Origin of the sequence: Mesorhizobium sp. B2-3-6, from assembly GCF_006442305.1 — a bacterium.
In the GTDB taxonomy this organism is placed as follows: domain Bacteria; phylum Pseudomonadota; class Alphaproteobacteria; order Rhizobiales; family Rhizobiaceae; genus Mesorhizobium.
Genome location: NZ_VFVW01000008.1, coordinates 278237 through 375258 on the forward strand (window position 1 = coordinate 278237; position 97022 = coordinate 375258).

Consider the following 97022-nt stretch of genomic DNA (forward strand, 5'->3'; position numbering starts at 1 on the left):
GTTTGGGCGCGGAAAGGCCCGATTTGCCGTCGGATTTCGATTTGGCAGGCGCTTTCCTGGCTGCGGTTGCCATGCATCACTCCCTGTTGGCGTCTCTTCGCGGACATTTCGAGCAAGATGAAATCTGCTCGAGCAAGATGAAATCTGCTCAGGGGAGATCAGCTCTCCCCACTGATTTTGGGGAGGCTAACACGTGAGAACGTGTTCCGCCATGTCGAAATTGCATAGCTGGCATGCGACTAAGCAATTAGAATCATTGAAAATATTGGTGATTAACCTGATATTGGTTACTTTGCCGAGACCGGCAACATGATGGTGATTTCGTCGGCCTGGGACAAATTCAGCGCCTTACGCGCCTGCTCGTCGAGCATGTCCTTCTCCAGCGTGCCGTCGTGCATCAGCTTGACGCGCCGTTCCAGCTCCATCCTGCGCGCCTTGATCGCATCGAGCTGGGCCTGCAGGGCAACAGTCTCGGCCTCCAGCTGGTATTTCGAATTGATGCCGAACTCGCCGTGATAGGCATGAAAGCCGAAATAGGCCAGGAACACCGCGCAGAGCGAGGGGATGATCAGCCGGCCGGTGTTTCTCTGTTTGTGCTGACGCGTCCACATCGTCCGTTCCCTCGCAGTCGCGAACTCGGGCGACCACGGTCTTTTTCGCTCCATTGTGCTTAACGGACGGTTACGGATGACGCGTCCACAGGCGCTCCAACGAAAAAGGGCGGGAATTCCCGCCCCTCACCGCCATCCCTGTGTCAGATGCTCCGGCTCAGCCCTTCAACATCGACTTGCCGGCGTAGCGCGCCTGCTTGCCGAGTTCTTCCTCGATGCGGATGAGCTGGTTGTATTTGGCCATGCGGTCGGAACGCGACAGCGATCCGGTCTTGATCTGCCCGCAATTGGTGGCGACGGCGAGGTCGGCGATGGTCGAATCCTCGGTCTCGCCCGAGCGATGCGACATGACGGCGGTGTAGCCGGCCTTGTGCGCGGTCTCGACGGCATCGAGCGTCTCGGTCAGCGATCCGATCTGGTTGACCTTGACCAGGATCGAATTGGCGACCCCCATGCGGATGCCGTCGCGCAGGCGCGCCGTATTGGTGACGAAGAGATCATCGCCGACGAGCTGCGTCTTCTTGCCGATCAGGTCGGTCAGATATTTCCAGCCTTCCCAGTCATCCTCGGCAAGGCCGTCCTCGATCGAAATGATCGGATAATCGGCGGCGAGCTTGGCCAGGTATTTCGCCTGCGCCTTCGGATCGCGTGTCTTCTTCTCGCCTTCATAGACGTAGTTGCCGTCCTTGAAGAATTCCGTCGCGGCGCAATCGAGGCCGAGCGCAATCTCCTCGCCCGGCTTGAAGCCGGCCTGCTCGATCGACTCCATGATGAAATCGAGCGCCACCGGCGCGCTCTTCAGGTTCGGGGCAAAGCCGCCTTCATCGCCGACATTGGTGTTGTGGCCGGCGTCCTTCAGCTTCTTCCTCAGCGTGTGGAACACCTCCGAACCCCAGCGCACGCCTTCGCGCAGCGTCGGCGCACCGACCGGCAGGATCATGAATTCCTGGAAATCGATCGGGTTGTCGGCATGGGCGCCGCCATTGATGATGTTCATCATGGGTACCGGCAGCAGATGCGCCTTGGTGCCGCCGACATAACGATAGAGCGGCAGGCCGGCGGCTTCGGCCGCGGCCTTGGCCACCGCCAGCGACACACCCAGAATAGCGTTGGCGCCGAGCCGGCTCTTGTTGGGCGTGCCGTCGAGTTCGATCATGGTCTGGTCGATGTGGATCTGGTTTTCGGCTTCCATGCCGCCGATTGCCTCGAACAGTTCGCCGTTGACCGCCTCGACGGCCCGCAGCACGCCCTTGCCGAGATAGCGGGCGCCGCCGTCGCGCAGTTCGACGGCTTCATGCGCGCCGGTGGAAGCTCCAGACGGCACGGCCGCGCGGCCCATCGAACCGTCTTCGAGCACGACATCGACCTCGACGGTCGGATTTCCACGGCTGTCCAGGATTTCACGCCCGACAATGTCGATGATGGCGGTCATTGCGATGTCCCCGATTGATCTGACGAAACGTCGCGCCCGTCTTAGCCAAAGCGGCGCAAAAGGCAATCGGGCCACCGCCAATTATTGCCGCCGGCGCGATTCACGAAGCGCAAATTCCTGTCATCATAAGTCATGCGCCATAGGATGGCCGCCGGTCTATGATGGCGGCTGCGCGGGGCGAAACAGGAGGAGTTTCGCCATGTCCGAGTTAAGCGGTATCGTGAGTTTGTTCCTGATCGCGGCGGCGTTCCTGACGTCCTGCGACAACCAGCAGCCTCCACAGGGCGCGGTGCAACTGTCGACCCTCCGCAGCGCGGAGTAAGCACGGCAGGCGATCATGTAAAAGGCCCCCGCTGCGTTTTGCGGGGGCCTTTTCACGTCAGGCTGGCCGGTCAATGCCAGTAAGGCTCGACCTTGTAGTAATTGTAGGAGGCGTCACGTGCGGCCTCGCCATCGGCGCCCGTCAGCTCGTTGATCGAATAGGCGGGAGCGGCTTTCAGCTGGTCCTTCGAGAATGGCACGACATAGCCGCCCCTATCCTCATCGTAATCCAAACTCGCCCACGGGATGGCGTGATATTTTTCACCCATGCCAAGAAAGCCGCCAAAACCGATCACAGCGAACATGATGCCGTTGGACAGCTTGTCGAGCATGACGTCCTCGATGCTGCCGATCTTCGTGCCTTCGGTGTTATAGACGGATGTGCCGATGACCCGCGAAGCAGCGATAGCCTCTGTGTGTCCTGCCTGGGTTGTCATGATGTGCTCCTCATTGTCGTTGCTCTGGACTTTCACAATGAGGGGCGAGATCGAAGGTTCCCGACTTTTCCGCCGGTCTGTTCGACTTTTTCCACCTGTATAAAGGTGACTTCTTACTGACGTGGCAGGCCGATGCATTGGCCTCCTTGGCGACAACCTTCAGTTGCGCCGGGGTCAGCGGGCCTTCGCCACCCGGTCGAACGCCATCAACCTCTCCAGAAGTGCCGGCATGTCCTTCAGCGGCACCATGTTCGGTCCGTCGGACGAGGTCGAATTATCCGGATCCTGGTGGGTCTCGATGAAGACGCCGGCAACGCCGACGGCGACAGCCGCGCGGGCCAAGGTCTCGACAAAGCGGCGTTCGCCGCCGGACGAACCGCCCTGCCCGCCCGGCTGCTGGACCGAATGGGTGGCGTCGAAAATCACAGGCGCGCCGATGTCGGCCATAATGGGCAGGGCCCGCATGTCGGAGACGAGCGTGTTGTAGCCGAACGAGGCGCCGCGCTCGGTGGTCAAGACATTGGCGTTGCCGGAGCCGGTGATCTTGGCCACCACGTTCTTCATGTCCCAGGGCGCGAGGAACTGTCCCTTCTTGACGTTGATCACCTTGCCCGTCCTTGCGGCGGCAACCAGCATGTCGGTCTGGCGCGACAGGAAGGCCGGGATCTGCAGCACGTCGACATGCGGCGCAACGATGGCGCACTGTTCCTCGGTGTGGACGTCGGTCAGTACCGGCAAGGAGAATTCCTTGCGCAACTCGCCGAAGACCGGGAGCGCCGCTTCCATGCCGGCACCGCGTGTAGCCGACAGGGAGGTGCGGTTGGCCTTGTCGTAGCTGGTCTTGTAGACGAGGCCGATGCCCAACCTGCCTGTCAATTCCTTCAGCGCGCCGGCCATGTCGAAGGCATGCTGGCGTGATTCGAACTGGCAGGGGCCGGCAATCAGCGACAGCGGTGCTGCGTTGTCGAAGACGACATTGCCGACGGTTACCGATGAATTGGGCGCCAAGGCGTTGCTCATTGTATCTCCCGAAAGATGAAGGCCGCGCCCTGCCCGGATGTCGGCTGCACGACGATATCACTGCCCGACATATCGTATCTGATGGAATTGGCTGCAAGCAGACCTGCCGCCACAGCGGCACGCCGAACCGAAAAGACGACTGCCGCGAAGCGGAGTTGCGTCGGCTTACCGGCGGGCACGCCAAAGCGTGCCGTGAAAGAGGCCGGGTCGAGTACAGCCAAGATAGCGTTAGGTAGACGAAAAATGGAGGCGCGCGCGTCAGCCGTCGGATCGTTTACTGCCACGGAAATCAGCCGGCGCTGCTCGGCGGGCTCGTCGCTGATCGCCACGATCTCGACAATTCCCGTGGCACCGTTGGCATGAGCCTGCAGCGCTGTGCGGTCCACTTCCGGCGCGTTGACGCGCTGGCAGGCGAACAGGAACGCATCGGTTGAACCCCCGGTCGACGCGAAGGCCAGTTTGAATGACGCCATGTCGCTTTTGCCGGCAGCGTCGGTGAACGCCCGCGAAAAGCCCAGCATGTCCCCGCCCGACAGGCTCGCATCGACAAAGCGTGCATGGTCCGCATCGGCGTCGTCCGTGGTCAGGACCACGGCGGAAAAACCTTCATTGCCATTGCGGTCACGATAGAGCCGGTCGCGCGCGACGAAGACATTGCCCTGGCCGGCGGCCTTCATCGCGGCCTGATCATCGCCTACAGCCAGCGGTTCCAGATAGGTGCCGTCCGCGAGGAAGACGCAGCAATTTTCCGTGCCGAATGGATGGATGCCTGTCGGCGCGACGATGAAGCCGAGGGCCGTTAGCCGCGCCCGCGCCACATCCAGGCTCGAGGTCGGCAGCACGAGGTGATCGAGCGGATGAGTGCCTGTGGGTGGTGTTTGGATCATGCCAGCGCGGTGTGCATCATTGCGCAAAAGGGTTCAAGGGCCCCCGAATCAGCTTCCGGCCACCACATCGGCGGAATAACGCAGTTCGCGCAATGGCTTGACCCTGCTGGTGGTCTGCGCATAGAGCGGATGCGCCTTGTAGGCGGCCAATGCGGCGGCATCCGTGAATTCGGCATAGACGACCACGTCGATCTCATCCGACAGCGGATCGACCTTGGTGTTCAGCGTCACCTCGAACAGGCTGGAATGGGGAATGCCGCCGAGCGCCAGCAGCCCAGAGCGCACTGCCTCCACATCCTCGCCACGCCGCGCGCTGAAGAAAACGATATGCCGGATCAACCCCGCCTCCTCGATCAAAAATCCGGGGTCTTTTGTGACGACGAAACCGTCAGGTCAACCGTTCAGGGTGCCGCGCGTCCTTGCGACGCGCCCGGGATGCACGAGACCTGAACGGGAACTAGGCCTTGCCGGTGACGTAACGCACCACGTGAGAGACATTCCTCACCGTCATATCGAGGTACCGGCCCTGGTTGTAGAGACCGTCCCAGATCAGGAAAAACGCAACGGCGGCGATGACGATGACATAACGCATGGCTAATCTATCGCATAAGCCCGGCTGTGCTCATAGACGTTTCCGCCAGGCAAAGACGGGATCCGTGTCGACCCTCGTCCGGTATATGAACTCTCGGCACCTGGAACTGCCAAATCAATGCCGGCGCGCCTTCGATCTCGTCGCCGGGCGACTGGCCGGGCATGATCCAGAAATGGCCCGCGGCCCAATTGCGAATGGCGGTCAGAGAAGGATGCGGTATTTCGCAAATCCTGCCTCGCCGGCGCCCGCCGGCTCGATCTTCAATGACTTCACTTCGGCGATGAGGTCCTTCGCCTTGGGCCCTGTCTCGAACACGACGCTGGTTCCGGGCAGCGGCGCGAACGACCAGTTGCCGTCCGCCGACGGGTTGATGGTGCCCTGCTTGACGATGTAGCGGACGATGACGTCGCGGTTGGTGTCTGGCGCTTCGTAGATAATTTTGGAAGCGTCGATGTCAGGAAAATTGCCGCCGCCGCCGGCCCGGTAGTTGTTCGTTGCAACGACAAATTTCTGATTGGGATCAATCGGTTTGCCGTCGAACATCAGGCCGACGATGCGATTGGCACTAGCATTGGCCAGCCCGCCCTTGGCATCGTATTTCGGCGGCTGCGACAGATCTATTCTGTAGGTGACGCCGTCGATAACGTCGAAATTGTAGGACGGAAAGTCGGTGTTGATGAGCGCCTGGTCGGCCTTGCCAGGTTCGATCCGGTTGAAGATGCCGGCCGACATTTCCAGCCATTCCTTGACCTGCGCTCCGGTAATCTCAACGGCCCGCACGGTGTTGGGATAAAGGTAGAGGTCGGCGACGTTCTTGATGGCGATGTCGCCTGCCGGCACATCGGTGTAGTAGTCGGCGCCGTTGCGCCCGCCGGCCTTGAAGGGGGCTGCCGCCGACAGCAGCGGCACGTCCTTCCATTGTGTGTTTTTCAGGATGTCCTGAAGGTACCAGGTCTGCGCCTGGCTGACGACCTGAACCGACGGATCGTCGGCGACCAGCGCGAAATAGGAATAGAGCGGCGCTGCGGTCTTGCCGACGGGACGACGCACATAGGCGAGCGTTGCCTGGTGGTCCTGCTCGAGCGCGGCGATGATGCGGTTGTCGTCCGCGACAGTCGGCTTGTTCTTGTTGTCGACACGTTCGAAGATCGGCCGCGCTTCCGAGGTGGCGGACACGATCTTCCATTTCGAGCCGTCGCGCTCCAGCATCAGGTCGATCAGGCCCATATGCGAGCCCCAGAAGCCGCCCATGACGGCCGGCTTGCCCTGCAGCGTACCCTTTTGCTCATCGACGCCTTCGAGCGCCTGAAAATCCTTCTTGCCAGGGAACACCAGATGCTGGTGACCCGTGAACACCGCGTCGATGCCTTCGACGCCGGCGACAAAGAACGATGCGTTCTCCATCATATCGCCCTGCTTGACGTCGATGCCAGAATGCGAGAGCGCGATGATAATGTCGGCGCCCTCTTCCTTCATCTGCGGCACCCAGGCCTTGGCGGCCTCGACAATGTCGCGCGTTCTGACATTACCTTCGAGGTTCTTGAGATCCCAGACCATGATCTGCGGCGGCACGAAGCCGATGATGCCAATCCTGATCGGTTGCTCGGTGCCTGAACCGTCGCTGATCTTCTTGTCGAGGATGACGTAGGGCTTGAGGTAGAGCTTGTCGTCGCGCGGGTTCGCGGCAAGCTCGGTGCCGCGGATCAGGTTGGCGCAGACGAAGGGGAAATTGGCGCCGGCCAGAACCTTGTCCATGAAGGACAGGCCGTAGTTGAATTCGTGGTTGCCCAACGTCGAGCACTCGTAGCCGAGCAGGTTCATGCCTTTCATGATCGGATGCAGGTCACCGTCCTTCATGCCCTTTTCATAGGCGATGTAGTCGCCCATCGGATTGCCCTGCAGCAGGTCGCCATTGTCGATCAGCATCGAATTAACGGCTTGCTTGCGCACCGCGTCGATCAGGGAGGCCGTGCGCGACAGTCCCATCGTGTCATTCGCTTTGTCGGCGTAATAGTCATAGGGCAGCACATTCACATGGATGTCGGTGGTCTCCATGATCCGGAGATGCGCCTGGTTGGCCTGGGCGCGGGCGGAGAAAGGGTGAAGCGCAATCAGCGCGCCCGTGGCGGCGGCGCCCGCGAGGAGACCGCGGCGGGAGACGGAATGGAGCGGCGACATGTTTTCTCCTTTTCGACGACACGAAAGACCCTGGCCGAAAGCGAACTTCGCGCTGAAACCTATTCGAGTCCATTCAAGAAGTTGCGCGCATCGGAGCTGTCAGTCGATCAGCAACAGATGACGCGCGGATGAACGGGCGCAAGCGCGGAAGATCAGCCCTTGTCGTCGTCGCCCTGCGTGATCAGGCGGGCGCTGCGTTGGCCCGTGACGTAGATCCATAGCCAGCTCAGCGACACCGCGAGCCGGTTGCGGAAGCCGATCAGGAAATAGATGTGCGCCAGTCCCCACAGCCACCAGGCCGGCCAGCCGGTCAGCCTGATCCAGCCGAAATCGATCGCCGCGGCGCGCTTGCCGATCGTGGCCAGGTCCCCGGCATGCTTGTAGTGGAACGGCCGTACGCTCGTATCGCCGGCAAGCCTGGCCTTGATGGTCGCGGCAACATGGCGGCCCTCCTGCTTGGCGGAAGGCGCCACGCCGGGAACGGGCCGTCCATCGGGCCGCAGCACGAGAGCGGCGTCGCCGATGACGAAAATCTCGGGGCTGCCCGGCACGGTGAGATCGGGTTCAACCAGCACCCTTCCCGCCCGGTCGGCGGCGGCGCCCAGCCATTCGGCTGCCGGCGAAGCGGCAACGCCCGCCGCCCACAATATGGTCCTCGCCGGCAGATGCGTGTCGCCGAAGACGACGCCCTCGGCGTCGCAGCGCGTGACCGCCCGGCCGAGTTCGATCGTCACGCCGAGCCGCTTCAACGCCTTTCCGGCATAATCGGACAGTTTCGGCGCAAAATTGGCCAGTATGCGGTCGCCAGCCTCGATCAGCACCACACGCGTCTCGCGCGTGTCGATGTTGCGGAATTCGCCGCGCAGTGTGTCGTGCGCCAGTTCGGCAATGGTGCCGGCAAGTTCGACACCGGTCGGACCACCGCCGACGATCGCAATCGTCAGCAGCGCCTGGCGCCTGGCAGGATCGGTTTCCCGCTCGGCCTGCTCGAAGGCGAGCAGAATGCGCCGTCGAATGGTGGTGGCGTCCTCCAGCGTCTTCAGCCCTGGCGCGAACGGCTCCCATTCGTCGTGGCCGAAATAGGCGTGTCGGGCGCCGGTGGCGAGCACCAGCGTGTCGTAGGCGACGGTGCTGCCGTCATCGAGCAGCACGCGTTTTCCGGCTCGGTCGATGCCGGTGACATTGGCGAGCAGCGTCGTCACGTCCTTGCGCTTGCGCAGCAGGTGGCGGATCGGCCAGGCGACCTCCGAGGTCGCCAGCGCTGTCGTTGCGACCTGGTAGAGCAGCGGCTGGAAAAGATGGTGATTGCGTTTGTCGATCATGGTGATGCGCACGGGCACACCGGCGAGAGCGCGGGTGAATTCGAGGCCGCCGAACCCCGCCCCTACGACGACGACATGGTGATTGGCTTGATCCATCGCATTCACCCTGACCAGCAATATCGCATGCCTTTGATGTAGGAGCTTTTGTGCAATGCAACAACACGAAGGCCGTGCCCGAGACTCGTCGTTCCATGTCGTGAATGCACATGTCGCATCCCCCCGCCGGGTATAGCGTTATGGAAAACAGCGATGAGGTGAAGCATGGCCAACGATCACGACGACCAGGGTCCGGCGCAATATTCCTCGCCGCCATGCTTCATGCACGAACTCGATCCCGCGTTTCACGCGCCGATATCCGATTGGACCGACGTCAGACGATGGCGCAAGGCCGAACGGGAACGCCTGATCGCGGCGCGTCTCGCGGTTTCCGCCGATGCGCGAACGGCGATGTCGCAGAGCATCGCCGGAGCCCTCGACGCGGCGATCGGCGATATCGCCGGCCGCATGGTCAGCCTCTATTGGCCGTTTCGCGGCGAGCCGGACCTGCGGCCATGGATGGCCGCCATCAATGAACGAGGCGGGCGCACCGCGCTGCCCGTCGTCATCGAAAAGGCACAGCCGCTGATCTTCCGGGCCTATGTTCCGGGCGACCGGCTGGAGAAGGGCGTGTGGAACATTCCGATTCCGGCCGAGGGCGAACCGGTCTTGCCCGACATCGTCATCTCACCGATCGTCGGCATCGATTCCGGCAATTATCGCCTGGGCTATGGCGGCGGGTTCTACGACCGAACGCTGGCGGCGATGCCGTTCAAGCCGCTGGTCATCGGCGTCGGCTACGAATTGCAGCGAATCGCCACCATCTACCCGCAGCCGCACGATATCCCGATGGACCGGATCGTGACGGATGCTGCCAAGGCGTAGACGGCTGAAGGCGTGGAAGGCTGAGAATGCTCAGGCCATTTCGGGCTTCAGGCCCATCGCCGTCCGGTCGATGATTTCGCGCAGGGCAAAAGACGAATTGATCTTCGTCACATGCGGCATCGCCGACAGCCACTCCTTGTGGATGCGTTCGTAGTCGGCAAGGTCCTTGGCCGCGATCCTGAGGATGTAGTCGTACTCGCCCGACATCAGGTGGCAGGACAGCACGTTCGGGCAGCGCTTGATCGCAGCCTCGAAATCCGACAGCGTCTTCTCGAACTGGCCCGACAGCGATATGTGCACGATCGCCGTCATCTGGTGACCAAGTGCTGCATTGGAAAGCCGGGCATGATAGCCGCGGATGGTTCCGGATTTCTCCAGATTGTCGAGCCGGCGCGAACAGGCCGACTGGGACAGGCCGACCCTTTCGGCAAGGGCGGCGTTCGGCATCCGGCCATCCTTCTGCAATGTCTCCAGAATGGCGATATCAATCCTGTCGAGCGGCATTCTTCGTGATTCCTGCGAATTTCTATGCATTTTACGCAACAACTATCGAATAGCGAGCCCTCCTGCAAGTGCATTCGCAAACACTTACGCAACGATTCGTGGTTGACTACGTCAATACAGGGAACGAGCCCCGAAGGGCCGTGTCAGGAGAAAAGAAAATGCGCGTCGGCTGCCCCCGGGAAATCAAGAACCATGAATATCGCGTCGGACTTACGCCCGGCTCGGTCCGCGAATATGTCGCCCACGGACATGAGGTGCTGGTCGAGACCGGCGCCGGGGCTGGCATTGGCGCCGACGACAACGCCTATCGCGCCGCCGGCGCCACCATCGCCAAGACGGCGGCCGATGTGTTCGCCAAGTCGGATATGATCGTCAAGGTGAAGGAGCCGCAGCCTAACGAATGGGCCCAATTGCGCGATGGCCAGATCCTCTACACCTATCTTCACCTCGCTCCGGATCCGGAACAGACCAAGGGCCTGCTCGCTTCGGGCGTTACCGCCATCGCCTATGAAACGGTGACCGATGACCGGGGCGGCCTGCCGTTGCTGGCGCCGATGTCGGAAGTCGCCGGCCGCCTGTCGATCCAGGCCGGCGCCACGGCGCTGCAGAAGGCCAATGGCGGCCGCGGCGTGCTGCTCGGCGGCGTGCCCGGCGTGCTGCCCGGCAAGGTCACCGTGCTCGGCGGCGGCGTCGTCGGCCTGCACGCAGCCAGGATGGCGGCTGGCCTGGGCGCCGACGTCACCATCATCGACCGCTCGATCCCGCGCCTGCGCCAGCTCGACGACCTCTTTGCCGGCCGCGTCCACACCCGCTATTCGACCGTGGAGGCTCTGGAAGAAGAGTGCTTTTCCGCCGACATCGTTGTCGGCGCCGTGCTGATCCCGGGTGCTGCGGCGCCGAAGCTGGTCTCGCGCGAAATGCTTTCGGGCATGAAGAAGGGGTCGGTGCTGGTCGACGTCGCCATCGACCAGGGCGGCTGCTTCGAGACCTCGCACGCGACCACGCATGCCGAGCCGACCTACGAGGTCGACGGCGTCATCCACTACTGCGTCGCCAACATGCCGGGCGCCGTGCCGGTCACCTCAGCACATGCACTCAACAACGCGACGCTGCACTATGGCCTTCAGCTCGCCGATAAGGGGCTAAAGGCGCTGGTCGACGACCATCATCTGCGCAATGGACTCAACGTCCACAGAGGCAAGATCACCAACCGTGCGGTCGCCGAAGCGCTCGGCTACGAACTGGTCGAACCGAAGGCGGTTCTCGCGGCCTGATTCTCCTGAGAGGATACCTGCCTCCCGTCAGCCCGCCGGTCATTCCCGGCGGGTTTTTTCTTTCCGGATTGGCGGCTGTCAGGCCTGCACCCGGCTCGGACTTAAAACATGTGCCGCAACCTGCGTCTCGGCGCCAATTGCAAGTTTAACTGAGCCCTCCAGGCAAATAGTCGAAGCCCATATGCTTCTTTGCGCAGAAAATTTCTGTGGAAGGTTCAGGCAAACAAAAAAGCGGAGCCAAGGCCCCGCTTCCTCGATGTCGAGATTTGCCGCCGGTTCATCCGCGGTCGACAAATCGATCGACGGCTACCCGTGTACCGCAATGGTATGACAGGAGTACGACAGCGCTCCGCTATCGCACCGCCACGTCAGACACGTTCGATCCGGCACTGGAAGCAATTGTTGCGCGCCGAGCGGACATGCACGTAGGCAATCTCGTCGCGTTCCAAGAGAGCCTCGGCGCGCGCGGCGATCGCATCGGTCGCAATGACGCCACCGCTGCCATAGACGATGCGGTCATCCCTGCCGTAGCCGCGCACGATATAGTCCGGGCTTTCGAGAATTTCGGGAAGTGCCTGAGATTCCGCGGCGCGCTCGCATTCCTGCGCGTGAAGGAAGATCGGTCCGGTCTCGGCATAGGGCTGAAGTTTGGGGAATGGCCGGTAGGCCAGGATGAGATAGTCGTCTCCGTCGGCGATGTTCTTCAGGCAATGCCGGCATGGCATGCCGTCGCCGTCGGAGACCTTACGCTCGGGCGTGTTTCCATAGGCATCGGGCCCGCCTCGCTGAAGCGCTCGTACATCTTGTGTCGGCAAGGCTTTGAACTGGATGGTCATGGCGAAAATCTCCGATGTCATTGATCGGAAATTATGCGCATCAGCCCCCGCCTCCCACCCGATTCTTGACAATCATTGGCCCTTTGGTCGGCTTGTTCCAGCCGACCAAGGCAAGGCGAACTTCACCGGATTGTCGGAACTCCCTCAGCGAATGAAGTCGTCAAAGCGACGGAGGGTGACCCGCCGGTTCCGCCAGTTTTCGTTCTGCGTCTGCACCAGCAGGAATTCCTCGCCATAACCGACCGTCTCCAAAGCATAGGCCGGCACGCCGAACTCGCGCACCAGCGTGCGCTTCAGCGAGGCGGCGCGCTGTTCCGACAGGATCCGGTTCGATTGGAAGGAGCCGACGGCGTCGGTATGGCCCTCGATGAGGACGCGCGCCCCGGGGTTGCGGCGCAGGATACGCTGCAACGCATCGGCGATAGTGTCGATCTTGTCGTATTGCGAGCTGGAGATCGCGGCCGAGCCGAAAGCGAAATTGATCGACTGGATATCGATCGACCGGGCCATGCGGCGCAGGTCCGGCCGGCGCTTGAACTCACGGATGGTGACGCGCTCGTTCGGGCGCAGCTTCACGCGGGGTGCCGCCTCGAGCTTTCGTTCGATGGTTGCGGCCGAAGGCGTTGTCGCCTGCGCGGCGGCGAGACCGGGCATTGCGATTGCCGCGATCAGCGCGGCGGCAAGGGTACGGCGGGTCAGCATGTCTTTTCTCCTTCGGCCCGTATTATGTGCGGGCAAGATGGCAGAGACAGGCTGAAGCGCGGATGAACGAGAGGTTCAGCTTTTGTGAGGGCGTCGCTATGGCCGCATGACGCTGGCCGAGCGCTCGGCGAAGGGCAGAGGGTGAACGGTCTCCTTCTTCTGCGCCACCGGCGCGAAGCCGAGCTTCTGGTAGAGCGGCAAGGCAGCAGGATGGTCGAGCGTGCAGGTCTGCACCGTCACCCGCTTCGGTCCATACGACCAAGCCGCGGCGATCGCCGATCCCAGGAACCAGCGGCCGATGCCTTGCCCGGTGGCGTGTTCCATCATGCCGAAATAGGCAAGCTCGACTTCTTCCGGCAGATGCGGCTTGAGGTCGAAAAAACCGGCGGGCGCGCCATCGAGATAGAGCACCCTGATGTCGCGGTCCTCGCGGTGGATGCCGGCCGAAAGCTCGTCGTCATCCAGCCTCAGCACATTGACCCAGTGCCATTTACGCCCCACCCGATCCATCAGGTACCGGTAGAAATGCAGCGGAATGTCCTTAGTTTTCAGGAGTGCGACCTGGCGGTTGTAGGGCATGGGCGGCGACACGGCCGGTGGCGCATGCATCTCGAGGAACGTCACCGTGACTTCGATGTCCTTCAGCTCGCCGTTTTCCATCGTCATTCCTTGCCTGTCACGACTGGTGTGTCGGAGAGACCGCCCCATTCGGTCCATGAGCCGTCGTAAAGCCTGTTGTCGGTATGGCCAAGCGTTTCCAACGCAAGCGTGATCACCGCCGCCGTAACGCCGGAGCCGCAGGAAGTGACGATAGGCTTCGACAGATCGAGGCCGGCGTCCTCGACCACCTTGCGCAACCGCTCCTTCGGCAGAAGCACGCCGTTTTCCGACAGCGCCGAATAAGGCAAGTTGCGCGCGCCCGGCATATGGCCGGAACGGACGCCCGCGCGCGGCTCCGGCTCCGCGCCGGTGAAGCGCCCTGCCCCGCGCGCATCGGCAATCTGGCTTTCCCGGGTTCCGACGATGCGGCGCATATCGGCAAGGCTGGCGACCCGGCCGGCGTCGAAATCGGCGTGGAACACGCTGGGCGCGATTTTGGTCGGTTCGGCCGTCACCGGCCGGCCGGCCGCTTTCCAGCCATCGAAACCACCGTCAAGGATATACGTCTGGAAGACGCCCATCACCCGGAACATCCACCATGCCCGAGGTGCCGAGAAAAAGCCCGGGCCGTCATAGACGATGATCGTGTCATCTGCCGAAACGCCCATCGCGCCGACATACTGCGCGAAATGCTGCGGCGACGGCAGCGTATGCGGCAGCGCGGCGTCCGGATCGGAGACCGCGTCCTGATCCAGGAAGCGGGCGCCCGGAATGTGCCCAGCGTCATACTCGGCGCGCGCGTCGCGGTTTTGCGCCGGAAGATACCAGGATGCATCGACAATCGTCAGGCCAGGCTGGCCCAAACGCTCCTGCAACCAGTCAGCGTCGACGGTGAAAGGACTGTCTTCAGCCATTGTGGTTCTCCTGCCGCCATTGACCAGACGTTGTCTTGCCTTGCCGCATGATCTTGTCCGAAAACATCGTAGCTTTCGAGATCATGTTTGGGGCATCGGTCCAAACCGGATGCGGAAGCGCCGGTTTTCACGCCCCTTCTTCTCGATCTTGCCGATATGGATTTCGCCGATCTCGCCGGTGCTTTTGACATGGGTGCCACCACAGGGCTGACTGTCCACCGAAGCATTCTCGCCGATGCAGACCAGCCGGATTTTGCCGGTACCTAGCGGTGGACGGACATTCTTGGACTTCACCAGACCCGGATTGGCGGCCAGTTCCTCGTCGCTGATCAGCCTGGTAAAGATCGGATGATCGGCCCGCACCAGGCCCATCAGGCCAGCCGTCACGTCTTCCTTGCTGAAGCTGGCGTCGGGAATGTCGAAATCGACACGGCTGTCGTCTTCCGAAACCGCCGCGCCGGTGATCGGAAACGGGCAGACGACGGTGAGCAAATGGCAAGCGGCATGCATGCGCATCAAGAGATGACGTCGCTCCCAGTCGATTGCGAGCTTCAGGCGCTCGCCGACCGCAGGCGCGGCTTGTTCCGGCGCCGGCACGTGGATGATCTCGTCCTTTGTTTCCCCGGTGATGGTAGCGGCCAGGACGATGCGGCTGCCATCGGCGCGCTGGAGATGGCCGCTATCGCCCGGCTGCCCGCCCGAGGTGGCATAGAAGATGGTGCGGTCCAGAACGATGCCGCCGCGCTCGTTGACGGCGACCACCACGGCATCGGCCGTCCTGAGATAGGCGTCGTCGCGAAACAGCGCTTCGGTCTTGTGCGCCATCACACGACCTTTTCAAACGGCACGGAAATATCTGATTTCTCTTCCATCCAGCCGGGCACCGGCAGCTTCTTTTCGCGCAGGAATTCGGGATTGAACAGTTTCGATTGGTAGCGTGTGCCGTAGTCGCAAAGAATGGTCACGATGGTATGGCCGGGGCCGAGTTCACGCGCCAGTCGGATCGCGCCCGCTATGTTGATGCCGGTCGAACCGCCGACGCAAAGGCCTTCCTCCTGGACCAGGTCGAAGACGATCGGCAACGCATCCTCATCACGAATTTGGAACGAGAAGTCGGGCGTGAACCCATCGAGGTTGGCGGTGATGCGTCCCTGCCCGATGCCTTCGGTGATCGAACTGCCCTCGGATTTCAGCTCACCGCTGGTATAGAAACTGTAGAGCGCAGCGCCCAGCGGATCGGCGAGAGCGATCTTTACGTCTTTGCTTTTCGCCTTCAGTCCGAAAGCGACGCCGGCCAGCGTTCCGCCCGAGCCGACCGCCGAGACGAAGCCGTCGACCTTGCCGCCGGTCTGGCTCCAGATCTCCTGCGCCGTGGTGCGGATGTGCCCGTCGCGGTTGGCGACATTGTCGAACTGGTTGGCCCAGATAGCGCCGTTCGGCTCCGAACGCGCCATTTGCTCAGCCAGCCGCCCCGACAATTTCACGTAATTGTTGGGGTTCTTGTACGGCACGGCCGGAACCTCGATCAGCTCGGCGCCGAGCAGCTTGATCGTGTCCTTCTTCTCCTGGCTCTGCGTTTCGGGAATGACGATGACGGTGCGGTAGCCGAGCGCCTTGGCGACCAGCGTCAGCCCGATGCCCGTATTGCCGGCCGTGCCCTCGACAATGACGCCGCCCGGCCTGAGCAGCCCACGCTCTTCGGCATCGCGGATGATGAACAGGCCGGCGCGGTCCTTGACCGACTGTCCTGGATTCATGAATTCGGCCTTGCCCAGGATCTCGCAGCCGGTTTCTTCCGAAGCCCTGTTGAGGCGGATCAATGGCGTGTTGCCGATAGCGTCGATCACGGAGCGGGGCATTCGGGAGTCCTTGTGTAGCTGCGCGAAACCCTAGAAACCCGAAGCTTCGGTTTCAAGGCAAGAATTTGCCTGGTCCAGTCGCATTTTCCGTACTGCATTTGCGCCGGCGTCACCTTGGTGCCGGGCCTATCCGCGTTGTTCATTTGCGGCCGGCGTCGAAAACCGCTCTTTTCATTCGATTTCTTCGCGGTTAGAGCAAAAGCCAAGAACAATTCGACGGGGGCGCAGCATGACACTCTATCGGGCCGACCCGAAGCATGGCGTCGCCTGGGTCACGGGAGGCAGCAGCGGCATCGGCCGTTCGCTGGCCAGGGACCTTGCGTCCCAGGGCTATGCGGTGGCCGTAACGGCACCCGATGGCGATCCCATCGACACGCTGATTGTCGAGACCGCGCAGATGCCAGGCAAGGTCAAGGCTTTTCCCTGCGACGTGACCGACGAGCCGCGCATGGCAAGAACCGTCGCTGCAATCGAGAACGAGCTTGGCCCCATCGTGCTCGCCGTCTTAAACGCGGGCAACTACATTTCCACGCCTGGCGAGGCTCTCGTCGTCAGCGATTTTCGCCGGTCTTTCGAGGTCAACTATTTCGGCATCATCAACGGGCTTGTGCCGGTCGTCGAACGCATGCGCGTGCGGGCGCGCGGTCATATTGTGCTGGTCGGCTCGGTCACCGCTTATTTCGGCTGGCCGACGACCGCCGCTTATGGCGGCACCAAAGCGGCGATCAACATCCTGGCCGAATCGCTGAAATACGATTTCGACAAGATGAACGTGCGCGTCCAGGTCATGAATCCGGGCTTCATAGACACACCGCTGACCGAGAAGAACATGCTGCCCATGCCGGGGCTGATGCCGGTCAGCCGAGCGACGCGGCGCATGGTGCGGGGTATCAAATCCGGCGGCTTCGAGGTCACATTCCCGCGCCGGACGAGCTGGCCCCTGAAGCTGCTCAGCCTGTTGCCGAGACCGGTGTACCGAGGCGTGATCAGCCTCATGACGAGCTGGAAGGCACGGCCGCTGAATTACGACCGCAAGCCGCCGAGCGAATAGAAGCCAGCGGATCGGCGGCTTCATCGCCGGCCGGTCGTTGCCTGTTCCCCGCCACCGCCGTAGGTTTGTTGTTGTTGCGTTTGGAGTCTGCGATGGGGCGACGAATCGTGCTTGCTGTGCTGGGGTTAGTCGCCATCCTCGCACTGGCCTTCGTGCTCGGCCCGCGGGTTCCCGTCGACACCACGATCCGCTTCGATCCATCCGCAATCGGCGACGATCCGCAGGCCTACGTGGCCAGGACGGAAGCGGCGATATCCGGCATCCGTGACGGGCTGGAGAAAGAGATCATCTGGGCCAATCCGATGGTGCATGCCAGGACACGGCTGTCGATCGTCTATATCCACGGCTTTTCGGCGTCGAAAGGCGAGCTCCGCCCGCTGCCCGACGAGGTTGCCGACCAGCTCGACGCCAATCTGTTCTTTACCCGCCTCACCGGCCACGGGCAGGATGGCGCGGCCATGACGCAAGGCAGCGTCGATGCCTGGATCAACGACTATGAGGAGGCGCTCGCGATCGGCCGGGCCATCGGCGACAAGGTGATCGTCATCTCCACCTCGACCGGCGGCTCGCTGGCGGCCTGGGCGGCAACACAACCGGGTGCTTCGGACGGCGTGGCGGCGATCGCGTTCATCTCGCCGAATTTCGGCGTCAAGGCGTCGGGCGCCGGGATCCTGACCATGCGATGGGGCAAACAAATAGCCGAACTCGTCGCCGGCAAGGAGCGCAGCTTCATGCCGCGCAACGCGCTGCACGAGAAATTCTGGACCACCAGATATCCCCTTGCCGCGACGCTGCCGATGCAGGCGCTGACGGAACTTGCCTATGGCGCGCCGGTGGAGAAAGCGGTGGTCCCTGCCCTCTTCATCTTTTCGGATTCGGACAGCGTGGTGCGGCCTGACCGCACGCGTGAAATCGCCGGGCGTTGGGGCGCGCCGCACGAGCTGGTTCCGGTCGACGATACCGGCGATCCCGACAACCACGTCATCGCCGGCGACGCCCTGTCGCCATCGACCACGACCTTCCTTGCACAAAGAATTGCCGTCTGGATCGAGGCGGTCGCGAAGTAGCCCGAGCTTCCATACGGAAAGGGCGACCGCAGCCTCACCGCGGTCGCCCTTTATCTCACTGGTGACCAGCCGGGCACGCAAATGCCCGGCCAATACGAAGCGGCCTGCCTACGCGGCCCGCGCCGCGGGCCGCTTGCCGCCGAAGCGGCGTTTATTGTTGCCCTTGAAGGGCTTGGCGCCTTCCGGTTTGCGGTCGCCAGCGAAGGCCGGCTTGTCACCGAAGCGCTTCTTGCCGGAGCCGTTGTTCTGGCCGCCCGGCCGCCTGCCGTCGCGACGGCCATTGCGGTCGTTTCGGTCATTGGCAGGCTCGAAGCGCTCGTTCTTCTCAGCCGGGTTGCGCTGCGGATCGGGGCTGCCGAGATGGTCGGCGACAACAGGCAGCTTGGCGCGGATGATGCGTTCGACCTGGCGCAGCTTGCTGTTCTCGGACGGATCGCAGAGCGTAATCGCAATGCCGTCCCGGCCGTTGCGGCCGGTGCGGCCGATGCGGTGGACATAGCTCTCCGCCTCATCAGGCAGGTCGAAATTCACGACATGACTGATGCCGGGCACGTCGATGCCGCGCGCGGCGATATCGGTGGCCACCAGAATGCGCACCGAACCCTCGCGGAAATCGTTCAGTGCCTTCTGCCGCGCATTCTGCGACTTGTTGCCGTGGATGACAGCGGCCTTGAAGCCGTCGCGCTCGAGGTCCTTGGTTACCCGGTCGGCGCCGTGCTTGGTGCGCGAAAAGATGATGACGGACTTCATCGTCTCGTCGGCGAGCATCGTCGACAGCACTTGGCGCTTCTGCTTGGTGCGGGCAAGGACGACGCTCTGCGCGATCTCGGCCGCCGCCGTGCTTTGCGGCGCGACTTCGACACGGATTGGGTTCTTCAGCAGGCCTTTCGCCAGTTCGGCGATTTCATTGGGCATAGTCGCGGAGAACAGCACCGTCTGACGGTCCGGCGCGGTCGCCTTGGCGATGCGCTTGACGTCATTGATGAAGCCCATGTCGAGCATGCGGTCGCCCTCGTCGAGCACCAGCCATTTGGTGTCGGCAAGCATGAGGTCGCCTTCGCGCACCAGATCGGTCAACCGGCCAGGCGTGGCGATCAGGATGTCGACACCAGGCGCAACCTTCTTCACCTGGCTGAAGCGCGAGACGCCGCCCAGCACGAGCGCGGTCGAGACATGCGCGCCCTTGGCGAGGATCTTGATGGTGTCCTCGATCTGCACGGCGAGCTCACGAGTCGGCGCCAGGATCAGCGCGCGTGCCGTCTTCGGCCGGCGCTTGGTGCCGAGCGCAATGATCTTCGACAGGATCGGCAGCGCGAAGGCCGCAGTTTTGCCGGAGCCGGTCTGGGCGATGCCGAAAATGTCACGGCCTTCCATCTGCGGCGGGATCGCCTGAGCCTGGATCGGCTTCGGATCGGTGAAGCCGGCGGCATGGGTGGCCTTGAGCAGCGCACCCGTAATTCCCAGTGCTGCGAAACCGGAGAGTTCTCCAGTGTCGTTGCCGGGCAAAGTGTTTTCGTTGGTCAAAATATTCTTCTTTCACGCGGCCTCTGGCCGCAAACATCAATGGCGGCAGGGCGCAACCTGCCGTCGAATCAATTGTCATGGAACGACAAGGCGGCGGACGTGTTCGTCCGCGCGGCTGCGCTGTCGTGCCCGCAGGCATCATGCCACGGGGCTTTTTCGCCACCTTGCTAACCAATCGGGGCCGATCAGCAGGAAAGAGGGAAAACAGACGCAACCAGTCTCATTCGAGGAGAAGGCCGGATCGGTCCGGCCCAAGCGCCTATGCCGTGCATATGGCTGAGTTCGCTCTGAAATGCAAGGGCATCATGTTGCAGCGCAACAAAACGCCTCGAAAAAGCGACGCTTGCGCTCACCTGCGGGCATCATTACCACAAAGCAGCCCGCGCAGGAGATCGAGAATGAAGGACGTGCTGAAGGAACTCGAGCGTCGTCGCGAGATCGCCCGCATGGGCGGCGGTCAGGCTCGCATCGACGCGCAGCACAAGAAGGGCAAGCTCACCGCCCGCGAACGCATCGAGGTGTTTCTCGACGAGGGTTCGTTCGAGGAGTTCGACATGTATGTCGAGCACCGTTCGACCGACTTCGGCATGGAAAAGACCAAGATCGCCGGCGATGGCGTTGTCACCGGCTGGGGCACCGTCAACGGCCGTCCCGTCTACCTTTTCGCCAAGGATTTTACCGTGTTCGGCGGCTCGCTGTCGGAAGCGCATGCCGAAAAGGTCATCAAGGTGCAGGAGATGGCGCTGCGCAACCGCGCGCCGATCATCGGCCTCTACGATGCCGGCGGTGCCCGCATCCAGGAAGGCGTGGCCGCACTCGGCGGCTATGCCGAGATCTTTCAGCGCAATGTGCTGGCGTCGGGCGTCATTCCGCAGATTTCCGTGATCATGGGGCCTTGCGCTGGCGGCGACGTCTATTCGCCGGCCATGACCGACTTCATCTTCATGGTGCGCGACACCTCCTACATGTTCGTCACTGGACCGGACGTGGTGAAGACCGTCACCAACGAGACGGTGACCGCCGAGAGCCTCGGCGGCGCTTCCGTTCACACGACGAAATCCTCGATCGCCGACGGCGCCTATGACAACGACGTCGAAGCACTGCTGCAGATGCGCCGGCTGGTCGATTTGCTGCCGGCCTCGAACACATCGGAGATTCCCGAGATTGAATGCTACCAGTCGGTCACCGATCACGATCTGTCGCTCGACCGGCTGATCCCCGACAACGCCAACAAGCCTTACGATATCAAGGAGCTGATCCTGAAAGTCGCCGACGAGGGTGATTTCTTCGAGATCCAGCAAAGTTTCGCCATGAACATCGTCACCGGCTTCGGACGTATTGAAGGCCGCACGGTCGGCTTCGTCGCCAACCAGCCCATGGTGCTGGCCGGCGTGCTCGATTCCGACGCCAGCCGCAAGGCGGCGCGCTTCGTGCGCTTCTGCGACTGTTTTTCGATTCCGATCGTCACCTTCGTCGACGTTCCGGGCTTCCTGCCGGGCACGGCGCAGGAATATGGCGGGCTGATCAAGCACGGCGCCAAACTGCTCTTCGCCTATGCCGAGGCGACCGTGCCGAAGATCACCGTCATCACCAGGAAGGCCTATGGCGGCGCCTATGACGTGATGGCTTCGAAACACCTGCGTGGCGATATGAACTATGCCTGGCCGACGGCGCAGATCGCCGTGATGGGCGCCAGGGGCGCGGTCGAGATCATCTATCGCAAGGACATCGGAGACGCCGAAAAGATCGCTGCCCATACAAAGACTTACGAAGACCGCTTCCTGTCACCCTTCGTCGCCGCCGAGCGCGGCTATGTCGACGAGGTGATCATGCCGCATTCGACCCGCCGCCGCATTGCCCGCGCGCTGCGGATGCTGCGCAACAAGGACATGCAGAACCCCTGGAAAAAGCACGACAACATTCCGCTGTGAGCTGAATGTCGAGCCGGTCAGCGCGCGCCGCGAGCCGCCACCAGTTCGTGCAACGCCGGCACCAGCGCCAGCGGCAAGTCCTCGGCGATCAGCCCCGGCCCGAACCGGCTGCCGGCCTCGGCATGGATCCATACCGCCGCGCACGCCGCCTCGAAGGCCGGCATGCCTTGCGCCAGGAAGCCGGCCACGAGCCCCGAGAGCACGTCGCCCGAACCGGCGGTTGCCAACCACGGCGCGCCATTGGAGTTTATCGCGGCCTTGCCATCGGGAGCAGCGATTACGGTGTCGGCGCCCTTATAGACGATCACGGCATTGGCACGGGTGGCGGCCATACGAGCCCTGCCCAACTTGGACGAAACGGCGCCACCCGCGATGTCAGCAAACAGCCTGGCGAACTCGCCTTCATGCGGCGTCATCACCAGCGACGGCGCGCTCGGCTGGCGCGAGGCTTCGAACAGGACATCCGGCTTCTCGCGAAACGAGGTGATCGCGTCGGCGTCGAACACCAGACCATCGACCGAGGCGGAAACGTTCCGCTGCTGGCCAGCGGCAAGCAGCGTGAGAGCAAAATTCCGCGTTCTTTCACCGACACCGAAGCCAGGGCCCAGTACAAAAGCGGAGGGCCGGCGTTCGCCGATGAAGGCGTCGATGTCGGCGCTGTCATTTGCTTTGCGCAGCATGATCGAGGTCAGATGCGCGGCATTGACCTGCATGGCTTTCGCCGGGGACAGGACGGTGACCGCCCCTGCCCCGCTTCGCGCCGCGGCAAGCGCCGCAAGCCGCGCCGCGCCAGTGGCGCTCGGGCCGCCGGAAAAGACGCCGACATGGCCGCGCTTGTACTTGTGCGTATCGACACCCGGAATCGGAAAAACGTCGAGCCAAAGCGCCGGCGTGTTCTCGAACGTCTGGGGTCGAATCCGCGCAATGACACCGTCGGTGATGCCGATATCGGCCAGCACGACCTCCCCGCACAGCTTGCGCCCGGGGAGCAGAAGATGGCCAGGCTTTTTGCGTGCGAAGGTGACGGTGACCCCAGCGCGAAAAGCCTGGCCGAGCACTTGGCCGCTGCCTCCGGAAACGCCTGATGGCAGATCGACCGCGACGACCGGCAAGGCCAGGCTTGCCACAATGCCAACCGTTCTCGCCGCTTCACCGGACAGCGGTTTGGACAGCCCTGCTCCGTAAAGAGCGTCGACGACGACAGCGCCGGCTTCGGCCGCGAAATTCGCCAGCGGCCGAGGTTTGACCGGGCATTCACCGGCGGCGAGCGCGGCATCGCTGCCCGGCTTCGGCGTGCCCGACGCCCAGACCACCGTGTCGACACCAGCGGTTGCCAGGCAGCGGGCTACGACATAGCCATCGCCGCCATTGTTGCCGGGACCGCAAAGCACATGGACCCGCTTCGCCGCCGGATAGCGCCTGAAAATTTCGGCCGCGACGGCTTCGCCTGCACGGCGCATCAGGCCGATGCCGTCGATTGCGCCGGCGGCAATCGTCAACCGATCCGCCTCGCTCATCTCCTCGGGAGAAAGAAGTTCGTTGCTCATGGATTGCCGATCCGCATTCGATCAAGCATTGTCCAGTTTTCGGCTCGACGCAAACGCAGAGGAGTTGGCGCGGTCCCAGCCAAGCTGAGCAATGCCTACCAAATAAACAATACGCCTAAATATCGGGCAGACATAAACACCGACGCCGCGTAGGTTTGCAGCCATCCGTCGCGCGCTGGATGCAGTGAACGATGCGAATTTGCATCTTCGTGCGGCATGGTTCTGGAATCGAATGACACCGCTTGAAATCCCGCCAATTGGCACAATTCGTGCTTGATGGAGGCGCAAGCGGGGGCTCACAACCCGTTTTTTTGGCAGTGGAGGCCACTTTTTACATGAAAAAGATCGAAGCGATCATCAAGCCATTCAAGCTGGACGAAGTGAAGGAAGCGCTTCAGGAGGCCGGACTGCAAGGCATCACCGTGACCGAGGCCAAGGGTTTTGGACGCCAGAAGGGCCACACCGAGCTTTATCGCGGCGCCGAATATGTCGTCGACTTCCTGCCCAAGGTGAAGATCGAGGTCGTGCTCGGCGACGATGCGGTCGAAGGCGCCATCGAAGCCATCCGCAAGGCGGCCCAGACTGGGCGCATCGGCGACGGCAAGATCTTCGTCTCGAACATCGAGGAAGTTGTGCGCATCCGCACCGGCGAAACCGGCATGGATGCCGTCTGACGCCTCGCCCATATTTTGAAACGTCATTATTAAAAAACGTCACACAGGGATACATGACATGACGACAGCCAAAGACATCATGAAGCAGATCAAGGACAACGATGTGAAATTCGTTGACCTGCGCTTCACCGACCCGAAGGGCAAGCTGCAGCACGTGACGATGGATGTCATCGAGGTCGAGGAAGACATGTTCGCCGATGGCGTGATGTTCGATGGTTCTTCGATCGCCGGCTGGAAGGCGATCAACGAGTCCGACATGGTGCTGATGCCCGATCCCGAGACGGTCCACATGGATCCGTTTTTCGCGCAGTCGACCATGGTCATCCTGTGCGACATCCTCGATCCGGTTTCGGGCGAATCCTACAACCGCGACCCGCGCGGCACTGCCAAGAAGGCGGAGGCCTACATGAAGTCGGAAGGCATCGGCGACACCATCTATGTCGGCCCGGAAGCCGAGTTCTTCGTCTTCGACGACGTCAAGTACAAAGCCGATCCCTACAACACCGGCTTCAGGCTCGATTCCACCGAACTGCCGTCCAATGACGACACCGACTACGAAACCGGCAATCTCGGCCACCGTCCGCGCATCAAAGGCGGTTATTTCCCGGTGCCGCCGATCGATTCGGCGCAAGACATGCGTTCCGAGATGCTGACCGTGCTCGCCGAGATGGGCGTGCGGGTCGAGAAGCATCACCACGAGGTGGCCGCGGCCCAGCACGAACTCGGCATCAAGTTCGACACGCTGGTCCGCAACGCCGACAAGATGCTGATCTACAAATATGTCGTGCATCAGGTCGCCAATGCCTATGGCAAGACCGCCACCTTCATGCCGAAGCCGATCTTCGGCGACAACGGCTCGGGCATGCATGTCCACCAGTCGATCTGGAAAGGCGGCAAGCCGACCTTCGCTGGCAACGAGTATGCCGGCCTATCGGAAAGCTGCCTGTTCTATATCGGCGGCATCATCAAGCACGCCAAGGCCATCAACGCCTTCACCAACCCGCTGACCAACTCCTACAAGCGCCTGGTGCCGGGCTACGAGGCGCCGGTGCTGCTCGCGTATTCGGCGCGCAACCGCTCGGCCTCCTGCCGTATCCCGTTCGGCTCGTCGCCAAAGTCGAAGCGCGTCGAGGTCCGCTTCCCCGATCCGGGCGCGAACCCCTATCTCGCGTTTGCCGCCATGCTGATGGCCGGCCTCGACGGTATCAAGAACAAGATCCATCCCGGTCAGCCGATGGACAAGGATCTCTACGATTTGCCGCCGAAGGAGTTGAAGAAGATCCCGACCGTCTGCGGCTCGCTGCGTGAAGCGCTCCAGAGCCTCGACAAGGACCGCGGCTTCCTGAAGGCCGGCGGCGTCTTCGACGACGACCAGATCGACAGCTACATCGAGTTGAAGATGGCCGAGGTGATGCGCTTCGAAATGACACCGCATCCCGTCGAATACGACATGTACTATTCGGTCTGATTTTTGATCTCCCTGGACCCGGCGCAACCCGGATCCAGCGGCTTCAATTCAGCCTGCAATGCGGGGCCGGAAGATGAACCTCTTCCGGCCCTTTTGTTTGCACATATCGCGGCTTCCATTCAGCCAAATCCGCGGATACTGACGCGTTCGATCGGATGCTGCCCGATCTAGCGACTGGAAAGGCGCACCGGCTGCTGAGGTTCTGTCGGCTGGTCACGTCACACGTGTCGATTGCGCTGCACTGGCCAGCTTGAGCCAGCCAAGCTGGCCTGACAGGCGAGCCGGCACGCGCTTTTTGCAAATGAAGAGATAAGCCAGGAGCGAGCGGCACACTGCCTCAGGCTGCAATGCCCGCTCGTCCGGCGCCCCCGCCAATGCTGTCGTTCAAGAAACCCCGCCCCGTTCGAACAGCACCGCTTGGCGTATCCCCCAATGCCTGCGAATACGCATGTTGCGCCGCAGCCTGTCAATGTCGCCTGCCGGGCGTCGAGAGGTTCGATTTTGGTGCATGAACAGGGGCTTATGAAAGGATCGGTCGACAGGCATTCTTGTCGGAATGGCCGGATTTCCGGGCTTTTTCGAGGATTTCGAAGCCTGCGGCCCGGCGCCAAGGTATGCTTTCGTCAGCCCAAAGCCGCCTTGTCGGGATTGGTTTGAGCCGCCCTTTTTAACCTGACTTTTTTTGGGGGAATTTGCTTTGCCAGGCCAGGAGCCAGGAAGACGAGGAGCGGAGAACGGAAACAGCGGCATGCGATAGTGCCCGCCATCGTCACACGAAAAAGCCCCGGCAACTCCCGCCGGGGCTCGCGTCATGGTTGTCGGGATCTTGAGGCCCGACGTGAAATATCAAGCAGCGGCCGAAACCGATGCGCCGGTCGAAACCTGCGAGATCGTCTTCAGGACCTGGGAAGCGATCTGGTAGGGGTCGCCCTGCGAGTTCGGGCGGCGGTCTTCCAGATAACCCTTGTAGTCATTCTTGACGAACGAATGCGGCACGCGGATCGAGGCGCCGCGGTCGGCGATACCATAGCTGAACTTGTTCCAGGGCGCCGTCTCGTGCTTGCCGGTCAGACGCTTGTCGTTGTCCGGGCCGTACACGGCGATATGGTCCATCAGGTTCTTTTCGAACTGCGCCATCAGGGCCTCGAAATAACCCTTGCCGCCGGCTTCGCGCATATATTTGGTCGAGAAGTTGCAATGCATGCCCGAGCCGTTCCAATCGGTGTCGCCGAGCGGCTTGCAGTGGAACTCGATATCTATGCCGTACTTTTCGGTGAGGCGCTGGAGCAGGTAGCGGGCCATCCACATCTGATCGGCGGCCTTCTTGGAGCCCTTGCCGAAAATCTGGAATTCCCACTGGCCTTTGGCCACTTCGGCGTTGATGCCTTCATGGTTGATACCCGCGGCAAGGCAGAGGTCGAGATGCTCTTCGACGATCTGGCGCGCGATGCTGCCGACGTTCGAATAGCCGACGCCGGTGTAGTACGGGCCCTGCGGGGCGGGATAACCGCTCTCGGGGAAACCGAGCGGACGGCCATCCTTGTAGAAGAAGTACTCCTGCTCGAAACCGAACCAGGCATCCTCGTCGTCGAGAATGGTCGCGCGGCTGTTGGACACGTGCGGCGTGACGCCATCGGGCATCATGACTTCGCACATGACGAGAACGCCGTTGGTGCGGGCCGGATCGGGATAAAGCGCGACCGGCTTCAACACGCAATCGGAGCTTCGGCCCTCGGCCTGCATGGTGGACGAGCCGTCGAAGCCCCACAGCGGCAGCTGGTCGAGCTTCGGGAACTCGGCATAATCCTTGATCTGGGTCTTGCCGCGAAGATTGGGGGCCGGGGTGTATCCGTCGAGCCAGATATACTCGAGCTTGTATTTGGTCATTCTAGAGCCTCTCGTTGTGCTTGACCACCGCACGCGGTGTCGACGCATGGCCGGAGCAAGCCGACCTGCCGACTGGTAAAAAGCAATTCATATGCCACTCTGGCATCGACCGGTGCGACAAAATGGTCGTAAGATTCCCGTGAATTCGCTGCACCGCCCCAGCAATGCGCCGGGATCGATCAGACGCAGAGATTGCGCAAATAATAGGCAATAACTGATCTTTTCATAAGCATATTGCCTAAATGAATCGCAGAACCTATTTTGAGGAAAAGCTGAATCAACTGACCCTCGGAGAAGAAAGGAGACCGCCAATGGAAGTCACCCTCGCCCGTCCGTCGGCAAAGATCCTGATGTTCCCGCTTGCAGGCCGCGTATCTGCCTCAAATTTAGGCGCGAAGGCCAAGTTCGCGGCAGAGCTTGCCTCGCTGCGTAACACGCATGCCGATTTCGATGGCTGGTATCACGAGGCCGCTGTCGAGGAAGAAAACCAGCAGCCGAAGAGCTGAACGCATCTTCAGCCTCGATATGAAAACCCGGCGCGATCGCTCGCGCCGGGTTTTCTCATGCATGTGGATCCGACCCGTTACTGCTTGGTCTCCAGGTTCGTGCCCAGCGTATCCTTGACGAAGATCATGCCGATGACGAGCGACATCGCCGCGATTATCACGGGATACCAGAGGCCATAATAGATGTCGCCCCTGTAGGCACTGAGCGCGAACACCGTCGCCGGCAGCAACCCGCCGAACCAGCCATTGCCGATATGGTAGGGCAGCGACATGCCGGTGTAGCGGATGCGGGTCGGGAACATCTCGACCAGGATGGCCGCGATCGGACCGTAGACCATGGTCACGAACAGGACGAGGACGAACAGGATGGCGATCGTCATAGGCCAGTTCACGGCCGCAGGGTCGGCGAACATGGCGAAGGCACCGCCGCCGGGTATGTTGTAGACGGTGACCTCAGGCGCACCGGCAGCCTCGTCGGCGGTCAAAAGCTTGTCCTTGATAGCCTGATCGGTAGGAACCGTCGCCTTCTCGCCGGCGCGGATGGCGGCGGCGTCGAGCTTCAGTTCGGGATTGGCAGCGACAAACGCGTCGAGCTTCTGGTCCGGTATCTTGATCGCAGCACGCTTCAGCGGATATCCGCCGTCCTGCAGCGACATGTTGACGGCCTTGACGAAGGCGGCCTCCTTGGCCTTGGCCTGGTCGCCCGCGGCGACAGCATCGTAGGATGCCACCGTTTCATTGCCGATCTTGACCGAAGCAGCCGTACCGGGTGCCGCCGTGGAAACGACGTCATAGGGCACCGAGTTCTTGGTCAGGAACGAGGTCGCGATGTCGCAAGACGTCGTGAACTTGGCGGTGCCCACCGGATTGAACTGGAACCTGCAGTCGCCGGGTGCCGCGGTCACCGTCGCGCGGGTGCTCTGCTGTGCCTCGGCAAGGGCCGGATTGGCGGCCCACGTCAATGCCTTGAACAGCGGGAAGGTGCAGACGATCGCCAGTGCGAGCCCGGCCATGATGATCGGTTTGCGGCCGATCTTGTCGGAGAGCCAGCCGAACACGACGAAGAAGATGGAGCCCAGCGCAAGCGCGATGGCGATCATGATGTTGACCGACTGTGCGTCCAGCTTCAACACGTTCTGGAGGAAGAACAGGGCGTAGAACTGGCCGTTATACCAGACCACGGCCTGGCCAGCCGTAAGGCCGAGCAGTGCCAGCAGCGCGATCTTGGCGTTCTTCCACTGGCCGAAGGCTTCCGAGAGCGGTGCCTTGGAACCCTTGCCCTCTTCCTTCATGCGCTGGAAGGTGGGGGATTCGGAAAGCGACAGCCGGATCCAGATGGAAATGCCGAGCAACAGGAACGATACGATGAAAGGAACGCGCCAGCCCCAGGCGGCATAGGTTTCCTTGCTCATCGAGCCCTGGACGATCAGGATGACGATCAGCGACAGGAACAGGCCGAGTGTGGCGGTCGTCTGGATCCACGACGTATAGTAGCCGCGCCGGTCGTCCGGCGCATGCTCGGCGACATAGGTGGCCGCGCCGCCATATTCGCCGCCCAGTGCCAAGCCCTGGAGCATGCGCAGGATGATCAGGATCACCGGAGCCGCGATGCCGAGGCTCGCATAACCAGGCAGCAAGCCCACCAGGAAGGTCGACAGGCCCATGATCGTCATGGTGACGAGGAAGGTATATTTACGGCCGACAAGGTCGCCGATGCGGCCGAACAGCAAAGCGCCGAACGGACGGACGAGGAAGCCGGCGGCGAAAGCCAGCAGCGCGAAAATATTGCGCGTCGCTTCCGGAATGGTCGGGCTGAAAAAGGTCGAACCAATAAAGGCCGCGAGCGATCCGTAGAGATAAAAATCGTACCATTCGAAAACGGTGCCGAGCGAAGAAGCGAAGATGACTTTCTTCTCTTCTCGCGTCATGCCGCGGCTCTTTCCGCTGGCGGTCGATGCGATAGCCATTGAGATGCTCCTCCCGTGAGACCCTTGTGCTCGATGCAGCGCCCCTGCGTTCGCATTTCTCTCCGAACGCAGACTCGCGGCAGCAATCACGGGAAAAATGACAGAAAGCGCCTGCCAACGGCAGATGACTTTGGGATTATGACTTTGGTATTAGGTGCGGTGCGGTGGCCGGTCAGCCTTCGAGCGCCTCGATAAGACCGACGGCAGCCATCATGTCGCGCTTACGGGCGGAGCGGCGCGCGACAGCCTCCGCATCCTGTCCCCAATGCTCGATCTGCCAATCCTCGTCGACATGGCCGGCAGTCCAGGCCGCCTCACCGCCGAGTTCGCCGAAATCCACGGCCAACGCCAGCAGCGCCGAACCGGTCAGCGAGGTCATGACGTGGATCGCTGCCAGGCGCAGCGGCTCGGCGCGCTGGGCAAGATGCGCACCCAGCACAGCAATGGTTTCGCGCGGTTGATCGACGTGAATGATGCCCTCGGCAAGGTTGAAGCGAGCGCCGAGTGCTGCCTGCGCCCAGTCGAGGACAGGATCCCACAGCTCGTTCTGCCGCTCGACCAAGCCTTGTGGTGCGTCGGCGCGATAACAGAGCAGATCCGACGAGGCAAAGCGCAGTATGTCCTCCAGCACCGCCTGCGGATCGCTGGCGACGCCGTCGAGCGCGGTGTTGACGAGACGCATCACCGGCATCGACACCGGATCGATGGTCTCGCCCTGGGCGGCGAATTCATCGGCGACCAGCGATGCCGCCTTCTCGGTCGGCAGCGTCAGCAGCGCCTTGCCCGGCGTGCGCACCGGTTTGCCGTCGAGATGGACGGCAAAGCCATCATCGGCCGGCGCGACCGAAACGATCTTGTAAAAACGCTTCGGCAGCGGCTTCTTCATCTGGATCTGGGCGCGGCGCACCGGATCGGGGTCGGAGAGCAGTTTCCCCGCCTCGAGATCGCTGAGGATATCGCGCATGTCAGCCTCCTTCGGCCGTCTGCTGGCGCGGCGGCCTGTTGACGATGACCAGACCGGCGGCAATGAGACCAAGTGCCAGAAAAATGCGTATGGTCAGCGGCTCGTTCAAGAACAGGGCGCCGCACAGCACGCCGAAGACCGGCGACAGGAACGTGAAACTCGACAGGCTGGAGGCGGGATAGCGCCGCAGCAGCCAGAACCACAACACATAGGTGAAGGCGACGACATAGAGCGCCTGGAAAAGCAGGGCCAAAGTCGGCAACAGCGTGGGATCGCGCACGGAGGGGCCGGCCAGAGGCAACACCAGGACGCCGACGATCGCAGCGCCGGAGAGTTGATAGAGCAGCAGCTTTTCGGCGCTCGTCTCGACCAGCTTCGAGCGCTTGATGAGAATATTGGTCAAGGCCCAGACGAATCCGGAGCCAAGGCTCAGCAGATCGCCGAACAGCATGTCCCCGCTGCCGCCGAGCTTGTCGGAAAAGACCGCGGCGAGGCCGGCAAAGGCAAGCAGAAGGCCAAGGGATTTGCGCAGGCTGATCGGCTCGCCGAGCAGGAAATGCCCTCCCAGCAGCATCCAGAACGGCATGGTGTTGACCAGCAGCGTGTTGCGGGCGACCGTGGTGTGCTCCAGCCCGACATAAAGGCAGAGGAACTCGATGCCGAAGAGCACGCCGACTGCAATGCCCGCGAGCAATGTCCCGTCCCTCTTGAAAAGCGAAATGCCGCGCCAGCGGCACCAGAGGAAGACGCAGAGCCCGCCGATAACCGAGCGCGCGATCGACAGGAAAACCGGATCATAGCCGGCATAGGAGATCTTGGCGGCGACATAATTCAGGCCCCAGGAGAACGTCAGGCCGACCATTATGGCGGCGGCCGCCATGTCGACCGCATCGCGACGGTCGAGCGCATCGGCAGCGCCGCTCATGGTCAATCCTCCGCACTGGCGTCGTCGAAGCCGATCAGGTTCCAGCTCTGGCGCATATGCGGCGGCATAGGCGCGGTGACGTCGATGAAACCCTGGTCCGGATGCGGGATGACGATGCGGCGCGCGTGCAGATGCAGGCGATTCTGCATCCCACCCGGAAAATCCCAGTTGGTGTCGGCCTCGAAATATTTGGGATCGCCGATGATGGGACAACCGATATGGGCGGCATGAACGCGCAATTGATGGGTGCGGCCGGTATAGGGCTCCATCTCCAGCCAGGTCAGCGCCTGCGCCGCCTGCTCGATGATGCGATAGTAGGATACGGCATGGTCGGCGCCCTTTTCGCCGTGCTTGGCAATGCGCACCCGATCGCCATCCGGCGTGGCTTCCTTGATCAGCCAGGTCGATATCTTATCCTCGCGCTTGGGCGGCACGCCCTTGACCAAAGCCCAGTAGGTCTTCTTGGTCTCGCGGGCGCGAAACGCCTCGGAGAGCTTCATCGCCGCCAGCCGGGTGCGGGCGACGACCAGCACGCCAGACGTGTCGCGATCGAGCCGGTGCACCAGCCGCGGCTTCTCGCCCTTCTGGTTGCGCCAGGCTTCCAACATGTCGTCGACGTTACGGGTGACGCCCGAGCCGCCCTGCACGGCAAGGCCAGCCGGCTTGTTGAAGACGAAAACCTTCGGATCCTCATGGATCAGCATCTTTGCCAGGACTTCGGCATCGCCCTGGTTGCGGATCGAATGGCCGGTCAGCGGGCTGTCGCCCTTCTTGTCCACTTCCAGCGGTGGAATGCGCACCGTCTGGCCAGGCTCGACACGGGTGTCGGCCTTGACGCGGCCGCCGTCGACGCGGATCTGCCCGGACCGAAGCAGCTTCTGCAGATGACCAAAGCCAAGGCCCGGGAAATGGGTCTTGAACCAGCGGTCGAGCCGCATGCCCGCCTCGCCGGCCTCCACCGTGATCTGTTCAACGCCTGCCATATTGTTTTCGCTTACCCGTTTCCTGGCAGGCCCAAGCCTGCTCTCGGCGCGGCAATAGCATTAAGGCAGGCTTCTTGCGAGCCAAAGACCCAAAAACAGGGCAATGATGGCGCCAATCACGCTGGCCAGCGCATATCCAAACGCCGGCAAGGTGGCTCCCCGCTCCCACAAGGTCGCGAAATCGAGCGAAAAGGCGGAAAACGTCGTGAAGCCGCCTAAGATGCCGGTGGCAACAAACAGCCTGAGTTCGTTAGACCCGCCGCGGCGCGCCAGGGCGGCGATGAACAGGCCCATCGCGAACGAACCGACGATGTTGATCGCCATCGTGCCCCAGGGATAGTTGGGACCGACAAGGCGCAGCGAGCCCATATTGGTCAGATGGCGAACGCCGGCGCCAATGCCGCCGCCGGCGGCCACGAGAAGCAGATTGAACATCGCCGTATACTGTCCCCGACTATTCATACCTATCCGGCGCGCCGGCTACGTTCGAAAACTTGCCAGCTCAGGTAGTTTCTGCTTTTTTCGGCTTGGTCGAGCCGATCATCTTCCAGTTCTTGTAGAACATCGAATTGATCCTCTCGACACTCACCGAGACGATGGCGAGAAGGCCGGCGATAAGCCTGGGGACCGGGGACGGCCTGATAATGTCCATGAATACGCAGTAGCGACGACCGTCATACTCGTTGACCGAGCGATGCAGCAGCGTGTCGTCGAAAATGAACAGCGGATTGTCGTACCAATAGTTCTTGACGTTGCCGCATTCGACGAAGATCTCTGACTTCACCGGAATGAGGTTGTAGAGGATGCGGAGGCTGAGCCGCAGCGGTCCGAAGTGCCAGGAGGTCGATTCGCGTTTGCTGAAGACCGAGACGGCAATCGTCTTGATGTATTTGAAATCCTTGTTGAACTCGGCGACGTTGTCTATCCTGTGCTTGCCATACCATTGGTAGACATACATGCCGCGCCGGCCGGCGCCGAAATTGGCGTCGATGTCGGCGATGATTTCGGCCTTGCGCGCCTTGAAGACATCCAAGACCTCGTTGACTTCGCGCTGATAATCCTGCGGGAACTGCTCCAGCTTCCACACGCCCGGATTTCTGTAGCACAGGAGGTCGACCAGCAGGTTGAATGGCGAAAGCAGCCAGGTGAAGAGGCCATTGCCCAGGAAATAGCCGCTGAACAGGGACAGATTCTTGCGGTCGTTGCGCAGCACGTCGATCAGGCCGCAAACCACGAAAATCGTCGTGAGGATCGGAATGAAATAGAAGCCAAGGGCAAGGAGCGGGATGGCAATGGCGAATTTGCGAAGGGTCTTGCGAAGGGTTTTTGTCATTTTTCCACGCGCCGAGCGCGATCCTGTTGCGAATGAATAGTGCCAAATTCACGACAACGACCACCGCCCGGCCGTGCGCCTTGATAAGGTCTTTTGGGTTGCCGCACAACGGCCACGGCATCGTGGCCCGGCTGACTGCCTTGCCGAGACCTCGAACTGTCGCGGGGTCAGGATGTCGACCGTTACCTGCTCTTCCTCCGGCCGGCTCGGAAGCTGCGGCATTGGCATCGATATAATCGTGGCCGCGAGCAGCGCGTGCAGAAGAACCGACGTGGAAATACCCCAGGTGAAGCCTCGTTTCGGACCGCAACCGCCACCGGCCGTCGCAAGCCTGCTATTCCCGCTCTTTGCGCAGCTTTGCCCAGTAGTCGAGCCGTTTCCTGATATCGCGCTCGAAACCGCGTTCGGGTGGGTCGTAGAAGGTCTGGCGGCCCATCTTTTCCGGAAAATAGTCCTGGCCGGAAAACGCGTCCGGTTCGTCATGATCATAGCGGTAGCCGGCACCGTAATCTTCGTCCTTCATCAACTTTGTCGGCGCGTTGAGGATGTGCTTGGGCGGCAGCAGCGAGCCGTGCTCCTTGGCGGCACGCGTGGCGGCTTTGAAGGCGGTGTAGACCGCGTTGGATTTGGGCGCCGTGGCGAGATAGACGGTGGCCTCGGCGAAGGCGAGTTCGCCTTCGGGCGAACCCAGATAATCGTAGGCGTCCTTGGCCGCGTTGGCGACAACCAATGCCTGGGGATCGGCCAGCCCGATGTCCTCCATCGCCATGCGCACCAGCCGCCGGCCGAGATAGAGCGGATCCTCGCCAGCGTCGAACATGCGCGCGAGGTAGTAGAGCGCGGCATCGGGATCGGAGCCGCGCACGGATTTGTGCAGCGCCGAGATCAAATTGTAATGACCGTCCTGGCCCTTGTCGTAGATCGGCGCCCGACGCTGGATGATGCGCTGCAAGCCTTCGGGACCGAACACTTCGCCTGGTTTGGCGGCGCGCCAAACTTCTTCCGCCAGCGTCAGCGAGGCCCGGCCATCGCCGTCGCTCATGCGGATGAGCATCGCTCGCGCCTCATCATCGAGCGGCAGCGCCCTGCCCTCCGTCTCTTCGGCCCTGGCCAGAAGCTTTGCGATGCTTTCCTCGCCAAGCGAATGGAAAACCAGCACGCGCGCACGCGACAGCAGAGCTGCATTGAGCTCGAAGGACGGATTTTCGGTGGTAGCGCCGACGAGCACGACGGTGCCGTCTTCCATGACTGGAAGGAAGCCGTCCTGCTGGGCGCGGTTGAAGCGGTGGATCTCGTCGACGAACAGCAGGGTCTGGCGGCCATTGGCGCGGCGCAGCTTGGCCGCCTCGAACACTTTCTTCAGCTCGGCTACGCCGGAGAAAACCGCCGAAATCTGCTCGAAGGCAAGGCTGGTTTCACCGGCAAGCAGGCGCGCCACCGTGGTCTTGCCGGTGCCGGGCGGCCCCCAGAAAATCATGGAGCCGAGCGAACCGGAATTAATCAGCCGGGTCAGTGCGCCATCGGGGCCGGTCAGATGCTCCTGGCCGACGACCTCGCCAAGGTTTTTCGGGCGCAGCCTGTCTGCCAGCGGCCGGCCTGGCGGCGCCTTTTCCGGTTCATCGACACTGAACAGATCGGCCATGCACTTCTTTTTGGGTTTGGAGCGCGATCTCTTCAGCGATCGAGCTCAGTAACGCAACACCTGGCGCAGTATCTGCCCGCCGCGCTCGACGGTAAAGCGCCACCAGCGCGTATCCTGCTGGGAAGCCTGCGCCAGCGTCGCCGCCGTATCGATTGTCGTGCCGTTGACCTCGCGCACGATGTCGCCCGGCTGGAAGCCGAAATCGGCGGCCGGCGAATCGCGATTGATGTCGACCACGGTGACGCCCTTGATGTCGGTGCGCAGGCCGAGCTTCTGAGCCAGCCGCGGCGATAATTCCGCAACCTTGGCGCCCGAGAAGGGGCTGCGGCCATGCAGCGTCACCTCCGAGGGTTTTGCACCCTCGGGCGCGCGTTCCAGGGCGATGTCCATCGCCGCCTGCTGGCCTTTGGTCAGCACCGCGAAATTGGCCTTTGTACCGATCGACAGCGTCGCCATGCGATAGTCCAGTGCCTCGATGCTCTCGACCGGCTTGCCGTTGATCTGCAGGACGACATCGCCAGGCTTCAATCCGGCCTTGCCGGCCGGTCCGGACGCGTCAACGGACGAGACCAGCGCGCCGGCAGGCTTTTCCATGCCGAGCGATTCAGCGATCTGCGGCGTCACCGCTTCGAACTCGGCCCCGATGTAAGGCCGCTCGAAGAAATCGAGACCGGCCTTGGCGGCATCGGCGAAAGCGCGCACCATATTGGCAGGAATGGCAAAGCCGATGCCGATCGAGCCGCCGCTGCGGCTGAAGATGGCGGTGTTGATGCCGACCAGCTGGCCGCCCATGTTGATCAGCGCGCCGCCGGAATTGCCGGGATTGATGGCAGCGTCCGTCTGGATGAAATAACCCGAATCCGAAACGCCTATATGGCTGCGGGCAAGTGCGGAAACGATGCCGCTCGTGGTGGTCTGCCCGACACCGAAAGGATTGCCGATGGCCAGCACCAGGTCACCGACTTCGAGCGCATCGGAATCGCCGATGGCGATGACCGGGAATGGCTTGTCGGATTCGATCTTGAGCACGGCAAGATCGAGCGTCTCGTCCTTGAGCATCACCTTGCTGGTGAATTCGCGCCCGTCGGCGGTCGCGACCTTCACCTCGTCGGCATTCTTGATGACGTGGAAATTGGTGACGATGACGCCGCTCGGATCGACAAGCACGCCCGAGCCCAGGGAGGACTGCGCGCGCGGCTGCGCGCGACCGAAGAATTCTTCGAAGAACGGATCGCCTTCGAAGGGCGAAACGACCTTGGCCGTTTGCGAGGCATAGACATTGACCACGGCCGGCGCCGTCTGCTTGACCAATGGCGCGAACGACAACTGCACCTCCTCACGGCCGAACGGCACGCGCTTGTCGGGGCCCGAGGTGGCGTTTTCGCCCTCGACGCCGTGCAGCAGGTCGGTGAGCACGTCGGAGAGGCCCGGATCGGCTTTGGGGGCATCCTCGGCCAATGCCTGCCGGACTGTCGGCGTGGTTGCGAACGCCATAAAGGCGCAGAGCAGAACCAGGGACAGTCTTTTAGCGCGCATTGCGAATCCTCCGTGCGAGTTGGGGCGCATTGTCCCGACGAATGTGCAAAATGAAAGGCTAAGGCGATTAAATCGAATTATTTTGACGCAGGAGCAGCCGAGGCGGCCAGAATATGAAAAAGGGGCCCGCAGGCCCCTTAAATCATTTGAAAAGCGAAGCCTTAAGCGGCTGCGGCTTCCGCATCGGTGCCTTCGGCTTCGAGGCGGGCGCGGTCGCCGGCGCCCTTGGCCTCCGTGTCGCGGTCTACGAATTCGATGACCGCCATCGCGGCATTGTCACCGTGGCGGAAGCCCGCCTTCATGATGCGCAGATAGCCGCCGTTGCGGGTCGCGTAGCGCGGCGCGATGGTGTCGAATAGGCGCTTGACGACGCCTTCATTGCCGATCTGCGCGATCACCTGGCGGCGGGCGTGCAGGTCGCCGCGCTTGCCGAGCGTCACCAGCTTCTCGACGATCGGACGCAGGTCCTTCGCCTTGGGCAAGGTGGTGACGATCTGCTCGTGTTCGAGCAGCGACACGGCAAGGTTGGCAAACATCGACTTGCGATGGCTTATGCTGCGGGCGAACCGGCGGCCTTTAAATCCATGGCGCATGGCTCTTCTCCTTCATTCCGGGTTCGAGAAGCTCCTCGGAGCCTCAATATTGATCTTCGTAACGCTTGGCGAGGTCTTCGATGTTTTCCGGCGGCCAGTCCGGCACTTCCATACCGAGGTGCAGGCCCATCGCCGCGAGGACTTCCTTGATCTCGTTCAGCGACTTGCGGCCGAAGTTCGGGGTACGCAGCATCTCGGCTTCGGTCTTCTGGATGAGATCGCCGATATAGACGATGTTGTCGTTCTTCAGGCAGTTGGCCGAACGCACCGAAAGCTCGAGTTCGTCGACCTTCTTGAGCAGCGCCGGGTTGAAGGCAAGCTCGGTGACGGCTTCGGTGGCGACTTCCTTCTGCGGCTCGTCGAAATTGACGAACAGGCCAAGCTGGTCCTGCAGGATGCGGGCGGCGAAAGCCACCGCGTCCTCGCCCGAGATCGAACCGTCGGTCTCGATGGTCATGGTCAGCTTGTCGTAGTCGAGAACCTGGCCCTCACGGGTGTTCTCGACCTTGTAGGAGACCTTCTTGACCGGCGAATAGAGGCTGTCGACCGGGATCAGGCCGATCGGTGCATCCTCGGCGCGGTTGCGGTCGGCCGGCACGTAACCCTTGCCGGTATCGACAGTGAATTCCATACGGATTTCAGCGCCCTCGTCCAGCGTGCAGATGACGTGATCCGGATTGAGGATCTCGACGTCGCCCACCGTCTGGATGTCGCCGGCGAGAACCGCACCCGGGCCCTGCTTGCGCACAACCATGCGCTTGGGGCCGTCGCCTTCCATGCGGATGGCGATTTCCTTGATGTTGAGGACGATGTCGGTCACGTCCTCGCGCACGCCGGCGATGGACGAGAATTCATGCAGGACGCCGTCGATCTGTACGGCGGTGACTGCCGCGCCGCGCAGCGAGGACAGAAGCACGCGACGCAACGCGTTGCCGAGCGTGAGGCCGAAGCCGCGTTCGAGCGGCTCGGCCACCAGCGTGGTCAGCGTCTTCTTCTTCGACGAGAACTCGATCTTGTTCGGCTTGATCAGTTCCTGCCAATTTTTCTGGATCATGATGCTTTCCTTCCGTTGACCCGCCACCATCCAATCGTGGCGGGCGACCTGGAAAACCGCGGAGGAACGCTTCTGGCGTTCACGCGGCGTTCGGTAATTCCTTAGACGCGACGCTTCTTGCGCGGACGGCAGCCATTGTGCGGGATCGGGGTCACATCACGGATCGAGGTGATGGTGAAGCCAGCCGCCTGCAGGGCGCGCAGCGCCGATTCACGGCCGGAGCCGGGTCCGCAGACCTCGACCTCGAGCATGCGCATGCCGTGTTCCTGGGCCTTCTTGGCAACATCCTCGGCAGCCATCTGGGCGGCGAAGGGGGTCGACTTGCGCGAACCCTTGAAGCCCTGGGCGCCGGCCGACGACCAGGCGATCGAATTGCCCTGTGCGTCAGTGATGGTGATCATGGTGTTGTTGAAGGTCGAATTGACGTGGGCAACGCCCGACGAGATGTTCTTGCGTTCGCGACGGCGAACACGAGCGGCTTCCTTGGCCATGGTATTCCTTTCAGTTGATCTCTACACCGCCGTAATGCCAGCGGCTCCACCTTGGTAAGGGAGTGGGGAATAGGGCAGTAAGGGAGTAGGGAAAGTGCGACCCGATTGCCGGGCATTCCCTACTGCCTTACTCCCCTACTCCCTTACTGCCCTAAATTACTTCTTCTTGCCGGCGATCGACTTGGCCGGGCCCTTGCGGGTGCGTGCATTGGTGTGCGTCCGCTGGCCGCGAACCGGCAGCGAGCGACGGTGACGCAGGCCGCGGTAGCAGCCGAGGTCCATGAGCCGCTTGATGTTCATCGACACTTCGCGGCGCAGGTCGCCCTCGACCTGATAGTCGCGGTCGATCGTCTCGCGGATCTGCAGCACTTCCGCGTCGGTCAGCTGGTTGACGCGGCGCTCGGCCGGGATGCCGACCTTGTCGACGATTTCCTGGGCGAACTTCTTGCCGATGCCGTGAATGTACTGAAGCGCGATGACAACGCGCTTGTTGGTCGGAATGTTGACGCCGGCTATACGAGCCATGTTCTTCTCATCTCCATATGGGCCGGACGAGCCGGCGCTGTCTGCGTTGCCCCGCGTCCGGTGGAGGCCGGCCCTTGCGGGAGTTTCCTGGTCAAAAACGGCTGCCCCGCCCTTGCGGGCAAGCAAACTCCATGCCTGACAGGAAGACGGGCCGCCATACCCCAGCGGACCGCTTCAGTCAAGCACAATCGCTATTTGGCCGAGGCGGCCTCTTTCACCGTCGCCGCGAGCACGGCTTCGATCTCCGACGTCACGGCATCGATACCAGCCATGCCGTCCACGCTCTTCAGCCGGCGCTTGGCATAATAATAGCCGATCAGCGGAGCGGTCTTCTTGTAATATTCCCGCAGGCGCTCCTCGAACACCGCCGGATTGTCGTCCTTGCGCACCGGCTGACCGGCTGCCTTGGCCTCATCGGCGCGCTTGACGATGCGGCCGACCAGCGCCTTGTCATCGACGACAAGCTCGATGACGGTGTCGAGCGCGATGCCACGTTCGTCAAGCATCGATTCAACCGCATCAGCCTGCACCAGCGTACGCGGGTAGCCGTCGAGGATGAAACCATTGGCGCAATCGGGCTGGTCAATGCGCTCGGCCACGATGGCGTTGACGATGGCATCCGAGACCAACTCGCCGGCATCCATGACCGCCTTGGCGCGCTTGCCGACTTCGGTACCGGCCTGGACCGCGGCGCGCAGCATGTCGCCCGTGGAAAGCTGGGGGATGCCGTGTCTCTCTACCAGTCTTTGTGCTTGTGTCCCCTTGCCCGCTCCTGGCGGCCCAAGCAAAATCAACCTCATCTGGCTTTCTTCCCCCCGCGCAGCTTCGACTTCTTGATCAGGCCTTCATATTGGTGCGCGATCAGGTGGCCCTGAATCTGCGCAACCGTGTCGAGCGTGACACTGACCACGATCAGAAGCGATGTGCCACCAAGGTAGAATGGTACGCCAGTCGCCGAGATCAGGAACTCCGGCAGCAGACAGACCAGCACCAGATAGATGGCACCGACGACAGTGATGCGGGTAAGAACGTAGTCGATATAGTCGGCGGTGCGCTCGCCCGGACGGTAGCCGGGGATGAAGCCGGAGTGCTTCTTGAGCTGGTCGGCGGTGTCCTTCGGGTTAAAGACGATCGCGGTGTAGAAGAAGGCGAAGAACACGATCATCGCCGCGTAGAACAACATATAGAGCGGCTGGCCATGGCCGAGCGAGGCCAGGATGGTGCTGGCCCAGGCCGGCATGTTCGTCGTCTGCGAGAAGCCGGCGACGGTGGCCGGCAACAACAGCAGCGACGAGGCGAAGATCGGCGGGATGACGCCCGACGTGTTGAGCTTGAGCGGCAGGTGAGAAGTGTCGCCCTGGAACATGCGGTTGCCGACCTGGCGCTTCGGATACTGGATCAGCAGACGCCGCTGGGCGCGCTCGAAGAAGACGATGAGCGCGATGACGACGATGGCCAGCACGATGATCGCCAGGATCAGGCCGGTCGACAGCGCTCCGGTGCGGCCGAGTTCCAGCGTGCCGGAAATGGCATGCGGCAGGCCGGCGACGATGCCGGAGAAGATGATCAGCGAAATGCCGTTGCCGATGCCGCGCGCGGTGATCTGCTCGCCGAGCCACATCAGGAACATGGTGCCGCCGACCAGCGTGACGACGGTCGAGATGCGGAAGAACATGCCGGGATCGCTGACGATGCCGTTGCCGCCTTCAAGCCCGACCGAAATACCATAGGCCTGCACCAGCGCCAGGAGCACCGTGCCGTAGCGCGTGTACTGGTTGATGACCTTGCGGCCCTGCTCGCCTTCCTTCTTCAGCGCTTCCAGCGACGGGATGACCGAGGTCATCAGCTGCATGATGATGGAAGCGGAAATGTAAGGCATGATGCCGAGCGCGAAGATCGCCATGCGTTGCACGGCGCCGCCGGCGAACATGTTGAACATGCCCAGCACGCCCTTGCTCTGCGAAGAGAAGGCCTGCGCGAAGGCATCGGGATTGATGCCGGGAAGCGGGATGTAGGTGCCGAGGCGGTAGACGAGCAGCGCGCCGACGGTGAACCAGATTCGTTTCTTCAGGTCCTCCGCTTTGGCGAAGGCTGAGAAATTCAGATTCGAGGCTAGTTGTTCAGCAGCCGAAGCCATGCCCGATTCTCCGCTTGGTCACGCTTGATGGCCCTAAGGTCAGGCGGCGCGTGTCACCGAAGCTCACGAGATAAGCTCCGGACTGTAAACATGCAAGCGGCCGCGTTGACGCGGCCGCCATATTGAACAGGTCGAAGCGCGATCGAAAGCAAAACCGGATCCGGCCTTGCCGAGCGCGCTTCAAATTGCTGTTACTCGGCGGCCGCCTCTTGCGGCAGCTTGACCGAACCGCCGGCCTTTTCGATCTTCTCGATCGCGGCCTTGGAGGCCCCGGCGACGTCAAAGGCGAGCTTCGCCTTGAGATCGCCGTCCGACAGCACGCGCACGCCGTCCTTCACGCGACGGATGACGCCGGCGGCTACCAGCGCCTCGGCCGTCACGGTCGCCTTCGCATCGAGCTTCTTGGCGTCTACAGCGGCCTGGATACGGGCCAGCGAGACGACGGTGAAGCTCTTGGCGAAGATGTTGTTGAAGCCACGCTTCGGCAGGCGCCGATAGAGCGGCATCTGGCCACCCTCGAAGCCGTTGACGGCGACGCCGGAGCGCGCCTTCTGGCCCTTGACGCCGCGACCGGCAGTCTTGCCGGAACCGGAGCCGATGCCGCGGCCGAGACGCTTCTTCGAATGCGTCGCGCCGTCCTTGTCACGCAGATCGTTGAGTTTCATCTTGCTTCTCCTGCGCCTGTGCTCAGCCCTCGTCCACGACGCGGACGAGATGCTGGACGGCAGCGATCATGCCGCGCACGGAAGGCGTATCTTCCAGCGTGCGCTGCTTGTGCATCTTGTTGAGGCCGAGGCCGACCAGCGTCGCGCGCTGTTCCTTCGGGCGACGGATCGGCGAGCCGATCTGCTCAACGGTGATGGTCTTGGTTGCTTTCTTGGCCATGGTCAAAATCCCTGGTCAGATCGACTATTCTTCAGCCGCGACGGCGGTGCCGCGGCGGGCCTGAAGGGTCGAATACTTGATGCCGCGCGCGGCAGCCACATCCTTGGGATGCATCTGGCTCTTCAGCGCGTCGAAAGTGGCGCGAACCATGTTGTAAGGGTTCGACGAACCCATCGACTTGGCGACCACGTCATGCATGCCGAGCGTCTCGAAGACGGCACGCATCGGGCCGCCGGCGATGATGCCGGTACCTTGCTTGGCGGCGCGCAGGAGAACACGGCCGGCGCCCCAGCGTCCCTCGACATCGTGGTGCAGCGTGCGGCCCGAGCGCAGCGGCACGAAGATCATGTCGCGCTTGGCCGATTCGGTTGCCTTGCGGATGGCTTCCGGCACTTCGCGCGCCTTGCCGTGACCGAAGCCGACGCGGCCCTTCTGGTCGCCGACGACGACGAGTGCTGCAAAACCGAAGCGGCGGCCGCCCTTGACGACCTTGGCGACACGGTTGATGTGGACGAGCTTGTCGACCATGCCGTCATCGCGTTCTTCACGATCGCGGCCGCGGCCGCCATCCCTACGTTCCTGTGCCATATCCTGTTCCTTGTTCTTTTCCGGAAGCACGGGTTGCTGAATGCCGACGCCTCATTGCGGGTCGCCGACGGTGAAAATCATCACTCCCTTGCATGATCCGTTTCGAAAAGTCTGCAACTTTCTGCCGACTTTCGGTCCGGATCAGGCTTAGAAGCTCAAGCCGCCTTCACGAGCCGCCTCGGCCAGCGCCTTGACGCGGCCGTGATAGATGTACGGGCCGCGGTCGAAGACGACTTCCTTGACTCCCGCCTTGGCGGCACGCTCGGCGATCAGCTTGCCAATCGCGGCAGCGGCAGCGGTATCTGCACCGGTCTTGAGCGAACCCTTGAGGTCCTTCTCGAGGGTCGAGGCGGCAGCGATGGTGTGGCCCTTGGCGTCGTCGATGACCTGGACGTAGATGTTCTTCGACGTGCGGTGAACCGACAGGCGCGGACGCTCGCCGGCGACCTTCTTGATCTGGCGGCGGACGCGCTGCGCGCGGCGCTGAGTGGCTTCCTTGGTACCCATGATGGTCTTCCTTGCCTTCAGAAAACGGGGGCCGCCCTGTGCGGTAGGCGAAAGCGCCTCCCGCGACCGCTCCCCGCGGCGTTACACTTCCTGGCTTGGCCCCTTCCGAAAAGTCTGCACCTTCCCGGGGCCAAACCCACTACTTCTTCTTGCCTTCCTTGCGGACGATCTTCTCGCCTGCGTAGCGGACGCCCTTGCCCTTGTAGGGCTCGGGACCACGGTATTCGCGGATTTCCGCAGCCACCTGGCCGACCTGCTGCTTGTCGATGCCGGCCACGGTGATTTCGGTCGGCTTCGGCACGGTGATGGTGATGCCTTGCGGCGTCTCGTAGACGACGTCGTGGCTGAAGCCGAGCGCCAGCTGCAGGTTCTTGCCCTGCAAGGCGGCGCGATAGCCGACGCCGGTGATCTCGAGCTTCTTCTCGAAGCCGTCCTTGACGCCCTGCAGGATGTTGACGATCTGCGTGCGCGACATGCCCCACTTGGAGCGGGCGGTCTTGGACTGGTCGCGCGGCTCGACAGCTATCTCGCTGCCTTCCATCTTGACCAGCACTTCGTCGTTGACCACGAACTTCAGCTCGCCCTTGGGGCCCTTCGCCGTCACGGTCTGGCCGTTGACGGTCGCGGTCACGCCCTGCGGCAGCGAAACGGGTTTCTTTCCAATACGAGACATTTTGTTGTCCTCGTCACTTCTCTTGTTTCAGGTCTCTGTCTTCGGAACGATCCGAAGACCGGATTCCATTTTTCGGGATCACGCTGCCGGATCAGAAGATCTGGCAGAGGATCTCGCCACCGACGTTCTGTTCGCGCGCTTCGTGGTCGGCCATCACGCCCTTCGGCGTCGAAAGGATGGCGATACCGAGGCCGTTGGCGACATGCGGGATCGACTTGGCCGAAACGTAAACGCGGCGGCCCGGCTTCGAGACGCGGGCGATTTCGCGCACGACCGGCGCTCCATCGAAATACTTCAGCTCGATCTCGATTTCGGACTTGCCGTTGTCGAAGTCGGTCTGGCTGTAGTCGCGGATATAGCCTTCAGCCTTCAGCACGTCGAGGACGCGGGTGCGCAGACGCGAGGCCGGCGTCGACACGCTCGACTTCTTGCGGCCATAGGCGTTGCGGATGCGGGTCAGCATATCGCCGAGAGGATCGCTCAATGACATGTTATGTCCTCCTTACCAGCTCGACTTGACCAGGCCCGGGATCTGGCCGTTATTGCCGAGATCACGAAGCGCGATGCGCGATACTTTGAGCTTGCGATAATAGGCACGCGGGCGGCCGGTGACTTCGCAGCGGTTGCGGATGCGGATCTTGGCCGAGTTGCGCGGCATGGCGGCAAGCTTGAGCTGAGCGCGGAAGCGCTCTTCCATCGGCTTGGACTGGTCCATGATGATCGCCTTCAGGGCAGCGCGCTTGGGACCGTACTGGTCGGCAAGCTTGCGGCGCCTGTTGTTCTTCTCGACTGAGCTGGTCTTTGCCATTTCAGATTTTTCCTTTTCTCGCTGCCGTTACTGGCGGAAGGGGAAGTTGAAGGCCTTGAGCAGTGCCCTGGCTTCGTCGTCCGTCTTCGCAGTCGTACAAACGATGACGTCCATGCCCCAGATCTGATCAACCTTGTCGTAGTTGATCTCCGGGAACACGATGTGTTCCTTGATGCCCATGGCGTAGTTGCCACGGCCATCGAAGCTCTTCGGATTCAGTCCGCGGAAGTCGCGGACGCGCGGCAGCGCGATGTTCACGAGGCGGTCAAGGAACTCGTACATGCGTTCCTTGCGCAGCGTGACCTTGGCGCCGATCGGCATCTTCTCGCGGACCTTGAAGCCCGCGATCGAATTGCGGGCGCGGGTGACGACGGCCTTCTGGCCGGCGATCATCGCCAGATCCTCGGCCGCGATCGAAGGCTTCTTCGAATCGCCGGTCGCTTCGCCAACGCCCATGTTCAGCACGATCTTGTCGATGCGCGGAACCTGCATCTCGTTGTCGTAACCGAACTGCTCCTGCAAGGCCTTGCGGATGGTATCGTTGTAGACCTGCTTGAGGCGCGGCGTGTTCTGGGCAGTCGCCTGCTTGGTTTGAGCCTTAGCCATTGATGACTTCTCCCGAGCGCTTGGCGACGCGCACCTTCTTGCCGTCCTTCTGGAAGATGAAGCCGACGCGGGTCGGCTTGCCATCCTTGGGGTCGGCCAGCGCGATGTTCGACAGCTGGATCGGCGCTTCCTTGGTGATGATCCCGCCCTCTTGGGACTGGGACTGCTTCTGGTGACGACGGATCATGTTGACGCCGCGCACCAGCGCGGTGTCGTCCTTCGGCTGAACCGACAGGACTTCGCCCGAACGGCCCTTGTCCTTGCCAGCCAGCACGACGACCTTGTCGCCTTTTCTAATCTTCTGCATTGGTCCGGCTCCTTACAGCACTTCAGGCGCGAGCGAGATGATCTTCATGTGGTTCTTGGCGCGGAGTTCGCGCGGAACCGGTCCGAAGATACGCGTGCCGATCGGCTCTTTCTTGTTGTCGACGAGAACGGCCGCGTTCTTGTCGAAACGGATCACGCTGCCGTCCGGGCGGCGGATGTCCTTGGCCGTGCGAACCACGACCGCCTTCATCACATCGCCCTTCTTCACGCGGCCGCGCGGGATGGCTTCCTTGATCGACACCACGATGATGTCGCCCACGGAAGCGTATTTCCGCTTCGAGCCGCCCAGCACCTTGATGCACATGACACGACGGGCGCCGGAATTATCCGCGACGTCGAGGTTTGTTTGCATCTGAATCATGACTGGCCGCCTTCTTCTTTTCTAACGGGACGGGTTCTTCACCCCTCCCCGGTCTGTCCAAAATTCGTTTGTTTACGCCCAGAGATCAGGCTTGGTCCGAAGACACGACAATCCAGCGCTTGTCCTTGGAAATCGGCTTCGATTCCTGGATGAACACCTGATCGCCAACCTTGTGGGCGTTGTTCTCGTCGTGCGCCTTGTACTTCTTGGTCATGCGCACGGTCTTCTTCATCACGGGATGGGTGAAGCGCCGTTCGACCTTGACGACAACCGTCTTCTCGTTCTTGTCGCTGACGACGGTGCCCTGCAGAATGCGCTTTGGCATGGTTTTCGTCCTTAAGCCTTCTTAGCCGCGGACTTTTCCGCAGCGATGGTCTTGATACGCGCAATGTCCTTGCGGACCTGCCTCACGCGCGCGGTCTTTTCGAGCTGGCCGGTCGCCTTCTGGAAGCGCAGGTTGAACTGCTCCTTCTTCAGGCTGGCCAGGTCGTCGGTCAGCTGGTCCTGGGTCTTGGTCCGGATGTCTTCGGCTTTCATGATCAGCCCGTCCTTATTCTGCGATGCGCTGTACGAAGCGCGTCCTGACCGAGAGCTTGGCCGCGCCGAGACGCAGTGCCTCACGGGCGGTTTCTTCATTGACGCCGTCGATCTCGAACATGATCCGGCCCGGCTTGACGCGCGCCGCCCAGTAGTCGACCGCGCCCTTGCCCTTGCCCATGCGGACTTCGGTCGGCTTCGAGGTGACCGGCAGATCCGGGAAAATACGGATCCAGACACGGCCGGCGCGCTTCATCTCGCGGGTGATCGCGCGGCGGGCCGCTTCGATCTCGCGCGCGGTGACGCGGTTCGGCTCAAGCGCCTTCAGCCCGAAACCACCGAAATCCAGGTTGGTGCCGCCCTTGGCGGTACCGTGGATGCGGCCCTTGAACTGCTTGCGGAACTTTGTGCGCTTTGGCTGCAGCATCGTTCTAACTCCAAATTCCTAAATGTCTCAGGCGTTTTCGCGACGACGACCGCGTTCGCGATCACCACCACCACCGCCATGCGCATGATCGCCCTCGGTCGCGCGGCGCTCCGAAGCCATCGGGTCGTGCTCGAGGATCTCGCCCTTGAACACCCACACCTTGACGCCGCAGATGCCGTACGCCGTATTCGCCTCGGCCGTGCCGTAGTCGACATCGGCGCGCAGCGTGTGCAGCGGCACGCGGCCTTCACGGTACCATTCCATGCGCGCGATTTCGGCGCCGCCGAGACGGCCCGAGCAGTTGATGCGGATGCCTTCGGCACCGAGGCGCATCGCCGACTGCACGGCACGCTTCATGGCACGGCGGAACGCGATGCGGCGCTCGAGCTGCTGGGCGATCGACTGCGCGACCAGGGTCGCGTCGATCTCCGGCTTGCGCACTTCGACGATGTTGAGGTGCGTCTCGGACTTGGTCATCTCCATCAGCTTCTTGCGAAGCTTCTCGATGTCGGCGCCCTTCTTGCCGATGATCAGACCCGGGCGCGCGGCATGGATGGTGACGCGGCACTTCTTGTGCGGACGCTCGATCACGACCTTCGAGATGGCAGCCTGCTTGAGCTCCTTCTCGAGGTACTTGCGGATCTTGATGTCCTCATGCAGCAGCTTGCCGTACTCGCCGGTGTTCGCGAACCAGCGCGAATCCCAGGTGCGGTTGATGCCGAGGCGAAGACCGATCGGATTGACTTTCTGGCCCATTATGCGGCCTCCCCTTTTTCTTCGACTTCACGAACGACGATCGTGAGGTGCGAGAACGGCTTCTCGATACGGCTGGCGCGACCACGGCCCCGGGCATGGAACCGCTTCATGACGATCGACTTGCCGACATAGGCTTCCGCCACGATCAGCGCATCGACGTCGAGGTCGTGGTTGTTTTCCGCGTTGGCGATCGCCGATTCCAGCGTCTTCTTGACCGTGCCGGAAATCCGCTTGGCCGAGAATTCCAGGTCGGAAAGCGCTGTCGCGACCTTCTTGCCGCGGATCAGCGCGGCAACCAGGTTCAGCTTCTGCGGGCTGATACGGATCGTGCGCAGTACGGCGCGCGCTTCGTTGTCAGCAAGCCTGCGCGGAGCTTTGGCCTTGCCCATGATTATTTCCTCTTCGCCTTCTTATCCGCGCCGTGACCGTAATAGGTCCGCGTCGGAGCGAATTCACCGAACTTGTGACCGACCATGTCCTCGTTCACCGAGACGGGAACATGCTTCTGGCCGTTGTAGACACCGAAGGTGAAGCCGACGAACTGCGGCAGGATGGTGGAGCGACGGCTCCACATCTTGATCACCTCATTGCGACCACCTTCACGAACCTTGTCCACCTTCTTGAGAAGGTAGCCGTCGATGAAGGGGCCTTTCCAAATAGAACGAGTCACTTGGCGTTACCTCTTCTTAGCTCTTGCGCTGATGGCGCGAGCGCAGGATGAACTTGTCGGTCGCCTTGTTGGACCGCGTCTTCTTGCCCTTGGTCGGCTTGCCCCACGGCGAGACCGGATGGCGGCCACCGGAGGTGCGGCCTTCACCACCGCCATGCGGGTGGTCGACCGGGTTCATGGTCACGCCGCGATTGTGCGGGCGCTTGCCACGCCAAACCGTGCGGCCGGCCTTGCCGTCGTTGATGTTGCCGTGGTCCGGGTTGGACACCGCACCGACGGTGGCCATGCAGGAGCCGTGAACGACACGCTGCTCGCCCGAGTTGAGGCGCAGGATCGCCATGCCCTGGTCGCGACCGACGAGCTGGGCGTAACCGCCAGCCGAACGGGCGACCTGGGCGCCCTTGCCCGGCTTCAGCTCGATGTTGTGGACGATCGTGCCGACCGGCATCGAGGCCAGCGGCATCGCATTGCCCGGCTTCACGTCGACCGCTTCGCCAGCCACGATCTTGTCGCCGGCGGCAAGGCGCTGCGGAGCGATGATGTAGGACAGCTCGCCATCGTCATACTTGATCAGCGCGATGAAGGCGGTGCGGTTCGGATCGTATTCAATGCGCTCGACCGTGCCGACGACGTCGAACTTGCGGCGCTTGAAATCGATGATGCGGTACGAACGCTTGTGACCGCCGCCGATGAAGCGTGCAGTGATGCGGCCGTAATTGTTACGGCCGCCCGACTTGGTCAGGCCCTCGGTCAGACCCTTGACGGGCTTGCCCTTGTAGAGGCCCGAGCGGTCGACGATGACCAGCTGACGGGTGCTCGGCGTTATCGGGTTGAATTTTTTAAGTGCCATTGTCCTGTCCTCGCGGCCTTGCTCAGAGACCCGTCGCGACGTCGATCGACTGGCCGTCGGCCAGCGTCACTACCGCCTTCTTGACATCGCTCTGGCGGCCGATCGTGCCGCGGAAGCGCTTGATCTTGCCCTTGCGGACAAGCGTGTTCACGGCCATCACCTTGACGCCGAACAGCGCTTCAACGGCGGCCTTGATTTCCGGCTTCGACGCCTTCTTGGCGACGTTGAAGACGACCTGGTTCTGCTCGGAAGCCATGGTCGACTTTTCGGTGATCGCCGGGCTGACGATTACGTCGTAGTGACGAAGGTCGGTCATTTAAAGCGCTCCTCGAGAGCCTCGACGGCGGCCTTCGAAAGGACCAGCGTGCCGCGGCGCAGAATGTCGTAGACGTTGATGCCCTGGATGGGCAGCACGTCGATGTTCGGGATGTTGGTCGCGGCCAGCTTGAAGTTCCGGTCGAGCTCGGCGCCACCAATCACCAGGGCGTTCGTCAGGCCCAGCGTCGCGAAATTCGCGATCAGCGCCTTGGTCTTTGCCTCGGTCAGCTTCAGCTCGTCGATGACGATGATCGACGCGCTCTTGGCCTTGGCCGAGAGAGCATGCTTGAGGCCGAGCGCGCGGACCTTCTTCGGCAGCTCGTGCTCGTGGCTGCGAACGACCGGGCCGTGAGCCTTGCCGCCGCCGCGGAACTGCGGAGCGCGTGCCGAATGGTGACGGGCGCGGCCCGTACCCTTCTGTTTGTACATCTTGGCGCCGGTGCGCGCGATCTCGGCGCGGCCCTTGGCCTTGTGCGTGCCCTGCTGCTTCTTGGCGAGCTGCCAGCGCACGACGCGCTGCAAAATGTCCTCGCGCGGATCAAGGCCGAAAATCTCCTCGGAGAGTTTCACCTTGCCGGCGTCCTTGCCGCCCAGCGTTGTGATCTTGAGATCCATTATTCCGCTCCCTCTGTGGCCGGAGCCTCATTCTTCGTGCCCATACCGGCAGCAACTGGGCGGATCGCGGCGGGCTTCGGCGCATTGGCCGGAAGCGCCACCTTGGCGGCGTCGCGAACCAGGATCCACGCACCCTTCGACCCGGGAACCGCGCCGCGGATCAGGATCAGGCCGCGGTCGGCATCGGTCGAGACGATCTCGACGTTCTGCGTGGTGACGCGCGTGTCGCCCATGTGGCCGGCCATCTTCTTGCCCTTGAACACCTTGCCGGGGTCCTGGCGCTGGCCGGTCGAGCCGTGCGTCCGGTGCGAGACCGAGTTACCGTGGGTCGCGCGGCCACCACCCATGTGGTGGCGCTTGATGACGCCCTGGAAACCCTTGCCGATCGTCGTGCCGGTGACGTCGACCTTCTGGCCGGCGACGAAATGCTCGACGGTGATCTCGGCGCCGACATCGATCATGTTGTCGGCGGAGACGCGGAACTCGGCAAGCTTGGCCTTCGGCTCGACGGAAGCGGTCGCGAAATGGCCGCGCATCGCCTTCGACGTGTTCTTCACCTTGGCAAGGCCAACGCCGAGCTGAACGGCGGTGTAGCCATTCTTCTCCTGCGTGCGCTGCGCCACGACCTGGCAGTTCTCCATCTGGAGAACGGTGACGGGAACATGTTCCCCGGCATCGTTGTAGATGCGGGTCATTCCCACCTTCTTTGCAATCACACCTGAACGCATCGGTTCAATTCCTTTAGAGTTCCGGGCCAGGGGCACCGCCCCTTACCGCGCTCTCATTCCCTTAGAGCTTGATCTCGACGTCGACACCGGCGGCCAGATCGAGCTTCATCAAAGCATCGACGGTCTGCGGGGTCGGATCGACGATATCGAGCAGACGCTTGTGCGTGCGCATCTCGAACTGCTCGCGGCTCTTCTTGTCGACGTGAGGCGACCGGTTGACCGTGAACTTTTCGATCCGCGTCGGCAGCGGAATGGGGCCGCGGACGTTGGCACCGGTGCGCTTGGCCGTCGACACGATTTCGCGCGTCGAGGCGTCGAGCACCCGGTGATCAAACGCCTTCAGGCGGATGCGGATATTCTGTCCGTTCATGCGTCACTTCCTTGTTCTGGCGCGGCGCGGGCACCCGCGCCCGCGACAGATCGGTTTAAGTCCAAATTACTCTTTAATGGTGACGACGATGCCGGCACCGACGGTGCGGCCGCCTTCACGGATGGCGAAGCGCAGCTTCTCTTCCATGGCGATCGGCACGATCAGCTCGACGTCGACCGTGATGTTGTCGCCAGGCATCACCATCTCGGTGCCGGCCGGCAGCGACACGATGCCGGTCACGTCGGTGGTGCGGAAGTAGAACTGCGGACGGTAGTTGGTGAAGAACGGCGTGTGACGGCCACCCTCGTCCTTGGTCAGGATGTAGGCTTCGGCCACGAACTTCTTGTGCGGCTTCACCGAACCGGGCTTGGCCAGAACCTGGCCGCGCTCGACACCTTCACGGTCGACACCGCGCAGCAGCGCGCCGATGTTGTCGCCCGCCTGGCCCTGGTCGAGCAGCTTGCGGAACATCTCGACGCCCGTGCAGGTCGTCTTGGTGGTCGGACGAATGCCGATGATCTCCAGCTCCTCGCCGACCTTGACCACGCCGCGCTCGACGCGACCGGTCACGACCGTGCCGCGGCCCGAGATCGAGAACACGTCCTCGATCGGCATCAGGAACGGCTTGTCGAGCGGACGAACCGGCGTCGGGATGTAGGCGTCGACCTGAGCCATCAGCTCGCGGATCGCGTCCTCGCCGATCTTCTTGTCCGAATCTTCCAGAGCCGCCAGCGCCGAACCCTTGACGATCGGAATGTCGTCGCCGGGGAACTCGTTCTTGGTCAGCAATTCGCGAACCTCGAGCTCGACCAGCTCAAGCAGCTCGGCATCGTCGACCTGGTCGACCTTGTTCAAAAACACCACGATCGACGGCACGCCGACCTGGCGGGCCAAAAGGATGTGCTCGCGGGTCTGCGGCATCGGGCCGTCGGCGGCCGACACAACCAGGATCGCGCCGTCCATCTGCGCGGCACCGGTGATCATGTTCTTCACATAGTCGGCGTGGCCGGGGCAGTCGACGTGGGCGTAGTGGCGGTTCTCCGTCTCGTACTCGACGTGAGCCGTCGAGATCGTGATGCCGCGCGCCTTCTCTTCCGGCGCCGCGTCAATCTGGTCATAGCGCTTGTATTCGCCAAAATACTTGGTGATCGCTGCCGTCAAAGACGTCTTGCCATGATCAACGTGGCCAATCGTGCCGATGTTCACATGCGGCTTGGTGCGCTCGAATTTACCTTTTGCCATGTGATGTCTCCATTCCTGCTCGCCCGTACGGGCTCTTAATTAAGTTGCCGCAGCACCCTGCCGGGTTACGCGTATTTCTTCTGGACTTCCTGGGCGACCGCGGTCGGGACCGGCTCGTAATGGTCGAACTGCATCGTGTATGCCGCACGGCCCTGGCTCATCGAGCGCAGATTGTCGACGTACTTGAACATGTTGGCGAGCGGCACCATCGCGTTGATGACGACTGCCACGCCGCGGGCTTCCTGGCCCTGGATCTGGCCACGACGGCCGTTGAGGTCGCCGATGACACCGCCGACATAATCTTCCGGCGTCACGACCTCGACCTTCATGATCGGCTCGAGCAGCTGCACGCCGAGCTTCGGCGAAGCTTCCATAAAGCAAGCGCGGGAAGCGATTTCGAATGCGAGCACCGAAGAGTCGACGTCGTGGAAAGCGCCGTCGATCAAGGTAGCCTTGACGCCGATCATCGGGAACCCGGCAAACGGGCCGGAACCCATCTTGCTCAGCAGGCCCTTCTCGACACCCGGGATGTATTCCTTCGGCACAGCGCCGCCGACGATCTTGGATTCGAACACGAAATCCTCGCCATCGGGGTTCGGCTCGAACACGATCTTCACGCGGGCGAACTGCCCGGTACCACCGGTCTGCTTCTTGTGCGTGTAGTCCTGCTCGTGCCTGCGGGTGATCGTCTCGCGATAAGCCACCTGCGGCGCACCAACATTGGCCTCGACCTTGAACTCGCGGCGCATGCGGTCGACGATGATGTCGAGGTGCAGCTCGCCCATGCCGGAAATGATGGTCTGGCCGCTTTCCTCGTCGGTCTTGACGCGGAAGGACGGATCCTCGGCAGCCAGGCGATGCAGCGCGAGGCCCATCTTTTCCTGGTCGTTCTTGGTCTTCGGCTCGATGGCGATCTGGATGACCGGATCGGGGAATTCCATACGCTCGAGGATGACCGGATGAAGCGGATCGCACAGCGTGTCGCCGGTGGTCGTGTCCTTGAGACCTGCGAGAGCGACGATGTCGCCGGCATAGGCCTCTTCAACGTCGGCACGGGAATTCGCATGCATCTGCAGCATGCGGCCGATGCGCTCTTTCTTGCCCTTCACGGTGTTGTCGACCGAGATGCCCTTGGTGAGCTTGCCCGAATAGATGCGGGCAAAGGTCAGCGAACCGACGAACGGGTCGTTCATAATCTTGAACGCCAGCATCGACAGCGGCTCGTCGTCGACGGCGTGACGCTCGATCTCGGCGTCGGTCTTGGCATCGACACCCTTGATCGCGGGCACATCGGCCGGCGACGGCAGGTATTCCACGACCGCGTCGAGCAGAGGCTGCACGCCCTTGTTCTTGAATGCCGAGCCGCAGAACATCGGGAAGAACTTGACCGCGATGGTGCCTTTGCGGATCAGCGCGCGGATCTCGTCATTCGACGGCATCTTGCCTTCGAGGTAGTTTTCAAGAGCCGTCTCGTCCATCTCGACGGCGGCCTCGATCATCTTCTCGCGGTATTCCTCGGCGCGGGCCTTGAGGTCGGCCGGGATCTCGACGACATCCCAGGCAGCGCCCAGCGTCTCGTCGCGCCAGACCAGCGCGTTCATCTCGACCAGGTCGACAACGCCCTTGAATTCGGTCTCGGCGCCGATCGGCAGCTGCATGACGACAGCCTGCGCACCAAGGCGCGAGCCGATCATCTCGACCGAGCGGTAGAAGTCGGCGCCGGTCTTGTCCATCTTGTTGCAGAAGATCATGCGCGGCACGCGGTACTTGTCGGCCTGGCGCCAGACGGTTTCCGTCTGCGGCTCCACACCGGCATTGGCGTCGAGCAGCGCGATGGCGCCGTCAAGCACGCGCAGCGAACGCTCGACCTCGATGGTGAAGTCGACGTGTCCGGGCGTGTCGATGATGTTGAAGCGGTGCATCTTGCCGTCACGACCCTTCCAGAAGGTCGTGGTCGCGGCCGACGTAATCGTGATGCCGCGCTCCTGCTCCTGCTCCATCCAGTCCATGGTCGCGGCGCCGTCGTGCACTTCGCCGATCTTGTGCGACTTGCCCGTGTAATAGAGGACGCGCTCGGTGGTCGTCGTCTTGCCGGCGTCGATATGCGCCATGATACCGAAATTGCGGTAGTCTTCGATTTTATATTCGCGGGCCATCGTAACTGCCTCTCAGTCTCTTTCGCGCTTTACCAGCGGTAGTGCGCGAAGGCGCGGTTGGCTTCAGCCATCTTGTGGGTGTCTTCACGCTTCTTCACGGCGGTGCCGCGGTTGTTGGCCGCGTCCATCAGCTCGCCGGAAAGGCGGTCGACCATGGTGGTCTCGTTGCGGTTGCGGGCCGCGGCGATCAGCCAACGAATGGCCAGCGCCTGACGGCGCTCGGGGCGCACGTCGACCGGAACCTGGTAGGTGGCGCCGCCGACGCGACGCGAACGCACTTCCACATGCGGCGCGACATTGTCGAGCGCCTGATGGAAGACGGTGACCGGCTCCTGCTTGGTCTTCGACTGGACCTGGTCGAGCGCGCCGTAGACGATGGTCTCGGCAACCGACTTCTTGCCGTCATACATGACGGCGTTCATGAACTTGGTGACGATCAGATCGCCGAACTTGGGGTCCGGATTGATCTCACGCTTTTCTGCACTGTGACGACGGGACATGGCTTTTGTCTCTCAATCTCTCATAGCCCGGCGCGCAGTCAAAAAAGCGCCGAAGCCGGAAAACCTTACTTCGGACGCTTGGCACCGTATTTCGAACGGCGCTGCTTGCGGTTCTTCACACCCTGCGTGTCGAGCACGCCGCGGATGATGTGGTAACGGACACCCGGAAGGTCCTTGACGCGGCCGCCGCGGATCATGACCACGGAGTGCTCCTGAAGGTTGTGACCTTCGCCGGGGATGTAACCGATCACCTCGAAACCATTGGTCAGGCGGATCTTGGCCACCTTGCGCAGCGCCGAGTTCGGCTTCTTCGGCGTCGTTGTGTAGACGCGCGTGCAGACGCCCCGCTTCTGCGGGTTCTGCTGCATGGCCGGGACCTTGTTGCGCTTCACCGGCGCAATGCGCGGCTTGCGGATCAGCTGGTTGACGGTAGGCATTAAACCCTCTTGTCTCTCAATTCCGTGTCTCATGCCGGTCAAGGCTCGCTCAAAGCGCCATTTCCATACGCAAATTCGGGCCACAAACCGCGCCTTGCGGTCTTGCCCGAACAAATCGCAGAGGAAGCGGATACCGCTTCGTGCACGCCGGAAATGTCTTTTCGCTCGTAAAACGAACCCTGTTTGAGGCAAACTCCAAAGCGTGTCGCTTCGGAAGGGAGAGCCTCACATCGGTTCTGACTGGGCGGCTTCTACTCGCAAGCCCGCGTACCGTCAACCCCGGAGCGGCAAATATTGCATTGAAGCCGGGGCTTGGCAGCCATGCGTAAACCGCATGTAATTTTCTTTCGTCATTTTGCAAGGGCGAGGAAGAAAGTGCCAAGCCTTTAGCAAAGTGAATGGCTTTTGGCTGTTGCGCGGCGCGGCTTCATGCGAAAAAGCCGCATGAACAGTCAAAGCCCCTCGCCGCGAAGGAATCGGCCCGTGAACGACAACGAGGAACGCCCGGTCACCATCATCACCGGCCGGGTGTGGAAGAGAAAAGGCGGCAAGCCGGAAGGCGTGCACGTCATGCTGGTTGCGCCTGATGACGATTCGGCGGTGCGCCGTGCGCTCGAATCGCTGGCGGCGGAGGGTTACGCCGAAGCCGAGCTCGACCAGATCGGCGACATGGAGGGCGAGCCCGACGAGGAGCCGCATCTTTCGGCCTTCCAGGGCGCGCTCGAAGGCGAAGTGTCGATCGTGACCTTCGATGTGCCGATCTGAAAGCGTGCCGGCCCTTGCCGTTCGAATCGCCGCTGAAGCCTTCCAACGAGTGAAAGGCCCACGCTGCAGCTCCGGCAAAGACGGAGTTGACCTTTCGGCTTCGGCTTGTCCGGGGCAAGTGTTCTGATAAGAAGCGCTCACCATCATCCACAGACGGAGCGGCCGTGTCCCAGCCCATCAAGATAGGTATTGTCGGTGTCGGCAAGATCGTCCGCGACCAACACCTTCCGGCGCTCGCCAAGGACCGGGACTACCGGCTGATCGCCGCTGCCAGCCGGCATGGCAAGGTTGAGGACATCCATAATTTTCCCGATATCGAGACGATGCTTGGCGCCGTTCCCGAACTCGACGCCGTCTCACTCTGCATGCCGCCGCAATTCCGCTACGCTGCGGCGCGCACCGCGCTCGAGGCGAAGAAGCACGTGTTCCTGGAAAAGCCGCCCGGCGCCACGGTCAGCGAGGTCGAGGACCTGAAGGCGCTGGCGACGAAACAGGGCGTGTCGCTGTTCGCCAGTTGGCATTCGCGCTATGCGCCGGCGGTTGAAGCGGCACGGACTTTTTTGGCCGCGACGCAAATCAAATCAGCGGCAATCGTCTGGAAGGAAGACGTGCGCCGCTGGCACCCGAACCAGGACTGGATCTGGCAGCCAGGCGGCTTCGGCGTCTTCGATCCAGGCATCAACGCGCTGTCGATCGCGACCTACATCCTGCCCGCCATGTACATCACCTCGGCCGCGCTCGACTTCCCGGAGAACCGCGACGCGCCGATCGCCGCCCAGGTCGCCTTCCGCGCGGCGAACGGGTCGGCGGTGACGATGGATCTGGATTGGCTCCAGACCGGGCCGCAGAGCTGGGACATTCTCGCCGATACCGATGCCGGCAAGATGGTGCTCTCGGGCGGTGGCTCGAAACTCTCCATCGACGGCCGCGTCGTCCATGAAGAACCGGAATCGGAATATCCTGAACTCTACAGGCGTTTCGCCGAAATCGTGCGCGCCGGCACTTCCGATGTCGATCTCGCGCCCCTCCAGCATGTCGCCGACGCCTTCATGCTCGGCAAGCGCAATGTGGTCGAGGCGTTCTTCGACTGAATAGCGACTGTCGCCCGGATCGCGGATCCGGTCCGCCTATCGCAACAACTCAATCGACAATCGCTATGGCGAACCCGTCATAGCCCTTGGCGCCGACAGTCTGGATCGCGGTGCCGTCCAGGCGCTTGTCGCCGCCGATGAAGGAGAACGCCGCGCGTGCACCTTCGACGTTGGCGTCGCGACCATCCTCGTCGAGCACCGTGCCGTCGCGAATGACGTTGTCGCAGACGATGACCGTTCCCGAGCGCGACAGCCGCATGGCCCAGGAGAGATAGTTGGGGTTGTTAGGCTTGTCGGCGTCGATGAAAACGAGGTCGAACGGCCCGGCGTCTTCGGCCCCCAGCGCAGCGAGCGACTGCAGCGCAGGCCCGACCCGCAGATCGACCTGTTCGGAAACCCCTGCCCGCTCGAAATTCGAACGCGCGACCTTGGCGTGGTGCGGATCGAGTTCGAGCGTCACGATTTTTCCGCCGGCCGGCAATCCCCGCGCCATCCAGATGGTGGAATAACCGCCCAGCGTACCAATCTCGAGCACCTTTTTCGCGCCGCGAATGCGCACCAGCAGCGAGAGCAGCTTTCCTTGCGTCGCCGAGACGTCGATCGCCGGCAAGCCACCGTCGCGGTTGGCCGCCAGGACCGCGTCGAGAACGGGATCCGCCTCGAAGAGCGAGGAAACGATGTAGTTATCGACAGCCGTCCAGGTTTTCGTGCTCATCTGCCTTCCTCGATTGTTCGTTGAAACGAAAAGGCCGCCGGGTTGCCCCGGCGGCCTTGTTGCCTGAGATTTCTTGCCGCCGCGCCTACTGCGCGGCGGTTGTCATGTCGGCCAGCATCGGCTCGGCGACTTCGACACCGGAGGCCTTGCGGCGCTCGTCGATGATCAGTTCGTCGCGCGAGGTGGCGATGCGGCGGATCTGGCTCATCGTGCCGCCGGTACCGGCCGGGATCAGCCGGCCGACGATGACGTTTTCCTTCAAGCCCTGCAGCATGTCGGTCTTGCCGGCAACCGCGGCTTCCGTCAGCACCCTGGTCGTCTCCTGGAAGGAGGCGGCCGAGATGAAGGACGGCGTCTGCAGCGAGGCCTTGGTGATGCCGAGCAGCACCGGCTGGCCTTCGGCCGGCTTCTTGCCGTCCTCGACCAGGCGCTCGTTGACCTCTTCCAGTTCGATCACGTCGACGTGGTCGCCCGGAATATAGGTCGAGTCGCCCTGCGTGGTGATCTCGACCTTCTGCAGCATCTGGCGAACGATCACCTCGATGTGCTTGTCGTTGATCGACACGCCCTGCAGACGGTAGACCTCCTGGATCTCGTTGACGAGGTAGGACGCAAGCGCCTCCACGCCCTTGATCGCCAGGATGTCGTGCGGCGCCGGATTGCCGTCGAGGATGTAGTCGCCCTTTTCGATGACGTCGCCGTCCTGGAGATGGAACGGCTTGCCCTTCGGGATCAGGTATTCGACAGGCTCAAGCGTCGAGTCATGCGGCTCGATGATGATGCGGCGCTTGTTCTTGTAGTCGCGGCCGAAGCGGATCGTACCATCGATCTCTGCGATGATGGCGTGATCCTTCGGACGACGGGCCTCGAACAGCTCGGCAACACGCGGCAGACCGCCGGTGATGTCCTTGGTCTTGGCGCTTTCCATCGGGATACGCGCCAGGACGTCGCCGGGACGAACCTGAGCACCCGGCTCGACCGAGAGAATGGCCTCGACCGAGAGCAGGAAGCGGGCATCGCCGCCCTTCGACAGCTTGCCGACCTTGCCCTTGGCGTCCTGAACGACGATCGCCGGCTTCAGGTCGTTGCCGCGCGGCGTCGAACGCCAGTCGATGACCTCGCGCTTGGTGATGCCGGTCGACTCGTCGGCCGTTTCCTGGACGGAAATGCCGTCGACCAGATCCTCGAACGCCACCTTGCCCTCGATTTCGGTGAGGATGGGGCGGGTGTAAGGATCCCATTCGGCGATGCGCTGGCCGCGCTTCACCTTGTCGCCATCGTCCACGAAGATGCGCGAACCATAGGTGACGCGGTGCGTGGCGCGCTCCTTGCCGGCCTCGTCGAGGATCAGCACCGCCATGTTGCGGCCCATGACCATCTGCTGGCCGTCCGAGTTGCGCACCACGTTGCGGTTGCGGATCTCGACCTTGCCCTCATAGGAGGCTTCAAGGAACGAGCTATCCACCACCTGCGCCGTACCGCCCATGTGGAAGGTACGCATGGTGAGCTGGGTGCCCGGCTCGCCGATCGACTGCGCCGCGATGACGCCGACGGCCTCGCCCTGGTTGACCGGGGTGCCCCGGGCCAGATCGCGTCCGTAGCAGACTGCGCAGACGCCGACCCTGACTTCGCAAGTCAGCGCCGAGCGGATGCGGACCGACTGCACGCCGGCCTTCTCGATCTGCTCCACGTCGCGCTCGTCCATCAGCGTTCCGGCCTTGACCAACAATTCGCCGGTCACCGGATGGTTGATGTCGTCGAGCGCGGTGCGACCCAGCACGCGCTGGCCGACCGAAGCGACGACCTGACCGGCATCGACGATCGGCTGCATGGTGAGGCCCTTGTCGGTGCCGCAGTCCACGGAGTTGACGATGCAGTCCTGCGCCACGTCGACCAGACGACGGGTGAGATAGCCCGAGTTCGCCGTCTTCAGGGCGGTGTCCGCCAGACCCTTGCGGGCGCCGTGGGTCGAGTTGAAGTACTCGAGCACGGTCAGGCCTTCCTTGAAGTTCGAGATGATCGGCGTCTCGATGATTTCACCCGACGGCTTGGCCATCAGGCCGCGCATGCCGGCGAGCTGGCGCATCTGGGTGGGCGAGCCGCGCGCACCGGAGTGCGACATCATGTAGATCGAGTTCATCGGCTTCTGACGACCATTGTCCTCGAACTCGACCGCCTTGATGCGGGCCATCATTTCGTCGGCGACCTTTTCCGAGCACTTGGCCCAGGCGTCGACGACCTTGTTGTACTTCTCGCCCTGCGTGATCAGGCCGTCATTGTACTGCTGCTCGTATTCCTTGGCCAAGGCCTCGGTGTCCGACACCAGCTTGATCTTGGTATCCGGGATCAGCATGTCGTCCTTGCCGAACGAAATGCCGGCGCGGCAGGCATGGGCGAAACCGAGCGCCATGATGCGATCGCAGAAAATGACCGTCTCCTTCTGACCGCAATGGCGGTAGACGGTGTCGATCATCTTGGAGATGTTCTTCTTGGTCATCTCCTGGTTGGCGGTCTCGTAAGGCACGTTGACGTTCTTCGGCAGAAGCTCGCCGATGATCATGCGGCCAGGCGTGGTGTCGTAGATCTTCGACACGACCTTGCCCTCGGCGTCGACCGAACGGAAGCGGCCCTTGATCTTGGCGTGCAGGGTCACCGCCCTGGTCTCGAGCGCGTGCTGGAGTTCGCCCATGTCGGCAAACACCATGCCCTCGCCCGGCTCGTTCTGGTTGACGATCGAGAGGTAGTAGAGACCCAGAACCATGTCCTGCGACGGCACGATGATCGGCGCGCCGGAAGCCGGGTGCAGGATGTTGTTGGTCGACATCATCAGCACGCGGGCTTCCAACTGCGCTTCCAGCGACAGCGGCACGTGGACCGCCATCTGGTCGCCGTCGAAGTCGGCGTTGAAGGCCGTGCAGACCAGCGGATGCAGCTGGATCGCCTTGCCTTCGATCAGGATCGGCTCGAACGCCTGGATGCCGAGGCGGTGCAGCGTCGGCGCGCGGTTCAAGAGCACCGGATGCTCGCGGATGACCTCGTCGAGGATATCCCAGACTTCCGGACGCTCCTTCTCGACCAGCTTCTTCGCCTGCTTGACGGTCGAGGAGTAACCCTTCGCGTCGAGGCGGGCGTAGATGAAGGGCTTGAACAGTTCGAGCGCCATCTTCTTGGGCAGGCCGCACTGGTGCAGCTTGAGCTCCGGACCGGTGACGATGACCGAACGGCCGGAATAGTCGACGCGCTTGCCGAGCAGGTTCTGGCGGAACCGGCCCTGCTTGCCCTTGAGCATATCCGACAGCGACTTCAGCGGACGCTTGTTGGCGCCGGTGATGACGCGGCCACGGCGGCCGTTGTCGAACAGCGCGTCGACGGCTTCCTGCAGCATGCGCTTTTCATTGCGCACGATGATGCCGGGGGCACGCAACTCGATCAGCCGCTTCAGACGGTTGTTGCGGTTGATGACGCGTCGATAGAGATCGTTGAGGTCCGACGTCGCGAAACGTCCGCCGTCCAGCGGGACGAGCGGGCGCAGGTCCGGCGGGATCACCGGAACCACCTTCATGATCATCCATTCCGGACGGTTGCCGGACTCCATGAAGTTCTCGACGACCTTGAGCCGCTTCAGATACTTCTTCTGCTTCAACTCGGACGTGGTCGAAGCCAGCTCCGAACGCAGGTCGCCGGCGATCTTCTCCAGGTCCATGCCGGCCAGAAGGTCATGAATGGCCTCGGCGCCGATCATGGCGGTGAAGCTATCCTCGCCATATTCGTCGACGGCGATCATGTACTCTTCCTCGCTGAGCAGCTGGTGCTCCTTCAGCGCGGTGAGGCCGGGTTCGGTGACGATGTAGTTCTCGAAGTAGAGGACGCGCTCGATGTCCTTCAGGGTCATGTCGAGCAGCGTGCCGATGCGCGAGGGCAGCGACTTCAGGAACCAGATATGGGCGACGGGTGCCGCCAGCTCGATATGGCCCATGCGCTCGCGGCGAACGCGCGACAGCGTGACTTCGACACCGCACTTTTCGCAGATGACGCCCTTGTACTTCATGCGCTTGTACTTGCCGCACAGGCACTCGTAGTCCTTGATCGGGCCAAAAATGCGCGCGCAGAACAGACCGTCACGCTCCGGCTTGAAGGTGCGGTAGTTGATGGTCTCCGGCTTCTTGATCTCGCCGAACGACCAGGACAGAATCTTCTCAGGGCTGGCGAGCGATATCCGGATGGAATCGAACACCTGCGCCGGCGCCTGGGGATTGAAGAGATTCATGACCTCTTGGTTCATGCCGTTCTCCTTTCGGGGTCCTCGAAAACCCCTTGCATCTGATGCGGGGCAAATGCCCGCTGAGTGGTCGGCCCACCGGCCGAAGAATTTGGTGCACCCGGTCGCGGGAGAGGCTCCCGCGACCGGGTGTCTTGTTTATTCCGCTGCGTCGGGCAGCCGAACCGGGGCTTCGTCGAGCTTGGTGTTCTCCAATTCGACGTTGAGGCCGAGCGACCGCATCTCCTTGACGAGAACGTTGAAGCTCTCGGGAATGCCGGCCTCGAAGGTGTCGTCACCGCGGACGATCGCCTCGTAGACCTTGGTGCGGCCAGCGACGTCGTCCGACTTCACCGTCAGCATTTCCTGCAGCGTATAAGCGGCGCCGTAGGCTTCCAGCGCCCAGACCTCCATTTCGCCGAAGCGCTGGCCGCCGAACTGCGCCTTGCCGCCCAGCGGCTGCTGGGTGACGAGCGAGTACGGACCTATCGAACGCGCGTGGATCTTGTCATCCACGAGGTGGTGAAGCTTGAGCATGTAGATGTAGCCCATCGTCACCTTGCGATCGAACGGCTCGCCGGTGCGTCCGTCATAGAGCTGCGACTGACCGCTGGTGTGCAGGCCCGCCTGCTCCAGCATGACGTTGATGTCGGCCTCGTGCGCGCCGTCGAACACCGGGGTCGCGATCGAGACGCCGCGGCGCATCTGCTCGCTCAGGCGAACGATGCTCTCGTCGTCATACTCGCGGACCGGCTCATTGCGGTCGTTGGCGGGCATGAAGCTCTCCAGCGTCTTGCGCAGCGGCTTGATGTCGCCGGCAGACTTGTAGGCGTCGATCATCTCGCCGATCTTCCTGCCCATTCCGGCGCAAGCCCAGCCCAAATGCGTTTCCAGGATCTGGCCGACATTCATGCGGCTCGGCACACCCAGCGGGTTGAGCACGATATCGGCATGCGTGCCGTCCTCGAGGAAAGGCATGTCCTCGACCGGAACGATGCGCGACACGACACCCTTGTTGCCGTGACGGCCGGCCATCTTGTCACCCGGCTGCATCTTGCGCTTCACCGCCACGAAGACCTTGACCATCTTCATGACGCCCGGAGGCATTTCGTCGCCGCGCTGCACCTTCTCGACCTTGTCCATGAAGCGCTGTTCGAGTGCCTTCTTGGAATCGTCGTACTGGCCGCGCAGGGCTTCCAGTTCGCTCTGGAGCTTTTCGTTCTCCACGGCGAACTGCCACCACTGCGAACGCGGATACTCGTCGAGCGTGTCCTTCGACAGCGTCGAGCCCTTCTTGAAGCCCTTCGGTCCGGCGATCGCTTCCTTGCCGACGAGCACGTCGGAAAGGCGCGCGTAGACGTTGCGATCCAGGATCGCCTGCTCGTCGTCACGGTCCTTGGCGAGGCGTTCGATCTCCTCGCGCTCGATCGCCATGGCGCGCTCGTCCTTCTCCACACCGTGGCGATTGAACACGCGCACCTCGACGACGGTGCCGAAGGTGCCCGGAGGCATGCGCATCGAGGTGTCGCGCACATCGGATGCCTTTTCGCCGAAGATGGCGCGCAGAAGCTTTTCTTCCGGCGTCATCGGGCTTTCGCCCTTCGGCGTGATCTTGCCGACCAGGATATCGCCCGGCTGAACTTCGGCACCGATATAGACGATGCCGGCTTCATCGAGGTTCTTCAGCGCTTCTTCCGAGACGTTCGGAATGTCGCGCGTGATTTCCTCCGGTCCGAGCTTGGTGTCGCGCGCCATGACCTCGAACTCCTCGATGTGGATCGAGGTGAAGACGTCGTCGGCGACGATGCGCTCGGACAGGAGGATCGAGTCCTCGTAGTTGTAGCCGTTCCACGGCATGAACGCGACCAGCACGTTGCGGCCGAGAGCCAGATCGCCGAGCTCGGTCGAAGGACCGTCCGCGATGATGTCGCCCTTGTTGACCCGGTCGCCCATGCGCACCAGCGGACGCTGGTTGATACAGGTGTTCTGGTTCGAACGCTGGAACTTCATCAGCCGGTAGATGTCGACGCCGGACTTGCCCGGATCGAGGTCTTCCGTGGCGCGGATGACGATACGCGTCGCGTCCACCTGGTCGACGATGCCGCCGCGGCGGGCGCCGATGGCGGCGCCCGAATCACGGGCGACGATCGGCTCCATGCCGGTGCCGACGAACGGCGCTTCGGCGCGCACCAGCGGCACGGCCTGGCGCTGCATGTTCGAGCCCATCAGCGCGCGGTTGGCGTCGTCGTTCTCAAGGAACGGGATCAGGGCCGCGGCCACCGACACCATCTGCTTGGGCGAAACGTCCATCAGGTCGACGTTTTCGCGCGGCGCCATCATCACTTCGCCGGCACTGCGGCAAATGACGAATTCGTCGACAAAGCGACCATCCTTGTCGAGCTCGGCATTGGCCTGCGCGACATGGTGCTTGGCCTCTTCCATCGCCGACAGATAGACGACGTCATTGGTCAGCTTGCCGTCGACGATCTTGCGGTACGGGCTCTCGATGAAGCCGTACTTGTTGACGCGCGCGAAGGTGGCGAGCGAGTTGATCAGGCCGATATTCGGGCCTTCCGGCGTCTCGATCGGGCAGATGCGGCCGTAATGCGTCGGGTGCACGTCGCGCACCTCGAAGCCGGCGCGCTCGCGGGTCAGACCACCCGGTCCAAGCGCGGAGAGACGGCGCTTGTGGGTGATCTCCGACAGCGGATTGGTCTGGTCCATGAACTGCGACAGCTGCGAGGAACCGAAGAACTCGCGCACGGCGGCAGCCGCCGGCTTGGCGTTGATCAGGTCCTGCGGCATGACCGTGTCGATCTCGATCGAGGACATACGCTCCTTGATCGCGCGCTCCATGCGCAGCAGGCCGACGCGGTACTGGTTTTCCATCAGCTCGCCGACCGAACGCACGCGGCGGTTGCCGAGATTGTCGATGTCGTCGATCTCGCCCTTGCCGTCACGCAGTTCGACCAGCGTCTTGACCACGGCCAGGATGTCGTCCTTGCGCAATACACGCACGGTGTCCTCGGCCTTGAGTTCGAGGCGCATGTTCATCTTGACGCGGCCAACGGCGGACAGGTCGTAGCGCTCGCTGTCGAAGAACAGCGAGTTGAACATGGCTTCAGCGGTTTCGAGCGTCGGCGGCTCGCCGGGGCGCATGACACGATAGATGTCGAACAGCGCGTCCTGGCGGCTCTCGTTCTTGTCGACGGCGAGCGTGTTGCGGATGTAGGCGCCGACATTGACGTGATCGATGTCGAGTATCTGGATCTCGTCCTCGCCGGTGCCAAGCAGCACCTTCAGCGTCTTGTCATCGATCTCGTCGCCGGCCTCGAGGAAGATCTCGCCGGTGGCGTAATTGACGATGTCCTCGGCGAGATAGTTGCCGAGCAGGTCCTCGTCGGTCGCCTTGATCGCCTTCAGGCCCTTTTCGCCGAGCTGGCGGGCCTGGCGGGCGGTGATCTTCTTGCCGGCCTCGACAACGACCTCACCCGTGTCGGCGTCGACCAGGTCGCCGACGGCCTTCAGGCCGCGGAAACGATCCACGTTGAACGGAATGCGCCAGTGATCGCCGGCGCGCTTGTAGGTGATCTTGTTGTAGAAGGTCGACAGGATCTCTTCGCCGTCCATGCCGAGCGCCATCAGCAGCGACGTCACCGGAATCTTGCGGCGACGGTCGATGCGGGCGTGCACGACGTCCTTGGAATCGAACTCGATGTCGAGCCACGAACCGCGATAGGGGATGACGCGCGCGGCAAACAGGAGCTTGCCCGACGAGTGCGACTTGCCCTTGTCGTGGTCGAAGAAGACGCCCGGCGAGCGGTGCATCTGCGAGACGATGACGCGCTCGGTGCCGTTGACGATGAAGGTGCCGTTCGAGGTCATGAGCGGCATGTCGCCCATGTAGACGTCCTGCTCCTTGATGTCCTTGATCGACTTCGCGCCGGTATCCTCGTCGATATCGAACACGATCAAGCGCAGCGTCACCTTCAGCGGTGCGGCATAGGTGAGGTCGCGCTGACGGCATTCGTCAACGTCGAATTTCGGTCCTTCGAACTCGTACTTCACGAACTCCAGCATCGAGGAGCCGGAAAAATCGGAGATCGGGAAGACCGACTTGAAAACAGCCTGCAGTCCCTCGTCCGGACGTCCGCCCTTAGGCTCGTCCACCATCAGGAACTGGTCATAGGACGCCTTCTGAACCTCGATGAGGTTCGGCATCTCCGCAACTTCCGGGATCTTTCCGAAGAACTTGCGTACGCGTCTGCGGCCATTGAAAGTCTGGGTCTGGGCCATCGTCGCTCCTTAGCTCTAAACTCGGGGCGAGCCTCGCCGCGGCTCGCCTTGCATCCGAACCGCCTGGGCAGCGGCTCTCTGTCTGTTCTCCGGCCCCATTACCAAACTACTTGGCGGGCGGCCGGCTAAAACGGGAGAAAACCCGTTTCCTGAGAGCCGGTTTTCGGCCCTCAGGAAAGAGGTTTTCGTGCATCTCGCGCTACGCAGCCTCCCCAGGTCGCCCGAGGGAGTGGCGGACGGCGCGAGGCCGTCCGCCGATTGTTACGCTTACTTCAGCTCGACCTTGGCGCCGGCTGCTTCCAGCTGGGCCTTGAACTTGTCGGCGTCGGCCTTGGAAACGGCTTCCTTGACCGGCTTCGGAGCCGCTTCGACCAGGTCCTTGGCTTCCTTGAGGCCAAGGCCGGTGATGGCGCGGACTTCCTTGATGACGTTGATCTTCTGGGCGCCGGCGTCGGTGAGGACGACGTCGAATTCCGTCTTTTCCTCGACCGGAGCAGCGGCAGCGGCAGCACCGCCGGCAGCGGCAACAGCCACCGGAGCAGCAGCCGAAACGCCCCACTTTTCTTCCAGAAGCTTCGACAGCTCAGCCGCCTCGAGGACGGTCAGCTTCGAAAGGTCGTCTACGATCTTTGCGAGATCAGCCATTGTTGTATTCCTTCATAAGGTTCGAACGTGTGTTTGTGATAGCGAGGAACGGCCTCATGCCGCCTCGTCCTTCCGGGCGTAAGCGCCGATGACACGCGCGACCGAAGCCGCGGGCGCATTGACGATCTGGGCGATCCGGGTTGCCGGCGTGGCGATCATGCCAACCAGCCTGGCGCGCAGCTCGTCGAGCGACGGGAGTGTGGCGAGTGCCTTCACACCGTCGGCGTTGAGCGAGGTGGTGCCCATTGCGCCGCCGAGAATGACCAGCTTGTCATTCCCCTTGGCGAAATCGGACGCGACCTTCGGCGCCGCAATCGGATCCTCCGAATAGGCGACCAGCGTCTGTCCCTTGAACAGATCGATGATCGATGCGGAGTCCGTGCCCTGAAGAGCGATTTTGGCGAGACGGTTCTTCGCGACTTTAACGGTGCCACCGGCAGCGCGCATTTTCGACCGGAGGTCGTTCATTTGCGCGACGGTGATACCGGCATAGTGGGCCACGACCACTGAACCCGCGTTCGAGAACGCATCGTTCAGGCCCGTGACGAGTTCGCGTTTTTCCGCTCTGTCCACTGCCTATCTCCAGTTGACCCCCACCCTGCTAACGGGAACATTCCCATTCACGAGGACAGGCGTCGGGTTGCCTTTTGCCGGCCGGGCCATCCAGTAACGGATCTCCCGAACAGCGCTCGAGGATCCTGCCCCCTTTCGCCACATCGCCGGCAAGCCGGACGATGCGCAGACAAAAGGCAAACACGGTTCGAACCTTTCATTGGAGCGCTTGCTCCGTTGTCAGGTCTTCACCCGTCTCATGCAGGCCCACATGAATTAAGGCCCCCCTTTTCAATCAAGGCCGGGCCGCCTGCAATCTCGGACAGGATGTCCGGAAACCTTTCGGCTCCCGGTACCGGGCCCAGAACGATCCAGGCCCGGAATTCACTTACGGATCGGCCCGTTCAGCGGCCGATCCAAACGGTTAATCAGGACGCCGCGAGCGTCGAGACGTCGAGCTTGAGGCCCGGGCCCATCGTCGAGGTGACGGACACCTTCTTGACGTAGTTGCCCTTGGCGCCAGCCGGCTTTGCCTTGGTCACCGCATCGGCGAAGGCGCGGACGTTTTCTTCCAGCGCCTTGACGTCGAACGAGACCTTGCCGACGCCGGCGTGAACGATGCCGGCTTTCTCGACGCGGAACTCGACAGCGCCGCCCTTCGATGCCTTGACGGCGGCCGCGACGTCGGTGGTGACGGTACCGACCTTCGGGTTCGGCATCATGCCGCGCGGGCCGAGCACTTTGCCCAGACGGCCGACGAGCGGCATCATGTCCGGCGTAGCGATGCAGCGATCGAAATCGATCGTGCCCTTCTGGACGATATCGACCAGGTCCTCCGCACCGACGATGTCGGCGCCGGCGGCCTTGGCTTCCTCGGCCTTGTCGCCACGGGCGAACACGGCGACGCGGACCGAGCGGCCGGTGCCGTTCGGCAGGTTGACCACGCCGCGGACCATCTGGTCGGCATGGCGAGGATCAACGCCGAGATTCATCGCGACTTCGATCGTCTCGTCGAACTTGACCGTCGAGCGATCCTTGAGCAGCTTCAGCGCGTCACCCAAGGTATAAGCCTTGTTGGGATCGATGCCTTCGCGGGTCTTCGATACACGCTTTGCAATCTTTGCCATGATCTCAGCCCACCACTTCCAGACCCATCGAGCGGGCGGAGCCCTCGACCATGCGCATGGCCGCCTCGACGTCGTTTGCGTTCAGATCCTTCATCTTCTGCTCGGCGATGGCGCGGACCTTGTCGCGGCCGATCGTGCCGGCCTTGACCTTGCCCGGCTCCTTGGAGCCCGACTTCAGGTTAGCGGCCTTCTTCAGGAAGTAGCTCACCGGCGGCGTCTTCATGACGAAGGTGAACGACTTGTCCTGGTAGTAGGTGATGACGACCGGAATCGGCGATCCCTTTTCCATTTCCTGGGTCTGCGCGTTGAACGCCTTGCAGAACTCCATGATGTTGATGCCACGCTGACCAAGCGCCGGGCCGATCGGGGGCGACGGCGTAGCCGAGCCCGCGGCAACCTGGAGCTTGAGCTGGCCTGCAATTTTCTTAGCCATCTCTATTCCTGCCTTTGTCTATGCCGGCCCCTCGATCTGGGAAAACACCGGCTGTTGCAGTCTGGTGGTGCGGTTCCTGCGGCCGGCTAAAGCCGCATTCGCCTCCCACCGTTCTCAGGCCGCGCGTTGCCGCGCCGCCTCCCCTGACCACCGGAACGGCGCCAGGGATTTCGGATCAGCCTTTTTCGACTTGCCCGAATTCCAGATCGACAGGCACGGCGCGCCCGAAGATCGAAACCTCCACCTTGAGCCGCGCCCGCTCCTCGTCCACTTCCTGGACGAAGCCGTTGAAGGACGCGAAGGGGCCATCCGAGACGCGGATCGCCTCGCCGATCTCGAAAGTAACCGAGGGCTTCGGGCGCTCGACGCCTTCCTGCACCTGGTTCAGGATGCGCTGCGCCTCGGCCTCGGTGATCGGCACCGGCTTGGAGTCGCCCAAAAACCCGGTGACCTTCGGCGTGTTCTTGACCAGCGAGAACACGGCGTCGGTCAAGTTGGCCTTCAGGAGCACATAGCCCGGAAAGAACTTGCGCTCGGCGTCGACCTTGCGGCCGCGACGAACCTCGACGACCTTCTCGGTCGGCACGACGATCTGCTCGATATCGGCGGACAGGCCCTTCTGCTTGGCCTTGTTCTCGATGTCCTCGGCGACCTTCTTCTCAAAGTTCGAATAGGCGTGGACGATGTACCAGCGCGTAGTCATTTCACGACTTCTCCGTAATCGCCGGACTTAGCGTCCAATGCCCAGAATCTGTTCGACCGCGAGGCCCATGAGCTGATCGGCGGTGAAGAAAAAGATCATCGCGATCACAGCGAAAGCCAGAACCATCACCGTCGAGATCATCGTTTCGCGTCGCGACGGCCAAGTCACCTTGGCGGTCTCCGCGCGAACCTGCTGGAGAAAGACGAAAGGATTTGTGGTTTTCGAAGCCATATGCCGCTCTGTCTTCAAGACCCGTTGGCCGGGTCTCCTGGATGATCCCGCTGGCCGGGACGTGCCGCCTGGGTCCACTTTCGCGCCGAATCAGCGCAATCATTTCGCCCATGCAAATCAGACGCGTAAAGCCGGCTTCCCAGCTCCACGCGCCGCGTGTCTGTTTCGTCTACATAAAACCGATTCTTGATCCACGCAAGTGGCAAGTGTCCGCTTTATGACCAAACACCGCCTCGGAACCATCCAGTCGTTCCGTCCCGGCTATGGCGCCCTTATGCCTCAATCAGCTTAATATGGCAAGCCGGTCGTCGATTTTCAAAGGGCGGCCCGCAGAAATATCGTTTCTGACGGCCATTTAGGAAATGGCTGAGTTTTTGTTTGACGTGCCATTTCTTGAAATGGCACGGGCAGCAGGGCTCGAACCTACGACCTGCGGTTTTGGAGACCGCCGCTCTACCAACTGAGCTATGCCCGTACACGTGCGCCTCGGCGCAGCAGGGGCTTCCTAAAAGCTTCCGCGCGCTCTGTAAAGAGCGGTTTGCAAGCAAACGCGCCTTCATCCCCTTTCCCGGAAATCGGGATGGTCGACGACCAGCCCGCCGCCATCGATCTCCGGTTTCATGCTCGAGTGCGCCGGCATGCTGTTCGCGGAGATCTTGCCTGCCGGCCCGTGTATCCGTTGGACGCTATTTGGTGTCCGGGACCCGGTAAGGCCCGCCGGGCACGCCCCAGCCCCAGGCCGGCATCGGCTCGGTCTCCGGGTCGCACGTTTCGCCGAGATTGGAATTCATCCTGGCGAGCCGCGATCCCCACTCGACATAGCCCATGAAGGCGGAACGGAACTCCGGATCGTCAGGCAGCCCGACGGCATCCGCGGCATCGGCCAGCAGGTTGATCCAGCGGCGGCGCTGCTCCTCCGTCAAATGCTTGCCCAGGTGATGCATCACCATCTCGCGGTGGCCGCCGAATTTTTCGCTGTAGGTTTTCGGCCCGCCGAAAACCTCGCCGATAAAGGCCGCGACATGGGCGGGATGGTCGGGCGACATATGCTTGAACACCGGCCCGACGACCGGATCCTGCGCCACCTTGTCATAGAAGGTCTGCGTCAGCCGGTTGAGCGCTTCGCTGCCGCCGGCCCATTCGTACAGTGTCGGAACATCCTGGCTCATACTTGACCTCCGCCCAGCGCCGCCTGCAGCGACGATAGCGGAAAAATCGAGCAAGCCTCAACCTGCCTCGATGGCCAGTTCGATGACGCGGCTACCGTTCGACCGCGTGTCGGCCCCGGCATGCCAACGGCTGACCTTCGGTCGCCGACAAAAAGGGCGGCCCGAGGACCGCCCTTCCTTCTCGATCCGGCTGATGCCGGTGTCGATTACTCTTTGATGGTGACGACGATGCCGGCACCGACGGTGCGGCCGCCTTCACGGATGGCGAAGCGCAGCTTCTCTTCCATGGCGATCGGCACGATCAGCTCGACGTCGACCGTGATGTTGTCGCCAGGCATCACCATCTCGGTGCCGGCCGGCAGCGACACGATGCCGGTCACGTCGGTGGTGCGGAAGTAGAACTGCGGACGGTAGTTGGTGAAGAACGGCGTGTGACGGCCACCCTCGTCCTTGGTCAGGATGTAGGCTTCGGCCACGAACTTCTTGTGCGGCTTCACCGAACCGGGCTTGGCCAGAACCTGGCCGCGCTCGACACCTTCACGGTCGACACCGCGCAGCAGCGCGCCGATGTTGTCGCCCGCCTGGCCCTGGTCGAGCAGCTTGCGGAACATCTCGACGCCCGTGCAGGTCGTCTTGGTGGTCGGACGAATGCCGATGATCTCCAGCTCCTCGCCGACCTTGACCACGCCGCGCTCGACGCGACCGGTCACGACCGTGCCGCGGCCCGAGATCGAGAACACGTCCTCGATCGGCATCAGGAACGGCTTGTCGAGCGGACGAACCGGCGTCGGGATGTAGGCGTCGACCTGAGCCATCAGCTCGCGGATCGCGTCCTCGCCGATCTTCTTGTCCGAATCTTCCAGAGCCGCCAGCGCCGAACCCTTGACGATCGGAATGTCGTCGCCGGGGAACTCGTTCTTGGTCAGCAATTCGCGAACCTCGAGCTCGACCAGCTCAAGCAGCTCGGCATCGTCGACCTGGTCGACCTTGTTCAAAAACACCACGATCGACGGCACGCCGACCTGGCGGGCCAAAAGGATGTGCTCGCGGGTCTGCGGCATCGGGCCGTCGGCGGCCGACACAACCAGGATCGCGCCGTCCATCTGCGCGGCACCGGTGATCATGTTCTTCACATAGTCGGCGTGGCCGGGGCAGTCGACGTGGGCGTAGTGGCGGTTCTCCGTCTCGTACTCGACGTGAGCCGTCGAGATCGTGATGCCGCGCGCCTTCTCTTCCGGCGCCGCGTCAATCTGGTCATAGCGCTTGTATTCGCCAAAATACTTGGTGATCGCTGCCGTCAAAGACGTCTTGCCATGATCAACGTGGCCAATCGTGCCGATGTTCACATGCGGCTTGGTGCGCTCGAATTTACCTTTTGCCATAGTCTCTTTCCTTGGACGGCCTGGACCTTCAGTTCAGTCGAATGCGGGGCGATTAGCGACAAAGGCCAAAAAACACAAGCGTCTTTTGCCCGGGCGCCTTCTCACTCGGTCCGAACCCGTGATCCGATTGCGGGGATATGGCGCTGATATAGGAACGTGTCGCGTGAAATGGAATGGCCTAAACCCCTGCGCAATCGCGCCGGCCTCCCGCGCCCCGCTCGTCGGTCGCTGTCGGATTTGTCGGCGCTTCATGGCCCATTGCGGCGGTGTTCCCGCTCTGATTTCCTGCACCGATGCATTTCATCCCGACAGCCGTTCGCGGCCCTCTGTTCATGATCGTCTCGACCGGGTCGTATCTCGTCAACGATACGATGATGAAGCTCGCCACGGCGGGCCTGCCGTCCTATGAAGTGCTGTTCCTGCGCGGCGCGGCGGCAGCGCTCTGGGGCTTTCCGCTGCTGTTTGCGCTTGGTTATGGCAAACAGATCCCGCTGATCTTCGACAAGCGCGTGCTGCACCGCAACCTGCTCGAACTGGCCGCCATCCTTTGTTACGTCGTGGCGCTCGCCAACATGCAGATCGCCGATTCCACCGCCCTCGGACAGGTCACGCCGCTCTTGATGCTGGTCGGCTCCTCCATCCTGTTCGGCGAGCGGATCGGCGGCCAGCGCATGGCGCTGATCGGTCTCGGCTTCATCGGCGCGCTGATGGTGGCGCAACCGACCATGCAGGGCATCTCGGTCTACGCCTTGCTGGCGCTTGGCAATGCGGCATTGTCGGCCGCGCGCGATCTCACCGGCAGGCGGGTTCCGGCCGAGGTGCCGGGAATGATCGTGGCGATCTCCGCCGTCGTCGTGGTGCTGATCGGCGCCGGTGCGGCACACCTGGTTTCAGAGCGCTGGATCATGCCCGGAGCACATCATTTGCTGCTCATGGCCGGAGCCGGGTTTTTCCTGATCTTCGGCCATTTCTTCATCTTCATGGCCTATCGCGTCGGGCCGACCAGCGCAGTGGCGCCGTTCTACTACTGCTTCACCGTCTGGGCGATGATTTCGGGCCTGCTGGTGTTCGGACAATTCCCAAACGCGCTGGCGATTTGCGGCATCCTTCTGGTTGTCGGTAGCGGATTGGCCATCGTCTCGCTCGACCAGCGCAAGCGCCGGCTGACTGTCGTGGCCTAAGTCGGCTCCAGTTGCGGCCGATTATCGCCGGGGGTCTCGCCGCAAAGCTCAACACGCTGCCCGCGAGATCCTCAAGAGGGTCAGATAGGACGCGCCAGACGGCGCTCCGCGGTGGCAAACACCGCCGATGATGGACAGACGAGGGCGCATGACCCGAAAGGCGGGATCCGGTTTCGGGAAAGGTCATGGACAAGCGAACGGATAAAATCCCATCCCGAACCTTCGGAATGGGACTGGTGCTAAATAGTCCGCTTGCCGGCGAACTGGTGGTAAGCCCATAACACGACCACGGCGCCCACCACCGCGACGATCAGGCTGTATATGTTGAGACCGGTCACGCCCGACGCGCCGAAAGCGCTGAAGATCAGGCCGCCGACAATGGCGCCGACAATGCCGAGCACGATATCCATGATCATGCCCTGGCCGCTCTTGTTGACGATCTTGCTGCCAAGAAAGCCGGCGATGACTCCCAGAATAATCCAGCTGATGATTGACATTTTTCCTCTCCAATCCCCTGCCGCGTCCATCATTTTCATATGATTGTCAAAAGCTCAAGCCAGCTTGAAATTCCGCCCGTTTGCGTCATTGTGAGGATGGGACGGGCTTGGTTGACAAGGAGATCCACGATGGGACTGTTTGACAATGCCGTTCCGGGCGGCAACATCACCAAACCCCTGATGATCGCGCTTGGCGCGCTGCTGGTCGGAAAGATGCTCAGCGGCAGGAGTGCCGAACAGCCGGAGCAACCCCAAGCTCCCGTACCGGCCGAGCCCGGTGAAACCACGGCCGGCGATGGCGGCCTGCTTGGCGGACTGGGCGGCCTGCTCGACAAATTGAAGAACTCCGGCCACGGCAACGTCGCCGATTCCTGGGTCGGCACCGGCCAGAACCAACCGATCAACGCCAACGACCTGGGCAACGCGATCGGACCGCAGGTCATCCACGAGATCGCGCAACGGACGGGGCTCGACGAGCAGGAACTGCTCAAGCAATTGTCCGCAGCCTTGCCTGGCATCGTCGACAAGCTGACGCCGAACGGCCAGGTGCCGCAGCAACACCAGGTCGCGTCGGCCTTCAACAGCTGAAGCGAGCGGACAGCCATCCTCTGGAGCGCTGCGCGACCTGGCCGCGCAGTGTTTCAGCTTGCCGATGGCGTGGGTTGGAGATCTGGAGCGGGTAGCGGGAATCGAACCCGCATATTCAGCTTGGAAGGCTGCTGCTCTACCACTGAGCTATACCCGCGCCGTGCACTGAAGTACCGGATTCCACGGAAAAGCGCCATGCGCTTTTCGCCTCCGACGCTTTCACGTTTCAGGGCTTCCGGGCCGGCAGTGGTGGAGAGGGTTGGATTCGAACCAACGTAGGCTAAGCCAACGGATTTACAGTCCGTCCCCTTTAACCACTCGGGCACCTCTCCAGTCTGCCGCCGGAGCCATGCAACGAGGCATTCTTGCCGATCCGGACCCGAGTATCACTTCTCCGAAATCAGCGAAGCGCCTTATGGCGGCAAGGCCAGTGGGTGTCAACCGCGTGGCAAGGGTTTTTCGATGTTGTTCGCCGGCTGCGGCGACGGGCCATATCCCTGGCCGCCGGAGACCGCTATAGAAGCCGGCCATGAGCAACAAGACCGGCACCCCGAAAGACACCCACTACGCCAAGCTGCGTCGTGCACACCGCGACGAAAAGAGCGGCGGCGCGCCGGCGTTCCGGCCGCGCCAGCCCATGCCGCCGGGGGAGAACGCAGCCGACGGGCTGGTGCGGCTCTATGGCCTGCATACGGTGCGCGCCGCACTCGACAATCCGCGCCGCAAGATCAAGAAAATGCTGGTGACGCGCAATGCCGCCGAGCGGCTGGGACTGGCCGACCTCGCGGCTCTGCCCTTCAAGGCGGAGCTGGTCGAACCCAGGGACATCGACAAGATCACGGGTTCGGATGCCGTGCATCAAGGCGTGCTGATCGAGGCCGAGCCGCTGAAGCCCAAGCGCCTCGACGCTCTTGGCGACACAAAGCTGGTGCTGGTGCTCGACCAGATCACCGATCCGCACAATGTCGGCGCCATCCTGCGCTCGGCGGTCGCCTTCGATGCCGGCGCGCTGATCACCACGGCGCGCCACAGCCCGCAGGAATCGGGCGTGCTGGCGAAATCAGCCTCCGGCGCGCTCGAACATATCGACCAGATCGAGGTGAAGAACCTGGCCGACGCGCTCGCGCAACTGCACGAGGCCGGCTTCCAGACAATCGGTCTCGATTCGGACGGCCCGGCCGAACTCGAAACGAGCTTTGCCGGCGACAAGCTTGCCCTGGTGCTGGGCGCGGAAGGCAAGGGCCTGCGCCAGAAGACGCGCGAGACGGTGACGACACTGGCTCGCCTCGACATGCCCGGCGCCATCCGCTCGCTCAACGTGTCGAACGCGGCGGCGGTAAGCCTTTATGCGGCACGGAAATTCTTGAGGCAGTAGGGCAGTACGGCAGTAGGGCTTCCAAATCGGCCGGAACGGGCGGCTCCTACTGCCCTACTGCCCTACCTCATGCCCGGCCATCCGCTCCAGCGCCCTGACCAGGGCCGAGTGATCCTCCCTGGCGCCGCCATTGGCGGTGCAGGAATTGAACAGTTGCTGGGTGGTCGACGTGTTGGGCAGGGAGACGCCGAGCGCCCTTGCCCCTTCCAGCGCAAGGTTGAGATCCTTCTGGTGCAGTTCGATGCGGAAACCCGGCGCGAAGGTGCGCCTAACCATGCGCTCACCATGGACTTCGAGGATGCGCGAGGCGGCCAACCCGCCCATCAGCGCCTGCCTGACCTTGGCGGGGTCGGCGCCGGCTTTCGAAGCAAAAACAAGCGCTTCGGCGACGGCTTCAATGGTCAGCGCGACGACGATCTGGTTGGCGACCTTGGTGGTCTGGCCGACGCCGTTCGGTCCGACCAGGGTGATGTTCTTGCCCATCTTCTCGAAAACGGGCCTGGCGCGCTCGAAGGCCTTCTCCTCGCCGCCGACCATGATGGTCAGCGATGCGGCCTTGGCTCCCACCTCGCCGCCCGAGACCGGCGCATCGAGATAGTCGCAGCCCAGTTCGTTGATTTTTTTGGCGAAGGCCTTGGTCTCGATCGGCGAGATCGAGCTCATGTCGATGATCAATTTGCCTTTGGAAAGACCTGATGCGACGCCGTTGTCGCCGAACAGCACCTCGGCCACCTGCGGTGTGTCGGGCACCATGGTGATGATGATATCGGCGGCCTTCGCCACGGCGGCATGGCCGGTGACCGACTTCAGGCCCCTGGCGACGAGATCGGCCCGCGGTTTGGAGCGATGGTCGCTGGCGATCACCGTGTAGCCGGCGTCCAGCAAATGTCCCGCCATCGGCGCGCCCATGATGCCAAGGCCGATGAAGCCGATGGTTTCCATTGTGGTTCTCCGTCTTGTTGAGGTTGCGTTCCTTCACGCCCCCCTCTGGCCTGCCGGCCATCTCCCCCACAGGTGGGGAGATTGGCAGTTTCGGCGCTGGCCCCAACTTTCCCGGTTCAAAATTTAGCGAAGCCGCCGGTGACATCCAACCTCCGCTCTTGGTAGGGGAGATGGCCGACAGGCCAGAGGGGGGCGTGAAGGAACGCGAGTTCGATTTCGACGGCTAAGCCGCGGCACTTCCCTGCCCGGCCAGCTCCCTTAACCAACCCAGCCCTTGCTCGGTCCCCGCCTTCGGCTTGTATTCCGCCCCGACCCAGCCGGAATAACCAATGCGGTCGATGTGCTCGTAGAGGAAGGGATAGTTGATCTCGCCCGTCCCCGGCTCGTGACGGCCGGGATTGTCCGCAAGCTGGATATGCGCGATGCGGCCGAGGTTTGCCTCCATGGTACGGGCGAGATCCCCCTCCATGATCTGCATGTGGTAGATGTCGTATTGCAGGAACAGGTTCTTCGAGCCGACGCGGTCGATCAGCGCCAGCGCCTGGTCGGAATAATTGAGGAAGAAGCCTGGAATGTCGCGCGTGTTGATCGGCTCGATCAGCAATTTGATACCGGCCTGCTCCAGTTTCTCCGCCGCGAAGGCGAGGTTCTCGGCAAAGACATCCTCGAGCACCTTGCGGTCGACACCGGCGGGCGCGATGCCGGCCAGGCAATTGACCTGTGAGCAGCCGAGCGCCTGCGCATAGGCGATCGCCTTGGCGATGCCCTGGCGGAATTCCGGCACACGGTCCGGCAGCACTGCGATACCGCGCTCGCCCTTGCCCCAGTCGCCGGCCGGCAGGTTGAACAGCACCTGTGTCAGGCCGTTCTTCTTCAGCCGCGCGGCCACCATCTCGGGGGCATGGTCATAGGGGCCTACATATTCGACGCCTTTGAAGCCGGCGCGGGCGGCGGCATCGAAGCGGTCGAGAAAATCGTGCTCGCCAAAGAGCATCGAAAGATTGGCGGAAAAACGCGGCATTCTTTTTCTCCTAGTCCAGCATCACGATCGCCGTCGGGGCGTCTTCTTGGTGTTCGGCAAGGTCCTCGAATTCGGTGACCTTGTCGATCTCGGTGCCCATCGAGATGTTGGTGACGCGTTCGAGGATGAATTCGAGCACTACGGGAACCTGATGCTCCTTCATCAGCCGCTGCGCCTGCTTGAAGGCACCGGCGAATTCTTCCGGTTTGCGCACCCTGACCGCCTTGCAGCCCATTGCCTCGGCAACAGCGACGTGGTCGACACCGTAGCCGGCCTCGGGATCGTCCGACCGGTTGATGTTCTCGAAAGCAAGGCTGACCTCGTAATCCATCGAGAAGCCGCGCTGCGCCTGGCGGATCAGGCCGAGATAGGCATTGTTCACGACGACGTGGATGTAGGGCAGCCTGTGCTGCGCGCCGACCGCCAGTTCTTCGATCATGAACTGGAAGTCATAGTCGCCCGACAGCGCCACGATCGTGCGGTCGGGATCGGCGGCGCGCACGCCAAGGGCTGCCGGCAGTGTCCAGCCGAGCGGGCCGGCCTGGCCGCAATTGATCCAGTTGCGGGGCTTGTAGACATGCAGGAACTGCGCGCCGGCGATCTGCGACAGGCCGATCGTGGTGACGTAGGTGACGTCGCGCCCGAACGCCTTGTTCATCTCCTCATAGACGCGCTGCGGCTTGAGCGGCACCTGGTCGAAATGCGTCTTGCGCTTCATGGTCTTCTTGCGGCCTTGGCATTCCTTCGCCCAGCCCGACCAGTCGCGCAGTCTTCCGGCCGTTTTCCATTCGGTAGCGACGTCGAGCAGTATCTTCAGTGCGGCACCCGCATCCGAGACGACGCCGAGATCTGGTGCGAACACGCGGCCGATCTGGGTCGGCTCGATGTCGACATGGATGAACTTTTTTCCCTTGGTGTAGACATCGACCGAACCGGTGTGGCGATTTGCCCAGCGGTTGCCGATGCCGAACACGAAGTCGGCCTCGAGCATCGTTGCGTTGCCGTAGCGGTGCGATGTCTGCAGCCCACACATGCCCGCCATCAGCCGATGGTCGTCGGGGATCGCGCCCCAGCCCATTAGCGTTGGGATGACCGGCACGCCCGTGATTTCGGCGAACTCGATCAACAGGTCCGACACATCGGCATTGATGATGCCGCCGCCGGCGACGATCAGCGGCTTTTCGGCGGCGTTGAGCATCGCCAGAGCCTTTTCGGCCTGGGCGCGCGTCATCGCCGGCTTGAACGGCGCCAGCGGCTCATAGGCGTCGATGTCGAACTCGATCTCGGCCAATTGGACGTCGACCGGCAGGTCGATCAGCACCGGTCCCGGGCGCGAAGACCTCATCAGGTGGAATGCCTTCTGCAGCGCCATCGGCACGAGATAAGGCTCCATGACGGTGACCGCCCATTTGGCGACGGGCGACGCGATGGCGGCGATGTCGACGGCCTGGAAATCCTCCTTGTTCAGCCGCGCCCGCGGCGCCTGGCCGGTGATGCAGAGGATCGGGATGGAATCGGCTGCGGCCGAGTAGAGCCCGGTGATCATGTCGGTGCCGGCCGGGCCAGACGTGCCGATGCAGAGCCCGATATTGCCTGCCTTGGCCCTGGTGAAGCCTTCGGCCATGTGCGAGGCGCCCTCGACATGACGGGCCAGCACATGGCGGATCGTGCCCCTCGCCTTCAGGGCCGAGTAGAGCGGATTGATCGCCGCTCCCGGCACGCCGAAGGCGCAGGCGATGCCTTCCTTTTCGAAAACGAGAACCGCAGCGTCGACAGCGCGCATCCTGGCCATTGTTCCGGCCCTCCACAGGGTTGTGATTGTTGGATGACCGAGAATGTCAGCAAGCGGCCTATTTTTCAATTTTTTCAGAATATTTTTTCATTTCTAGGAAGCTGCCGTTGCCAATTGATTTCCTTTCTCTTTTTGTTTTCCAAAAAATGGCAATGCAGAAGAGTGAAAAACTTTTTCATTGTCCATTCGGGAAAATCGGGCATGATGGCGTCATGGAAACCGCCGAAAAACGCCAGCGCGGCCGGCCGCGCGCCTTCAACGGCCCGTCGGAAGCGGCTTCGGTGCAGTCGTTGGACCGGGCCTTGCGCATCCTGGCCATCGTTGCCGAAGGCAGCGGCCTGTCGCTGAGCGAGATATCCGCGCAAAGCGGCCTGGCTGCCTCTACCGCCTACCGCATGCTGACGACGCTCGAAAACCACGGCATGGTCGAGTTCGACAGTTCGGACCAGCTTTGGTCGATCGGCGTCGAGACCTACCGGATGGGCGCGGCGTTCCTGCGCCGCCGCAAGCTGGTCGACCGCGCGCGCATCGTGATGCAGGAGCTGATGGAGAAAACCGGCGAGACCGCCAATCTCGGCGTCGCCGAGGACGATTGCGTGGTGTTCGTCAGCCAGGTCGAGACGCACCAGGCAATTCGCGCCTTCTTCCGACCGGGCACGCGCAGCCCTTTTCACGCATCCGGCATCGGCAAGGCGGTGCTGGCCCATCTCGAGCCGGAGCGCGTCGGAGCCATCCTGCGCAAGGCCGGCCTGCAGCGCTTTACCGACAGGACGCTGTCCGACATCCCTGCCCTCGCGCATGATCTCGCGACGATCAAGCTGCGCGGCTGGTCGGTCGACGACGAGGAACGGCACCCAGGCATGCGCTGCGTGGCATCAGCCATCTTCAACGAATTCGGCGAGCCGATCGGCGGTGTCTCGGTGTCGGGCCCGACCGTTCGGGTGACGCCTGAGAGGCTGGCCGAGATCGGCCCGCTGGTGCACAGCGCCGCGGCCGAGGTCACAAAGATGATCGGCGGCGTGCAAACCGGATGATCAACCTGCTCCGGGCAGCGCGCTTCTGCTCGCAAGATCGAAGAAATCGAGCAGGATCGCCATGCCGACACCGCAGGCGGTGAAGACGAGGCCGGTGATGAAGATGCGGTTGGCGCGTTCATAGGCGCTCAGCCGCAGGCACTTTGTGTCGAGCAGAAGCGACAGTGCCCGCATCTGTAAGGCGATGCCGGCCAGGATGGGCAGCACGGCGACGAGATGATAGGTCTGCCACGGGATCGGATTGGCGGCCCAATGCGTGATGAATCCCAGCGAAAACGCCAGCAGGATGCCGACGGCCGTGACCGTGCCGTTGCGGAAAATAATCTCGACCTGTTCCTCTTTCGGGTCCTGCTCGTCCAAGGATCACCCTCCCCCATATCGCCCGCAGATTATCGCCAAGCAGATTAGGCCTTCGGGAAATGCCTGTACATTGCCGATCGCATCGACAAAAGCCGATGACCGAGGGTTCAGGCGTCTCCGTGAAAGTCGGCTAATCCAACAGGTGTGCCGCCATCCAAGCGTAGAAAAGGGGCTCGCCTGAGCCCCTCTTCTGGTGCTGAACGGTGCTCCTCCTCTCAGAGACGGCAGTAATGGCGATAGCCGTCGTAACCGATGTAGGTGTCGGAGTCCGGATCGTAGCTCGAATAGCGATCGAAGCAGCGGCGGACGTGCCACGAGCCGCCGCCCTCGTCGACGTAGACAGCGCGGGGCTGGGCAAGCAGGCTGCCCAGGACAAAACCGCCGACGCCGGCGGCGATGCCGATGCCGAGGCCATGGTGGTGGTGATGCGAATGAGCCGCCGAAGGCTGAACGGTGCCGACCAAAGCGGTGGCGGCGACGGTGGTGGCGATGAGGCTGGAAACGAGTGCGCGCTTGAACATGATGATCTCCTTGCTTCGTTTGGAGAGGCGACCCATCCGCCTCTTGATCATCTGTCGTTCGGCACAAGAAAAAGGTTCGAATCTTTTTTGAACGTGAACCGAGGAGGTCGTGCTGACGGCGGCCTGCAAGGGCCTGGCTAGACATTGATGACCGGTCCCATTTCGCCCAACGAAAAAGGACGGCCGAAGCCGCCCTTTCGGGAGAATTGGGTCCCTCCATCAAAGAAAGATGATCACCTTGCCGTGCTTGTGGTAATGATGGTTATGGTGCTTCCACCAAAACTTCTTGAAGTGCTTCTTGTGATGGTTGTGGTGATGATGGTGGCCGTGCATGCCGTGGGCCGACGACGTGCCGACGGTGCCGGCGAGCGCGCCGGTGGCGACGAAAATGGCAACGAGGCCTGAAACGAGAGTGCGCTGGAACATGATGATCTCCTGGATCTTTTGATCGAGGCGACCCATTCGCCTCTGACCATCAGTCGGCGCGGCGCGGGAAAAGGTTCGAAAGGTGGAGGAGATTTTTTTCGGCAAGGCCGGAGACGGGATGAATCGTGAGTAGTGAGTAGTGAGTACTACTGACTACTGACTACTGACTACTGACTACTGACTACTGACTACTGACTACTGACTACTGACTACTGACTACTGACTAATGACTACTGACTACTATTCACCACCCCATGCCCGTGACATGGCGCAGCCAGAAGGCGAGCGCGATGAAGCCGATGATGGTGGTAACGCCGGTCCAGTCGATATTGGCGTTCTTGAGGTTCCTGATGAGCTTCACCAGCAGCATCCAGGCTATGACGACGATCGGCAGGATGATGACAAATCTGATCATGCGACGGCCTCGCCCGAGCGATTGCACCTGCCGTAGGATATAGGAAGCGAATTGGCCGTTTTCAGGATGCCGTGTCTGTTGCTTCGCAGCGGCAGGAGCACCTCAAAACGGACATTTGTCTTTACTGGCGCCGCAAATATGGCTAACCGGTGCCGCATGCCCTTGTAGCTCAGCTGGTAGAGCAGCGGTTTTGTAAACCGAAGGTCGCGGGTTCGATTCCTGCCGGGGGCACCACCCTTCGCTCTTCAAGCTTCGGGTGGCAGGCCACCCAGCCCGTTATAAGAACACCAGATCTCGCAAAACGAAGGAGTGTCCTCCGAAGCCTGTCGCAGGAGGACTGCTCATGCGAAGAGGCGAAACCCAGCGGACTTTCGCTAGGAGGCTGTCGCGACCTGGCCGGCTGCCACTTCGCCGCCGAACGTGTTCTTCACCCTGACGGACTTGTAGACGTAGGCGACCCAAGCCCCGGTGAGGATGAACGACAGGACGGGTGTCGCCAGCGCATCTCCAGCAAGGATCTGGCTCACCGGGACGCCCAGAGTTGATGAGATCAAGATCGTGTCCAGGACGAACACAACCGGTATCGCAATCCACTGAACCAGAAACAATTGTGGAAAGCGTCGGCTTCGCCGCAGCATCGAAATGAGCACAACCAGTTGAAGCGCCAGAAATGCCAGATTGAGGGCAACCTCGCTATACACCGCAACCAGTCCATTTGGCAGGGGCATGAGTTGCCGGTAACCCTCGGCCGAATTGGCCAAGTCGGCGAGCGTGCGCAGCGGCGACAAAACCTGACCGATCGCAAGCAGCATAAGCCAGCCACCGAATCCTACAAGAGCCGCCGGGCCCTGTGACGGCTTCACGGCTGAGCGAACCGCAAAGAAAACAGGCACGCCGATGATCAGCAGTACGATCGTCCAATGCCAGATTGAAAACGTCCCCATTAACCTCTCCCCTTCGCACTCCTATAAGTTGTATCAGATTTCAAATTCAACTCAAGAGGCGACTTCGCGTGCAATGTGGTCGGTGCCGAAGCGGCGACTTTCTCCTGCTGTCCTGAGTCTCGAGCCGCAACCCGGAACCAAACCCGGCCGGAGACGGTTAACGATCGAAGGGACCGCAAACTCTGTAGCGGAACAATGATCGAACTCTTGGACATGGAACTGGCCAGAGCCAGGCAGCGGATTGGCCGAGCGGTACTCGCCCTCAAACGAGCGGAAGAAATGCTGGACGGAGACTGTGGCGTCGGCATCAATCTCGCGCTTTGCAGCAGGATAAGGTCCGCGCAGCGGCGCGTCACCGAAGCGCGAGAGCGCCTGACGAAGATCGATCCGACCGATCACTGATTTTTACCTGCGACACTGCGGCCGCGTCTTTCCTTTCGGTCGATGCTTCGAAGGAATCGCTGATTAGGCCCAGCGGCTACGCTGCCCTGTGCGCGGGGCCCGGCGGTGTAGACGGGCGCCGCCGTTGGCACTCATCGTCAGTCACACTGGCAGCGGAAGCTGGTTCATGCCGCGGTCGCTTCCATCCTCACATCCCGATCGCCGCCACCAGGATCCGGTTCTGCCGTCGGATCGCCGCGCGCAGTTCCGCTATCCTTGCCTCGTCGCGCTTCACGAACTCGATGAACATCATGTTCATGTTGTTGAAGACCAGCTCACCCACCGCCTGCCCGTCGATGTCGCGCCGCACCAGGCCGATCTCCTGCAGCCTTGCGATCAGGGCACGGATCTGTTGCGTCAGAGCGCGGTCGAGCGCCGTGTAGGCTTGGCCGAACGGGCTGTCGGGCAGTTGCGTCGAGATCGCCATCGCCTGGCGCCACATCTCCTTGCTGAGATAGTGCAAGGAGTGCTCGATATAGATGCCGATCAGCGTGTCCAGCGCATCGCCGACATTGGCCGGTGGGCTGTCGACCACGCCTCGCCCGGCATTCAGCACCTCGTTGACCTCCATGGAGACGATGGCGCCGAGGATGTCGCCCTTATTCTGGTAGTAATTGTAAATCGTCCCGATCGACACTTCGGCCTGGGCGGCGATCGTCTCGATCTTGGCACCTTCATAACCGGCCTCGCGGAAAAGCTCGGCCGCCGCCTCGATGATGCGGCGGTGCCGGTCGGCCTTTTGCCTTGCCCTCAATCCACTCATGCCGGCTGGTCTGCCACAAAAACAGAATTGACTCAATTTTAGAATTGGTTCAACTTTTTGCAAGAAGCCACAAAGGCAAGGGAGAACACTCGATGTCCGCACGATCCGCAGCCAACAATCCGCTTTCAATCCTGAAGAGACATCTGGGCGCCGCTTGCGGCGCCACGGCGCTGGTGCTCTCAGCAGCCGGCGCCAGCCAGGCCGCCGATCTCAACGCCCTGATCTGGTGCGATCATGCCGACCCGGCGCTGCTGCAGCCCTTCGAAGAGGCCAACAACATCAAGGTCAACGTCAAGGAATTCGAGGGCACCGGCGCGGGGCTCGCCATCGTCGAACAGTCGCAACCCGGCGACTGGGACGTGATGGTGATCGACAGCATCGACGTGCCGCGCGGCGTGGAAAAAGGCCTGTTCGAGCCGCTGCCGGAGGACAAGCTGCCGTTGGGCGACCTCTTTCCGCAGGTGAAGATGGACAACTCTACCGTGGTCGGCGGCAAGCGCTACGGCATCACCGAAAAGTTCGGCTACAACACGATCGGCTTCAACAAGACCAAGGTCGACCCGGCCGACATGCAATCCTTGGCGTCGCTGACAAGGGACAAGTACAAGCGCAAGGTCGCCATCTACGATTATTACCTGCCGGTCATCGGCATGGCGGCACTCGCCATCGGCAAGAAAACGGCTGAACTCACCGAGGCCGATCTTCCCGCCCTCAAGGCCGAACTGCTCAAGATGAAGGCCAACGCCAAGCTGGTCGGCGAGGTGACCGCCAGCCAGACAGCGCTCGCCACCGGTGAAGTCGATATTCTGGTCGGCGGCGGCGAATGGGTGACGGCGGGCCTGGCCAAGGAGAACCCGGCGCTGGACTTCTCGATCCCCAAGGAGGGAGCGGTGCTGTGGTCGCAGTCGCTCGCCATGTTCAAGGACTCCAAGAACAAGGACGTGGCGCTGAAATTCATCCAGTACATCATGAGCCCGGAAGGCCAGGCGCGTCTTGCCACATCCTCCTGCTATTGGGGCATGCCGGCGAACAGCAAGGCGGCACTCACCGACGACCAGAAGAAGATCCTGCGCTTCGACGAGCAGCCCGAATTCCTTGCCCGCGCCCAGGCCTATCCGGCGCCGAACGCCGACCTCGACAAGAAGATGCAGGACATGTGGACCGAGATGCTGCAGGCGCAGTAGACGGGCGTCGTGAGCACCGCAAACAAGGCCCTGCCCTGGGCGCTGGTTACGCCGGCGCTCGGCTGGACCTTGCTGTTCTTCGTGTTGCCTTTCATTGCCATGGGGCTTTCCAGCCTGACGTCGCATGAGGGCGGCGGCTTCACATCAGCCAATTACAGCCAGTTCTTCACCAATCCTGCCTATTGGCAAGCGATGGTGAATTCGCTGGAGGTGACGGCGATCGTCACCGTGGTCTCGGTGCTGCTCGCCTATCCTTTCGCGTGGATCCTGGCCGAACAGGTGCCGGAACGCTGGCAGCGGCTGGCGCTGATGCTGGCCGTGCTGCCGTTCTGGACGTCCTATGTCGTGCGCTCCTATTCCTGGCTTCTGGTGCTGGCGCAGAACGGCGTCATCAACCGGACGCTGACCGGCATCGGCTTGACCAGCGAACCGCTGCAGCTCGCCAATACGCGCTTCGCCACCGTGACCGGCTTCGTGCATTTCTTCGTCATGCTTTTGACGCTGACGATCTTCGCCAATTTGAAGCAGCTCAGTCCGAGCTACCGCAAGGCCGCCGCTGATCTCGGCGCCGGGCCGGTGCGCACCTTCCTGCATGTCATCCTGCCGCTGACCTTGCCCGGCATCATGGTCGGCGCCTTCCTGACCTTCGTGCTGTGCATCGGCGACTACATCACGCCGCAAATCCTGGGCGGCAACAACGAGCTGGTCATGCCGCAACTGGTGATGATGCAGATCGGCCGGCGCGGCGATTTTCCGCTGGCCTCCGCCCTGTCGATTATCCTGATGGCGGTCGTGACCATCGCCTATCTCGCCTGCGCCCGCTGGCTGAAGATCGAGCGGGCCTGAGATGCGCCTGATCGTCCGAACCGCTTCCTGTCTCTACGCGATCGCCATCTATTCCTTCATTTTCCTGCCGGTGGTCGTGCTCGTGCTGTTCTCGCTGCAGGCAACCTCCTTCCCCATCCCGCCCTTCACCGGCCCGTCGCTGCGCTGGTACCAGGCCGTCCTGTCCGATACGCGGCTGACCTCGGCGCTGGTGAACTCGCTGCTGGTGGCCGTGCTTTCGTCGCTCGCGGCCGTCACGCTCGGCTTCCTCAGCGCCTGGGCGTTCGCGCGTTTCGTGCTGCCGGGTTCGGCCCTGCTGCGAGGGTTGATCACGCTACCGCTTACCGTCAGCTATCTCATCATCGGCATGGGGCTGCTGGTGCTGTTCAACTGGGCCGGCGTGCCGAAATCGCTGATGGCCGCCGGCATCGGCCATGTCGTGATCAACCTGCCGCTCTGCTTCGCCATCGTCTACAGCCAGATGGGCGACCACCAGATCAACATCGAGCGCGCCGCGCGCGATCTCGGCGCGCCGGAATGGAAAGTGCTGCTCTTGATTACTGTGCCTGTCATGGCGCCGGCCATCTTCGCCGGCTTCTTCCTGTCGATGACCTTTTCCTGGGACGAATTCGTGATCTCCTTCCTGCTGACACGCTTCGAAACCACGCTGCCGGTCGAAATCTGGAATCTGCTGCGCTCTGGCCTCAACCCCAAGACCAACGCAGTCGGCTCGCTGGTGTTCGCCGTTTCCATCGTGCTGGTGGTGCTGTTCGAATTGACATTGCTGCGGAGGAAGCCGGCATGAGCGCGCCCCTGGTCGACATCCGCGGGGTCTCGCACCGTTTCGGCCAGCTGGCGGTGCTGAAAGACGTATCGCTGCGGATCGAGCCCGGTAGCTACACCATCCTGCTCGGACCGTCGGGCTCCGGCAAGACGACGCTTTTGTCGATTTTGGGCGGCTTCGTCACACCGAGCGAAGGCAAGGTGTTCATCCGAGGCGAGGACTGCACCGCCGTTCCGCCGGCAAAGCGCCCGACAACGACGGTGTTCCAGGATTATGCGCTGTTTCCGCATATGAGCGTCGGCGGCAATGTCGGTTTTGGCCTGCGCATGCAAGGCGTCGATGGCGCGACACGCGCCGCGCGGGCGCGTGAGACGCTGGCGCTAGTCGGGCTGGATGCCGCCTTCGACAAGAAGCCGCACCAGCTCTCCGGCGGCCAGCGGCAGCGCGTAGCGCTGGCGCGCGCACTGGTGATCGAGCCCGCCGTGCTGCTGCTCGACGAGCCGCTCGGCGCGCTCGACCTCAAACTGCGCCGGCAGATGCAGGACGAATTGAAAGCGATCCAAAAGCGCGTCGGCACCGCCTTCATCCATGTCACCCACGACCAGGAAGAAGCGATGGCGCTGGCCGACCACTGCGTGGTGATGAGTGACGGCCGCATCGAGGACGAAGGGCCGCCCGAACGCGTCTATGCGCGCCCAAAGACACGCTTTTCGGCGACCTTCATGGGCGAGAGCACCATTCTTCGCGGAACGGTGGCGGAGATGATGGACAGGACAAGCACTGTCGCGACACAGGTCGGGCCGGTCTCGGCGTCCGGAGCGTTGCCGGTGGGATCGGCGGTTGCCTTGGCCATCCGGCCGGAGCACCTTGCCCTGGGCGCGACCTCAGGCGCCACAAAGCTGGGCAAGGCGCAGGTCAGCGATGTCGTTTTCCAGGGCAGCTTCAAGCGCGTGCTCGCGGTCTCCACTGAAGACGCCACGCTGCAATTCATCGCCAAACTGCCCGCGACGTCCGTCGTGCAGCCGGGCGACACGGTCTCGGTTTCCTGCGATACAGACAAGATCATCCTGCTGACGGATTGAACATGGGCATGCTTGCGGTCGTCGACGCACCTGACTGGTACGAAACCATCCGCATGGGCGACGGTGTCACGCTGATCCACGAGCCATGGATCAAACCGTTCTTCCGCTGTAATATGTGGCATGTGCGCGGTCGCGACCGCGACCTGCTGTTCGATACCGGGCTTGGCCATTTCAGCCTCAGGCGCCATGTGCCGCTGGTTAGCGAGCGCAAGCTCACCTGCGTCGCCAGCCACACGCATTTCGATCATATAGGCTGCCACCATGAATTTCCCGACCGCTGCGTGCACCGCGCCGAGGCGGAGATTCTGACCGATCCGCGCAACGAATGGACGGTGGCTGACCGCTACGCCAATGAAGAGATGTTCGATCGCCAGCCACAAGGTTGGGATACGGCGCGCTATCGCATCATGCCCGCCCCGGCGGACCGCCTGCTCGAACATGGCGATATCGTCGACCTCGGCGATCGCGCCTTCGAGGTGATCCACACGCCCGGCCATTCGCCAGGCGGTATCGCTCTGTACGAGAAGAAGACCCGCATCCTGCTTTCCGGCGACATCATCTATGACGGCCCGCTGATCGACGACGTCTACCATTCCGATATCGATGATTATTTGCAGACGCTGCTTGCCATGCGCGACCTCGACGTCTCGGTCGTGCATGGCGGCCATTTCCCGAGTTTCGGCAAGGTGCGCTATCGGCAGCTGATCGACGAGTATCTGGCACAGAAACGCCAGGCCGGCTGCCATCTGCAACCACGCTCCTAGCAATCAGCTTGTTTTGATCTACAGCGCCCTTTGCGGACAAGGCATACCGGCGGCGTCGCCGCAGCGCGAGGCAGTGGGCAAGGGCCTGAGGCTTGTTTCTTCCGAGCGGCGCACCAGTTCGGCGAAGACAAGCGCGAAGCTTCCCAGCACGACGGAGATGATGATCAGGCGTGTTACCAGCAATATGTTGGTCCCGGCTGGCGCGTGTCCCCGGAATCGGGCTCGACTCTCGAAGGATTCACGCACGATCAAAAGTGCCACAGCGTCTTTCGTATCCTGAAAGGCATAAGATCGCTGTGGGCGCCCCCACGCCACCCATGCCGGCTAACATGATCCATGGGGCTTTACGAGAGTTTAAGCCCGGCCTTAACCATCACATTGGCTCGTTCCCTGATATGATTCGCGACTGCCGGTTCGAACCGCACGTCTGCGGGCTCTCTTTGCACACAGGCCCGCCCATGCTACCCCGGCCCAGCCGCCAACCGGTCACCGTCGGGGAGCCATGAGCAAAGCCGCCAACAGCATCGCCTTCGTCTCGTCCGGCACGCCTGACGCCAAAGCGGCGCTGGAAAGCCTGTCGGCGCGCTATGGCCAGCATTCGGTCGCGGAAGCCGATGTCGTCGTGGCCCTGGGCGGCGACGGTTTCCTGCTGCAAACTTTGCGCGATACAATGGGAACCGGCAAAAAGGTCTACGGCATGAACCGTGGCACCATCGGCTTCCTGATGAACGAATATCGTTCCGGAGGTCTCGCCGAGCGCATCGCCGCCGCGGTCGCCGAAACGATCCGTCCGCTGGAGATGCAGGCCGTTACCTCGGATGGCGAAACCGTCTCGGCGCTGGCCATCAACGAAGTGGCGTTATGGCGCCAGTCCTATCAGACGGCCAAGATCCGCATCACCATAGATGACCAGGTACGGCTCGAGGAACTGAATTGCGACGGCGTGATGATCGCCACGCCGGCTGGCTCCACCGCCTACAATCTTTCGGCGCATGGGCCCATCCTGCCGCTCGACGCGCCGCTGCTGGCGCTTACCCCCGTCAGCCCGTTTCGCCCGCGCCGCTGGCGCGGCGCTTTGCTTTCCAACAAGGCAACCGTGCGCTTCGATATACTAGAGGCGGAAAAGCGGCCGGTGAACGCCGCCGCCGACCATACGGAGGTCAAGGCCGTAGCTTCCGTGACGGTGAGGGAATCTGCGACGGCGACCGCAACTTTGCTGTTCGATCCCAATCACTCCTGGAACGAACGCATACTGGCGGAACAGTTCCGTTATTGAGCCGATATTGAGCCGGCGCGCGGATAAGCGGCCGGATCAGACATAGTAATTAAGGTTACGACTTCACAATCGAGCCATTGCCGGCCGTTTGTGTTGACAAATCGCGGGCTTGCGCCTAGTTGCAGTGATGATCTTGCGGGCGCGCGGCGCCTGCCGCGACGGATGCCGTTGCGCTTCCCCGAACAGCCAAAGACAGCCAGAACTTGTCCTCAGACACCCAGACCGCTCAAGAAGCGTTGACTTTCGCGGACCTCGGCCTATCGCCGAAGGTCCTTTCCGCAGTCACCGACGCCGGCTACCTCAAGCCGACGCCGATCCAGGCCGGCGCCATTCCGCACGCGCTTCTGGGCAAGGATGTGCTTGGCATAGCACAGACCGGTACCGGCAAGACGGCCTCCTTCGTGCTGCCGATGCTGACACGACTGGAAAAGGGCCGCGCCCGCGCCCGCATGCCCCGCACGCTGATCCTGGAGCCGACCCGCGAGCTTGCGGCGCAGGTCGAGGAAAACTTCATCAAATACGGCAAGAACCACAAGCTCAACATCGCACTGCTGATCGGCGGCGTGTCGTTCGACGAACAGGACAAGAAACTGGAGCGTGGCGCCGACGTGCTCATCGCGACGCCCGGCCGCATGCTCGACCACCGCGAGCGCGGCAAGCTCTTGCTCAACGGCGTCGAGATCCTCGTCATCGACGAAGCCGATCGCATGCTCGACATGGGCTTCATTCCCGATATCGAGCGTATCTGCGAGATGATCCCCTTCACCCGGCAGACGCTGTTCTTCTCGGCGACGATGCCGCCCGAGATCACCAAGCTGACCGAAAAGTTCCTGCACGCGCCGGTGCGCGTCGAGGTTTCAAAGGCCGCCTCCGCCGCGACCAACATCATCCAGCGGCTGGTGAAGTCAGGTTCCAAACCCTGGGACAAGCGCGAGACGCTGCGCAACCTGATCAAAGCCGAGGATGCGGAGCTGAAGAACGCCATCATCTTCTGCAATCGCAAGATCGAGGTGTCGGAGCTGTTCCGCTCGCTGCTGAAATATGATTTCGACGCCGGCGCGCTGCATGGCGACATGGACCAGCGCGCACGCATGCAGATGCTGGCAAATTTCCGGGACGGCAAGCTTCGGTATCTGGTCGCCTCCGACGTGGCGGCGCGCGGCCTCGATATTCCCGATGTCAGCCACGTCTTCAACTATGACGTGCCGATCCACGCCGAGGATTACGTCCACCGAATCGGCCGTACCGGCCGCGCCGGGCGCTCCGGAAAATCCTTCACCATCGCGACCAAGTCCGACACCAAGTATATCGAAGCCATCGAACGGCTGATCGGCACCAAGATCGAGTGGCATGACGGTGACCTGTCGACGGTGGTGGCCAGCGAAGGCGAGGACGAAGCTCCGCGCCGTGGCCGCGGTGCACCGCGTCGTGCCGGCCGCAAGGACGACGACCGCAAGGACAGGGGCGAGCGCAAGAGAGGCGGACGCCAGGCCAAGCACGGCGAAGACGCGGCACCGGAGACCGTGCGCGAGGAACAGCCGGTCGCGGCCGAGGAAACGGTCGCCGACACTGGTGAGCGGCGCACGCGCAAGGACGCTATCCGCTCGGAAAATTCCGAGCGCAAGAGCTCCGCGGCGCGCAGCGAGCGACGTGCACCGGAACGTGGCGACACCAGGCCCCAGCGCGATGACCGTCGCCCTGCCCGCAACCGAGAAGACGAAAACGACGCCACCGTTGGCTTCGGCGACGACATGCCCGCCTTCATGCGTATCGTCGCCAAGGGCTGACCGACGGGTGGTTCCAAGGCAAGACGGCCATCCGGCTTGCCCTCCCGGCAAGCTCCTGGCTGGGGTCGCCGTTACATCGGCCCGGGCATCATCTTGGTCGGTTTCTCCAACATCGGAAACTCGGCCTTGTTGCATTTCACGTTCGGGTTCGTCGGACTGAACATGCCGTTGGGATTATCACCCAGCCAGGCGTGAAGATCGTAGTGGACGAACTCCCTCGGGATGAGCGGATAGTGTCCCTCCATCGGACCCATGAAGGTTTGGCCAAACAGCTTCGGTGGCTCTTTGACGTCCGGCGTCAGCGGCACAAGCCATTCCGCCCCGACCAGGCGCAGACCGTTTTTCGTCGGCTCGTAGATCAGCACATTGGGGCGCATCGGGTCGAGTTTTTGGCCGACACTTGGGACGTTGACGAAATGGATGCCCATGGCGCCTTTCGGGTAGTACATCGCTCCGGATATCTTTTCTCCGCTATAGTAGACGCAGCCGACCGTCGACAGATAAAGGTCGCGGACGGCCGCGGTGTAGTCCTCATATTTGGCGAGCGACTTTTTCAAGGCCTCGATGTCAGCTTTGTTGGCATCCTCGGCCCGAGCCGCCGCGACGCCCAACCATGCGCTTACAAGACCTGTTAAAACGAGGACGCCGCAGCGCCCGAGGCTGGCTGTTCTTGTCATGCATTCCTCCCAGATTTTTTTGATCTGGCCGTGCAAGACCGAGGCTGAAAAAGAAATGCTTATTGCGCGGCCAGGTGTACCGCCTCATCCCCTCCGGAACAGCGACGATGCTATTCCTTTCCATGGCTGCGGGAAAGCGGTTATTTAGGACTGGCTAATTCTCTGGCGCGCCAATCTCAATCTGAGCGCGGCCGGTCGCGGCCGGTGAAGCTGTTGCCGTCATCGCCGAGCGACGCCACCGTTGGCTTCGGCTACGACACACCGGCCTTCATACGCATTGTCGCCAAGGTCTGATATCGTCGTGTGTTGCAAGGACGCACGGCCTCGCCGAAGATGGCGTGATGAAGCGTCTGGTGGAAGATTGGGTCTATGGTGGCGTGCTCGCCGGCCTCACCCTGTGCGTGGTGGCGATCGGGCTGGCCGCTCGATTGGAGACAGCCGAGCTCGCCGTCTTCCTGCTGATTCCGATTTACATGCTCCACCAATACGAGGAGCATGCCGAGGACCGGTTCCGGCTTTTCGTCAACAAGATGCTCGGCGGCGGGGCGCCGCTGCTTACCCGCTTCGATGTCTTTGTGATCAACGTACCGGGTGTATGGGGCATCTATTCCCTGGTTTTCACCCTCGCTGTCACGGTCAATGCCGGGATAGGGCTGATCGCCGCCTACACCACCCTGATCAACGCTTTGGTTCACGTCGCGCAGGCCATCAGGATGCGCAGCTACAACCCCGGGCTCATCACCGCAATTGTCTTGTTCGTACCCGCATCCATCTGGTCGATCCTGACGCTTTCCGGTTCGGGAACGGGCTTCCATATCCTTGGACTTACGGCCGGGCTGCTCATTCATGGACTGATCGTTGCCCATGTCGTCCGGCGGCAGCGCCTGACCCAACGAGCGACGGTCGATAAGCCGACCTCACCGTAACATCATGGAAGAACCCGGGGGCCGCAGGCCTGGCCGTCGGTCGCATTTTGCAAATAAAAACGGCCCGTTGCGAGGCCCTTTTTGCATTCTGGTCGATGCTGCTCAGGTGAGCGGCGAAAGCTGGATCTCGACGCGACGGTTTTGAGCGCGACCCTCGGCCGTGGCATTGGACGCGACCGGACGGGTCTTGCCGAATCCGGTGACCGCGAAGCGGCGTGAATCGACGCCCTGGCCAGCCAGGTAGTTGGCGACCGCCAGCGCGCGGCGCTGCGACAGATCGAAATTATGCTGGTCGCCGCCGGTCGAATCGGTATGGCCGAACACGTCGACCGTGGTCTGCTTGAACTTCTTCAGCACCAGCGCGACCGAATTCAGCACCTGGTAGAAGCCGGGCTTCACCGCATCCTGATCGACGTTGAAGGTGATGTCGGACGGCATATTGAGGATGATCTGGTCGCCGGAGCGGGTGACGCTGACGCCTGTGCCCTCCAACTGCCGGCGCAGTTCGGCTTCGTTCTGGTCCATGGTGGCGCCGATGGCGCCGCCGGCCAGCGCCCCGATGCCGGCGCCGATCAGCGCGTTGCGGCGGTCATTGCCACCCGCAAGCAGGCCAAGGCTGGCGCCGGCCAAGGCGCCGAGGCCGGCGCCGGCCGCCGTATTGGAAATCTTCTGGTCGCCGGTATACGGATCGGTGGTGGTGCAGGCGCTCACCAGCACAGCCGTCGCCACGACGACGAGCACGGTCTTCTTCATAGGATTGTCCCTCTCCAAGTCACGCCTTGCGGTGGCGCCAAATCAGCCCTTCGCGCGACTTGTACCATGAAATGCGGCGAAAAGCGGAACGGGAAAAGCACCGGCGACGGCTTTTCCCCGGGGCACGATTTCCCGATTGGGCGTCCAGGAATCTACCAGAGATTCTTGCCGTCGATGGCCACCACTTCGACCTTGTCCAGGTCGAAATCGTCGAACAACCGCGAGTTGACACTGATCTTGGGATTGTCGAAATCCGGCTCTCCGCTCGACCAGTCCGGTGTTTCGGTGAAGGTCCCGCAGCCGCAGGTGTCGCAAAAACCGTGCTTAACGGTCTTTGATCCCCACTGATAGAAGGAAACATTCTTCTGCGGCGTGAGGAGCTTGAACTGCGCCGGAGTGTAGTAGGCCCAAAGCGAGCCGCGTTTCGAGCAGAACGAACAAGTGCACTGCGTCAGCGTCTGCGGTGCTTGCGAAACCTCGAATATCGTCGCCTTGCAGTGGCAGCTTCCCTTGATGGTCATGGACGTCACCTCTCCCTTGTCCGCCGCCCTCAGGCAACGCAACACAAAGAAGCGGTCCTGGCAACTGTCCGTCAGCAGGCCCCCTATCGCGGTCCGGGCCGGTCGCCGCTGCGCTTCCCGGGCCTAGAGCGTTTCATATCTTGACGGAAGCGTAGCCTGCGTTTTCGAAGTAGTTCCTGCATTCGGCTGCCTCGATTGTT

At 62.2% G+C, this 97022-nt stretch carries 108 protein-coding genes and 4 tRNA genes (1 of these 112 cut by a window edge); 25 read left to right on the plus strand and 87 right to left on the minus strand.

Going from position 1 to position 97022, the window contains the following annotated elements; all coding sequences use genetic code 11:
• From pdhA to eno, 3 genes are all read right to left on the minus strand, one after another.
• A protein-coding gene (gene pdhA / locus FJ953_RS23405; RefSeq protein WP_140525504.1) for a pyruvate dehydrogenase (acetyl-transferring) E1 component subunit alpha crosses the window boundary here: on the minus strand, positions 1-73 show its 5' portion. Its footprint begins 965 nt before the window's first position; the window shows 73 of its 1038 coding nt (coding positions 1-73); the start codon lies at positions 71-73; the stop codon falls past the left edge of the window.
• 214 nt (positions 74-287) lie between these two features.
• Positions 288-611, minus strand: a complete 324-nt coding sequence (locus tag FJ953_RS23410; RefSeq protein WP_140501344.1) for a septum formation initiator family protein — start codon at positions 609-611, stop codon at positions 288-290.
• Positions 612-768: 157 nt separating this feature from the next.
• Positions 769-2043, minus strand: coding sequence for a phosphopyruvate hydratase (gene eno / locus FJ953_RS23415; protein ID WP_140501342.1), 1275 nt, complete (start codon positions 2041-2043; stop codon positions 769-771).
• Positions 2044-2242: 199 nt separating this feature from the next.
• Here eno and FJ953_RS31130 point away from each other — a divergent pair, with 199 nt between their 5' ends.
• Positions 2243-2365 carry a hypothetical protein gene (locus FJ953_RS31130; RefSeq protein ID WP_263483006.1) on the plus strand — a complete coding sequence of 41 codons (123 nt, stop codon included), beginning with the start codon at positions 2243-2245 and terminating at the stop codon, positions 2363-2365.
• Positions 2366-2435: 70 nt separating this feature from the next.
• On the opposite strand, the gene FJ953_RS23420 is transcribed toward FJ953_RS31130, so the two are convergent.
• From FJ953_RS23420 to FJ953_RS23445, 7 genes are all read right to left on the minus strand, one after another.
• The gene (locus FJ953_RS23420; protein ID WP_140501340.1) at positions 2436-2801 is read right to left on the minus strand and encodes a PRC-barrel domain-containing protein; all 366 of its coding nucleotides are present in this window, start codon (positions 2799-2801) and stop codon (positions 2436-2438) included.
• A 174-nt stretch (positions 2802-2975) separates the two neighbouring features.
• Positions 2976-3821, minus strand: coding sequence for a 3-deoxy-8-phosphooctulonate synthase (kdsA, locus tag FJ953_RS23425; RefSeq protein ID WP_140625157.1), 846 nt, complete (start codon positions 3819-3821; stop codon positions 2976-2978).
• Positions 3818-4708, minus strand: coding sequence for a VOC family protein (locus tag FJ953_RS23430; RefSeq protein WP_140501350.1), 891 nt, complete (start codon positions 4706-4708; stop codon positions 3818-3820). The genes kdsA and FJ953_RS23430 overlap by 4 nt, the downstream gene beginning before the upstream one ends.
• Before the next feature lie 48 nt (positions 4709-4756).
• Entirely contained in the window at positions 4757-5047 is a 291-nt protein-coding gene (locus FJ953_RS23435; protein WP_140501335.1) for a Dabb family protein, read from the minus strand.
• A gap of 118 nt (positions 5048-5165) precedes the next feature.
• A complete protein-coding gene (locus tag FJ953_RS31135; RefSeq protein WP_263486323.1) occupies positions 5166-5300 on the minus strand; it encodes a hypothetical protein in 135 nt (44 codons plus the stop codon).
• 201 nt (positions 5301-5501) lie between these two features.
• Entirely contained in the window at positions 5502-7478 is a 1977-nt protein-coding gene (locus FJ953_RS23440; RefSeq protein WP_140625158.1) for a bifunctional 2',3'-cyclic-nucleotide 2'-phosphodiesterase/3'-nucleotidase, read from the minus strand.
• 152 nt (positions 7479-7630) lie between these two features.
• The gene (locus FJ953_RS23445; RefSeq protein ID WP_140625159.1) at positions 7631-8896 is read right to left on the minus strand and encodes an NAD(P)/FAD-dependent oxidoreductase; all 1266 of its coding nucleotides are present in this window, start codon (positions 8894-8896) and stop codon (positions 7631-7633) included.
• 165 nt (positions 8897-9061) lie between these two features.
• Here FJ953_RS23445 and FJ953_RS23450 point away from each other — a divergent pair, with 165 nt between their 5' ends.
• The gene (locus tag FJ953_RS23450) at positions 9062-9721 is read left to right on the plus strand and encodes a 5-formyltetrahydrofolate cyclo-ligase (RefSeq protein WP_140557267.1); all 660 of its coding nucleotides are present in this window, start codon (positions 9062-9064) and stop codon (positions 9719-9721) included.
• Between the two features lie 30 nt (positions 9722-9751).
• Here the strand turns inward: FJ953_RS23450 and FJ953_RS23455 are convergent, their stop codons facing one another.
• Entirely contained in the window at positions 9752-10225 is a 474-nt protein-coding gene (locus FJ953_RS23455) for an Lrp/AsnC family transcriptional regulator (protein WP_140557269.1), read from the minus strand.
• A 158-nt stretch (positions 10226-10383) separates the two neighbouring features.
• Between FJ953_RS23455 and ald the strand changes: the two genes are divergently transcribed.
• On the plus strand, positions 10384-11499 hold the full coding sequence (ald, locus tag FJ953_RS23460; protein WP_140501325.1) for an alanine dehydrogenase: 1116 nt from the start codon (positions 10384-10386) through the stop codon (positions 11497-11499).
• Positions 11500-11867: 368 nt separating this feature from the next.
• Here the strand turns inward: ald and FJ953_RS23465 are convergent, their stop codons facing one another.
• The 6 genes from FJ953_RS23465 to FJ953_RS23490 form a co-directional block, all read right to left on the minus strand.
• Entirely contained in the window at positions 11868-12335 is a 468-nt protein-coding gene (locus tag FJ953_RS23465) for a DUF1203 domain-containing protein (RefSeq protein WP_140557270.1), read from the minus strand.
• Between the two features lie 144 nt (positions 12336-12479).
• Positions 12480-13037, minus strand: coding sequence for an OmpA family protein (locus tag FJ953_RS23470; protein WP_140501321.1), 558 nt, complete (start codon positions 13035-13037; stop codon positions 12480-12482).
• Between the two features lie 96 nt (positions 13038-13133).
• Positions 13134-13697 (minus strand): GNAT family N-acetyltransferase, encoded by a 564-nt coding sequence (locus tag FJ953_RS23475; protein WP_140501320.1) that lies wholly within the window; start codon positions 13695-13697, stop codon positions 13134-13136.
• A 2-nt stretch (positions 13698-13699) separates the two neighbouring features.
• Entirely contained in the window at positions 13700-14551 is an 852-nt protein-coding gene (sseA, locus tag FJ953_RS23480; protein ID WP_140501318.1) for a 3-mercaptopyruvate sulfurtransferase, read from the minus strand.
• An 81-nt stretch (positions 14552-14632) separates the two neighbouring features.
• Complete coding sequence (locus FJ953_RS23485; protein ID WP_140515436.1) at positions 14633-15376, minus strand: alanyl-tRNA editing protein; 744 nt, start codon at positions 15374-15376, stop codon at positions 14633-14635.
• A complete protein-coding gene (locus FJ953_RS23490; RefSeq protein ID WP_140501314.1) occupies positions 15376-16410 on the minus strand; it encodes a cysteine synthase A in 1035 nt (344 codons plus the stop codon). Before FJ953_RS23490 ends, FJ953_RS23485 begins: the two co-directional genes overlap by 1 nt.
• Positions 16411-16639: 229 nt before the next feature.
• Between FJ953_RS23490 and FJ953_RS23495 the strand changes: the two genes are divergently transcribed.
• A complete protein-coding gene (locus tag FJ953_RS23495) occupies positions 16640-17461 on the plus strand; it encodes an SDR family oxidoreductase (protein WP_140501312.1) in 822 nt (273 codons plus the stop codon).
• Between the two features lie 92 nt (positions 17462-17553).
• The gene (locus FJ953_RS23500; protein WP_140625160.1) at positions 17554-18528 is read left to right on the plus strand and encodes an alpha/beta fold hydrolase; all 975 of its coding nucleotides are present in this window, start codon (positions 17554-17556) and stop codon (positions 18526-18528) included.
• A 108-nt stretch (positions 18529-18636) separates the two neighbouring features.
• Here the strand turns inward: FJ953_RS23500 and FJ953_RS23505 are convergent, their stop codons facing one another.
• Entirely contained in the window at positions 18637-20052 is a 1416-nt protein-coding gene (locus FJ953_RS23505; RefSeq protein WP_140515439.1) for a DEAD/DEAH box helicase, read from the minus strand.
• Between the two features lie 398 nt (positions 20053-20450).
• Between FJ953_RS23505 and FJ953_RS23510 the strand changes: the two genes are divergently transcribed.
• A complete protein-coding gene (locus FJ953_RS23510; RefSeq protein WP_140625161.1) occupies positions 20451-21983 on the plus strand; it encodes an acyl-CoA carboxylase subunit beta in 1533 nt (510 codons plus the stop codon).
• A gap of 17 nt (positions 21984-22000) precedes the next feature.
• Here FJ953_RS23510 and FJ953_RS23515 read toward each other — a convergent pair whose 3' ends face one another.
• A complete protein-coding gene (locus FJ953_RS23515) occupies positions 22001-23530 on the minus strand; it encodes an NAD(P)H-hydrate dehydratase (RefSeq protein ID WP_140625162.1) in 1530 nt (509 codons plus the stop codon).
• A gap of 335 nt (positions 23531-23865) precedes the next feature.
• Here FJ953_RS23515 and FJ953_RS23520 point away from each other — a divergent pair, with 335 nt between their 5' ends.
• Positions 23866-24204, plus strand: a complete 339-nt coding sequence (locus FJ953_RS23520) for a P-II family nitrogen regulator (protein ID WP_006205430.1) — start codon at positions 23866-23868, stop codon at positions 24202-24204.
• A gap of 58 nt (positions 24205-24262) precedes the next feature.
• Positions 24263-25672, plus strand: a complete 1410-nt coding sequence (gene glnA / locus FJ953_RS23525) for a type I glutamate--ammonia ligase (RefSeq protein WP_140515442.1) — start codon at positions 24263-24265, stop codon at positions 25670-25672.
• A gap of 846 nt (positions 25673-26518) precedes the next feature.
• Here glnA and FJ953_RS23530 read toward each other — a convergent pair.
• On the minus strand, positions 26519-27559 hold the full coding sequence (locus FJ953_RS23530; RefSeq protein WP_140625163.1) for a glutamine synthetase beta-grasp domain-containing protein: 1041 nt from the start codon (positions 27557-27559) through the stop codon (positions 26519-26521).
• Positions 27560-27870: 311 nt separating this feature from the next.
• Between FJ953_RS23530 and FJ953_RS23535 the strand changes: the two genes are divergently transcribed.
• Positions 27871-28065, plus strand: a complete 195-nt coding sequence (locus FJ953_RS23535; RefSeq protein WP_140501298.1) for a DUF2735 domain-containing protein — start codon at positions 27871-27873, stop codon at positions 28063-28065.
• 77 nt (positions 28066-28142) lie between these two features.
• On the opposite strand, the gene FJ953_RS23540 is transcribed toward FJ953_RS23535, so the two are convergent.
• From FJ953_RS23540 to rpsL, 39 genes are all read right to left on the minus strand, one after another.
• Entirely contained in the window at positions 28143-30032 is a 1890-nt protein-coding gene (locus FJ953_RS23540; protein WP_140525514.1) for an MFS transporter, read from the minus strand.
• 172 nt (positions 30033-30204) lie between these two features.
• A complete protein-coding gene (locus FJ953_RS23545) occupies positions 30205-30996 on the minus strand; it encodes an ATP12 family chaperone protein (protein WP_140525515.1) in 792 nt (263 codons plus the stop codon).
• Between the two features lies 1 nt (position 30997).
• Complete coding sequence (locus FJ953_RS23550) at positions 30998-31921, minus strand: DMT family transporter (protein ID WP_140525516.1); 924 nt, start codon at positions 31919-31921, stop codon at positions 30998-31000.
• 2 nt (positions 31922-31923) lie between these two features.
• Positions 31924-32904, minus strand: a complete 981-nt coding sequence (locus tag FJ953_RS23555; protein ID WP_140515445.1) for an RluA family pseudouridine synthase — start codon at positions 32902-32904, stop codon at positions 31924-31926.
• 60 nt (positions 32905-32964) lie between these two features.
• Positions 32965-33339, minus strand: coding sequence for a fluoride efflux transporter CrcB (gene crcB, locus FJ953_RS23560; RefSeq protein WP_140515446.1), 375 nt, complete (start codon positions 33337-33339; stop codon positions 32965-32967).
• A 67-nt stretch (positions 33340-33406) separates the two neighbouring features.
• Positions 33407-34237, minus strand: coding sequence for an aspartyl/asparaginyl beta-hydroxylase domain-containing protein (locus FJ953_RS23565; protein WP_140525517.1), 831 nt, complete (start codon positions 34235-34237; stop codon positions 33407-33409).
• Between the two features lie 334 nt (positions 34238-34571).
• A complete protein-coding gene (locus FJ953_RS23570; RefSeq protein WP_140525518.1) occupies positions 34572-35879 on the minus strand; it encodes a replication-associated recombination protein A in 1308 nt (435 codons plus the stop codon).
• Positions 35880-35924: 45 nt separating this feature from the next.
• Positions 35925-37415: a DegQ family serine endoprotease gene (locus FJ953_RS23575; RefSeq protein ID WP_140525519.1), complete on the minus strand. Its 1491-nt coding sequence runs from the start codon at positions 37413-37415 to the stop codon at positions 35925-35927.
• A gap of 161 nt (positions 37416-37576) precedes the next feature.
• Positions 37577-38008, minus strand: a complete 432-nt coding sequence (gene rplQ / locus FJ953_RS23580) for a 50S ribosomal protein L17 (RefSeq protein ID WP_140501279.1) — start codon at positions 38006-38008, stop codon at positions 37577-37579.
• A gap of 43 nt (positions 38009-38051) precedes the next feature.
• Positions 38052-39062: a DNA-directed RNA polymerase subunit alpha gene (locus FJ953_RS23585; protein WP_023682599.1), complete on the minus strand. Its 1011-nt coding sequence runs from the start codon at positions 39060-39062 to the stop codon at positions 38052-38054.
• Positions 39063-39163: 101 nt separating this feature from the next.
• Complete coding sequence (gene rpsK, locus FJ953_RS23590) at positions 39164-39553, minus strand: 30S ribosomal protein S11 (protein WP_006205444.1); 390 nt, start codon at positions 39551-39553, stop codon at positions 39164-39166.
• Positions 39554-39709: 156 nt separating this feature from the next.
• A complete protein-coding gene (gene rpsM / locus FJ953_RS23595) occupies positions 39710-40078 on the minus strand; it encodes a 30S ribosomal protein S13 (RefSeq protein WP_006205445.1) in 369 nt (122 codons plus the stop codon).
• Positions 40079-40269: 191 nt separating this feature from the next.
• Positions 40270-40878 (minus strand): adenylate kinase, encoded by a 609-nt coding sequence (locus FJ953_RS23600; RefSeq protein ID WP_140501277.1) that lies wholly within the window; start codon positions 40876-40878, stop codon positions 40270-40272.
• Complete coding sequence (secY, locus tag FJ953_RS23605; RefSeq protein ID WP_140501275.1) at positions 40875-42215, minus strand: preprotein translocase subunit SecY; 1341 nt, start codon at positions 42213-42215, stop codon at positions 40875-40877. Before secY ends, FJ953_RS23600 begins: the two co-directional genes overlap by 4 nt.
• A gap of 191 nt (positions 42216-42406) precedes the next feature.
• A complete protein-coding gene (gene rplO / locus FJ953_RS23610) occupies positions 42407-42880 on the minus strand; it encodes a 50S ribosomal protein L15 (RefSeq protein WP_140501273.1) in 474 nt (157 codons plus the stop codon).
• A gap of 22 nt (positions 42881-42902) precedes the next feature.
• Entirely contained in the window at positions 42903-43100 is a 198-nt protein-coding gene (gene rpmD / locus FJ953_RS23615; RefSeq protein WP_006205449.1) for a 50S ribosomal protein L30, read from the minus strand.
• A gap of 24 nt (positions 43101-43124) precedes the next feature.
• Positions 43125-43688: a 30S ribosomal protein S5 gene (gene rpsE / locus FJ953_RS23620; protein WP_006333394.1), complete on the minus strand. Its 564-nt coding sequence runs from the start codon at positions 43686-43688 to the stop codon at positions 43125-43127.
• Positions 43689-43835: 147 nt separating this feature from the next.
• The gene (rplR, locus tag FJ953_RS23625; RefSeq protein ID WP_140501271.1) at positions 43836-44195 is read right to left on the minus strand and encodes a 50S ribosomal protein L18; all 360 of its coding nucleotides are present in this window, start codon (positions 44193-44195) and stop codon (positions 43836-43838) included.
• A gap of 139 nt (positions 44196-44334) precedes the next feature.
• On the minus strand, positions 44335-44868 hold the full coding sequence (rplF, locus tag FJ953_RS23630; RefSeq protein WP_140501269.1) for a 50S ribosomal protein L6: 534 nt from the start codon (positions 44866-44868) through the stop codon (positions 44335-44337).
• Between the two features lie 91 nt (positions 44869-44959).
• Positions 44960-45358: a 30S ribosomal protein S8 gene (gene rpsH, locus FJ953_RS23635; protein WP_006205453.1), complete on the minus strand. Its 399-nt coding sequence runs from the start codon at positions 45356-45358 to the stop codon at positions 44960-44962.
• Between the two features lie 12 nt (positions 45359-45370).
• The gene (gene rpsN / locus FJ953_RS23640; RefSeq protein WP_013895695.1) at positions 45371-45676 is read right to left on the minus strand and encodes a 30S ribosomal protein S14; all 306 of its coding nucleotides are present in this window, start codon (positions 45674-45676) and stop codon (positions 45371-45373) included.
• 27 nt (positions 45677-45703) lie between these two features.
• Entirely contained in the window at positions 45704-46282 is a 579-nt protein-coding gene (gene rplE / locus FJ953_RS23645) for a 50S ribosomal protein L5 (protein ID WP_140501265.1), read from the minus strand.
• Positions 46275-46589, minus strand: coding sequence for a 50S ribosomal protein L24 (gene rplX / locus FJ953_RS23650; protein WP_006205456.1), 315 nt, complete (start codon positions 46587-46589; stop codon positions 46275-46277). Before rplX ends, rplE begins: the two co-directional genes overlap by 8 nt.
• A gap of 12 nt (positions 46590-46601) precedes the next feature.
• On the minus strand, positions 46602-46970 hold the full coding sequence (gene rplN / locus FJ953_RS23655; RefSeq protein ID WP_006205457.1) for a 50S ribosomal protein L14: 369 nt from the start codon (positions 46968-46970) through the stop codon (positions 46602-46604).
• Between the two features lie 85 nt (positions 46971-47055).
• On the minus strand, positions 47056-47295 hold the full coding sequence (rpsQ, locus tag FJ953_RS23660; RefSeq protein WP_010909280.1) for a 30S ribosomal protein S17: 240 nt from the start codon (positions 47293-47295) through the stop codon (positions 47056-47058).
• Between the two features lie 11 nt (positions 47296-47306).
• On the minus strand, positions 47307-47507 hold the full coding sequence (rpmC, locus tag FJ953_RS23665) for a 50S ribosomal protein L29 (RefSeq protein WP_006205459.1): 201 nt from the start codon (positions 47505-47507) through the stop codon (positions 47307-47309).
• Between the two features lie 13 nt (positions 47508-47520).
• Positions 47521-47934 (minus strand): 50S ribosomal protein L16, encoded by a 414-nt coding sequence (gene rplP / locus FJ953_RS23670; RefSeq protein ID WP_027026963.1) that lies wholly within the window; start codon positions 47932-47934, stop codon positions 47521-47523.
• Positions 47935-47961: 27 nt separating this feature from the next.
• Positions 47962-48690, minus strand: coding sequence for a 30S ribosomal protein S3 (gene rpsC, locus FJ953_RS23675; RefSeq protein ID WP_140501263.1), 729 nt, complete (start codon positions 48688-48690; stop codon positions 47962-47964).
• Positions 48690-49079, minus strand: a complete 390-nt coding sequence (gene rplV, locus FJ953_RS23680; RefSeq protein WP_006205462.1) for a 50S ribosomal protein L22 — start codon at positions 49077-49079, stop codon at positions 48690-48692. The genes rpsC and rplV overlap by 1 nt, the downstream gene beginning before the upstream one ends.
• A 2-nt stretch (positions 49080-49081) precedes the next feature.
• Positions 49082-49360: a 30S ribosomal protein S19 gene (rpsS, locus tag FJ953_RS23685; protein WP_006205463.1), complete on the minus strand. Its 279-nt coding sequence runs from the start codon at positions 49358-49360 to the stop codon at positions 49082-49084.
• A 16-nt stretch (positions 49361-49376) separates the two neighbouring features.
• Positions 49377-50210, minus strand: coding sequence for a 50S ribosomal protein L2 (gene rplB / locus FJ953_RS23690; protein WP_140501261.1), 834 nt, complete (start codon positions 50208-50210; stop codon positions 49377-49379).
• Between the two features lie 22 nt (positions 50211-50232).
• A complete protein-coding gene (locus tag FJ953_RS23695; RefSeq protein WP_006205465.1) occupies positions 50233-50526 on the minus strand; it encodes a 50S ribosomal protein L23 in 294 nt (97 codons plus the stop codon).
• Complete coding sequence (gene rplD / locus FJ953_RS23700; protein ID WP_140501259.1) at positions 50523-51143, minus strand: 50S ribosomal protein L4; 621 nt, start codon at positions 51141-51143, stop codon at positions 50523-50525. The genes FJ953_RS23695 and rplD overlap by 4 nt, the downstream gene beginning before the upstream one ends.
• Positions 51143-51871, minus strand: a complete 729-nt coding sequence (gene rplC / locus FJ953_RS23705) for a 50S ribosomal protein L3 (protein WP_140501257.1) — start codon at positions 51869-51871, stop codon at positions 51143-51145. Before rplC ends, rplD begins: the two co-directional genes overlap by 1 nt.
• 61 nt (positions 51872-51932) lie before the next feature.
• Positions 51933-52241: a 30S ribosomal protein S10 gene (gene rpsJ, locus FJ953_RS23710; RefSeq protein ID WP_006205468.1), complete on the minus strand. Its 309-nt coding sequence runs from the start codon at positions 52239-52241 to the stop codon at positions 51933-51935.
• Between the two features lie 66 nt (positions 52242-52307).
• The gene (gene tuf / locus FJ953_RS23715; protein WP_140515452.1) at positions 52308-53483 is read right to left on the minus strand and encodes an elongation factor Tu; all 1176 of its coding nucleotides are present in this window, start codon (positions 53481-53483) and stop codon (positions 52308-52310) included.
• A 65-nt stretch (positions 53484-53548) separates the two neighbouring features.
• Positions 53549-55639 carry an elongation factor G gene (gene fusA, locus FJ953_RS23720; protein WP_140525521.1) on the minus strand — a complete coding sequence of 697 codons (2091 nt, stop codon included), beginning with the start codon at positions 55637-55639 and terminating at the stop codon, positions 53549-53551.
• Positions 55640-55668: 29 nt separating this feature from the next.
• Positions 55669-56139, minus strand: coding sequence for a 30S ribosomal protein S7 (gene rpsG / locus FJ953_RS23725; protein WP_008875664.1), 471 nt, complete (start codon positions 56137-56139; stop codon positions 55669-55671).
• Between the two features lie 65 nt (positions 56140-56204).
• Entirely contained in the window at positions 56205-56576 is a 372-nt protein-coding gene (rpsL, locus tag FJ953_RS23730; RefSeq protein WP_006333356.1) for a 30S ribosomal protein S12, read from the minus strand.
• A gap of 483 nt (positions 56577-57059) precedes the next feature.
• Between rpsL and FJ953_RS23735 the strand changes: the two genes are divergently transcribed.
• Together FJ953_RS23735 and FJ953_RS23740 are read left to right on the plus strand one after the other, a co-directional pair.
• Complete coding sequence (locus FJ953_RS23735; RefSeq protein ID WP_140501636.1) at positions 57060-57341, plus strand: transcriptional regulator; 282 nt, start codon at positions 57060-57062, stop codon at positions 57339-57341.
• A gap of 164 nt (positions 57342-57505) precedes the next feature.
• The gene (locus FJ953_RS23740; protein WP_140561042.1) at positions 57506-58432 is read left to right on the plus strand and encodes a Gfo/Idh/MocA family oxidoreductase; all 927 of its coding nucleotides are present in this window, start codon (positions 57506-57508) and stop codon (positions 58430-58432) included.
• 49 nt (positions 58433-58481) lie between these two features.
• On the opposite strand, the gene FJ953_RS23745 is transcribed toward FJ953_RS23740, so the two are convergent.
• The 12 genes from FJ953_RS23745 to tuf (FJ953_RS23800) all read right to left on the minus strand — a co-directional run bounded on the left by FJ953_RS23745 (position 58482) and on the right by tuf (FJ953_RS23800) (position 73943).
• Complete coding sequence (locus tag FJ953_RS23745) at positions 58482-59147, minus strand: O-methyltransferase (RefSeq protein WP_140625164.1); 666 nt, start codon at positions 59145-59147, stop codon at positions 58482-58484.
• An 85-nt stretch (positions 59148-59232) separates the two neighbouring features.
• On the minus strand, positions 59233-63429 hold the full coding sequence (gene rpoC, locus FJ953_RS23750) for a DNA-directed RNA polymerase subunit beta' (RefSeq protein WP_140625165.1): 4197 nt from the start codon (positions 63427-63429) through the stop codon (positions 59233-59235).
• A gap of 135 nt (positions 63430-63564) precedes the next feature.
• Positions 63565-67701, minus strand: coding sequence for a DNA-directed RNA polymerase subunit beta (gene rpoB / locus FJ953_RS23755; protein WP_140501628.1), 4137 nt, complete (start codon positions 67699-67701; stop codon positions 63565-63567).
• Between the two features lie 267 nt (positions 67702-67968).
• Entirely contained in the window at positions 67969-68346 is a 378-nt protein-coding gene (gene rplL, locus FJ953_RS23760; protein WP_027146630.1) for a 50S ribosomal protein L7/L12, read from the minus strand.
• Positions 68347-68400: 54 nt separating this feature from the next.
• The gene (rplJ, locus tag FJ953_RS23765; protein WP_140515456.1) at positions 68401-68919 is read right to left on the minus strand and encodes a 50S ribosomal protein L10; all 519 of its coding nucleotides are present in this window, start codon (positions 68917-68919) and stop codon (positions 68401-68403) included.
• 407 nt (positions 68920-69326) lie between these two features.
• Positions 69327-70025 (minus strand): 50S ribosomal protein L1, encoded by a 699-nt coding sequence (gene rplA, locus FJ953_RS23770; protein ID WP_140501624.1) that lies wholly within the window; start codon positions 70023-70025, stop codon positions 69327-69329.
• Between the two features lie 4 nt (positions 70026-70029).
• The gene (gene rplK / locus FJ953_RS23775; protein WP_140501622.1) at positions 70030-70458 is read right to left on the minus strand and encodes a 50S ribosomal protein L11; all 429 of its coding nucleotides are present in this window, start codon (positions 70456-70458) and stop codon (positions 70030-70032) included.
• 175 nt (positions 70459-70633) lie between these two features.
• A complete protein-coding gene (nusG, locus tag FJ953_RS23780) occupies positions 70634-71161 on the minus strand; it encodes a transcription termination/antitermination protein NusG (RefSeq protein WP_140501620.1) in 528 nt (175 codons plus the stop codon).
• 27 nt (positions 71162-71188) lie between these two features.
• The gene (gene secE, locus FJ953_RS23785; protein ID WP_013531408.1) at positions 71189-71392 is read right to left on the minus strand and encodes a preprotein translocase subunit SecE; all 204 of its coding nucleotides are present in this window, start codon (positions 71390-71392) and stop codon (positions 71189-71191) included.
• 399 nt (positions 71393-71791) lie between these two features.
• Positions 71792-71867 (minus strand) — tRNA-Trp (locus FJ953_RS23790).
• Positions 71868-72078: 211 nt separating this feature from the next.
• Positions 72079-72561 carry a group II truncated hemoglobin gene (locus FJ953_RS23795; protein WP_140564602.1) on the minus strand — a complete coding sequence of 161 codons (483 nt, stop codon included), beginning with the start codon at positions 72559-72561 and terminating at the stop codon, positions 72079-72081.
• A gap of 206 nt (positions 72562-72767) precedes the next feature.
• A complete protein-coding gene (tuf, locus tag FJ953_RS23800) occupies positions 72768-73943 on the minus strand; it encodes an elongation factor Tu (RefSeq protein ID WP_140515452.1) in 1176 nt (391 codons plus the stop codon).
• A gap of 293 nt (positions 73944-74236) precedes the next feature.
• Between tuf (FJ953_RS23800) and FJ953_RS23805 the strand changes: the two genes are divergently transcribed.
• Complete coding sequence (locus tag FJ953_RS23805) at positions 74237-75124, plus strand: DMT family transporter (RefSeq protein WP_140517617.1); 888 nt, start codon at positions 74237-74239, stop codon at positions 75122-75124.
• 239 nt (positions 75125-75363) lie between these two features.
• On the opposite strand, the gene FJ953_RS23810 is transcribed toward FJ953_RS23805, so the two are convergent.
• The gene (locus FJ953_RS23810) at positions 75364-75621 is read right to left on the minus strand and encodes a GlsB/YeaQ/YmgE family stress response membrane protein (protein WP_140493554.1); all 258 of its coding nucleotides are present in this window, start codon (positions 75619-75621) and stop codon (positions 75364-75366) included.
• A 129-nt stretch (positions 75622-75750) separates the two neighbouring features.
• On the opposite strand from FJ953_RS23810, the gene FJ953_RS23815 reads away from it, so the two are divergent.
• Positions 75751-76209 carry a YidB family protein gene (locus FJ953_RS23815; protein WP_140625166.1) on the plus strand — a complete coding sequence of 153 codons (459 nt, stop codon included), beginning with the start codon at positions 75751-75753 and terminating at the stop codon, positions 76207-76209.
• 83 nt (positions 76210-76292) lie between these two features.
• On the opposite strand, the gene FJ953_RS23820 is transcribed toward FJ953_RS23815, so the two are convergent.
• Both FJ953_RS23820 and FJ953_RS23825 read right to left on the minus strand, forming a co-directional pair.
• Positions 76293-76366, minus strand: a tRNA-Gly gene (locus FJ953_RS23820).
• A gap of 90 nt (positions 76367-76456) precedes the next feature.
• A tRNA-Tyr gene (locus FJ953_RS23825) sits at positions 76457-76541 on the minus strand.
• A 197-nt stretch (positions 76542-76738) separates the two neighbouring features.
• Between FJ953_RS23825 and FJ953_RS23830 the strand changes: the two genes are divergently transcribed.
• On the plus strand, positions 76739-77584 hold the full coding sequence (locus tag FJ953_RS23830; protein ID WP_140625167.1) for an RNA methyltransferase: 846 nt from the start codon (positions 76739-76741) through the stop codon (positions 77582-77584).
• Positions 77585-77638: 54 nt separating this feature from the next.
• Here the strand turns inward: FJ953_RS23830 and FJ953_RS23835 are convergent, their stop codons facing one another.
• The 3 genes from FJ953_RS23835 to gcl all read right to left on the minus strand — a co-directional run bounded on the left by FJ953_RS23835 (position 77639) and on the right by gcl (position 81339).
• Positions 77639-78526, minus strand: a complete 888-nt coding sequence (locus tag FJ953_RS23835; protein ID WP_140625168.1) for a 2-hydroxy-3-oxopropionate reductase — start codon at positions 78524-78526, stop codon at positions 77639-77641.
• A gap of 223 nt (positions 78527-78749) precedes the next feature.
• Positions 78750-79547 carry a hydroxypyruvate isomerase gene (gene hyi / locus FJ953_RS23845; protein WP_140625169.1) on the minus strand — a complete coding sequence of 266 codons (798 nt, stop codon included), beginning with the start codon at positions 79545-79547 and terminating at the stop codon, positions 78750-78752.
• A 10-nt stretch (positions 79548-79557) separates the two neighbouring features.
• Entirely contained in the window at positions 79558-81339 is a 1782-nt protein-coding gene (gene gcl / locus FJ953_RS23850; protein WP_140625170.1) for a glyoxylate carboligase, read from the minus strand.
• A 212-nt stretch (positions 81340-81551) separates the two neighbouring features.
• On the opposite strand from gcl, the gene bhcR reads away from it, so the two are divergent.
• Positions 81552-82373: an HTH-type transcriptional regulator BhcR gene (gene bhcR / locus FJ953_RS23855; protein ID WP_140517623.1), complete on the plus strand. Its 822-nt coding sequence runs from the start codon at positions 81552-81554 to the stop codon at positions 82371-82373.
• On the opposite strand, the gene FJ953_RS23860 is transcribed toward bhcR, so the two are convergent.
• From FJ953_RS23860 to FJ953_RS23875, 4 genes are all read right to left on the minus strand, one after another.
• A complete protein-coding gene (locus FJ953_RS23860) occupies positions 82374-82733 on the minus strand; it encodes a hypothetical protein (RefSeq protein WP_140493579.1) in 360 nt (119 codons plus the stop codon).
• A 215-nt stretch (positions 82734-82948) separates the two neighbouring features.
• Positions 82949-83254 (minus strand): BA14K family protein, encoded by a 306-nt coding sequence (locus FJ953_RS23865; protein ID WP_140625171.1) that lies wholly within the window; start codon positions 83252-83254, stop codon positions 82949-82951.
• Between the two features lie 219 nt (positions 83255-83473).
• A complete protein-coding gene (locus FJ953_RS23870) occupies positions 83474-83680 on the minus strand; it encodes a hypothetical protein (protein ID WP_140493585.1) in 207 nt (68 codons plus the stop codon).
• Between the two features lie 244 nt (positions 83681-83924).
• Positions 83925-84095: a hypothetical protein gene (locus FJ953_RS23875; protein ID WP_140517626.1), complete on the minus strand. Its 171-nt coding sequence runs from the start codon at positions 84093-84095 to the stop codon at positions 83925-83927.
• A 158-nt stretch (positions 84096-84253) separates the two neighbouring features.
• Between FJ953_RS23875 and FJ953_RS23880 the strand changes: the two genes are divergently transcribed.
• Positions 84254-84329: transfer RNA gene (locus FJ953_RS23880), tRNA-Thr, on the plus strand.
• A gap of 140 nt (positions 84330-84469) precedes the next feature.
• On the opposite strand, the gene FJ953_RS23885 is transcribed toward FJ953_RS23880, so the two are convergent.
• Entirely contained in the window at positions 84470-85039 is a 570-nt protein-coding gene (locus FJ953_RS23885; RefSeq protein ID WP_140493595.1) for a DUF2569 family protein, read from the minus strand.
• 195 nt (positions 85040-85234) lie between these two features.
• On the opposite strand from FJ953_RS23885, the gene FJ953_RS23890 reads away from it, so the two are divergent.
• Positions 85235-85441, plus strand: a complete 207-nt coding sequence (locus FJ953_RS23890; RefSeq protein ID WP_140493598.1) for a hypothetical protein — start codon at positions 85235-85237, stop codon at positions 85439-85441.
• Positions 85442-85628: 187 nt separating this feature from the next.
• On the opposite strand, the gene FJ953_RS23895 is transcribed toward FJ953_RS23890, so the two are convergent.
• Positions 85629-86243 (minus strand): TetR/AcrR family transcriptional regulator, encoded by a 615-nt coding sequence (locus FJ953_RS23895; protein ID WP_140493601.1) that lies wholly within the window; start codon positions 86241-86243, stop codon positions 85629-85631.
• A 92-nt stretch (positions 86244-86335) separates the two neighbouring features.
• Between FJ953_RS23895 and FJ953_RS23900 the strand changes: the two genes are divergently transcribed.
• From FJ953_RS23900 to FJ953_RS23920, 5 genes are read left to right on the plus strand one after another with little or no spacing between them, the layout of a single operon-like run.
• Positions 86336-87427 (plus strand): spermidine/putrescine ABC transporter substrate-binding protein, encoded by a 1092-nt coding sequence (locus FJ953_RS23900; protein WP_140625172.1) that lies wholly within the window; start codon positions 86336-86338, stop codon positions 87425-87427.
• Positions 87428-87436: 9 nt separating this feature from the next.
• Positions 87437-88273: an ABC transporter permease gene (locus tag FJ953_RS23905; RefSeq protein WP_140493607.1), complete on the plus strand. Its 837-nt coding sequence runs from the start codon at positions 87437-87439 to the stop codon at positions 88271-88273.
• A 1-nt stretch (position 88274) separates the two neighbouring features.
• The gene (locus FJ953_RS23910) at positions 88275-89057 is read left to right on the plus strand and encodes an ABC transporter permease (RefSeq protein WP_140493610.1); all 783 of its coding nucleotides are present in this window, start codon (positions 88275-88277) and stop codon (positions 89055-89057) included.
• Entirely contained in the window at positions 89054-90118 is a 1065-nt protein-coding gene (locus tag FJ953_RS23915; RefSeq protein ID WP_140493613.1) for an ABC transporter ATP-binding protein, read from the plus strand. The genes FJ953_RS23910 and FJ953_RS23915 overlap by 4 nt, the downstream gene beginning before the upstream one ends.
• Positions 90119-90120: 2 nt before the next feature.
• Entirely contained in the window at positions 90121-90882 is a 762-nt protein-coding gene (locus FJ953_RS23920) for an MBL fold metallo-hydrolase (protein WP_140493617.1), read from the plus strand.
• Positions 90883-90900: 18 nt separating this feature from the next.
• On the opposite strand, the gene FJ953_RS30605 is transcribed toward FJ953_RS23920, so the two are convergent.
• Entirely contained in the window at positions 90901-91065 is a 165-nt protein-coding gene (locus FJ953_RS30605; protein ID WP_181167386.1) for a hypothetical protein, read from the minus strand.
• Between the two features lie 319 nt (positions 91066-91384).
• Here FJ953_RS30605 and FJ953_RS23925 point away from each other — a divergent pair, with 319 nt between their 5' ends.
• Together FJ953_RS23925 and FJ953_RS23930 are read left to right on the plus strand one after the other, a co-directional pair.
• A complete protein-coding gene (locus tag FJ953_RS23925; protein ID WP_140493621.1) occupies positions 91385-92158 on the plus strand; it encodes an NAD kinase in 774 nt (257 codons plus the stop codon).
• A gap of 203 nt (positions 92159-92361) precedes the next feature.
• Entirely contained in the window at positions 92362-93945 is a 1584-nt protein-coding gene (locus FJ953_RS23930; protein WP_181171681.1) for a DEAD/DEAH box helicase, read from the plus strand.
• A gap of 71 nt (positions 93946-94016) precedes the next feature.
• Here FJ953_RS23930 and FJ953_RS23935 read toward each other — a convergent pair whose 3' ends face one another.
• Positions 94017-94622, minus strand: coding sequence for a hypothetical protein (locus FJ953_RS23935; protein WP_140625173.1), 606 nt, complete (start codon positions 94620-94622; stop codon positions 94017-94019).
• Between the two features lie 341 nt (positions 94623-94963).
• On the opposite strand from FJ953_RS23935, the gene FJ953_RS23940 reads away from it, so the two are divergent.
• A complete protein-coding gene (locus FJ953_RS23940) occupies positions 94964-95548 on the plus strand; it encodes an HXXEE domain-containing protein (protein ID WP_210242383.1) in 585 nt (194 codons plus the stop codon).
• 102 nt (positions 95549-95650) lie between these two features.
• On the opposite strand, the gene FJ953_RS23945 is transcribed toward FJ953_RS23940, so the two are convergent.
• Both FJ953_RS23945 and FJ953_RS23950 read right to left on the minus strand, forming a co-directional pair.
• Positions 95651-96301, minus strand: coding sequence for an OmpA family protein (locus FJ953_RS23945; RefSeq protein ID WP_140493627.1), 651 nt, complete (start codon positions 96299-96301; stop codon positions 95651-95653).
• Between the two features lie 152 nt (positions 96302-96453).
• Positions 96454-96822 carry a GFA family protein gene (locus tag FJ953_RS23950; protein WP_140493629.1) on the minus strand — a complete coding sequence of 123 codons (369 nt, stop codon included), beginning with the start codon at positions 96820-96822 and terminating at the stop codon, positions 96454-96456.
• Positions 96823-97022 lie beyond the last annotated feature (200 nt).

Coding starts and splice junctions, on each gene's coding strand:
- FJ953_RS23410 (WP_140501344.1), bottom strand. CDS start 611: ATGTGGACGCGTCAGCACAAACAGAGAAACACCGGCCGGCTGATCATC.
- eno (WP_140501342.1), bottom strand. CDS start 2,043: ATGACCGCCATCATCGACATTGTCGGGCGTGAAATCCTGGACAGCCGT.
- FJ953_RS31130 (WP_263483006.1), top strand. CDS start 2,243: ATGTCCGAGTTAAGCGGTATCGTGAGTTTGTTCCTGATCGCGGCGGCG.
- FJ953_RS23420 (WP_140501340.1), bottom strand. CDS start 2,801: ATGACAACCCAGGCAGGACACACAGAGGCTATCGCTGCTTCGCGGGTC.
- kdsA (WP_140625157.1), bottom strand. CDS start 3,821: ATGAGCAACGCCTTGGCGCCCAATTCATCGGTAACCGTCGGCAATGTC.
- FJ953_RS23430 (WP_140501350.1), bottom strand. CDS start 4,708: ATGATCCAAACACCACCCACAGGCACTCATCCGCTCGATCACCTCGTG.
- FJ953_RS31135 (WP_263486323.1), bottom strand. CDS start 5,300: ATGCGTTATGTCATCGTCATCGCCGCCGTTGCGTTTTTCCTGATCTGG.
- FJ953_RS23440 (WP_140625158.1), bottom strand. CDS start 7,478: ATGTCGCCGCTCCATTCCGTCTCCCGCCGCGGTCTCCTCGCGGGCGCC.
- FJ953_RS23445 (WP_140625159.1), bottom strand. CDS start 8,896: ATGGATCAAGCCAATCACCATGTCGTCGTCGTAGGGGCGGGGTTCGGC.
- FJ953_RS23450 (WP_140557267.1), top strand. CDS start 9,062: ATGGCCAACGATCACGACGACCAGGGTCCGGCGCAATATTCCTCGCCG.
- FJ953_RS23455 (WP_140557269.1), bottom strand. CDS start 10,225: ATGCCGCTCGACAGGATTGATATCGCCATTCTGGAGACATTGCAGAAG.
- ald (WP_140501325.1), top strand. CDS start 10,384: ATGCGCGTCGGCTGCCCCCGGGAAATCAAGAACCATGAATATCGCGTC.
- FJ953_RS23465 (WP_140557270.1), bottom strand. CDS start 12,335: ATGACCATCCAGTTCAAAGCCTTGCCGACACAAGATGTACGAGCGCTT.
- FJ953_RS23470 (WP_140501321.1), bottom strand. CDS start 13,037: ATGCTGACCCGCCGTACCCTTGCCGCCGCGCTGATCGCGGCAATCGCA.
- FJ953_RS23475 (WP_140501320.1), bottom strand. CDS start 13,697: ATGGAAAACGGCGAGCTGAAGGACATCGAAGTCACGGTGACGTTCCTC.
- sseA (WP_140501318.1), bottom strand. CDS start 14,551: ATGGCTGAAGACAGTCCTTTCACCGTCGACGCTGACTGGTTGCAGGAG.
- FJ953_RS23485 (WP_140515436.1), bottom strand. CDS start 15,376: ATGGCGCACAAGACCGAAGCGCTGTTTCGCGACGACGCCTATCTCAGG.
- FJ953_RS23490 (WP_140501314.1), bottom strand. CDS start 16,410: ATGCCCCGCTCCGTGATCGACGCTATCGGCAACACGCCATTGATCCGC.
- FJ953_RS23495 (WP_140501312.1), top strand. CDS start 16,640: ATGACACTCTATCGGGCCGACCCGAAGCATGGCGTCGCCTGGGTCACG.
- FJ953_RS23500 (WP_140625160.1), top strand. CDS start 17,554: ATGGGGCGACGAATCGTGCTTGCTGTGCTGGGGTTAGTCGCCATCCTC.
- FJ953_RS23510 (WP_140625161.1), top strand. CDS start 20,451: ATGAAGGACGTGCTGAAGGAACTCGAGCGTCGTCGCGAGATCGCCCGC.
- FJ953_RS23515 (WP_140625162.1), bottom strand. CDS start 23,530: ATGAGCAACGAACTTCTTTCTCCCGAGGAGATGAGCGAGGCGGATCGG.
- FJ953_RS23520 (WP_006205430.1), top strand. CDS start 23,866: ATGAAAAAGATCGAAGCGATCATCAAGCCATTCAAGCTGGACGAAGTG.
- glnA (WP_140515442.1), top strand. CDS start 24,263: ATGACGACAGCCAAAGACATCATGAAGCAGATCAAGGACAACGATGTG.
- FJ953_RS23530 (WP_140625163.1), bottom strand. CDS start 27,559: ATGACCAAATACAAGCTCGAGTATATCTGGCTCGACGGATACACCCCG.
- FJ953_RS23535 (WP_140501298.1), top strand. CDS start 27,871: ATGGAAGTCACCCTCGCCCGTCCGTCGGCAAAGATCCTGATGTTCCCG.
- FJ953_RS23540 (WP_140525514.1), bottom strand. CDS start 30,032: ATGGCTATCGCATCGACCGCCAGCGGAAAGAGCCGCGGCATGACGCGA.
- FJ953_RS23545 (WP_140525515.1), bottom strand. CDS start 30,996: ATGCGCGATATCCTCAGCGATCTCGAGGCGGGGAAACTGCTCTCCGAC.
- FJ953_RS23550 (WP_140525516.1), bottom strand. CDS start 31,921: ATGAGCGGCGCTGCCGATGCGCTCGACCGTCGCGATGCGGTCGACATG.
- FJ953_RS23555 (WP_140515445.1), bottom strand. CDS start 32,904: ATGGCAGGCGTTGAACAGATCACGGTGGAGGCCGGCGAGGCGGGCATG.
- crcB (WP_140515446.1), bottom strand. CDS start 33,339: ATGTTCAATCTGCTTCTCGTGGCCGCCGGCGGCGGCATTGGCGCCGGC.
- FJ953_RS23565 (WP_140525517.1), bottom strand. CDS start 34,237: ATGACAAAAACCCTTCGCAAGACCCTTCGCAAATTCGCCATTGCCATC.
- FJ953_RS23570 (WP_140525518.1), bottom strand. CDS start 35,879: ATGGCCGATCTGTTCAGTGTCGATGAACCGGAAAAGGCGCCGCCAGGC.
- FJ953_RS23575 (WP_140525519.1), bottom strand. CDS start 37,415: ATGCGCGCTAAAAGACTGTCCCTGGTTCTGCTCTGCGCCTTTATGGCG.
- rplQ (WP_140501279.1), bottom strand. CDS start 38,008: ATGCGCCATGGATTTAAAGGCCGCCGGTTCGCCCGCAGCATAAGCCAT.
- FJ953_RS23585 (WP_023682599.1), bottom strand. CDS start 39,062: ATGATCCAGAAAAATTGGCAGGAACTGATCAAGCCGAACAAGATCGAG.
- rpsK (WP_006205444.1), bottom strand. CDS start 39,553: ATGGCCAAGGAAGCCGCTCGTGTTCGCCGTCGCGAACGCAAGAACATC.
- rpsM (WP_006205445.1), bottom strand. CDS start 40,078: ATGGCTCGTATAGCCGGCGTCAACATTCCGACCAACAAGCGCGTTGTC.
- FJ953_RS23600 (WP_140501277.1), bottom strand. CDS start 40,878: ATGAGGTTGATTTTGCTTGGGCCGCCAGGAGCGGGCAAGGGGACACAA.
- secY (WP_140501275.1), bottom strand. CDS start 42,215: ATGGCTTCGGCTGCTGAACAACTAGCCTCGAATCTGAATTTCTCAGCC.
- rplO (WP_140501273.1), bottom strand. CDS start 42,880: ATGAAACTCAACGATCTGCGTGACAAGGACGGCGCGACGCATTCGAAG.
- rpmD (WP_006205449.1), bottom strand. CDS start 43,100: ATGGCCAAGAAAGCAACCAAGACCATCACCGTTGAGCAGATCGGCTCG.
- rpsE (WP_006333394.1), bottom strand. CDS start 43,688: ATGGCACAGGAACGTAGGGATGGCGGCCGCGGCCGCGATCGTGAAGAA.
- rplR (WP_140501271.1), bottom strand. CDS start 44,195: ATGGGTACCAAGGAAGCCACTCAGCGCCGCGCGCAGCGCGTCCGCCGC.
- rplF (WP_140501269.1), bottom strand. CDS start 44,868: ATGTCTCGTATTGGAAAGAAACCCGTTTCGCTGCCGCAGGGCGTGACC.
- rpsH (WP_006205453.1), bottom strand. CDS start 45,358: ATGTCATTGAGCGATCCTCTCGGCGATATGCTGACCCGCATCCGCAAC.
- rpsN (WP_013895695.1), bottom strand. CDS start 45,676: ATGGCAAAGACCAGCTCAGTCGAGAAGAACAACAGGCGCCGCAAGCTT.
- rplE (WP_140501265.1), bottom strand. CDS start 46,282: ATGGCTAAGGCTCAAACCAAGCAGGCGACTGCCCAGAACACGCCGCGC.
- rplX (WP_006205456.1), bottom strand. CDS start 46,589: ATGCAGAAGATTAGAAAAGGCGACAAGGTCGTCGTGCTGGCTGGCAAG.
- rplN (WP_006205457.1), bottom strand. CDS start 46,970: ATGATTCAGATGCAAACAAACCTCGACGTCGCGGATAATTCCGGCGCC.
- rpsQ (WP_010909280.1), bottom strand. CDS start 47,295: ATGCCAAAGCGCATTCTGCAGGGCACCGTCGTCAGCGACAAGAACGAG.
- rpmC (WP_006205459.1), bottom strand. CDS start 47,507: ATGAAAGCCGAAGACATCCGGACCAAGACCCAGGACCAGCTGACCGAC.
- rplP (WP_027026963.1), bottom strand. CDS start 47,934: ATGCTGCAGCCAAAGCGCACAAAGTTCCGCAAGCAGTTCAAGGGCCGC.
- rpsC (WP_140501263.1), bottom strand. CDS start 48,690: ATGGGCCAGAAAGTCAATCCGATCGGTCTTCGCCTCGGCATCAACCGC.
- rplV (WP_006205462.1), bottom strand. CDS start 49,079: ATGGGCAAGGCCAAAGCTCCGCGCAGGCTTGCTGACAACGAAGCGCGC.
- rplB (WP_140501261.1), bottom strand. CDS start 50,210: ATGGCACTTAAAAAATTCAACCCGATAACGCCGAGCACCCGTCAGCTG.
- FJ953_RS23695 (WP_006205465.1), bottom strand. CDS start 50,526: ATGACCGACCTTCGTCACTACGACGTAATCGTCAGCCCGGCGATCACC.
- rplD (WP_140501259.1), bottom strand. CDS start 51,143: ATGGATCTCAAGATCACAACGCTGGGCGGCAAGGACGCCGGCAAGGTG.
- rplC (WP_140501257.1), bottom strand. CDS start 51,871: ATGCGTTCAGGTGTGATTGCAAAGAAGGTGGGAATGACCCGCATCTAC.
- rpsJ (WP_006205468.1), bottom strand. CDS start 52,241: ATGAACGGACAGAATATCCGCATCCGCCTGAAGGCGTTTGATCACCGG.
- tuf (WP_140515452.1), bottom strand. CDS start 53,483: ATGGCAAAAGGTAAATTCGAGCGCACCAAGCCGCATGTGAACATCGGC.
- fusA (WP_140525521.1), bottom strand. CDS start 55,639: ATGGCCCGCGAATATAAAATCGAAGACTACCGCAATTTCGGTATCATG.
- rpsG (WP_008875664.1), bottom strand. CDS start 56,139: ATGTCCCGTCGTCACAGTGCAGAAAAGCGTGAGATCAATCCGGACCCC.
- rpsL (WP_006333356.1), bottom strand. CDS start 56,576: ATGCCTACCGTCAACCAGCTGATCCGCAAGCCGCGCATTGCGCCGGTG.
- FJ953_RS23745 (WP_140625164.1), bottom strand. CDS start 59,147: ATGAGCACGAAAACCTGGACGGCTGTCGATAACTACATCGTTTCCTCG.
- rpoC (WP_140625165.1), bottom strand. CDS start 63,429: ATGAACCAAGAGGTCATGAATCTCTTCAATCCCCAGGCGCCGGCGCAG.
- rpoB (WP_140501628.1), bottom strand. CDS start 67,701: ATGGCCCAGACCCAGACTTTCAATGGCCGCAGACGCGTACGCAAGTTC.
- rplL (WP_027146630.1), bottom strand. CDS start 68,346: ATGGCTGATCTCGCAAAGATCGTAGACGACCTTTCGAAGCTGACCGTC.
- rplA (WP_140501624.1), bottom strand. CDS start 70,025: ATGGCAAAGATTGCAAAGCGTGTATCGAAGACCCGCGAAGGCATCGAT.
- rplK (WP_140501622.1), bottom strand. CDS start 70,458: ATGGCTAAGAAAATTGCAGGCCAGCTCAAGCTCCAGGTTGCCGCGGGC.
- nusG (WP_140501620.1), bottom strand. CDS start 71,161: ATGACTACGCGCTGGTACATCGTCCACGCCTATTCGAACTTTGAGAAG.
- secE (WP_013531408.1), bottom strand. CDS start 71,392: ATGGCTTCGAAAACCACAAATCCTTTCGTCTTTCTCCAGCAGGTTCGC.
- FJ953_RS23795 (WP_140564602.1), bottom strand. CDS start 72,561: ATGAGCCAGGATGTTCCGACACTGTACGAATGGGCCGGCGGCAGCGAA.
- tuf (WP_140515452.1), bottom strand. CDS start 73,943: ATGGCAAAAGGTAAATTCGAGCGCACCAAGCCGCATGTGAACATCGGC.
- FJ953_RS23805 (WP_140517617.1), top strand. CDS start 74,237: ATGCATTTCATCCCGACAGCCGTTCGCGGCCCTCTGTTCATGATCGTC.
- FJ953_RS23810 (WP_140493554.1), bottom strand. CDS start 75,621: ATGTCAATCATCAGCTGGATTATTCTGGGAGTCATCGCCGGCTTTCTT.
- FJ953_RS23815 (WP_140625166.1), top strand. CDS start 75,751: ATGGGACTGTTTGACAATGCCGTTCCGGGCGGCAACATCACCAAACCC.
- FJ953_RS23830 (WP_140625167.1), top strand. CDS start 76,739: ATGAGCAACAAGACCGGCACCCCGAAAGACACCCACTACGCCAAGCTG.
- FJ953_RS23835 (WP_140625168.1), bottom strand. CDS start 78,526: ATGGAAACCATCGGCTTCATCGGCCTTGGCATCATGGGCGCGCCGATG.
- hyi (WP_140625169.1), bottom strand. CDS start 79,547: ATGCCGCGTTTTTCCGCCAATCTTTCGATGCTCTTTGGCGAGCACGAT.
- gcl (WP_140625170.1), bottom strand. CDS start 81,339: ATGGCCAGGATGCGCGCTGTCGACGCTGCGGTTCTCGTTTTCGAAAAG.
- bhcR (WP_140517623.1), top strand. CDS start 81,552: ATGGAAACCGCCGAAAAACGCCAGCGCGGCCGGCCGCGCGCCTTCAAC.
- FJ953_RS23865 (WP_140625171.1), bottom strand. CDS start 83,254: ATGTTCAAGCGCGCACTCGTTTCCAGCCTCATCGCCACCACCGTCGCC.
- FJ953_RS23870 (WP_140493585.1), bottom strand. CDS start 83,680: ATGTTCCAGCGCACTCTCGTTTCAGGCCTCGTTGCCATTTTCGTCGCC.
- FJ953_RS23875 (WP_140517626.1), bottom strand. CDS start 84,095: ATGATCAGATTTGTCATCATCCTGCCGATCGTCGTCATAGCCTGGATG.
- FJ953_RS23885 (WP_140493595.1), bottom strand. CDS start 85,039: ATGGGGACGTTTTCAATCTGGCATTGGACGATCGTACTGCTGATCATC.
- FJ953_RS23890 (WP_140493598.1), top strand. CDS start 85,235: ATGATCGAACTCTTGGACATGGAACTGGCCAGAGCCAGGCAGCGGATT.
- FJ953_RS23895 (WP_140493601.1), bottom strand. CDS start 86,243: ATGAGTGGATTGAGGGCAAGGCAAAAGGCCGACCGGCACCGCCGCATC.
- FJ953_RS23900 (WP_140625172.1), top strand. CDS start 86,336: ATGTCCGCACGATCCGCAGCCAACAATCCGCTTTCAATCCTGAAGAGA.
- FJ953_RS23910 (WP_140493610.1), top strand. CDS start 88,275: ATGCGCCTGATCGTCCGAACCGCTTCCTGTCTCTACGCGATCGCCATC.
- FJ953_RS23915 (WP_140493613.1), top strand. CDS start 89,054: ATGAGCGCGCCCCTGGTCGACATCCGCGGGGTCTCGCACCGTTTCGGC.
- FJ953_RS23920 (WP_140493617.1), top strand. CDS start 90,121: ATGGGCATGCTTGCGGTCGTCGACGCACCTGACTGGTACGAAACCATC.
- FJ953_RS23925 (WP_140493621.1), top strand. CDS start 91,385: ATGAGCAAAGCCGCCAACAGCATCGCCTTCGTCTCGTCCGGCACGCCT.
- FJ953_RS23935 (WP_140625173.1), bottom strand. CDS start 94,622: ATGACAAGAACAGCCAGCCTCGGGCGCTGCGGCGTCCTCGTTTTAACA.
- FJ953_RS23940 (WP_210242383.1), top strand. CDS start 94,964: ATGAAGCGTCTGGTGGAAGATTGGGTCTATGGTGGCGTGCTCGCCGGC.
- FJ953_RS23945 (WP_140493627.1), bottom strand. CDS start 96,301: ATGAAGAAGACCGTGCTCGTCGTCGTGGCGACGGCTGTGCTGGTGAGC.
- FJ953_RS23950 (WP_140493629.1), bottom strand. CDS start 96,822: ATGACCATCAAGGGAAGCTGCCACTGCAAGGCGACGATATTCGAGGTT.